General features: G+C 71.0%; 110 protein-coding genes, 1 tRNA gene and 1 pseudogene (2 of these 112 only partly in view). 40 read left to right on the top strand and 72 right to left on the bottom strand.

Annotated elements, in window-relative coordinates:
• Positions 1-468, bottom strand: partial view of a tetratricopeptide repeat protein gene (locus tag ACZ6QO_RS06435; protein WP_465848264.1) — the 5' portion only. The gene continues 210 nt to the left of window position 1, outside the view; only the first 468 of its 678 coding nucleotides appear in the window; the start codon lies at positions 466-468; its stop codon lies beyond the left edge, outside the window.
• Between the two features lie 372 nt (positions 469-840).
• Between ACZ6QO_RS06435 and ACZ6QO_RS06440 the strand changes: the two genes are divergently transcribed.
• The gene (locus tag ACZ6QO_RS06440; RefSeq protein ID WP_465848266.1) at positions 841-1,950 is read left to right on the top strand and encodes a transporter substrate-binding domain-containing protein; all 1,110 of its coding nucleotides are present in this window, start codon (positions 841-843) and stop codon (positions 1,948-1,950) included.
• Entirely contained in the window at positions 1,917-3,008 is a 1,092-nt protein-coding gene (locus tag ACZ6QO_RS06445; protein ID WP_465848268.1) for a hypothetical protein, read from the top strand. The genes ACZ6QO_RS06440 and ACZ6QO_RS06445 overlap by 34 nt, the downstream gene beginning before the upstream one ends.
• Positions 3,009-3,131: 123 nt before the next feature.
• Here the strand turns inward: ACZ6QO_RS06445 and ACZ6QO_RS06450 are convergent, their stop codons facing one another.
• A complete protein-coding gene (locus ACZ6QO_RS06450; protein ID WP_465848270.1) occupies positions 3,132-3,809 on the bottom strand; it encodes a TetR/AcrR family transcriptional regulator in 678 nt (225 codons plus the stop codon).
• Between the two features lie 223 nt (positions 3,810-4,032).
• Between ACZ6QO_RS06450 and ACZ6QO_RS06455 the strand changes: the two are divergent.
• Positions 4,033-4,791: pseudogene (locus ACZ6QO_RS06455) on the top strand (serine/threonine-protein kinase); the annotation flags it as partial.
• A gap of 623 nt (positions 4,792-5,414) precedes the next feature.
• Here ACZ6QO_RS06455 and ACZ6QO_RS06460 read toward each other — a convergent pair.
• Complete coding sequence (locus ACZ6QO_RS06460; RefSeq protein WP_465848272.1) at positions 5,415-6,596, bottom strand: AI-2E family transporter; 1,182 nt, start codon at positions 6,594-6,596, stop codon at positions 5,415-5,417.
• 150 nt (positions 6,597-6,746) lie between these two features.
• Complete coding sequence (locus ACZ6QO_RS06465) at positions 6,747-7,190, bottom strand: ATP-binding protein (protein ID WP_465848274.1); 444 nt, start codon at positions 7,188-7,190, stop codon at positions 6,747-6,749.
• 316 nt (positions 7,191-7,506) lie between these two features.
• Between ACZ6QO_RS06465 and ACZ6QO_RS06470 the strand changes: the two genes are divergently transcribed.
• Both ACZ6QO_RS06470 and ACZ6QO_RS06475 read left to right on the top strand, forming a co-directional pair.
• Positions 7,507-8,349, top strand: a complete 843-nt coding sequence (locus tag ACZ6QO_RS06470) for a helix-turn-helix domain-containing protein (protein ID WP_465848276.1) — start codon at positions 7,507-7,509, stop codon at positions 8,347-8,349.
• The gene (locus ACZ6QO_RS06475; protein WP_465848278.1) at positions 8,340-8,546 is read left to right on the top strand and encodes a DUF397 domain-containing protein; all 207 of its coding nucleotides are present in this window, start codon (positions 8,340-8,342) and stop codon (positions 8,544-8,546) included. The genes ACZ6QO_RS06470 and ACZ6QO_RS06475 overlap by 10 nt, the downstream gene beginning before the upstream one ends.
• Before the next feature lie 172 nt (positions 8,547-8,718).
• On the opposite strand, the gene ACZ6QO_RS06480 is transcribed toward ACZ6QO_RS06475, so the two are convergent.
• Positions 8,719-8,886 carry a hypothetical protein gene (locus ACZ6QO_RS06480; RefSeq protein ID WP_465848280.1) on the bottom strand — a complete coding sequence of 56 codons (168 nt, stop codon included), beginning with the start codon at positions 8,884-8,886 and terminating at the stop codon, positions 8,719-8,721.
• A gap of 34 nt (positions 8,887-8,920) precedes the next feature.
• Here ACZ6QO_RS06480 and ACZ6QO_RS06485 point away from each other — a divergent pair, with 34 nt between their 5' ends.
• From ACZ6QO_RS06485 to ACZ6QO_RS06505, 5 genes are all read left to right on the top strand, one after another.
• Positions 8,921-9,127, top strand: coding sequence for a DUF397 domain-containing protein (locus ACZ6QO_RS06485; protein WP_465848282.1), 207 nt, complete (start codon positions 8,921-8,923; stop codon positions 9,125-9,127).
• A gap of 120 nt (positions 9,128-9,247) precedes the next feature.
• Entirely contained in the window at positions 9,248-9,607 is a 360-nt protein-coding gene (locus tag ACZ6QO_RS06490) for a PadR family transcriptional regulator (RefSeq protein ID WP_465848284.1), read from the top strand.
• The gene (locus tag ACZ6QO_RS06495; protein ID WP_465848286.1) at positions 9,604-10,017 is read left to right on the top strand and encodes a hypothetical protein; all 414 of its coding nucleotides are present in this window, start codon (positions 9,604-9,606) and stop codon (positions 10,015-10,017) included. Before ACZ6QO_RS06490 ends, ACZ6QO_RS06495 begins: the two co-directional genes overlap by 4 nt.
• A gap of 135 nt (positions 10,018-10,152) precedes the next feature.
• On the top strand, positions 10,153-13,158 hold the full coding sequence (locus ACZ6QO_RS06500) for an AfsR/SARP family transcriptional regulator (protein WP_465848288.1): 3,006 nt from the start codon (positions 10,153-10,155) through the stop codon (positions 13,156-13,158).
• 180 nt (positions 13,159-13,338) lie between these two features.
• A complete protein-coding gene (locus ACZ6QO_RS06505; RefSeq protein ID WP_465848290.1) occupies positions 13,339-13,776 on the top strand; it encodes a hypothetical protein in 438 nt (145 codons plus the stop codon).
• Positions 13,777-13,910: 134 nt separating this feature from the next.
• Here ACZ6QO_RS06505 and ACZ6QO_RS06510 read toward each other — a convergent pair whose 3' ends face one another.
• Positions 13,911-14,528, bottom strand: a complete 618-nt coding sequence (locus ACZ6QO_RS06510; RefSeq protein WP_465848292.1) for a MarR family winged helix-turn-helix transcriptional regulator — start codon at positions 14,526-14,528, stop codon at positions 13,911-13,913.
• Positions 14,529-14,567: 39 nt separating this feature from the next.
• Here ACZ6QO_RS06510 and ACZ6QO_RS06515 point away from each other — a divergent pair, with 39 nt between their 5' ends.
• Both ACZ6QO_RS06515 and ACZ6QO_RS06520 read left to right on the top strand, forming a co-directional pair.
• Positions 14,568-14,702, top strand: coding sequence for a hypothetical protein (locus ACZ6QO_RS06515; protein WP_465848294.1), 135 nt, complete (start codon positions 14,568-14,570; stop codon positions 14,700-14,702).
• Positions 14,683-15,963 (top strand): MFS transporter, encoded by a 1,281-nt coding sequence (locus tag ACZ6QO_RS06520; RefSeq protein WP_465848296.1) that lies wholly within the window; start codon positions 14,683-14,685, stop codon positions 15,961-15,963. Before ACZ6QO_RS06515 ends, ACZ6QO_RS06520 begins: the two co-directional genes overlap by 20 nt.
• A gap of 138 nt (positions 15,964-16,101) precedes the next feature.
• Here the strand turns inward: ACZ6QO_RS06520 and ACZ6QO_RS06525 are convergent, their stop codons facing one another.
• Positions 16,102-16,530, bottom strand: a complete 429-nt coding sequence (locus tag ACZ6QO_RS06525) for a CBS domain-containing protein (RefSeq protein WP_465848655.1) — start codon at positions 16,528-16,530, stop codon at positions 16,102-16,104.
• Positions 16,531-16,688: 158 nt separating this feature from the next.
• Between ACZ6QO_RS06525 and ACZ6QO_RS06530 the strand changes: the two genes are divergently transcribed.
• Together ACZ6QO_RS06530 and ACZ6QO_RS06535 are read left to right on the top strand one after the other, a co-directional pair.
• Positions 16,689-18,086 (top strand): aminopeptidase P family protein, encoded by a 1,398-nt coding sequence (locus tag ACZ6QO_RS06530; protein ID WP_465848298.1) that lies wholly within the window; start codon positions 16,689-16,691, stop codon positions 18,084-18,086.
• A 49-nt stretch (positions 18,087-18,135) separates the two neighbouring features.
• Positions 18,136-18,783 (top strand): 4'-phosphopantetheinyl transferase family protein, encoded by a 648-nt coding sequence (locus ACZ6QO_RS06535; protein ID WP_465848300.1) that lies wholly within the window; start codon positions 18,136-18,138, stop codon positions 18,781-18,783.
• On the opposite strand, the gene ACZ6QO_RS06540 is transcribed toward ACZ6QO_RS06535, so the two are convergent.
• A complete protein-coding gene (locus tag ACZ6QO_RS06540) occupies positions 18,703-18,936 on the bottom strand; it encodes a hypothetical protein (protein WP_465848302.1) in 234 nt (77 codons plus the stop codon). The two genes, ACZ6QO_RS06535 and ACZ6QO_RS06540, sit on opposite strands and share 81 nt — an antisense overlap.
• A gap of 134 nt (positions 18,937-19,070) precedes the next feature.
• Between ACZ6QO_RS06540 and ACZ6QO_RS06545 the strand changes: the two genes are divergently transcribed.
• The 3 genes from ACZ6QO_RS06545 (at position 19,071) to ACZ6QO_RS06555 (ending at position 22,123) form a co-directional block, all read left to right on the top strand.
• The gene (locus tag ACZ6QO_RS06545) at positions 19,071-19,568 is read left to right on the top strand and encodes a MarR family winged helix-turn-helix transcriptional regulator (RefSeq protein ID WP_465848303.1); all 498 of its coding nucleotides are present in this window, start codon (positions 19,071-19,073) and stop codon (positions 19,566-19,568) included.
• Between the two features lie 70 nt (positions 19,569-19,638).
• Positions 19,639-20,514 (top strand): LppX_LprAFG lipoprotein, encoded by an 876-nt coding sequence (locus tag ACZ6QO_RS06550; protein WP_465848305.1) that lies wholly within the window; start codon positions 19,639-19,641, stop codon positions 20,512-20,514.
• Between the two features lie 4 nt (positions 20,515-20,518).
• Positions 20,519-22,123 (top strand): MFS transporter, encoded by a 1,605-nt coding sequence (locus tag ACZ6QO_RS06555; protein WP_465848307.1) that lies wholly within the window; start codon positions 20,519-20,521, stop codon positions 22,121-22,123.
• 57 nt (positions 22,124-22,180) lie between these two features.
• Here the strand turns inward: ACZ6QO_RS06555 and der are convergent, their stop codons facing one another.
• Positions 22,181-23,641, bottom strand: coding sequence for a ribosome biogenesis GTPase Der (gene der / locus ACZ6QO_RS06560; RefSeq protein ID WP_465848309.1), 1,461 nt, complete (start codon positions 23,639-23,641; stop codon positions 22,181-22,183).
• A gap of 62 nt (positions 23,642-23,703) precedes the next feature.
• A complete protein-coding gene (gene cmk, locus ACZ6QO_RS06565) occupies positions 23,704-24,339 on the bottom strand; it encodes a (d)CMP kinase (protein ID WP_465848656.1) in 636 nt (211 codons plus the stop codon).
• A 392-nt stretch (positions 24,340-24,731) separates the two neighbouring features.
• Here cmk and ACZ6QO_RS06570 point away from each other — a divergent pair, with 392 nt between their 5' ends.
• Genes ACZ6QO_RS06570 through ACZ6QO_RS06580 form a run of 3 tightly spaced genes read left to right on the top strand, consistent with a single transcriptional unit; the run spans position 24,732 to position 26,657 of the window.
• Positions 24,732-25,925, top strand: a complete 1,194-nt coding sequence (locus ACZ6QO_RS06570; RefSeq protein ID WP_465848310.1) for an FAD-dependent oxidoreductase — start codon at positions 24,732-24,734, stop codon at positions 25,923-25,925.
• 19 nt (positions 25,926-25,944) lie between these two features.
• Positions 25,945-26,235 (top strand): hypothetical protein, encoded by a 291-nt coding sequence (locus ACZ6QO_RS06575; protein WP_465848312.1) that lies wholly within the window; start codon positions 25,945-25,947, stop codon positions 26,233-26,235.
• A complete protein-coding gene (locus tag ACZ6QO_RS06580; RefSeq protein WP_465848314.1) occupies positions 26,193-26,657 on the top strand; it encodes a hypothetical protein in 465 nt (154 codons plus the stop codon). The genes ACZ6QO_RS06575 and ACZ6QO_RS06580 overlap by 43 nt, the downstream gene beginning before the upstream one ends.
• Positions 26,658-26,696: 39 nt before the next feature.
• Here ACZ6QO_RS06580 and ACZ6QO_RS06585 read toward each other — a convergent pair whose 3' ends face one another.
• Positions 26,697-27,407, bottom strand: coding sequence for a class I SAM-dependent DNA methyltransferase (locus ACZ6QO_RS06585; RefSeq protein ID WP_465848316.1), 711 nt, complete (start codon positions 27,405-27,407; stop codon positions 26,697-26,699).
• A gap of 163 nt (positions 27,408-27,570) precedes the next feature.
• On the opposite strand from ACZ6QO_RS06585, the gene ACZ6QO_RS06590 reads away from it, so the two are divergent.
• Positions 27,571-28,677 (top strand): prephenate dehydrogenase, encoded by a 1,107-nt coding sequence (locus ACZ6QO_RS06590; RefSeq protein ID WP_465848317.1) that lies wholly within the window; start codon positions 27,571-27,573, stop codon positions 28,675-28,677.
• A gap of 49 nt (positions 28,678-28,726) precedes the next feature.
• Here ACZ6QO_RS06590 and aroH read toward each other — a convergent pair whose 3' ends face one another.
• From aroH to ACZ6QO_RS06630, 8 genes are all read right to left on the bottom strand, one after another.
• Complete coding sequence (gene aroH / locus ACZ6QO_RS06595; RefSeq protein WP_465848319.1) at positions 28,727-29,086, bottom strand: chorismate mutase; 360 nt, start codon at positions 29,084-29,086, stop codon at positions 28,727-28,729.
• A 50-nt stretch (positions 29,087-29,136) separates the two neighbouring features.
• The gene (locus tag ACZ6QO_RS06600) at positions 29,137-31,026 is read right to left on the bottom strand and encodes a pseudouridine synthase (protein WP_465848321.1); all 1,890 of its coding nucleotides are present in this window, start codon (positions 31,024-31,026) and stop codon (positions 29,137-29,139) included.
• On the bottom strand, positions 31,023-31,703 hold the full coding sequence (scpB, locus tag ACZ6QO_RS06605) for an SMC-Scp complex subunit ScpB (protein WP_465848323.1): 681 nt from the start codon (positions 31,701-31,703) through the stop codon (positions 31,023-31,025). The genes ACZ6QO_RS06600 and scpB overlap by 4 nt, the downstream gene beginning before the upstream one ends.
• Positions 31,693-32,595, bottom strand: a complete 903-nt coding sequence (locus ACZ6QO_RS06610; RefSeq protein ID WP_465848324.1) for a segregation and condensation protein A — start codon at positions 32,593-32,595, stop codon at positions 31,693-31,695. The genes scpB and ACZ6QO_RS06610 overlap by 11 nt, the downstream gene beginning before the upstream one ends.
• A 45-nt stretch (positions 32,596-32,640) precedes the next feature.
• Complete coding sequence (locus ACZ6QO_RS06615; RefSeq protein WP_465848326.1) at positions 32,641-33,567, bottom strand: ParA family protein; 927 nt, start codon at positions 33,565-33,567, stop codon at positions 32,641-32,643.
• A gap of 90 nt (positions 33,568-33,657) precedes the next feature.
• Positions 33,658-34,563: a tyrosine recombinase gene (locus ACZ6QO_RS06620; RefSeq protein WP_465848328.1), complete on the bottom strand. Its 906-nt coding sequence runs from the start codon at positions 34,561-34,563 to the stop codon at positions 33,658-33,660.
• A 40-nt stretch (positions 34,564-34,603) separates the two neighbouring features.
• The gene (locus tag ACZ6QO_RS06625) at positions 34,604-35,224 is read right to left on the bottom strand and encodes an NUDIX domain-containing protein (RefSeq protein WP_465848658.1); all 621 of its coding nucleotides are present in this window, start codon (positions 35,222-35,224) and stop codon (positions 34,604-34,606) included.
• 62 nt (positions 35,225-35,286) lie between these two features.
• Positions 35,287-36,957, bottom strand: coding sequence for a CTP synthase (locus tag ACZ6QO_RS06630; RefSeq protein ID WP_465848330.1), 1,671 nt, complete (start codon positions 36,955-36,957; stop codon positions 35,287-35,289).
• A gap of 153 nt (positions 36,958-37,110) precedes the next feature.
• On the opposite strand from ACZ6QO_RS06630, the gene ACZ6QO_RS06635 reads away from it, so the two are divergent.
• Both ACZ6QO_RS06635 and ACZ6QO_RS06640 read left to right on the top strand, forming a co-directional pair.
• On the top strand, positions 37,111-37,854 hold the full coding sequence (locus ACZ6QO_RS06635; RefSeq protein ID WP_465848332.1) for an acyltransferase: 744 nt from the start codon (positions 37,111-37,113) through the stop codon (positions 37,852-37,854).
• 147 nt (positions 37,855-38,001) lie between these two features.
• A complete protein-coding gene (locus ACZ6QO_RS06640; protein ID WP_465848333.1) occupies positions 38,002-39,141 on the top strand; it encodes an NAD(P)H-dependent flavin oxidoreductase in 1,140 nt (379 codons plus the stop codon).
• A 145-nt stretch (positions 39,142-39,286) separates the two neighbouring features.
• On the opposite strand, the gene ACZ6QO_RS06645 is transcribed toward ACZ6QO_RS06640, so the two are convergent.
• Together ACZ6QO_RS06645 and uvrB are read right to left on the bottom strand one after the other, a co-directional pair.
• The gene (locus tag ACZ6QO_RS06645; RefSeq protein ID WP_465848335.1) at positions 39,287-39,901 is read right to left on the bottom strand and encodes a DUF4126 domain-containing protein; all 615 of its coding nucleotides are present in this window, start codon (positions 39,899-39,901) and stop codon (positions 39,287-39,289) included.
• A gap of 404 nt (positions 39,902-40,305) precedes the next feature.
• A complete protein-coding gene (gene uvrB / locus ACZ6QO_RS06650) occupies positions 40,306-42,414 on the bottom strand; it encodes an excinuclease ABC subunit UvrB (protein WP_465848337.1) in 2,109 nt (702 codons plus the stop codon).
• A gap of 384 nt (positions 42,415-42,798) precedes the next feature.
• On the opposite strand from uvrB, the gene ACZ6QO_RS06655 reads away from it, so the two are divergent.
• Positions 42,799-43,698, top strand: coding sequence for a hypothetical protein (locus tag ACZ6QO_RS06655; RefSeq protein WP_465848338.1), 900 nt, complete (start codon positions 42,799-42,801; stop codon positions 43,696-43,698).
• 199 nt (positions 43,699-43,897) lie between these two features.
• Here the strand turns inward: ACZ6QO_RS06655 and coaE are convergent, their stop codons facing one another.
• The 4 genes from coaE to ACZ6QO_RS06675 all read right to left on the bottom strand — a co-directional run bounded on the left by coaE (position 43,898) and on the right by ACZ6QO_RS06675 (position 48,162).
• Positions 43,898-44,515, bottom strand: a complete 618-nt coding sequence (gene coaE / locus ACZ6QO_RS06660) for a dephospho-CoA kinase (protein ID WP_465848339.1) — start codon at positions 44,513-44,515, stop codon at positions 43,898-43,900.
• 154 nt (positions 44,516-44,669) lie between these two features.
• Complete coding sequence (locus tag ACZ6QO_RS06665; RefSeq protein WP_465848341.1) at positions 44,670-45,134, bottom strand: GNAT family N-acetyltransferase; 465 nt, start codon at positions 45,132-45,134, stop codon at positions 44,670-44,672.
• Positions 45,135-45,382: 248 nt separating this feature from the next.
• A complete protein-coding gene (rpsA, locus tag ACZ6QO_RS06670) occupies positions 45,383-46,858 on the bottom strand; it encodes a 30S ribosomal protein S1 (protein WP_465848343.1) in 1,476 nt (491 codons plus the stop codon).
• Positions 46,859-47,079: 221 nt separating this feature from the next.
• Entirely contained in the window at positions 47,080-48,162 is a 1,083-nt protein-coding gene (locus ACZ6QO_RS06675; protein ID WP_465848344.1) for a polysaccharide deacetylase family protein, read from the bottom strand.
• A gap of 104 nt (positions 48,163-48,266) precedes the next feature.
• Here ACZ6QO_RS06675 and ACZ6QO_RS06680 point away from each other — a divergent pair, with 104 nt between their 5' ends.
• The gene (locus ACZ6QO_RS06680) at positions 48,267-49,064 is read left to right on the top strand and encodes a DUF2127 domain-containing protein (RefSeq protein ID WP_465848346.1); all 798 of its coding nucleotides are present in this window, start codon (positions 48,267-48,269) and stop codon (positions 49,062-49,064) included.
• A gap of 82 nt (positions 49,065-49,146) precedes the next feature.
• On the opposite strand, the gene polA is transcribed toward ACZ6QO_RS06680, so the two are convergent.
• On the bottom strand, positions 49,147-51,849 hold the full coding sequence (gene polA / locus ACZ6QO_RS06685) for a DNA polymerase I (protein WP_465848347.1): 2,703 nt from the start codon (positions 51,847-51,849) through the stop codon (positions 49,147-49,149).
• Between the two features lie 71 nt (positions 51,850-51,920).
• Here polA and ACZ6QO_RS06690 point away from each other — a divergent pair, with 71 nt between their 5' ends.
• The gene (locus ACZ6QO_RS06690) at positions 51,921-52,340 is read left to right on the top strand and encodes a PaaI family thioesterase (RefSeq protein ID WP_465848660.1); all 420 of its coding nucleotides are present in this window, start codon (positions 51,921-51,923) and stop codon (positions 52,338-52,340) included.
• Positions 52,341-52,690: 350 nt separating this feature from the next.
• On the opposite strand, the gene ACZ6QO_RS06695 is transcribed toward ACZ6QO_RS06690, so the two are convergent.
• From ACZ6QO_RS06695 to ACZ6QO_RS06705, 3 genes are read right to left on the bottom strand one after another with little or no spacing between them, the layout of a single operon-like run.
• Positions 52,691-53,482 (bottom strand): amino acid ABC transporter ATP-binding protein, encoded by a 792-nt coding sequence (locus ACZ6QO_RS06695; protein ID WP_465848349.1) that lies wholly within the window; start codon positions 53,480-53,482, stop codon positions 52,691-52,693.
• Positions 53,483-53,487: 5 nt separating this feature from the next.
• Positions 53,488-54,339 (bottom strand): amino acid ABC transporter permease, encoded by an 852-nt coding sequence (locus ACZ6QO_RS06700; protein WP_465848351.1) that lies wholly within the window; start codon positions 54,337-54,339, stop codon positions 53,488-53,490.
• Between the two features lie 4 nt (positions 54,340-54,343).
• Entirely contained in the window at positions 54,344-55,180 is an 837-nt protein-coding gene (locus tag ACZ6QO_RS06705; protein ID WP_465848353.1) for an ABC transporter substrate-binding protein, read from the bottom strand.
• A 209-nt stretch (positions 55,181-55,389) separates the two neighbouring features.
• Between ACZ6QO_RS06705 and ACZ6QO_RS06710 the strand changes: the two genes are divergently transcribed.
• Positions 55,390-55,944 carry a DUF4352 domain-containing protein gene (locus ACZ6QO_RS06710; RefSeq protein WP_465848355.1) on the top strand — a complete coding sequence of 185 codons (555 nt, stop codon included), beginning with the start codon at positions 55,390-55,392 and terminating at the stop codon, positions 55,942-55,944.
• A gap of 77 nt (positions 55,945-56,021) precedes the next feature.
• Here the strand turns inward: ACZ6QO_RS06710 and ACZ6QO_RS06715 are convergent, their stop codons facing one another.
• The 6 genes from ACZ6QO_RS06715 to ACZ6QO_RS06740 form a co-directional block, all read right to left on the bottom strand.
• Positions 56,022-56,738: an ABC transporter ATP-binding protein gene (locus ACZ6QO_RS06715; protein ID WP_465848356.1), complete on the bottom strand. Its 717-nt coding sequence runs from the start codon at positions 56,736-56,738 to the stop codon at positions 56,022-56,024.
• Entirely contained in the window at positions 56,728-57,510 is a 783-nt protein-coding gene (locus ACZ6QO_RS06720; protein WP_465848357.1) for an ABC transporter ATP-binding protein, read from the bottom strand. The genes ACZ6QO_RS06715 and ACZ6QO_RS06720 overlap by 11 nt, the downstream gene beginning before the upstream one ends.
• Positions 57,507-58,658 carry a branched-chain amino acid ABC transporter permease gene (locus tag ACZ6QO_RS06725; RefSeq protein WP_465848358.1) on the bottom strand — a complete coding sequence of 384 codons (1,152 nt, stop codon included), beginning with the start codon at positions 58,656-58,658 and terminating at the stop codon, positions 57,507-57,509. Before ACZ6QO_RS06725 ends, ACZ6QO_RS06720 begins: the two co-directional genes overlap by 4 nt.
• The gene (locus ACZ6QO_RS06730; RefSeq protein WP_465848360.1) at positions 58,655-59,623 is read right to left on the bottom strand and encodes a branched-chain amino acid ABC transporter permease; all 969 of its coding nucleotides are present in this window, start codon (positions 59,621-59,623) and stop codon (positions 58,655-58,657) included. Before ACZ6QO_RS06730 ends, ACZ6QO_RS06725 begins: the two co-directional genes overlap by 4 nt.
• Positions 59,624-59,730: 107 nt before the next feature.
• A complete protein-coding gene (locus ACZ6QO_RS06735; protein ID WP_465848362.1) occupies positions 59,731-60,921 on the bottom strand; it encodes a branched-chain amino acid ABC transporter substrate-binding protein in 1,191 nt (396 codons plus the stop codon).
• 307 nt (positions 60,922-61,228) lie between these two features.
• Positions 61,229-61,819 (bottom strand): ANTAR domain-containing response regulator, encoded by a 591-nt coding sequence (locus tag ACZ6QO_RS06740; protein WP_465848363.1) that lies wholly within the window; start codon positions 61,817-61,819, stop codon positions 61,229-61,231.
• A 50-nt stretch (positions 61,820-61,869) separates the two neighbouring features.
• Between ACZ6QO_RS06740 and ACZ6QO_RS06745 the strand changes: the two genes are divergently transcribed.
• Positions 61,870-61,942: transfer RNA gene (locus tag ACZ6QO_RS06745), tRNA-Leu, on the top strand.
• A gap of 185 nt (positions 61,943-62,127) precedes the next feature.
• Here the strand turns inward: ACZ6QO_RS06745 and pyk are convergent.
• The 18 genes from pyk to ACZ6QO_RS06835 all read right to left on the bottom strand — a co-directional run bounded on the left by pyk (position 62,128) and on the right by ACZ6QO_RS06835 (position 83,416).
• Positions 62,128-63,558 carry a pyruvate kinase gene (gene pyk / locus ACZ6QO_RS06750; protein WP_465848364.1) on the bottom strand — a complete coding sequence of 477 codons (1,431 nt, stop codon included), beginning with the start codon at positions 63,556-63,558 and terminating at the stop codon, positions 62,128-62,130.
• A gap of 305 nt (positions 63,559-63,863) precedes the next feature.
• Positions 63,864-65,618, bottom strand: coding sequence for a S8 family peptidase (locus ACZ6QO_RS06755; RefSeq protein WP_465848365.1), 1,755 nt, complete (start codon positions 65,616-65,618; stop codon positions 63,864-63,866).
• Between the two features lie 220 nt (positions 65,619-65,838).
• On the bottom strand, positions 65,839-67,323 hold the full coding sequence (locus ACZ6QO_RS06760) for a glutamate synthase subunit beta (protein WP_465848367.1): 1,485 nt from the start codon (positions 67,321-67,323) through the stop codon (positions 65,839-65,841).
• A gap of 14 nt (positions 67,324-67,337) precedes the next feature.
• Positions 67,338-71,852, bottom strand: coding sequence for a glutamate synthase large subunit (gene gltB / locus ACZ6QO_RS06765; RefSeq protein WP_465848368.1), 4,515 nt, complete (start codon positions 71,850-71,852; stop codon positions 67,338-67,340).
• A gap of 339 nt (positions 71,853-72,191) precedes the next feature.
• Entirely contained in the window at positions 72,192-72,851 is a 660-nt protein-coding gene (locus ACZ6QO_RS06770) for a hypothetical protein (protein WP_465848370.1), read from the bottom strand.
• A 5-nt stretch (positions 72,852-72,856) separates the two neighbouring features.
• A complete protein-coding gene (locus ACZ6QO_RS06775) occupies positions 72,857-73,666 on the bottom strand; it encodes a hypothetical protein (RefSeq protein WP_465848372.1) in 810 nt (269 codons plus the stop codon).
• Between the two features lie 70 nt (positions 73,667-73,736).
• Positions 73,737-75,023: a prolipoprotein diacylglyceryl transferase gene (gene lgt, locus ACZ6QO_RS06780; RefSeq protein WP_465848373.1), complete on the bottom strand. Its 1,287-nt coding sequence runs from the start codon at positions 75,021-75,023 to the stop codon at positions 73,737-73,739.
• A gap of 26 nt (positions 75,024-75,049) precedes the next feature.
• Positions 75,050-75,799 (bottom strand): DsbA family protein, encoded by a 750-nt coding sequence (locus ACZ6QO_RS06785; RefSeq protein ID WP_465848374.1) that lies wholly within the window; start codon positions 75,797-75,799, stop codon positions 75,050-75,052.
• The gene (locus tag ACZ6QO_RS06790; RefSeq protein ID WP_465848376.1) at positions 75,792-76,391 is read right to left on the bottom strand and encodes a MauE/DoxX family redox-associated membrane protein; all 600 of its coding nucleotides are present in this window, start codon (positions 76,389-76,391) and stop codon (positions 75,792-75,794) included. The genes ACZ6QO_RS06785 and ACZ6QO_RS06790 overlap by 8 nt, the downstream gene beginning before the upstream one ends.
• 436 nt (positions 76,392-76,827) lie before the next feature.
• On the bottom strand, positions 76,828-77,622 hold the full coding sequence (trpA, locus tag ACZ6QO_RS06795) for a tryptophan synthase subunit alpha (RefSeq protein ID WP_465848377.1): 795 nt from the start codon (positions 77,620-77,622) through the stop codon (positions 76,828-76,830).
• A 32-nt stretch (positions 77,623-77,654) separates the two neighbouring features.
• A complete protein-coding gene (gene trpB / locus ACZ6QO_RS06800; RefSeq protein ID WP_465848662.1) occupies positions 77,655-78,845 on the bottom strand; it encodes a tryptophan synthase subunit beta in 1,191 nt (396 codons plus the stop codon).
• A 50-nt stretch (positions 78,846-78,895) separates the two neighbouring features.
• Positions 78,896-79,720: an indole-3-glycerol phosphate synthase TrpC gene (trpC, locus tag ACZ6QO_RS06805; protein WP_465848379.1), complete on the bottom strand. Its 825-nt coding sequence runs from the start codon at positions 79,718-79,720 to the stop codon at positions 78,896-78,898.
• 179 nt (positions 79,721-79,899) lie between these two features.
• Positions 79,900-80,283 carry a DUF2752 domain-containing protein gene (locus tag ACZ6QO_RS06810; protein ID WP_465848381.1) on the bottom strand — a complete coding sequence of 128 codons (384 nt, stop codon included), beginning with the start codon at positions 80,281-80,283 and terminating at the stop codon, positions 79,900-79,902.
• 50 nt (positions 80,284-80,333) lie between these two features.
• Complete coding sequence (locus ACZ6QO_RS06815) at positions 80,334-80,834, bottom strand: CD225/dispanin family protein (protein ID WP_465848383.1); 501 nt, start codon at positions 80,832-80,834, stop codon at positions 80,334-80,336.
• A 117-nt stretch (positions 80,835-80,951) separates the two neighbouring features.
• Positions 80,952-81,623: a TIGR02234 family membrane protein gene (locus ACZ6QO_RS06820; RefSeq protein WP_465848385.1), complete on the bottom strand. Its 672-nt coding sequence runs from the start codon at positions 81,621-81,623 to the stop codon at positions 80,952-80,954.
• Entirely contained in the window at positions 81,620-81,970 is a 351-nt protein-coding gene (hisI, locus tag ACZ6QO_RS06825) for a phosphoribosyl-AMP cyclohydrolase (protein WP_465848387.1), read from the bottom strand. Before hisI ends, ACZ6QO_RS06820 begins: the two co-directional genes overlap by 4 nt.
• On the bottom strand, positions 81,960-82,685 hold the full coding sequence (locus tag ACZ6QO_RS06830) for a cache domain-containing protein (protein WP_465848389.1): 726 nt from the start codon (positions 82,683-82,685) through the stop codon (positions 81,960-81,962). Before ACZ6QO_RS06830 ends, hisI begins: the two co-directional genes overlap by 11 nt.
• An 8-nt stretch (positions 82,686-82,693) precedes the next feature.
• The gene (locus ACZ6QO_RS06835) at positions 82,694-83,416 is read right to left on the bottom strand and encodes a FadR/GntR family transcriptional regulator (protein WP_465848391.1); all 723 of its coding nucleotides are present in this window, start codon (positions 83,414-83,416) and stop codon (positions 82,694-82,696) included.
• Between the two features lie 96 nt (positions 83,417-83,512).
• Here ACZ6QO_RS06835 and ACZ6QO_RS06840 point away from each other — a divergent pair, with 96 nt between their 5' ends.
• The 7 genes from ACZ6QO_RS06840 (at position 83,513) to ACZ6QO_RS06870 (ending at position 90,268) form a co-directional block, all read left to right on the top strand.
• Positions 83,513-84,559: an ABC transporter ATP-binding protein gene (locus tag ACZ6QO_RS06840; protein WP_465848393.1), complete on the top strand. Its 1,047-nt coding sequence runs from the start codon at positions 83,513-83,515 to the stop codon at positions 84,557-84,559.
• 115 nt (positions 84,560-84,674) lie between these two features.
• Positions 84,675-85,892 carry an ABC transporter substrate-binding protein gene (locus ACZ6QO_RS06845; protein ID WP_465848394.1) on the top strand — a complete coding sequence of 406 codons (1,218 nt, stop codon included), beginning with the start codon at positions 84,675-84,677 and terminating at the stop codon, positions 85,890-85,892.
• Entirely contained in the window at positions 85,892-86,830 is a 939-nt protein-coding gene (locus ACZ6QO_RS06850; protein ID WP_465848396.1) for an ABC transporter permease, read from the top strand. The genes ACZ6QO_RS06845 and ACZ6QO_RS06850 overlap by 1 nt, the downstream gene beginning before the upstream one ends.
• Positions 86,831-86,948: 118 nt before the next feature.
• Entirely contained in the window at positions 86,949-87,755 is an 807-nt protein-coding gene (locus tag ACZ6QO_RS06855; RefSeq protein WP_465848398.1) for an ABC transporter permease, read from the top strand.
• Positions 87,756-87,935: 180 nt separating this feature from the next.
• Positions 87,936-88,784, top strand: coding sequence for a helix-turn-helix domain-containing protein (locus ACZ6QO_RS06860; RefSeq protein ID WP_465848399.1), 849 nt, complete (start codon positions 87,936-87,938; stop codon positions 88,782-88,784).
• Between the two features lie 115 nt (positions 88,785-88,899).
• Positions 88,900-89,208 carry a hypothetical protein gene (locus ACZ6QO_RS06865; RefSeq protein ID WP_465848401.1) on the top strand — a complete coding sequence of 103 codons (309 nt, stop codon included), beginning with the start codon at positions 88,900-88,902 and terminating at the stop codon, positions 89,206-89,208.
• A gap of 217 nt (positions 89,209-89,425) precedes the next feature.
• A complete protein-coding gene (locus ACZ6QO_RS06870) occupies positions 89,426-90,268 on the top strand; it encodes a hypothetical protein (protein ID WP_465848403.1) in 843 nt (280 codons plus the stop codon).
• A 77-nt stretch (positions 90,269-90,345) separates the two neighbouring features.
• Here ACZ6QO_RS06870 and ACZ6QO_RS06875 read toward each other — a convergent pair whose 3' ends face one another.
• A complete protein-coding gene (locus ACZ6QO_RS06875; RefSeq protein WP_465848405.1) occupies positions 90,346-92,166 on the bottom strand; it encodes an ABC transporter ATP-binding protein in 1,821 nt (606 codons plus the stop codon).
• The gene (locus ACZ6QO_RS06880; protein WP_465848664.1) at positions 92,163-93,950 is read right to left on the bottom strand and encodes an ABC transporter ATP-binding protein; all 1,788 of its coding nucleotides are present in this window, start codon (positions 93,948-93,950) and stop codon (positions 92,163-92,165) included. Before ACZ6QO_RS06880 ends, ACZ6QO_RS06875 begins: the two co-directional genes overlap by 4 nt.
• Before the next feature lie 313 nt (positions 93,951-94,263).
• Between ACZ6QO_RS06880 and ACZ6QO_RS06885 the strand changes: the two genes are divergently transcribed.
• The 3 genes from ACZ6QO_RS06885 to ACZ6QO_RS06895 all read left to right on the top strand — a co-directional run bounded on the left by ACZ6QO_RS06885 (position 94,264) and on the right by ACZ6QO_RS06895 (position 96,202).
• Complete coding sequence (locus ACZ6QO_RS06885; protein ID WP_465848407.1) at positions 94,264-94,899, top strand: TIGR03085 family metal-binding protein; 636 nt, start codon at positions 94,264-94,266, stop codon at positions 94,897-94,899.
• Between the two features lie 276 nt (positions 94,900-95,175).
• Positions 95,176-95,337, top strand: coding sequence for a hypothetical protein (locus ACZ6QO_RS06890; protein ID WP_465848409.1), 162 nt, complete (start codon positions 95,176-95,178; stop codon positions 95,335-95,337).
• A 25-nt stretch (positions 95,338-95,362) separates the two neighbouring features.
• Positions 95,363-96,202 carry an alpha/beta fold hydrolase gene (locus ACZ6QO_RS06895; RefSeq protein ID WP_465848411.1) on the top strand — a complete coding sequence of 280 codons (840 nt, stop codon included), beginning with the start codon at positions 95,363-95,365 and terminating at the stop codon, positions 96,200-96,202.
• Positions 96,203-96,292: 90 nt separating this feature from the next.
• On the opposite strand, the gene ACZ6QO_RS06900 is transcribed toward ACZ6QO_RS06895, so the two are convergent.
• The 16 genes from ACZ6QO_RS06900 to hisD form a co-directional block, all read right to left on the bottom strand.
• Positions 96,293-96,421, bottom strand: a complete 129-nt coding sequence (locus ACZ6QO_RS06900; protein WP_465848413.1) for a hypothetical protein — start codon at positions 96,419-96,421, stop codon at positions 96,293-96,295.
• Positions 96,418-97,080 (bottom strand): potassium channel family protein, encoded by a 663-nt coding sequence (locus tag ACZ6QO_RS06905; protein WP_465848414.1) that lies wholly within the window; start codon positions 97,078-97,080, stop codon positions 96,418-96,420. The genes ACZ6QO_RS06900 and ACZ6QO_RS06905 overlap by 4 nt, the downstream gene beginning before the upstream one ends.
• Positions 97,073-98,431 carry a TrkH family potassium uptake protein gene (locus ACZ6QO_RS06910; protein WP_465848415.1) on the bottom strand — a complete coding sequence of 453 codons (1,359 nt, stop codon included), beginning with the start codon at positions 98,429-98,431 and terminating at the stop codon, positions 97,073-97,075. The genes ACZ6QO_RS06905 and ACZ6QO_RS06910 overlap by 8 nt, the downstream gene beginning before the upstream one ends.
• Positions 98,428-98,787 carry a cation:proton antiporter domain-containing protein gene (locus ACZ6QO_RS06915; protein ID WP_465848416.1) on the bottom strand — a complete coding sequence of 120 codons (360 nt, stop codon included), beginning with the start codon at positions 98,785-98,787 and terminating at the stop codon, positions 98,428-98,430. The genes ACZ6QO_RS06910 and ACZ6QO_RS06915 overlap by 4 nt, the downstream gene beginning before the upstream one ends.
• A 262-nt stretch (positions 98,788-99,049) precedes the next feature.
• Positions 99,050-101,515 carry a PEP/pyruvate-binding domain-containing protein gene (locus tag ACZ6QO_RS06920; protein ID WP_465848417.1) on the bottom strand — a complete coding sequence of 822 codons (2,466 nt, stop codon included), beginning with the start codon at positions 101,513-101,515 and terminating at the stop codon, positions 99,050-99,052.
• Entirely contained in the window at positions 101,502-101,942 is a 441-nt protein-coding gene (locus tag ACZ6QO_RS06925; protein WP_465848419.1) for a MarR family winged helix-turn-helix transcriptional regulator, read from the bottom strand. Before ACZ6QO_RS06925 ends, ACZ6QO_RS06920 begins: the two co-directional genes overlap by 14 nt.
• A 228-nt stretch (positions 101,943-102,170) precedes the next feature.
• Positions 102,171-102,359, bottom strand: a complete 189-nt coding sequence (locus ACZ6QO_RS06930) for a hypothetical protein (RefSeq protein ID WP_465848421.1) — start codon at positions 102,357-102,359, stop codon at positions 102,171-102,173.
• A gap of 397 nt (positions 102,360-102,756) precedes the next feature.
• A complete protein-coding gene (locus ACZ6QO_RS06935; RefSeq protein ID WP_465848422.1) occupies positions 102,757-104,166 on the bottom strand; it encodes an LppU/SCO3897 family protein in 1,410 nt (469 codons plus the stop codon).
• A 158-nt stretch (positions 104,167-104,324) separates the two neighbouring features.
• Positions 104,325-105,095 carry an imidazole glycerol phosphate synthase subunit HisF gene (hisF, locus tag ACZ6QO_RS06940; protein ID WP_465848424.1) on the bottom strand — a complete coding sequence of 257 codons (771 nt, stop codon included), beginning with the start codon at positions 105,093-105,095 and terminating at the stop codon, positions 104,325-104,327.
• Positions 105,092-105,814, bottom strand: coding sequence for a bifunctional 1-(5-phosphoribosyl)-5-((5-phosphoribosylamino)methylideneamino)imidazole-4-carboxamide isomerase/phosphoribosylanthranilate isomerase PriA (gene priA / locus ACZ6QO_RS06945; RefSeq protein ID WP_465848426.1), 723 nt, complete (start codon positions 105,812-105,814; stop codon positions 105,092-105,094). The genes hisF and priA overlap by 4 nt, the downstream gene beginning before the upstream one ends.
• A gap of 4 nt (positions 105,815-105,818) precedes the next feature.
• Positions 105,819-106,157, bottom strand: coding sequence for a hypothetical protein (locus ACZ6QO_RS06950; protein WP_465848427.1), 339 nt, complete (start codon positions 106,155-106,157; stop codon positions 105,819-105,821).
• 114 nt (positions 106,158-106,271) lie between these two features.
• Positions 106,272-106,904 (bottom strand): imidazole glycerol phosphate synthase subunit HisH, encoded by a 633-nt coding sequence (hisH, locus tag ACZ6QO_RS06955; protein ID WP_465848429.1) that lies wholly within the window; start codon positions 106,902-106,904, stop codon positions 106,272-106,274.
• The gene (locus tag ACZ6QO_RS06960) at positions 106,895-107,050 is read right to left on the bottom strand and encodes a hypothetical protein (protein WP_465848431.1); all 156 of its coding nucleotides are present in this window, start codon (positions 107,048-107,050) and stop codon (positions 106,895-106,897) included. The genes hisH and ACZ6QO_RS06960 overlap by 10 nt, the downstream gene beginning before the upstream one ends.
• Positions 107,047-107,667: an imidazoleglycerol-phosphate dehydratase HisB gene (gene hisB / locus ACZ6QO_RS06965; protein WP_465848432.1), complete on the bottom strand. Its 621-nt coding sequence runs from the start codon at positions 107,665-107,667 to the stop codon at positions 107,047-107,049. Before hisB ends, ACZ6QO_RS06960 begins: the two co-directional genes overlap by 4 nt.
• On the bottom strand, positions 107,664-108,815 hold the full coding sequence (locus tag ACZ6QO_RS06970) for a histidinol-phosphate transaminase (protein ID WP_465848433.1): 1,152 nt from the start codon (positions 108,813-108,815) through the stop codon (positions 107,664-107,666). Before ACZ6QO_RS06970 ends, hisB begins: the two co-directional genes overlap by 4 nt.
• Positions 108,812-110,116, bottom strand: coding sequence for a histidinol dehydrogenase (hisD, locus tag ACZ6QO_RS06975; protein ID WP_465848434.1), 1,305 nt, complete (start codon positions 110,114-110,116; stop codon positions 108,812-108,814). The genes ACZ6QO_RS06970 and hisD overlap by 4 nt, the downstream gene beginning before the upstream one ends.
• A gap of 103 nt (positions 110,117-110,219) precedes the next feature.
• Between hisD and ybaK the strand changes: the two genes are divergently transcribed.
• Positions 110,220-110,720, top strand: coding sequence for a Cys-tRNA(Pro) deacylase (ybaK, locus tag ACZ6QO_RS06980; RefSeq protein ID WP_465848436.1), 501 nt, complete (start codon positions 110,220-110,222; stop codon positions 110,718-110,720).
• Between the two features lie 382 nt (positions 110,721-111,102).
• Entirely contained in the window at positions 111,103-112,506 is a 1,404-nt protein-coding gene (locus tag ACZ6QO_RS06985) for an amidase (protein WP_465848437.1), read from the top strand.
• Positions 112,507-112,567: 61 nt separating this feature from the next.
• On the opposite strand, the gene ACZ6QO_RS06990 is transcribed toward ACZ6QO_RS06985, so the two are convergent.
• Positions 112,568-113,143 carry the 3' portion of a hypothetical protein gene (locus ACZ6QO_RS06990; protein ID WP_465848439.1) on the bottom strand. Its footprint extends 99 nt past the window's final position, so 576 of the gene's 675 nt are visible here — the last part of the coding sequence; its start codon lies beyond the right edge, outside the window; the stop codon is at positions 112,568-112,570.

The raw sequence follows: 113,143 nt of genomic DNA on the forward strand, positions 1-113,143 counted from the left end.
GCGGGCCGCGTCCAGACGGCCGGTCATGTGCTGGATGAAGCCGAGGTGCCGCAGCGCGTAGGACAGCGTCAGCTCGTCCCCCGCCTGGGCCGCGAGCTCGCGCGATCGCTGGAGGAAGGGCGTCGCGGCCTCGCCGTCGTCCCGGACGACCTGGTGGAAGATGCCGATCCAGAACAGCGCCTCCCCTTCGGCGCGCACGTCATCGAGCCTGCGGTACAGCTCGGCGGCACGTTCGAAGAGCGTCAGCTCCTCGGGGTCGGCGAGCGCCCGCGCGTCCTGCGGCGCCTCGCCGCACCGGTCGAGGAAGCGTGCGTGGATCGTCATGCCCCGGGCCAGCGCCAGGTCGGCCTCCACCGTGTCCAGGTCACGATCGGCGGCGTCCAGGACACTCGCGTCCCCGCCGAACACGGACCGCTCGTACAGTGACCGGACCCGCTTGATTCGATCTTCCGCGCTGATCGTCGCCACCCATCTCTCGTCACCGTCCGCCGGACCCGCGCGCTATCCCTTGACCGGACGCGACGCCGGACAGGTGTGCGGGCGCCGGCCGCTCCGTTTTCCGGCTCGCCAGTCTGCCGCCCGCCGGTAGCGCGCGCAATATGCCCAGAAACGGGGCACGCAGGGCTCCGCCGCCCCCTTTTGACAACTTGTGTGGATATGTAGCCGTAGGGGGGTCGGCACGGTTAGCCTACTTTCTCGGATCTTCCGCCGACGGGGTGACGAAGGCGCAGGTGGCGCACGAATGAGCGGACGGGCCGGCGGGCGTACGACGATGGCGCGGCCTCTTCCCGGCCCGCCTCCGAACCGGCCGGGCGGCCTGACGCCAGGTGAGGGACGGGCGTGAGCGACCGGCCGGAGGCGGAGCGGAGGCGCCGTCGCTGGACGGCCGCCGTGAAGGGCGTGGGCAAGACGCCGCCGAAGAACCAGAGCGGGCAAGAGCCCCCGCCCGCGCCGCCGCCCGAGCCGGACCCGGTCGCGCCGGCCCCGGCCGTCACCGCGGCCGACCGTGTCCGGGGGCTCAGGCTGCTGGGCTGGGTCACCGCCGTGGTGCTGGCGGTCGTCGTCGCGGCGTGGGCGGTGTGGATCACCGGCCCGCCCACCGAGGCCGACCTGCGCGAGGCGGCCGGCCTGCCGGGCAAACGCGAACTGCTCATCGGCGTCAAGGACGACACCCCCGGCATCAGCCTGCGCAACCCCGCGACCGGCCGCTTCACGGGCTTCGACATCGAGATCGCCTACCTCATCGCCGCGGAGCTGGGCTTCACTCCCGGGCAGGTGCGATTCCTGGCGATCGAGACCGAGGACAGAGAGCGCATGCAGGCCCGCGACACCGACGGGCGGTTCGTCACCGTCGACCTGGTCGTGGCCACGTTCAGCATCACCCCGGACCGCCTGAAGAATCCTGGGGTGAGCTTCTCCGCCCCCTACCTGGAGAACGAGCAGTCGGTGGTGACCCGCCGCAAGCACGCCAGGGTCACCGCCCTGGGCGATCTGCGCGGCGAGGCGGTGTGCACCCTCGGCACGTCCACCTCCGAGACCCAGGCCGCGGATGCGGGGGCCGTGGTGACCGGCAAGAACCGGATCAGCGAATGCATCGAGGGGCTGAAGAAGGGTGACTTCGACGCGGTGACCACCGACGCGGCGATCCTCGCCGGATTCGTGGCCGCCGAGCCGTCCGTGCTGCGCCACCACGACATCGGCCTGACGAACAGCGAGAAGTGGGGCGTCAACACGGGCACGAACACGGCCCTGCGCACCCTGGTCGACCTCGCCCTCTACCGGTCCTACGCCGACCCGACGGACCGGCGGTGGGAGAACGCCTTCGACAGGTACCTGGGCGCGGCGCAGGAGGCCAACCGGCCGCAGCAGGTCGCCGTCGGCGAGCAGCCGCGCGTGGACGAACCGCAGGTGCGCAGATGGCCGTGGGAACGGGCCGTCCCCCGCCGATGACGGCCGCCCGACCGGACACCGCACGTCCGCGCCGCGGCAGGGCCGCGCCGCAGAACCAGCAGTGGCTGTTCGCGATGCTGCCGGCGTTCCCGCTGGTGCTGCTGGTGCTGCGCCTCTGGTACGCGGGCAGGCAGGACACCCAGACGCTGCTGCTGCTGGTGCAGTACGTCAGCCCGCTCGGCATGCTGAGCTCCGTCCTCATCATCGCGGTCTGGATCATTCCCGCGGTCGTGCTGGCCGTCCGGGCCCTCGGCACCCTCTACCTGATCAGCAGCGGCACGCCGTCGTGGCTGGTGCGGGTGGCCGACCGGGTGCCCGACTGGGTGGTGGTGCTGGCCGCCTTCGCGGCCCTGTTCGGCTGGCAGCTCAGGTTCCTGCCGTCCCTGGCGATGATGGTGCTCGCGGTCGCCGGGCTGTCGGTCAGGGAGCGGTTCCCCGGCCGGGTCACGGCGGTGCGCGTCGCCTGCCTGGTGGTCCCCGCGGTGGTCGCCGTCATCGTCTACATCGCGATCGCGCCGGCCCTCGTGGACGCGGTCCACGAGGGCGAGCCGATCACGCTGGTGCTGCTCGGCCTGCCGCCCGCCCTGACGATGCTGCTGACCGGGCCGATCCCCCGTGCCCCCGCCTGGTTCCTCACCCATGGGGTCGCGATGGCGGTGGCGGTCCTGCTGCCGATCATGGTGGGGGCGGTGTTCCTCAAGCTGCCGATCCTCCCGCTGGTCGCGGTGGAGGTCGCGGCGGAACACCAGGGCGAGGAGCCGGCCGGGACGGCGCCGCCCGGCGCCGAGGAGGTGGACGTGGTGGTGGGCTACGAGATAGCCGTGGACGACCGCATGTCCACGATGCTCGACAACCGGGGCGCGATCCGGTTCATCCGCAACGACTCCCTGATCTCGAAGATCCTGTGCCCCGACCCCGGGGAGGTGCCCCGGAGCTGGGTGGACCTGCGCGGCTGGTACGTCGAGGAGAGCATGGTCTCGTGGCTGGCCCCCGAGAGCACCGAACCCGCCGAGGACCCACGCTGCCAGGGCCACCCCCGCCCGCGCTCCGAACGCTGACCGGCCGCCGCCCGGACGACCGGCCGCCGGTCCGTTGGTCGGTGGACGAGCATCCGCCCGTGAGCGGGGACCGGCACCGGTCCGGTGGACGTGGCCGACGACCGCAGGCTCGGTCGTCGGCCGTCAGCCGCCGCTCGGGGAGGCCTGATCTGGGCGGGTGAGTGACCGGAGGCCGCCGAGGACGAGGTCGGCGACGACATCGGCGTGCTCGGCCACCGCCTCGGCCGCCATCGGGTCGCCGGGGCCGATGCGGCGGGCCAGCGCGGGCAGGCTGAAGGGCGCGGCCCCGCCGTGCGCGACGAGGAAGTGCAGCGTGCGCGCCGAGACCGAGGCGATGACCCCCTCATCGGCCAGCCGGCCCAGCGGCCGGGTCATGGCGGCGAGCAGCGGCGCCACGTGGTGCTCGTACAGGTAGTCCAGCCGCGGGCTGTCGGTGATGCCTTCGACGGTGACCAGGCGCAGTATCTCCGGGCGCGCTGCGTGCACGAGGACGAAACGGCGGATGATGCGGCGCGTCTGCTCAAGCGGGCCGCCCGAGGTGTCGTCCAGCTCGGGCAGCAGCTCGGCGGCGACCTGGCCGAAGGCCCAGTCGACCGTGGCGTACCACAGCTTCTCCTTGGAGCCGAAGCGCTGGTGGACGAGGTTGTGGCTGACGCCCAGCTCGCGGTTGAGCGCCGCGACCGACGCTCCCTCGTATCCGTTGCAGGCGAACATCCGCAGCGCGCCGGCCAGGATCTGTTCGTGAGAGGCCGGGCACAGCTCCGCCGGGGGGCGACCGGCGCGGGCCTTGGGGGTGCTCATCGTCACACCCTATCCACGGAAATTGACACCCATCAACATATAGGTTGATACTCATCAACATATCACCAAAAGTGCATGTCAAAGCGGGTTACCACCCGCTGGAGGAGTTCCCGTGACCCCGATCTTGATGTCCGCGCCACGTGCCCGTCACGCCGTCCCCGACGGCGAAGACAGCATGACAACGCGCGATCACGAGCGACGGGCCACCGGGACAGATCTATACATGCCGGCCCCCGGAGATCCCGTGCGGGTCGGCGAATACCAGGTGGTGCGAGAGCTGGGCGAGGGCAGCCAGGGCACGGTATTCCTCGGCGAGTCCCCCGGCGGAGCGCAGGTGGCGATCAAAATGCTGCACCCCTCGTTCGCCGCCGACTGCGACGTCAGGAACCGGTTCCGGCGCGAGGCGGAGATCGCCGCGAGCGTGGCCGGCTTCTCCACGGCCCGGGTTCTGGAGACCGGAAGCATCGAGGAACGCCCGTACATCGTCAGCGAGTACGTGCCGGGGCCGTCGCTGGAGCGGCTGGTCAGGGAGGACGGACCGCGGACCGGCGGCGGGCTGGAGCGGCTGGCGGTCACCACGCTGACCGCGCTGGCCTCGATCCACAGGGCCGGCGTCGTGCACCGGGACTTCAAGCCTGGCAACGTGATCATGGGCCCCGAGGGTCCCGTGGTGATCGATTTCGGGATCGCTCTCGAACTGGACACGGCCACGAGCGTCGCGGCGCCGGCGGGCACGCCGGCGTACATGTCGCCGGAGCAGTTCGCCGACCAGCCGCTCACTCCGACCTCTGACATGTTCTCGTGGGCGGGCACGATGGTCTTCGCGGCGACCGGGCGACCGGCGTTCTACCAGAGCACCGTGCCCGCGACGATGAACGCCATCTTCCACGCCGAGCCCGACCTGTCCGGCGTGCCTGAGACGCTACGACCGCTGGTGGCGGCCTGCCTGGCCAAAGACCCGGCCTCTCGTCCGACCGCCGAAGAAGCACTGTGCGACCTCACCGAAGGCACCCCCAGCCTGACCTCCTCCTTCACAGCCGACCACGCACTCCCCCTCACCACCACAACCGACCACGCATTCCCCCTCACCACCACAACCGGCCACCACCGGCCGCACCCCGCCACCAGCGCGGTGTCCACCCACCTTGCCCACGCCGACGACCTCCCCGCCCCAGTGGACGCGTTCTCCGGCGCCGAAGCGGCCGGTCATGGGTACGGCGAAACCGGCGCCGCCGCTACGGCGGCCGACCCGGCGAACGTACACGTCACGAGCATCCCGGCCGACGACCGAGTCGACTCCGCCGACCGGCCCTCGCCCCTGCCCTCACCGCGTCCCCGGCATCGCCACCGTCGCCGGGCCGAAGCGCCCGTCCGCCGTCACCGGCGAGCCCGCGCGGAGGGCAGGCACGCGGCGGCACAGGTCCTCAGGACCGCGACGCCGGCCGCCCCTCGGTCTCTCCGGCGTCACGGTTTCTCAGCCCTGGCCGTCGGCGCAGGTCTGGCCGTGGCGGCCTGCACGCTCTTCCTCACGTCGGTGTTCGACGGCCCGGCCGACGCGCGGTGCCGCCAGGTGGACGTCTCGGTCACAGCGTCGGAGTGCTCGGCTCACGAAGCGCCCGCGCCCAGCGCGCCGGTTTCCGGCGCGCCGGGTTCGGGGGCGCCGGTCTCGGGCGCGTCGATCTCCGGGGCGTCGGTCTCCGGCGTGTCGGTCTGCGGCTCTGGGGACGGCTCGATGAGCTGTTCGCGGAGGTAGTTCCACACCACTGCGATCAGCGCGGCGACCGGTACGGCGAGCAGGCTGCCCACGATGCCCGCCAGGTTGCCGCCGAGCGTCACCGCCAGCAGGACCACCGCCGCGTGCAGGCCGAGACCGCGGCTCTGCACCATGGGCTGGAACACGTTCCCTTCGAGCTGCTGCACGGCGACGATGATGGCGAGCACGATCAGCGCGTCCGTCGGACCGTTGGACACCAGCGCGATGAGGACCGCGACGAAACCGGCGAACAGTGCCCCGACGATGGGGATGAACGCCGAGACGAACGTCAGGACGGCCAGAGGAAGAACCAGCGGTACGCCGACGATCCACAGGCCGAGACCGATGAACACGGCGTCGAGCAGGCCCACGAAGGCCTGGGAGCGCACGAACGAGCCGAGGGTGTCCCAGCTCCGTTCGGCGACGATGGGCACGTCCGTGGCGAGACGGCCGGGTAGCTGACGGGTCAGCCAGGGCAGGAACCGCGGGCCGTCCTTGAGGAAGAAGAACATGAGGAAGAGCGCCAGGACGGTGGCGACCAGGCCGTTGACCACGGTGCCCACGCCGGTGAGGGTGGCGGTGACGATGCTGCCGACACTGGCCTGGATCCGCTTGACCGCGCTGTCGAGCGCGGTGCTGACCTGGTCCTCCCCGATGTTGAACGGCGGCCCGGCGGCCCAGTCGCGCAGCTGCTGGATGCCGTGGCCCACGCCCTCGGCCAGCTCGCCGGACTGGGACGCCACCGGTACGGCGATCAGCACCACGGTTCCGGCGGCGACCAGGAGGAACAGGACGGTCACCGCCGAGGCGGCCAGGGCGGGGGGCCAGCCGTGCCGGCGCAGGAAGCGGGTCAGCGGCCAGGTCAGGGTGGTGAGAAGCAGGGCGATCACGAGCGGCCAGAGGACGGACCACATCCGGCCCAGCAGCCACAGGCCGACCGCGGCCATCAGTACGACGAGCAACATCTCCAGGGAAATGCGCGCCGAGGTTCGCAGCGCGGTACGCGTCTTCGTGGCATTCAGCGTGGCAGGCACAAACACACCCTAGACAAAGCCCAGCGAAACGGACTCAAGCCCGCGCAGATCACTGTCGTTGCGGATGACCGTCGCCGCACCCGATGGTCATCGTCCACTGGGCCCCGGCCGATCCTGATCCATCGGGGCCGCGGCTCCGGCGCGACTGGCCTACAGCGCCGACTGGAACCAGACCGTCCTGCCCGCCTCGCCGTCGTGGTGGGATCCCCAGGCGGTCGCGATCATGTTGACCAGCCACAGACCCCGCCCGCCCTCGCTGTCGGCCGCCACCGCTCGCGCGACCGGCGCGCTCGTGGCCGATCCGGCGTCGGTCACCTCCACGTGGACCATCTGGGAGGAAACGGCCACGCGCACGGTCACCCGCCCGTCGGCCGTGCTCCCGGAGGCCGAGTGCGCCACCGCGTTGGTCACGACCTCGCTCAGCAGGAGCAGGACGTCGTCCAGCGCCGGAGCGGCGACCCGCGTGACCAGCAACCCCCGCACCCACGCACGGGCCGCCGGCACGGACGCGATCCCGCCGGGAAAGTCCCCGCTCCACGTCTCCGAACCGGGCACCTCACCACCGTGCCGGAGAACCTGCTCGTCCGATCTCACGCGGCCACCACCGGCGTGACCGCGCCTGTCGCCACCGGGCCGGTGTCCGTACACCTTCGACGCGGGCCACTGCGACAGGAAAGGAACGCTGTTCGATTCAGACATAACCGGTCCCCTCGCTGGTTGACGGGTGATGAATCGCTTTCCGTTTGTCCTGCCGAACAAAGAAGGCGTGTGCTTAGATTGCCGTCGCGACCAGCGAATCCAAAGCCGAATCCGCATCCCGGAAGATGACCTGCGATGACAGGATCCGGCCTAGGTAAACCACCGTCCGGCATCATTTCCAAACCAGAAGATGCCCCTTTTTACCTCTTTTATGGAGGAACGCGATGAGCGTCGAGCCATTCCCCGGCCCGGAATCCCCCCCCGCGCGCGTTTCGGTGCCGAGATGCGCCGCCTTCGGGAGGCCGCGCAACTGTCCCAGGCCTCGGTGGCCGCACGGCTGGGCTGCACCCAGACCCAGGTGAGTCGCCTTGAGGCCGCCACCCGCACTCCGTCGGTGTCCGACGCCGAGAAGCTCGACCGTCTCTTCGGCTCGGGCGACGGCACCTTCTTCACGGACCTGCGCAAGCACATCGTCGCCCGCCCCAGCGGGCCGGCATGGTTCATGGACTGGGCCGACAAGATCGAACCGGCCGCCCGCGTCCTGTGGTCCTGGGACCCTCTGCTGGTCCCCGGCCTCCTCCAGACGCCGTCCTACGCCCGGCACATCTTCCATCAGGAGCCCCAGATCTCGCCCGAGGAGGTGGAATCACGCATCGAGGCCCGCGCACAACGGCAGGGCATCCTCGACCGCGATGACCCTCCCCTGTTCGTGGCGCTCATCGACGAGGGTGTGCTGCGCCGCCAGGTCGGCGGGCCAGAGGTGATGAGAGAGCAATTCGACTACCTGCTGGAGGTCACCAAGAAGCCCAACATCTCCATTCAGGTCGTCGACCCACGCTGCCTTATCGGCCTACTGGGCGCATTCATGATCGCTGAACTCAAGGACGGACAGCCGCACGCCATTCATGCGGAATCTTCGACCGAAGGCCAGTTCACCACTGAGCACAGCACGGTGACGACGATCCGCAACCGATATGAGGCGATACGTCTTTGGGCTTATCCTGAGCGCGTGTCCCTCAAACTGATCGAAGAAGTGAGGCGGGAATGGACCTGAGTCGTGCGGTGTGGCGGAAGTCGTCATTCTCTGGCGGCACTGGCGGCCAGTGCGTCGAGGTCGCCGACAACCTGCCCGGCGTGGTCGCGGTACGCGACAGCAAGATCCCAGATGGCCCCAAGCTGCTCCTCGGCCCCTCCGAGTGGCGCTCCTTCATCGGGGGCGTCAAAGCAGGAACGATCACCCACCTGTCCTGACTCATCGAGATCGCACCCACTGAACTGCTCCTTGACGCCGGGCCGTGCGGTTTGGAAGCCCCGGTCAGCCAATGACCGGGGCCTCGCACGTCAAGCGAACCCACGCTCGGGGATCACCCTGCATGCCCGGCAGCGTGCGCGACGGCGGGTCATAGGCGGGATGAGGATCGCCTCAAAAAAGCAGCGCCGAAGGCACCATTGCAGCGGACACGGCCAGATCCTTCAATGTGGAGATCTCAGCCGTGGAGGTAATCGACCAGGCGGCCTTTTCGGCTTCGAGTTGCTCTATCGCGCTCTTGCCCCCCGTCACCGATGCCAACGATGCCCGCCGGACGAACATGTATCCCCAAAATGATCGAGGAAGTGAGGCAGGAATGGATCTGAGCGCCGCTGTGTGGCGGAAGTCTTCCTTCTCCGGCGGTAACGGCGGCCAGTGCGTCGAGGTGGCCGAGAACCTTCCCGGCGTGGTCGTGGTACGCGACAGCAAGATTCCGGATGGCCCCAAGCTGATTTTCGGCCCCCCCGAGTGGCGATCCTTCATCGGGGGTGTCAAAGCAGGAACGATCGCCGACCTGCCCTGACTTATTGTGATCGCCCCCACCGAACTCCTCTTCGGTGCCGGTCCGTGTGGTTTGAGAAGACCATGCGAGGACTTGCAGAAGCCACCGCGCATCCTTAACTGAAGTAGGTAAGATAAGGGTATGGCGGGATTGCAGCGCATCACCGAGCCGACGCTGGACGTCGCGGAGGTGCTGTTACGCGCGTACGAGGAGAACGTGAAAATACACGGCTGGGAGATCATCAAACAGGTCAAACGTTCTGGCCCCACCGTGTACAACGTCCTGGACCGGCTCGAAGACGCGCAGATGGTCGAAGGAGAGTGGGAACAGCTCGAACCCGACGTCAACCGGCCGCGACGCCGCTATTACACCCTCACCGGGAACGCCGTCGCTGTCATCCGCGCACTACTCCAGGAACGGCGACCCGCCGCGCTCCGGCCGAAGCCCGCACTGGGCTTCCTCCGCCTCGACTTAGGACCGGTCGCCGGCGGTGACCGGTGAGCACGCAGGAGATCATCGTCGGTGTCGGCCTCGGCCTCGCGGTGAACGAGATCTGCGACGTCTCACCTTGGCTGGCGAGGCGATTCGTCGTCTGGTCGGTGAAATTGCGGTACGGAACGTCACCGCGAGCGGAGATCCGGGCCGAGGAACTGGTCTCCGTCATCGATTCCCGGCCGGGCAAGCTGTTCAAGCTGGTGACCGCGCTGGGCTTCGCCGGTCGCGCGTCAGCATGGCGTCTGGCCGTCAAGGCATTCGTTCTGCTGTGGGTCATCACCGTTGTCGCACGTAACTCTCGCTACGCGTTCGACGCATGGAGGATACGCCGTAGGTTGGCGACACCCCCGATCGTCAAGCACGAGGGCTATGAGGTCACTTTCCACTTGTGGGCGGGGAGTGACATCCCGCAGTAGCGTCCGGGATGGAAGCCTTCCCACCTCCGGCCGGCCCACCGGCCGGAGGCTTCCATGTGAGGGGTTCGGCCTCTTCTCCCAGGTCAGAGCCAGATGATCTTATTGGGCAACGTAAGTCACGTTGACGCTTCACTGGTGCACCTGGTACTCGGTGGTGGTGTGGCCTGTGACGGAGGTTCAAGGCCCGCCTTCGCGGTGCTCGGCCCGTTGCGGGTGTGGGTGGACGGCCAGGAACGTGCGGTGTCCCGGCCGGCGGTGCGTCGGCTGCTGGGCGCGCTGCTGCTCACGCCGGGCCGCCTGGTCGATCGGGCGCGGTTGATCGAGTTCGTCTGGGGATCGTCAGGATGCGAGCCGGCGGCGCTGCACAGCGCGGTGTACCGGCTGCGGGAGTGGTTACGGCCGAGCGGCATCGGGATAGAGCGGGACGGCGATGGCTACCGGATCGAGGTGGCGCCGGAGCAGGTGGACGCGTCCCGTTTCCGTGTCGCCGTCGCCGAGGCGCGGGAGGAACCGGATCCGAGCCGCAGGGCCGATCTGCTGTTCGCCGCGCTGGATCTGTGGCGTGGGCCGGTGCTGGCCGAGGACCTGGAGTGGCCCCACGCGCTGCCCGCGGTCGCGGAACTGCAGCAGGCCAGAATCCACGGCGCCCGGGATCTGGCGGAGGCCGCCGTCCGCTGCGAACGCGCCGCCGAGGCCGTCGAACCTCTGGAGCGCCTGGCCGAGGCGCTGCCGTATGACGAGACCGTCCACACCCAGCTGATCACCCTGCTCGGGCATGCCGACCGCCGCGCCGAAGGGTTGCGTCGCTATGAGCGAATCCGGCGCCGCCTGGCCGACGACCTCGGGGTGGACCCTGGTCAGGGACTGCGTCGTGCGCACGTGGCCCTGCTCGGCGACGATCTTCCGGTGCCCGGCCCGTCGTCCTCGCCCGTCTGCCTGCTGCCGTACGACCTGCCCGACTTCACCGGCCGCGAAGCGGAGTTGGCGCTCATCACCACGGCGCTGTCGGCCGATGAGGACCTCACGCCCACGGTGGCGATTTGCGGCATGCCAGGGGTCGGCAAGACCGCCCTGGCCGTCCGGGCCGGGCACCGGCTCCGCGGCCGGTTCCCGGACGGGCAGCTGTTCGCGGACTTGAACGGGCCCGACGGCCGTCCCGCCGATGTGGCCCAGGTGCTGGGACGCTGGCTGCGGGTGCTGGGCGAGCAGCCACATGCCATCCCTGACGGCTCGCAGGAACGGGCCGAGCTGCTGCGCGCGCGGCTGGCCGGCCGCCGGGTGCTGGTCGTGCTGGACAACGTCACCGATGCCGGGCAGATCCGGCTCCTGTTGCCCACCGGGCCCTCCTGTGCCGCCATCTTGACCAGCCGGTCTGATCTGGCAGGGCTGTACGGCATGACCCGCATTCGATTACCCGTTCTGCCGTCACCGGAGGCCGTCGCTCTGCTGGAACGTCTGATCGGCGGCGCCCGCATAGAGGCCGAGCCCGAACCGGCGCGGCGGCTCATCGAAGTCTGCGGCCGCCTGCCGCTGGCGTTGCGGATCGCCGGGGCGCGGCTGGCGGCACGCCCGCACTGGACCGTGGCGCGCCTGGCCGACCAGCTCGCCCGTGCCCATCGCCCACTCGACCACCTGGCCCTGGGGACGATGGAGGTACGCGCCGTCCTGGCCGTGGGCTACCGTACGCTCGGCGCGCCCGAGCGCACCCTGTTCCGGCTGCTCGGCCTGCTGGAGGCGCCCGACGTCGCCGCCTGGGTCGCCGCCGCGCTCTTGGACGGGCCGCTCACCGAGGCCGAGGAATCACTGGAACGCCTGGCCGACGCGCAGTTACTGGAAGCGGTGCGGTCTCAGCCGGGCGGGCAGATCCGCTACCGCCCGCATGATCTGGTACGCGCGTTCGCCCGGGAACGCGCCGAAGCCGAAGAGACGCCGGCGAACCGAAACGCCGCCCTGCTGCGCGCCCTGGGCGGCTGGCTGGCGCTGACCGAGGACGCCAACGGCGCGCTGTGGGGTGGCGACTACCTCTCGCTGCACGGACAGGCCACCCGGTGGCGGGCGAAGGAGGGCGTCGAGCACCTGGTGGCCGACCCGCTGAGCTGGTACGAGAGCGAGCGGTCCAACATCGTGGCCGCGGTCGGGCAGGCGGCCCGTACCGGAGCCGTCGAGCTGTGCTGGGATCTGGCCGGTTCGGCGCTGCCGTTGTTCGAGGCCCGCTCGCATCATGATGAGTGGCGGCAGACGCACGCCGTCGCTCTGGCCGCGGCGCTGCAAGCGGGTGACGACCGAGGCGCGGCCCTGATGAGCGCGAACGAGGGGCTGCTGGACATCTACCGGGGCGACCACGAACGGGCCCGCGCGAAGCTGGCCACGGCCATGAAGCTGTTCGAGCGGACCGGCAACCGAGCCGGTCTTGCCCTGGCGAACGTGTCAGACGCTTGGATCGATCAGATGCGGGGCCGTTTCGACGGCACCCTGGCCCGGTATGAGCAGGCTCTGGCCGTCATGCGAGAAGCGCAGGACCGGGGAGGCCAGTTTCTCGTGCTGGGCAACATCGGCGTGCTCCACCTCTACCAGGACCGCCCGGAGCTGGCTCTGCCCACCATGGAGCAGGCTTACGAACTGGCCCACACCGCCCCCGCGTTCGGCCCGCACCAACGTGCCAGGGCGCTGCACTACGTCGGGGAGGCCCGGCTGGCGGTCGGTGACCTCGACCGCGCCGAGGACGCCCTGGCCGAGGCACGCCGGCACGCCGAACAGGCGCGCACTCCCCGGCTGCTGGTGCTCGCGCTGCACGGACTCGGGCTGATCCGGCTGCTGCACGACCGCCTGACAGAAGCCGAGCCGCTGCTGAGCCGCGCCCTCACCTTGTCCGCGGACATCGGGGTGCAGGTGCCCCGGGTGCGCGTTCTGATGACCCTGGGCAGGCTCCATCGCCGCCGCGGCGACTTCGACCGCGCCCTCGCCTGCCTGACCGAGGCCCTGTCGCTGTGCAAGGACCTGCAGGCGCCCGTATGGCAGGCGCGCTCGCTGCGGGATCTCGCGGCCCTTCACCAGGACATGGGCGATGTCGATGCCGCGACGGCCTCACGGCTCCAGGCCGAGACCCTGCTGCGGCAGAGGGACCACTCCGCCACGGGGTGAGCGTCCGGTCAGTTCCCGGTCAGTTCCCGGCGAGACCGGCTTGCCAGCATCGTCAATGCACCACCTCGAACGGGCGGACGCCGGATCAGTCAGCGCACATGGCGCGCCGTTCGCGATGCTCGCGGTCGAAACACCCGAGCACCGGATGATCACTCGTCATCGAATCGAACGGAGGAGAGAATGGCGAAAAGCCTGAAGACCGGGATCGCTCTCACCATCGCCACGGCACTCGCGGCGATCGGGCTCATCACGGCACCGGCACACGCCGATTCCGTGAGCTACTTCAATATCGAGGGGATCTCTGGCAGCACGTCCGGCTCCATCACGTGGATCGATTACCGATCGGTCAGGATCCGGGGCGAGGTGTGCGACTACTCCGGTGGCGCGAGCACCACGGCGCGGTTCACCTTCCGGCTGGCGAACGACGTCTATTACGACAGGCAAACTCGTACGGTCAGCAATGAGTGCAGGTCATTCGACTTCACTCAGGAAGGACCGCGCGGGGGTATTCAGACGGTCGACGTAGAGCCATGCGAGAGCGGCGGCTTCTGTGGACATCTGCACATGTACATGTCGCTTTTCTTTTCCGCCTGCCGGATGAACATGGCGTGCGCTTAGATTGCCTTCGTGACCTGCTATTCCACGAATTGGTCGACAATGCAGGATATGAGGTGCGCCGGGTCCCCGCCGTAAGGCGGCGCCGATCAGCGAACCCCAGCAGACGGACGGGAGGGAGAACCCATCGGGGGCCGTTATCGCACGGACGTGGTGCGGTTGGGCGGTGGGGTGGGTGTGCTCTGGACGGTTTGTGGCGGACGGGAGGTGGCTCGGGTGGGCCGCTCATGGGGCGGCGCAGGGGTGCCCGCGTTTGTGATGTCGTTTGCGGACAGTGTCGAGGTGAGTCGTTCGAGCAGGTCGGCGAGCTGGGTCTGTTCGTCAGCGCTGAGGCCGGCGAGGAGCCGGCGCTGGTTGTGCAGGTGGACGGCGATGAGTTCGTCGGTCAGTTCTACGCCCTCGGGGGTGAGGGTGATGAGACGCCCGCGCGAATCGGTCTCTGCCACGGATCTGCTGACCAGGCCACGGGCTTCGAGCCGGTCGACCCGCTTGGTGATCGCGCCGGTGGTGACCAGGACGGTGCGGCTGAGCTCGCCGGCGGACAGGGCGTAGGGCGCTCCTGAACGTCTAAGCGCCGCGAGTACGTCGAAGTCGCCGTTTCCCAGCTCCGCGGCGGCGAAGGGCGGCCGCAGCCGTTGGTCCAGTTCGCCGGTGAGCCGGAAGAGCCGGCCGATGACGAGCATCGGGGTCGCGTCGAGGTCAGGTCTCTCGCCTCTCCACTGTTCGACGATGGCGGCGATGGCGTCGGGCTGCATGTCTTCCATCATATCTTCCACGGATGATATATATCTTCCGTGGAAGATATTGCTGCTCCCCCGGCCACGGCGGCGGTCGTCCGCTACTTCGGCCCGGCCTGCCCCTTCGCCTGGGTCACCTCCAGGGCCGTCACCGAGCTGAAGCGGGGACGCGGTGCACTCGGCCTCGGCTGAACCCGGCGCTCGCACCCGCCGCCGGCTCATCGCCGCGAGCCTGGCCGGCTCGATCGGCGACGGCATCTACGTGCCGCTGACGATGCTGTTCATCCACTCGCTCACCGGCCTGTCGCTGACCTCGATCGGCGCGGGCCTGACCGTGGCCGGGCTCTGCGCCCTGGCGTTCATGCCGGTCACGGGCATCCTCATCGACCGGTTCGGCGGCCGGCGGGTGCTCATCGCCGCGCTCGTGCTGCGGGCGGCCGGTTTCGCCGCGTACCCGTTCGCCGGCTCCTACCCCGCGTTCCTGGCGATCGCCCTGGTGGTGGCGGTCGGGATGTGGTCCTCTTCCCCGAGTCAGCACGCCCTCATCGGTGAGATCGCCGAAGGCGCCGAGCGTGACCGGCTGCTGGCGTGGGACCGCAGCCTGCGCAACGCCGGGATGGGATTCGGCAGCCTGGCGGCGGCGGGCATGCTGGCGTTGAACGGCAGCGCCGGCTTCATCGGCGCCGCGGTGGCCCTGGCCGTGGTCTTCCTCATCGCCGCGGCGCTGGTGGCCCGCATCTCGGCCGTCCACGGCGGCGTCAGCCGGCCGGAGGGGAGACCAGAGGGGTACCGGCAGGTGCTCGCCGACCGGCCCTACCTGTTCATCACGGCCGCCAACTTCCTGATCGCCTTCGGTTACACCACCCAGGCCATCGCCCTGCCGGTCTTCCTCACCCGCGACGTCGGCATGCCCGACGCCCTGGCCGGGGCCGTGTTCGCGGTCAACACCGCCCTGGTCGCCGCGCTCGGCGTCCCGATCGCCCGCCTGACCATGCGCGGCAGGCGCACACGCGCGGCCGCGCTCGGCGCCGTCATCTTCGCGCTCTCCTTCGCCGCCTTCGCGGCCCTTCCCCGGCTCGTCAGCGGCGCCGACGCCATCGTCGCCGTCGTGGCGGTCGCGGTGCTGTACACCATCGGCGAGCTCGTCCACTCCTCGCCCTCACAGGGCCTGTCGATCCACGCCGCCCCCGATCACCTGCGGGGACGATACCTGTCGACCTATCAGCTGTCCTGGTCGGTCTGCCGCACGACGGCGCCGCTGCTGCTGGGATTCCTGCTCGACGCCGGGCAGTGGCAACTGTGGACGGTTCTGGCACTGATGGTGCTGACCGGCGCGGCGATCTTGCTGTACGCCGAGCGGGTGCTGCCGGCCCATGTGGTCGGCACCCGCGAAGCCACCGTCACCGCCCTGCAGGACGCTCCTCACAAGGCCCCTCAGGAGGCCGTCATCTGACGGCCGGAAGCTGGTGCGATCTGTTCCGGCCACCGCCGGTCCGGCACCACGACGGCTCGGGATACGGAACGTACGCTGCGCGGCGACGGCCGTCCAGCGAACGGCTGTGCCTGGAAGGCCGGGCACCGGCCTGACGGGTCAGCCGTGCAGGTAGTCGACCAGGTGGGCCTTCTCGGCTTCGAGCTCCTCTATGGCGCTCTTGACCACGTCGCCGATGCTGACGATGCCCGCCAGGCGGCCCTGGTTGACGACGGGCAGGTGACGGATGCGGTGGTCGGTCATGGTCTTGCGCAGGTCTTCGACGTCGGCGTCCGGCTCGCAGGTGCGGACCGGGGTGGTCATGATCGACGACACCGGCTCGCCGAGGACGCCGGCGCCGCGCTGGTGGAGCCGGCGCACCACATCGCGCTCGGAGACGATGCCGACGATCGTCTCACCGTCCTCCGAGACCACGACCGCGCCGATGTTCCGATCGGCGAGAGTCGCCAGCAGCTCTGTGACCGTGGCCTGCGGGCGCACGGTCGCCACCGTGCTTCCTTTGCTCCGCAGGATCGCGCTGATGAGCATCGACACCACCTCGTCACGGTAAGGGAAGGCCAGAGAGAGTAACTCTGGCTTCCCCACTTGACGTCATCGTTAAGCGCGCATCCGGTTAAAGGCGTTCCGCGAACCTCGGACGGCGTGAGTACCATGCCACACACCACTTCTCTACACGGGGCCGCAAGATGAGCGATCAGCTGAACACCGGAAGCCACGACCTGCCGATCTCCGACGCCTTGGCCGCCTTCATGACCGGCGGCTGGGGCGACACGAGCAGGCACGACCTGGCGCCGCTCCCGCTGGCGTCCTACACCGCCAAGCGCCGGGCCGCGCTCGCCCAGCGCTTCCCCGGCGAGCGGCTGGTCATCCCCTCCGGGACGCTGAAGGTCCGCAGCAACGACTCCGACCACCGCTTCCGCGCGCACAGCGCGTTCGCCTATCTGACCGGCGCGCAGGAGCCGGACGACGTGCTGGTCATCGCGCCGTCCGGGGACGCCACGCTGTTCACCCGGCCCCGGTCGCCGCGCTCCGCCGAGGGGGCGGCGGGGCAGGAGTTCTACCGCGACCGCCGGTACGGCGAGTTCTGGGTCGGCGCCCGGCCGACCCTCGCCGAGGCCGAGGCGCTGTACCAGGTCGAGTGCGCGCCGATCCACCGCCTGCCCGACGCCCTGGCCGGGCCCGCCAGGGTGCTGCGCGGCGTCGACGCGTCCGTGGACGCCCGGGTGGCGCCGAACGACGGGGACGCCGAACTGACCTCGTTCCTGTCCGAGACGCGGCTGATCAAGGACGACTGGGAGGTCGCCCAGCTCCAGCACGCCGTGGACGCCACGGGGCGCGGCTTCGAGGACGTGGTGCGCGCGCTGCCGCAGGCCCTGGCCCACCCCCGCGGTGAGCGGTACGTCGAAGGGGTCTTCGGGCTGCGGGCCCGGCTGGAGGGCAACGCGGTCGGATACGACAGCATCGTGGCCTCCGGCGCGCACGCCTGCGTGCTGCACTGGATCCGCAACGACGGCGCCCTGAACCGTGACGAGCTGCTGCTGCTGGACGCCGGCGTGGAGACCGACGACCTGTACACCGCCGACGTCACCCGCACCCTGCCGCTGTCCGGCCGGTTCAGCCCGATCCAGCGGCAGGTCTACGAGCTGGTGTACGAGGCGCAGACCGCGGCCATCGCCGTTCTCCGGCCGGGCGCCCGCTTCCGCGACTTCCACGCCGCCGCGATGCGGGTGATCGCCGAAGGGCTGCGCGAGTGGGGGGTGCTCGACTCCGCCGAGGGAGACCTGCACCGCCGGTACACCCTGTGCAGCAGCGGGCACATGCTGGGCCTGGACGTCCACGACTGCGCCAAGGCCCGCTCGTCCGTCTACCTGGACGGCGTGCTGGAGGCCGGTCAGGTGCTCACCGTGGAGCCCGGCCTGTACCTCCAGCCGGACGACCTGACCCTGCCGCCGGAGCTGCGCGGCATCGGCGTGCGCATCGAGGACGACCTGCTGATCACCGAGGACGGCGCCCGCCTCATGTCCTCGGCGCTGCCCCGCCACCCCGACGAGATCGAGGCCTGGATGGGCCGCCTCCTCCCGTGACCCCGACCGGCCGCGACCGCGATCCGGCGGGTGCCGTTAGGGTGGGCGGGTGCGCGATTCGATCGTGATGGCCGGTCGCACGGACACCGTGCTGGCCGCGGTGAGCGGCACGCTGACCGACATCGAGCGCGAGCGGGCGCTCCGCTTCGTCCGCGATCGCGACCGCGACGACTTCGTGGCCGCCCACCTGCTCGTCCGGCAGTGCGCCGCCGCCTGCCTGGGCCGGCCCGCCGACGAGCTGACGCTCATCCAGTACTGCGACGAGCACGGCCCCGGCCACGGCCGCCCGTCCATCGCCGAGGCGCCCGAGCTCGGCGTCAGCCTCTCCCACACGGCCGGGTACGTGGTCGCCGCGGCGGGGGCGGGCCGGGTGGGGGTCGACGCCGAGCACGTGCCGCGGGGCGAGGTCGACCACGGCCTGGTCGAGTTCGCCCTGACGCCCGCCGAGCAGGCCCTGTTCGGCCACGACAAGCGGCTGGTGATCCGCCAGTGGGTGCGCAAGGAGGCGTTGGTCAAGCGGGGTGAGCTGAGGCTCGACGCCTTTCCGGTGACCGACCTGTCGGACATGGACGGCCACAGTGCGCGGCTGGACGCGTCCGGGCGGGAGGGGCGCCGGCTACTGGAGTGGACCTCCGGCGACGTCCTCGCCGCCGCCGTCACCGACCACCCGGCCGAGCTGCGCCGGATCGACGCCTGAGCGCGCCGGCGGCCGCACCGCGCGGCGGCGGGCGTCCGCACCCGGCGTCGGATCGAGGAAGACGTGCCCGACTCCCGGGAAGCGCTCCTTGAGCCGCCGCTCGATCTCGTCGAGGAACGAGACGTTCTCCAGCGGGAAGGCGACCACCAGCACGATGCAGGAGACCTCCCTTGTCCGGGCGCGGATACCTCGTTATGGCCGGAAACTTGGACAAATCCGGAGTGATCCCAGCATTCGACCGAGGTCAACCGCTTCAAGAGCGCGCTGATAGAGATAGATTCACATGCATGAGCACGGCGGACTCCGACGACGACCTCGACACCAATTGGCTGAGCAGCGGCGAGCAACGAGCGTGGCGAGCGCACCTCGCGGCGCACAAGCTTCTCGAGCACAGGCTCGACCGCGAGCTTCAGGGGTTCGGACTGTCGCTGAACGACTACGAGATCCTGGTGAACCTTTCAGAGAGTCCAGGCCATCGCATGCGCATGAGCGACCTGGCCGAGGCGACGATCCAGTCTCGCAGCCGCCTGTCCCACCAGATCGCCCGCATGGAGGCAGCGTCCCTCGTCAGCAGAGAGAGCTGCCCGGACGACCGGCGGGGGACCTTCGCGGTGCTCACCTCCCAGGGCTGGGAGACGATGCAGCGCGTGGCGCCCATGCACGTCGCCAACGTCCGCTACCACTTCATCGACCGCCTGACGCCCGAGCTCGTCGAGGCGCTGGAGGTCGCCTACACGCCGGTGGTCAAGCACCTGCTCCGGCTGCGCGCCGAAGAACGCGCCTGACGCCGTCCGACCTCAAACCGATACCTCGGAAACGCGCGGATGACCGCGCGGCGGTGGCTAGCATCCGGCTGTGTCGAAAAGGTCGATCGCTTACCGATCCCACCGTGCCGTCCCCTTCGGCGTCGCCGCCGCGCGGCCGGCCCCGGCCGTCCCGCGAGGGCCGCACGCCGGCGTGTCCGCCGGTCACGCCGTCGCTCCTGCCGCGATGACGCGGCCGGCGGGTACGCCCCCGCGGAGCGCGTCCAGAGCGGGTTCGCCGCTCAGGCGGGCGCGGCCGCTGTTCGCCTTGCTCCTGGTCGCGGTGTGGCTCGTCGTCGCCTGCACGTCCTCGCCGGGCGGCGGCGCCGCCCTGCCCGCGGGCCGCGAGCTGCTCGACAAGGCCGCGGCGGCGATGCGGGACGTGAAGAGCGTCGCCTTCACGATCACGACCGAGGGCAAGCCGCCGGTCCCGGTCAAGAACGCCGACGGCTCACTGACGCGCGAGGGCGACGCCAAGGGCACCCTGCAGATCGACGTCCTGGGCAACCTGCAGGAGCTGAACTTCGTCGTGACGGGCGACACCGTCTACTTCAAGGGCCCGACCGGCGGCTACCAGACGATGACCCGCAAGGAACTGGCCGGCATCTACGACCCGTCGGCGATCCTGAACCCCGACACCGGGGTGGCGCGGCTGCTGGCCGACGCCACCGACCCGAAGACCGAGGCCGCCGAGAAGGTCGGCGGGGCGGACGCCTACCGCGTGGCCGTGGCCCTGTCGCAGCAGGTGATCATCACCCTGGTGCCCGGCGTGAACCAGGGGGTCAACGGGCTGGTGTGGGTGGCCAAGGACACCGGCCGCCTGCTGAAGGCGAGCCTGCCGATCGGCACGGGGGCCAACACCGGCACGGTGCTGGTCACCTTCGACGACTACGACGTCCCGGTGACGATCGCCACCCCGGCCCCGTGAGCCCATGACCCGTCCCGAACCCACCCAGGCCCCCCTGCCCGCGCAGGACACCACCGCCCCCGCCCCTCGGGCCGCAGCCGGGGTCCGGCGGGTGGCGCTGGGGGTCGGGGGGACGGCCGTCCTGCTGGCCTCGCTGGACGCCTACGTCGTGGTGACCGTCCTGATCGACATCGCCCGCGACGTCGGCGTGCCCGTCAACCGGCTCGAACGGGCCACGCCGATCGTCACCGGCTTCCTGCTCGGCTACATCGCCGCCATGCCGCTGCTCGGCCAGCTGTCCGACCGGTACGGGCGCCGTCCGCTCATCCACGCCTGCCTGGCCGGTTTCGCGGCGGGCTCCGCGCTCACCGCGCTCGCCACCTCCGTCCCCCTGCTCACGGCCGGCCGCACGATCCAGGGCATCGCCGGCGGCGCGCTCCTCCCGATCACGATGGCCCTCGTCGGGGACCTGTGGGACGAGCACGCCCGCCCGCTCGCCCTCGGCGCCGTGGGGGCCGCGCAGGAGCTGGGAAGCGTCCTCGGCCCGCTGTACGGCGCGGGAGTGGCCGCGCTGGCCGGGTGGCGCGGCATCTTCTGGGTCAACATCCCGCTCGCCCTGATCGCGGCGCTGGCCGTCCACCGGACGGTGCCGCCCCCCGCGCCGCGCACCGGCCCTCGGGCGCGCGTCGACGTGGTGGGCGGGTCGCTGCTGGCCCTGGCCCTTGGCCTGCTCGTGGCCGGGCTGTACAACCCCGAACCGGACAAGACCGTCCTGCCCGCCTGGGGCCCGGCCACGATCGCGGCCGGGGCGGTGGCCGTCGCCGGGTTCGTCGCCTGGGAGCTGCGCTCGCCGGTGCGCATGCTCGACATGGCCGGCGTGCGGCGGCGCCCGTTCTGGGCCTCGCTCACGGTGAGCTTCCTCACCGGGGCCGCGCTGCTGGTCACCCTGGTGGACGTGCAGCTGGCCGCCCAGACGCTGCTCGGCGAGGACACCGTCGGCGGCGCGCTGGTGCTGTCGCGGTTCCTGGGCGCGCTCGCGCTCGCCGCGCTCGCCGGGGGCGTGCTGGCCCGGCGGTACGGCGACCGGCCGGTCGCCGTGGCCGGGCTCGTGGTCGCCGCCGCAGGCTACTTCCTGATCTCGCGGTGGCCGATCGCGCTGACCGGCGCCGAGTACCCGTTCGGCCCGCCGCGCGTCGACGTCGACCTGGCCGTGGCGGGCCTGGGGCTCGGGGCGGTGATCGCGCCGGTCTCCTCGGCCGTGCTGCGCGCCACCCCGGCCGGCCGGCACGGCGTCGCCTCGGCGGCGGTCGTGGTGACGCGCATGATGGGCATGCTGCTCGGCGTCGCCGCGCTGTCGGCGTGGGGGTTCCACCGCTTCCAGTCGCTGACCGCCGATCTGGACACGCCGCTGCCCTTCGGGGTGGAGCGCGCGGAGTACGCCCGGCGGCTGGCCGAGTACACCGCCAAGGTCGGCCAGGCGCTGCACACCGAGTACACCGAGATCTTCCTGCTGACCGCGGTGCTGTGCGCCGTCGCGGCCCTGGTGGCCCTCGCCCTGCCCGGCCGGGCCGTCCTCACCCCGCGGCAGCCGTCCCCAGCACCGGACGAACAGCCCGGCGGCGGCCGGTGACCGGCCCAGGGGTCATGATCCCCCCGGCGGCGGCGTGCGCCGCTGCCGGGGAGGCGGTCACTTCTTCTTGGCGGCGCCGCGCTTGTCACGGATGCGCATGTTGACCTCCACCGGGGAGCCGGCGAAGCCGAACTCCTCGCGGATGCGCCGCTCGATGAAGCGGCGGTAGGTCTCCTCCAGGAAGCCCGAGGTGAACAGCACGAACTTCGGCGGCTCGGTCGCCGCCTGGGTGGCGAACAGGATCTTGGGCTGCTTGCCGCTGCGCACCGGCGGCGGGGTCGCCGCCACCAGCTCCGACAGGAAGGTGTTGAGCCTGGCCGTCGGCACGCGGGTGCTCCAGGACTCAAGGGCCCGCTCGATCGCCGGGACGAGCCGCTCGACGTGCCGGCCGGTCATGGCGGAGATGTTGACCCGCAGCGCCCACGGGACGCGGACGAGCTGGCGGTCGATCTCGCGCTCAAGGTAGTAGCGGCGGTCCTCGTCGACCAGGTCCCACTTGTTGAACGCGACCACCATGCAGCGGCCGGACTCGATCACCATGCTGATGATGCGCAGGTCCTGCTCGGTGAGCACCTCGGAGGCGTCGATGAGCACCACGGCGATCTCGGACCGCTCAAGCGCGGCCTTGGTGCGCATGCCGGCGTAGAAGTCGGCGCCCTGCAGCTCGCGCTCACGGCGCCGGATGCCGGCGGTGTCGACGAAACGCCAGGTCTTGCCGCCCAGCTCGATCAGCTCGTCGACCGGGTCGCGGGTGGTGCCGGCCATCGGGTCGACGAGCACCCGCTCTTCCCCGGCGAGCTTGTTCAGCAGCGAGGACTTGCCGACGTTCGGCTTGCCGACCAGCGCCACCCTGCGGGGGCCGCGCTCGGCGCCGAACCGCTGCGGCGGTGCCTCTGGCATGACCTGCAGCAGGATGTCCAGCAGGTCGCCGCTGGATCGGCCGTGCAGGGCCGACACCGGTTGCGGCTCGCCGAGGCCGAGCGACCACAGCGCGGTGGCCTCGAGCTCCATGCGCTGGTCGTCGACCTTGTTGGCGGCCAGCACGATCGGCTTGCCCGAGCGGCGCAGCACCGAGGCGACGGCCTCGTCGGCGTCGGTCACCCCGACCGTGGCGTCCACCACGAACAAGATGACATCGGCGAGCTCGACCGCGATCTGCGCCTGCTCGGCGATGCGCAGGGCCATGCCGGTGGCGTCGGGATCCCACCCGCCGGTGTCGACCAGTGTGAAACGGCGGCCCCGCCAGGTGCCCTCGTAGGTCACCCGGTCGCGGGTGACGCCGGGCACGTCCTCGACGACCGCCTCGCGGCGGCCGATGATGCGGTTGACCAGCGTGGACTTGCCGACGTTCGGCCGGCCCACGACGGCGACCACCGGCAGCGGGCCGGTGTCCGGCTCGGCCTCGGCGGGTGTGCCGTCTGCCTCGAATTCCGCGAGCTCCGCGAGATCGGCCTCGATCCAGCCGCCCTCGTCGTCGTACTCCCCCGTCACGTCACGTCCGTTTCCATCATGGCCCATCGTTCTCGCGGCGGCCCGGCGGGCGCGGCGCGTCAAGCGCCCCGCTCAGCGGCGTCAGCGGGTCAGGTGCGCTCTTTCACAAGTCTGAGGACTTCGGAGATGACCTCTTCGAGGTTGAGCTCCGTGGTGTCCACCTCGACCGCGTCGGCCGCCATCACGAGCGGATCCGCCTTGCGGGTCGAGTCAAGGGTGTCACGCCGGGCCATCTCGGCCCGCTGCGCCTCCACCGTGGTGCCGGTCAGCTCGGCGCTGCGGCGCCGGGCGCGGGCCTCGGGGCTCGCGGTCAGGTAGATCTTGACCGGCGCGGCGGGCGCCACGACGGTGCCGATGTCGCGGCCTTCGACCACGATGTCGCCGTCGCCGATGACGGCCCGCTGCTCGGCGACCAGCCGGGCGCGGACGACGGGGACGGCGCTGACCGCGGACACCGCCGAGGTGACCTCGGGGGTGCGGATCTCGGCGGAGACGTCACGGCCGTCCACCGTGACGCCGGGGGCGTCGGGATCGGTGGCGATGACGAGCCGCGGCTCGTCGGCGCGCCCGGCGACCGCGGCCGGGTCGGCCACGTCGACGCCGTGCTCCAGCATCCACCAGGTGATCGCGCGGTACATCGCCCCGGTGTCGAGATAACGCGCCCCGAGCGCCCGCGCGACCCCGCGCGACGCACTCGACTTGCCCGACCCCGAAGGACCGTCCATCGCGACGACCAGACCGCTCACGCCCACGCCTTCCACATTTCACCCCACCCAACTCGACGAGACTACCGGGTCCCGCGGTCTCCGCGGACCTGATGGAGGCATATCGCGCCCGCCCGCGCGCGGCCGTCCGCCGCATCGACGGGGCCGGCGACGGCCCTCCTGGGACCGGCCGGACACTCGTCCCGGCCGGGAAGGCGCGCTCGTCCCGGCCGCGAAGGCGATGTCACGATTCGCGAAGGCCGGTCAGGCGACTCGTTGCCACATATACCGCATAAGCCATAAGACACATGATGCACCGCCAGAGCGCCACACCTGCGGCAAAGGATGTCATTTGTCGGTTTCGCCGCTGAATCCATTCCGGCCGGGAACCGCACGCGTGCTAGCCTGCCGATATGACGGAGACCGGGCGAATCTTGCGTCCACCTATGCCGGAGCGGCCGAGAATCGCCATTATAGGTCTTGGCGTAAACGGCCTTTCGGCCGGCCTGGCTCTGGCCGAAGCGGGCGCGGAGGTGATCGGTTTCGACCGTTCCTCGATCGGTCATTCAGATGGCAGCTCCGCCGGGCATGCGAAGATAATCCGCTTCGGATACGAAGATCCGTTCTACACGCGACTCATGCGGGAGACGGCGGAACGCTGGGAGCGTCTCGGCCGGCGACTCGGCATTCAGCTCATCGAGCGAGTCGGCGGTTTCTACTGCGGCGCCCTCTCGGCCGGCAACATCCAGCGCGTCGAGAAGTCTTTGACGGACGCGGACATCGCCTATTCCACGTGCGAGGCGAGCGAGTCCCGGGCGCGATTCGGCGTGCGGCTCGGCGAAGGAGAGGCCGCGATCCACGAACCCCGGGCCGGCCTGCTGCGTCCAGAGATCACCCTGCAGGCGCTCGCGACGGAGGCACGCCGGCACGGGGCCATTTTGCGCGAGAACTCACCGGTCCTCGATCTGACGGAGCGGTCCTCCGGCGGCCTCCGGCTGCGAACCCCGGAAGGCACCGTGGACGTCGACCGCGCCATCATCGCCACAGGACCCTGGATCAAACGGCTCGCCCCCGAGCCGGGTCACGCGCTCACGGTCAGCCGCCAGTACCAGATGATATTCACCTCACCCACGGGCGGCGATCCCGGCCGCACGCTCACATGGATCGACGTCGACCATCCGTTCTACGGTTTCACCAACGTGATCCCGGGCACCCACGTGGCGGCGTCGCACAGTCAGGTCGAACTCACCGACCCGGACGCCCCCGTCGACCCGGATATGCGACGCAGGGCCATAGCGGAAGCCACGTCGGGCATCCGGGCACGCCTTACCTTCGGCGCAAATATGGATCTTCTGGGTACGCGGGTCTGTCATTACACGAACTCCGATAACAAAGACTTCATCATCGACAGATCGACCGCCTCGCCCGATGTCATCATTCTGAGTGCGTGCTCGGGGCATGGCTTCAAATTCGGCATCATCTCTGGATACTATGCGGCCATGCTCGCCACCGATCACGCCGGCGAGGTTCCCCGTCGCTTCAGGTCGATCGCTCCGAAGGGAGCTCATGCCGAGAGTGCCAGAGTCGACGAGAAGGAGAGAGCGTAAGGCGCTCGGCCTTCTCTGGTTGATCACCGGCCTCGGCATCAGCATAACCGTGGTCGGCATAGTGTCGGCCGCGACGTCCACCGGAATCGGTCAGCCGCATCCTCTCTTCGACAATGTGTTCAGCGGAGTGCTCAGTTCGGTCGGAGCGGGCATCATCGGCGCCACCATAAGCCTGATGATGGTTCGCGCGACCGGTGAAGATCTCCTCGCCAACGTCCGCGAGATCATCGCCGACTCGCTCGACAGCAAATTCACCTCAGCGAGTCGATGCTGGAATATCCCCGGCAGCGCTGGTATCACTACCATTTAACCGGCCTGGGCGAGAACAACGTCTGGCGACATGACATCGTCCAGTTCGACCGGAGCGTCAGCGTAGGTTCGCTGGTGTCGGTCATCTCCGTCAAAGATCTGGCTGGACTCACTCATCGGTACAAACTCGAAGCCGCCGTGCGCGGCTCCCGGCTCATCATCATCCAGACACGCGTGGACGGGGTCGAACCACCGGTGATCCATGTCTACCCCGAGTTGATGCACGGCTTTCGTACCGTGCACTGCGGCGTCATCTTCCTGCAGAACTGGCGGGGGGAGCACGTCATCTCGAAGACCATGCTCAGCAGGGTTCCCCTGGTACCCAAGCAGGGTGAGGGCACCATTCCCGAGGAGCACTTCTCCACTCTGGACGAACTGTGGCGCTCATCGATGACGAGCTCCCAGACCCTGTTCCCTTCATAGGCGGGCGACCCGGCGTCGCCGGGAGCGGCGGCGAGCTCGTCACCACCTGTGCGCCGACCGCGTCACCTGGGAGGAGTGCGGCTTGAAGATCGACACCACACGTCTGCGCACCCCCGAGGTCGGCCGCACGTGCTCGTACACCCAGCTCCTCACCGGCCGCAGGCCCGCACGGCGCAGAGTCCTGACGATGTAGTCCTCGGACAGCCAGAAGAAGTGCGCGCTCCCCTGCACTCTCACGAAGTCGGTGCCATCAGGACAGACGTCGTTCGAGATGACCAGGCTGCCGTTCACCGCGAGCCAGCGCGAGATCCGCACGCAGGTGTCCTCCAGCGCACTCCCGAACGGGTCATGAAGGTGCCCGAACACCCCGTCCGCGTAGACGACGCCGTAGCGCTTGCCGCCAGGCGGAGACCAGCATGTGACATCGCCGAGAATCCCGCGCACCCCTCTTCTGGCGGCGAGTTCCACAGCGCGCCTCTGGACGTCCAATCCGTCGACCGGGTACCCGCGACGGACGAGCATCCCCTCGACGAACGCGTTGCCGCAGCCGACGCTGAGCACGGAACGCTCGCGCACGCCCTTGGCGGCCAGGACCAGGATGCCGGTCATCCAGGCGCGATATCGCCCATCGGAGACCGATGGAGTGACCCAGTCTCGATAAGGCCGCTCGTCCTCCCAGACATCGTAGATCGTCGCCTTGCCATCGCGAGGTTGTGAGTAAAATCCGGATGTGACACGCTGATCGGCCACACGACACCTCTCGACGTACGCCTCCCCCTGATCTCCCCGATTCGCTCAAGAAGCCGAAGAAGAGGACGGGCGGTACGGCGCTACAAGAGCAAGGGCACTTCCCATGGTGACGTCATGCGGCACTACGCTGAAGTCACCATTGCCTATCTTGGGGAGGAGCGCGGTGGCCAGGCTCGACCAGGTCGTCGTGATCGGCACCGGACTCATCGGCACCTCGATCGCGCTGGCATTGCGGCACGAGGGCGTCGAGGTGTACCTCCACGACCGCGATGACGCCTCACTGCGTCTCGCCGTCGCCCTGGGAGCGGGCATTCCCCTGGCGAGCAGTGAGCACACAGGGCCCGCCGACGTCGCCGTCATCGCGGTTCCCCCGGCCGTGGCGCCCGCGACCCTCAAGTCCGCGCAGGACGAGGGCATCGCCCGGGTCTACACCGACACCGCCAGCGTCAAGACGCACCTGGTCAGGGGGGCCGTCGCGCTCGGCTGCGACATGACGACCTTCGTGCCGGGTCACCCGATGGGCGGCCGTGAGCGCACCGGGCCGGCGGCGGCCCAGGCCGATCTGTTCCTGGGACGTCCATGGGCGTTGTGCCCGACGTCCGACACCACGCCGCACAGCCTGGCGGTGGTCGACGACCTCGCCCGCCGCTGCGGCGGCCGTCCGATCGTCATGGATTCGCACGAGCACGACCAGGCGGTGGCTCTGGTCTCCCATCTCCCGCACGCCATCTCGGCGGCCATGTCGGCGCGCCTTCTCGGCGCGGGGGCCGGCTCGCTCAACCTCTCGGGCCAAGGCGTCCGCGACGTCAGCCGCCTGGCGGGCGGCAGCCCGGCGATGTGGACCGAGATCCTCGTGCAGAACGCCGAGCCGCTCGCGAGCGTGTTCGACGCCGTCATCGACGACCTCCACACCCTTTCCCAGGCGCTTCGCAAGGTCAGCGCCGGGGACGGGCCGTCCGCTGACATCGTCCGCGATCTGCTCGAACGCGGGCGCGCGGGCCGCGAGCTCATCCCCGGCAAGCACGGCGGCCCCGCCACCGACTACGTCGTCCTGCCCGTGGTGGTCCCCGACGAGCCCGGCGCGCTCGCCCGGCTGTTCTCCGCCGCCCAAGAGAGCAACGTCAACATCGAGGACGTCTCACTCGACCACTCGCCAGGGCTTCCCGTGGCCATCGCGCACCTGTCGGTCCACCCCGACTCCCTGGCGTCGCTCTCGGAGGGGCTCGCCAAGCGCGGCTGGGTGGTTCACACGCCCCCGTCCGGCCACTGAGGCTCAGACCGCCGGTCTGAGCCTCAGGCGCCCGCTGGGCGAGGGCGGCCTACTGGGCGATGTCGACCCTCAGCGCGACCGCGCCGCGCAGGTAGACATGCTGGATCTCCTGGCGGGGGCGGTCGGTGGCCACGTGGGCCATCAGCCGGACGACCCGGGGCAGCGCCCCGGGCACGTCGATCTCGCTGGCGCAGATCAGCGGCACGTCGTGGAAGCCGAGCTTGCGGGCGGCGAGCGCGGGAAACTCGGCGGTGAGGTCGGGCGTCGTCGTGAAGATCACGCTGATCACCTCGTCGGTGGTCAGCCGATTGCGCTCCATGACCTCGCTGACCAGCTCGGTCACCCCCGCGAGGATCGCCTCCCGATCGTTGGAATCGATCTGGGTGGCGCCCCGGATGGCCCGCACCATGAGTTTCCCTTCTCGCACAGCCGCCCGGTCGTGCTCTGCTCCCCGCCAGGTTACATTCCCACCGTGGCGTAGAGGTCGCCGACCTCCTTGAGGGTGAGCGCGCGCATGGTGCCCGGCTTGAGCCGGCCCAGCTTGACCGGCCCGAACTCGATGCGGGCCAGGTCGATCACGTTGTGGCCCTCCTCTTCGAGCATGCGCCGGACGACGTGCTTGCGGCCCTCGTGCAGGACGATCTCGACCAGCGCCTGCTGGCCGTGCTCCTGGACGACCTTGAACTCGTCGGCCTTGACCAGGCCGTCCTCCAGCTCGACGCCCTTCTTCAGGCGGCGGGCCAGGTCGCGCGGGATCGGCCCTGGCACCTTGGCCCAGTACTTCTTCTGCACGCCGAAGCTGGGATGGGTGAGCCGGTGGGCCAGCTCACCGTCGTTGGTGAGGATGATCAGGCCCTCGGTCTCGGTGTCCAGCCGGCCGACGTGGAAGAGCCGCTCGGTGCGGTCGACCACGTAGTCGGCCAGCGAGGGGCGCCCCTCGGGGTCGGACATGGTGCTGACGACGCCGATCGGCTTGTTGATCGCGAAGTACACCAGGTCGGGCGCGGTGGGGATGCGCTTGCCGTCGACGTGGATGACCTGCTTGGCCGGGTCGACGCGGGCGCCGAACCGGCGGACGACCTGGCCGTCCACGGTGACCCGGCCCTCGCCGATCATCTCTTCGCAGGTGCGGCGCGCCGCGACGCCGGCCTGGGCCAGGACCTTCTGCAGCCGGACGCCGTCCGGTACCTCGGTGGTGTCGCGCTCGTCGCTGTAGCCGGCGGGGAAGAAGTCAGGGTCGCGCACCGGCTGGCGGGAGCTCTTGAACGCGCCGCCGCGCTCGGGACGGGCGGCCGGCCCGCGTCCGGCGGGGGCGCCACCGCGCGTCGCCTTGCCGCGCGCCGCGGGCGCGCCGTCGCGGCCCGCCTTGCCACGGCCGGCGGGAGCCGAGCCGCGGGAGAAGCGCTCTTGTGCCCGGCCGCCCTCGGGACGGCCGTACCGGCCGCGGGTGCCGCCGAGCGAGCCGCCGATGGTCTGCACCTCGTCGCGCCGGTCGTCGCCGCGGAAGGAACCACGGCGGTCGTCACGGCGATCATCACGACGGTCGTCACGGCGGTCGTCACGGCGGTCGTCGCGCCCGTAACGGCCGCGGGTGCCTCCGGCCTCGCCGGAGTAGGACCTGTCGTCGCGGGCGGGACGGTCGCGGAAGGCCGCGTCCCTGCCGTAACGCTCCGCGGAGCCGCCGCGCCCGGCGCGGAAGGAGCCGCGGTCGTCGCCGCGAGGGGGCCGCCGGTCGTCGTCACGGAACGAACCGCGGCGGTCGTCGCCACGGGAGAAGCCGCCCCGATCGTCACGGGAAGGCCCCCGCCGGTCGTCGCCACGCGACGGGCCGCCCCGGTCGTCCCGGAACGAACCCCGCCGGTCAGCGCCGAACGAACCTCGGCGGTCGTCGCCGTACGAACCCCGGCGGTCGTCGCCGGAGGAGCCGCGACGATCGTCGCCGTACGCCCCGCCGCGCTGGTCGCGGAACGAGCTTCGGCGGTCGTCGCCACGGGAGAAGCCGCCCCGATCGTCGCGAGAGGGACCCCGGCGGTCGTCGCGGAACGAGCCGCCACGGTCGTCGTTCCGGGGGAAGCCGCCACGGTCGTCATTCCGGGAGAAACCGCCGCGGTCGTCGCGAGTGGCTCCCCGGCGGTCGTCGCCGTAGGAGCCGCCGCGGTCGTCGCCGGGCCTGCCGTATCGCGCGCGAGGGCCGCTGGGAGCGCCTCCTCGCCGGCCGCCTCCGCTCCGGAAGCCGCCGGAGCCGCCGCGGGCTCCGGCCCCTCCACGGGAGCCTGAGGCGCCGCCGGGGGCGCCGCCGCGTCCTCGACCGCGTCCATCACCGGACGGGGTACCACGCCTGTTGTTCACTTCTGCTGCTCCTCTAGGGTTTCCACATCGTCGGGGAGGAACGGGGCGAGCGCGGGCAGCTCGTCGAGGCTCCGCAGCCCCAGCCTCTCCAGGAAGTACGAGCTCGTGCGGTAGAGCACCGCCTGGCTCTCGGGATCGGTGCCGGCCTCTTCGACCAGCCCACGCGCCGTCAGCGTGCGCATGACACCGTCGCTGTTGACGCCTCGTACGGCGGCGACCCTCGCCCGGCTCACCGGCTGGCGGTAGGCCACGACCGCGAGGGTCTCCAGGGCGGCCTGCGTCAGGCGGGCCTGCTGCCCGTCGCGGACGAAGCGTTCGACCACCGCGGCGCACTCGGCCCGCGTGTACAGACGCCAGCCTCCGGCGACCTCCCGCAAGTCGAAACCCCGTCCGGCGGCGGTGTATTCCGCCGACAGCTCGCGCAGGGCCTCGGCGACCTCGCGCGAGGGGCGTTCGAGCACCTGGGCAAGGGTCACCTCGGCGACAGGTTCGTCGACCACCAGCAGGATGGCCTCCAGGGAGGCCCGCAGACCCGGCTCGGCCGCGACGACCCCACCGGCGACGGCCGCGTCGCCTGCGTCGCCTGCGTCGCCCGCGTCCGGTGCCCCGGGCACGGGGGCCTGGGCCGGTGGGACGGGCGGCTTGTCGTCCGGCGCGCGCCCGGCTTCAGGACTCATCGGTTGCATCATCGCTTTCTCGGCCCTCGGCGTGCGGACGACCGTCCGGGACGTCGCCGCCCTGCCGGTCGCGGTCGCCCGCGGGGCCCTCTTCGTAGTCGTCGGCCACCGCGACGTCTCCGTCGTCGGCGCCCGTCCAGGTCACGTGCAGATCCCCGAGGGGCTCTATCTGCTCGAAGGAGACCGCGGCCTCCCGGTAGAGCTCGAGGACGGCGAGGAAGCGTGCGATGACCTCGAAGGTGCCCGCGCAGTCGGCGGTCAGGGCCCGGAACGTCGCGGTGCGCACGCGCCGGAGCCGCTGCACAAGGATAGCCGCTTGCTCGCGGACGTTGGCGACCGGTTGGTAGATGTGGGCGGTGGAGACCGACGGCGCCACCTTGGGCGTGAAGACCCGGGCCGCGATCTTGGCCAGCCGTTCGGGGCCGATGCCGAGCACGAGCTCGGGCAGCAGCCCGGCGAACTGCGGCTCCATCGGCACCGACCGGGGGAAGCGCAGGGCCTCCTCGGCCATGCGGCCGGCGAAGACCTTCGCGACCTCCTTGTAGGCGCGGTACTGCAGCAGGCGGGCGAACAGCAGGTCGCGGGCCTCCAGCAGCGCGAGGTCCTCCTCGTCCTCGACCTCGCCGGTGGGCAGCAGGCGGGCGGCCTTGAGGTCGAGCAGCGTGGCCGCGACGAGCAGGAAGTGGCTGGCCAGGTCGAGATCCCATTCGGGACCGCGGGCGCGGATGTAGGCGATGAACTCGTCGGTCACCTGGTGCAGGGACACCTCGGTGATGTCGAGCTTGTGCTTGGAGATCAGCCCGAGCAGCAGGTCGAAGGGGCCTTCGAAGACCTCCAGGTGCACCTGGAAGGCGTCAGGCCTGGCCTGGGCGGTCTCGGGCTCTGGGGTCACCGGCCCATTGTCCCGCACGGCGGCCGCCGCCGTGCGGGACCACGCTCACTGAGCCTGGGACCAGCGGGCGAGGACCTCGCGGGCCAGCTCGCGGTAGGCGGTGGCGCCCATGGAGGCGGGGTCGAACTGGGTGATCGGCTCGCCGGCGAGGGTGGCGTCGGGGAAGCGGACCGTCCGGTTGATCACCGTGTGGAAGACCTTGTCGCCGAAGCCCTGCATGATCGTCTGGAGCACCTCGCGCGCGTGCAGGGTGCGCGGGTCGTACATGGTGGCCAGGATGCCGTCGATCTCGAGGTTCTTGTTCAGGCGCTCCTGCACCTTGGTGATCGACTCCATCAGCAGGGCGACGCCGCGCAGCGCGAAGAACTCGCACTCAAGCGGCACCATGACGCTGTGCGCGCAGGTCAGCGCGTTGACCGCCAGCAGGCCGAGTGAGGGCTGGCAGTCGATGAGGCAGATGTCGTAGTGCGGGAGCAGCGGCTCCAGGGACCGCCCGAGGGCGTACTCTCTGGCGACCTCGTTGACCAGCCGGATCTCGGCGCCGGACAGGAAGATGTTGCTGGGCAGGAGATCCATGCCCTCGACGCTGGTGGCGAGCAGGACGTCCTCCGCCGTGACGTCGGGCTCCTCCATGATCAGGTCGTAGACCGTCGCCTCCAGCGGGCGCGGGTCGATGCCGAGGCCGACGGACAGGGCGCCCTGAGGGTCGAAGTCGACGAGCAGGACCTTCTGCCCGCACTCGGCGAGCGAGGCGCCGAGGTTGATCGTCGTGGTGGTCTTGCCCACGCCGCCCTTCTGGTTGACCATCGCCACGACCCGCGCGGGGCCGTGCGTGGTCGGCGGCACCGGGTCTGGGAAGACGGGACGCGGCCGGCCGGTGGGACCAAGGATTCCCTCGCTCCTGGTGTCACCCCAGGCACTGTCGGGGGCACCGGGAACCTCCCGGATAGAAGCGTCTGTGGTCGCAGTCACCAGTTGAACCTCCCTGACGGCCCCGAACCGGACCGTCCGGACGGACACTATGGGGTGGGCACGTAAGCGGCAAGGCGACGCGCCCGGAAGCTATGAAGTTGGACGATCGGCCCGGAGTCGGGCCGCCGCGTACGCCTCACGGAGCCTGTCGACGCCGACCAGCGTGTAGACCTGGGTGGTCGCCACCGAGGCATGGCCGAGCAGTTCCTGGACAACCCTAACGTCCGCTCCTCCGTCAAGGAGGTGAGTTGCGAACGAATGGCGCAACATGTGAGGCGAAACACCGGTCAGGCCCGCCCGCTCGGCGGCCGACCGCAGCACCTCCCAGGCGCCCTGCCGGGTGAGCCGGCCGCCCCGGGCGTTGAGGAACAGCGCCGCGGTGCCGCCGCCCTGGGCCCACATCAGCGGGCGCGCCCGCGCCAGGTAGGCGGCGAGCGCCTCGCGGGCGAACCTGCCGAGCGGGACGGCCCGTCCTCGGCCGCCTTTGCCGCGCAGCCGCACCCGCTCGGCCTCGACGTCCTCCACGGTCAGTCCGACGGCCTCGGAGATGCGCGCGCCCGTGCCGTACAGCACCTCCAGGAGCGCCCTGTTGCGCAGGGTGAGCGGCGCGTCCTTCGGCCCGGCCGCGGCGATGAGCCGCTCGACCTCGGCCACCCCCATGGCCTTGGGCAGGTGGGGCGGCCGGCTCGGCGGATGCACCTCGCGCGCGGGGTCGTGGGAAGTGACGCCCTCGCGCACGGCGAACCGGTGGAGCCCGCGTACGGCGGAGACGGCCCTGGCCGCCGAGCTGGCCACCAGGGCGGGATGCCGTTCGTCGCCCTCGCGCAGCGCCGCCAGAAACGCCTCGACGTCCGCCTCGGCCACCTCGGCCAGCGACGGGCGCCCGCGCGAGCGCAGGTGCTCCAGGTAGCGGCCGAGGTCACGCCGGTAGGAGGCGAGCGTGTTCGCCGCCAGCCCTCGCTCCACGGCGAGGTGGTCGAGGTAGGCGGCGGACACGGCCTCTGCGTCGGCGTGGGCGCTCAGGCGGGACCTCCTGTCAGGCCTCCTCGGCGTCGGCGGGACGCAGGGTGGTGAAGCCGTCCGGCGATGCGGCGTACGCGGCGAGAATACCCGCGACGGCGGGTCCATTGTGGATCATTCCGCTGAGCGCCTTATGCACGGCATCGAGCAGGGGAACCCATACGACGGGCATGTCCGTTTCCTCGTGCCGGCGCACGAAGTCGTTCTCCTCCGTGGGGACCGGCGACACGTCGCGGGCCAGGAAGATGCGGATGCGCTCGTCGGACATGCCGGGCGAGGTGTAGGTGTCCACCAGGGTGTGCCAGGTCTTCGCCCGGTAGCCGCTCTCCTCGGTGAGCTCGCGCGCCGCGCACTCGACGAGCGGCTCGCCCTCGACGTCGCGGATGCCCGCCGGCAGCTCCCACAGCAGCTTGCGCACGGGGTGGCGGTACTGCCGCAGCAGCAGCACCCGGCCGTCGTCGTCGAGCGCGAGGACGGCGACCGAGCCGGGGTGGACGACGTAGTCGCGGTCGGCGACGTCGTCGCCGGGCATGACCACGGTGTCGGTGCGCACCGTGATCACCCGGGCCTTGAGATGCGTCTTCTCGCCGCGGACCTCCCAGGAGGCCGGCACGTCGCGGACGTCCTCGGCGCTCAGGTCACCGGTGGGAAGGCCACCGGTGGTCAGGTCGCCGGCGGGCGGGGTGCCGAAGGCCGCGCTCACGCGCCCCGCCCCGCCTTGGTGACGCTCTCGCGCACGTCGGCGTACGTCAGCGCCGCGTCGATCAGGCCGCGGAAAAGCGGGTGCGACCGGGTCGGGCGGGAACGGAACTCCGGGTGGGCCTGGGTGCCGACGAAGAACGGGTGGACGTCGGCGTCCAGCTCGGCGTACTCGACGAGCCTGCCGTCGGGGGAAAGGCCGGAGAACACCATGCCGGCCTGCTCAAGCCGCTCGCGGTAGGCGTTGCCGACCTCGTAGCGGTGGCGGTGGCGCTCGCTCACGGTCGCCGCGCCGTACAGCCGCCGCACGATCGACCCCTCGGCGAGCCGGGCGGGATAGAGGCCGAGCCGCATCGTGCCGCCCATGTCGCGCTCGCCCGCCACCACGTCCTCCTGGTCGGCCATGGTGCTGATCACGGGGTCGACGGTGTCGGGGTCGAACTCGGTGCTGTTGGCGCCCTCGACGCCGGCCAGGTGGCGCGCGGCCTCGATCACCATGCACTGCATGCCCAGGCAGATGCCCAGCAGCGGGACCTGCCGCTCGCGCGCGTGCCGGATCGCACCGACCTTGCCGTCGATGCCGCGCACGCCGAAGCCGCCGGGGATGAGCACGCCGTCCACGCCGTCGAGCTCGCGCTCGGCGCCCTCGGGGGTCTCGCAGTCGTCGCTCTTGACCCAGCGGATGTTCACCCGGGCGTCGCAGGCGAACCCGCCGGCGCGCAGGGCCTCGGTCACCGACAGGTAGGCGTCGGGCAGGTCGATGTACTTGCCGACCAGCGCGATCGTGACCTCCTTGGCCGGACGGTGCACCCGGCGCAGGAGCTGGTCCCACTCGTGCCAGTCGACGTCGCGGAACGGCAGGCCGAGACGGCGGATCACGTAGGCGTCCAGGCCCTCGGAGTGCAGGACCTTCGGGATGTCGTAGATGCTCGGCGCGTCCACGGCCGACACCACGGCGTCCTCGTCGACGTCGCACATCAGGCTGACCTTGCGCTTGAGCGAGGTGGTGATGGGCCGGTCGGAGCGGCAGACGATGGCGTCGGGCTGGATGCCGATGCTGCGCAGCGCGGCGACCGAGTGCTGCGTCGGCTTGGTCTTCAGCTCGCCGCTCGGGCCGATGTAGGGCAGGAGCGACACGTGCAGGAAGAAGACGTTGTCCCTGCCGACCTCGTGGCGCACCTGGCGGACGGCCTCCAGGAACGGCAGCGACTCGATGTCGCCGACCGTGCCGCCGACCTCGGTGATCACCACGTCGACCTCGGGGCCGGCCATGCCGCGGATGCGCTCTTTGATCTCGTTGGTGATGTGCGGGATCACCTGGACGGTGTCGCCGAGGTACTCGCCGCGCCGCTCTTTGGCGATCACGTTGGAGTACACCTGGCCGGTGGTGACGTTGGCCGAGCCGTGCAGTTCGGTGTCGAGGAACCGCTCGTAGTGGCCCACGTCGAGATCGGTCTCGGCGCCGTCGTCTGTGACGAACACCTCACCGTGCTGGAAGGGGTTCATGGTGCCGGGGTCGACGTTGAGGTAGGGGTCCAGCTTCTGCATGGTGACCCGCAGGCCGCGAAGCTTCAACAGGCGCCCCAGACTCGAGGCGGTCAGCCCCTTGCCGAGACTGGAGGCGACGCCTCCGGTGACGAACAGATGCTTGGTGTTTGCGGCGCTGCGCAAGGAGGGTCTCCCGTGGTCCGTTGTCATCGTGGCCGTCCGACGGGCGACCGCGTGTCCACGGGCTCTCAGGATATCAAAGGACGCTCGCGAAGTGCCCGAACGGCCCGGGGCGTCCGTTCCCAGCATGCTAACCAAGCGGTAACTTTTCCGGTTATGTCACCCCGTGATGCACTACGCCGGATCGCAAACGGCCTCATTCACCGCGCCTGGGCCGCGATCCGCGCGACCGGAGCGGTCACCCCCAAGACCCCCTCCGGATACCGCTTCCGCCGCCTCGGCGAGGGAGCCTGCCTCTCGTTCCCGCAGGGCGCGATCTTCGGCGAGGCGTGGATCGAGATCGGCGACCACACGCTGGTCGGGGAGCGCGTCTCCATCTCGGCCGGGATGGGACCGGGCGTCGACCTCGGCCCCGGATCCATCGTGCGCATCGGCCGCGGCTGCTCCATCGGACGGGGCAGCCACATCGTCGGCCACCAGTCGATCGACATCGGCGACGACGTCTTCACGGGGCCCTACGTGTACATCACCGACCAGAACCACGTCTACGACGACCCCGAGACGCCCATCGGCCGGCAGTGGCCGCGCAACAACCCGGTGTCCATCGGGGCGGGCTCCTGGCTCGGCGCGGGGGCGATCATCCTGCCCGGCACGCGCATCGGCAGACAGTCCGTGGTCGCCGGCGGCGCCGTCGTGCGCGGCGAGTTCCCTGACCACTGCGTCATCGCCGGCGTCCCCGCCAGAGTCGTCCGCCGCTACTCCCCCCAGTCCGGCTGGCACTCCCCCTCCACCACCACCCCCGGCCTCCTCCCCGCCCCCCTGCCTGCCGACCAGCCCACCTCACCGGCTCCCGGGCAGACCGCCTCATCGGCCCCCGGACCGATCTCCTCACCCGTCTGAGAGCCGGCCGCGCCCTCACCGGCCTCTCCGTCAGCCTCCGTCCGCTTTGGATCGCCTCCCTCCACCCCCGTCCGCCTTGGGCCGCCTTGGGCTGGGCGTCCTCATATGGACCTGGACCGACGCCGGGACGCGGGTTACCGTCGCGGCATGCGGACGGAGATCGGTGACAGGTTCGGCGTCGAGTTCCCTCTGTTCGCCTTCAGCCACTGCCGGGACGTGGTGGCCGCGGTGACCAACGCGGGCGGGTTCGGCGTCCTCGGCGCCGTCGCCTACTCCCCCGAGCAGCTCGACCGCGAGCTGTCCTGGCTCGACCGGCAGGTGCGCGGCCGGCCGTACGGGGTGGACGTGCTCGTCCCCGAGCGGATCGACCGGGCGGCCGGTGACCCCGCCGCCCGGCTGCTCGACCACATCCCCGAGGTCCACCGCGACTTCGTCGCCCACCTGTTCGCCAAGTACGGCGTGGGAAAGGGCAGGGCCTTCACCCTCGGCTCGGTCGGCGGCCACGCCGACGAGGTCGGACGCCGGGTAACGCCCTCCGGCGCCACCGGGCTCATCGACGTGGCGCTCCGGCACCCGATCCGCCTGATCACGAGCGCGCTCGGCCCGCCGCCCGCCGAGATGGCCGAGAAGGCCAGGGCCGCGGGAGTGCCGCTCGCCGCGCTGGTCGGCACGGTGGAGCACGCCCGCCGCCAGGTCGCCGCCGGAGCCGAGCTGATCGTCGCCCAGGGCACCGAGGCCGGCGGGCACACCGGCGAGGTGTCCACGATGGTGCTCGTGCCGCAGGTGGTCGACGCCGTGGCGCCCGTCCCCGTCCTCGCGGCGGGCGGCGTCGCCAACGGACGCCAGATGGCCGCCGCGCTGTCCCTCGGCGCCGCGGGAGTGTGGTGCGGCTCGGTCTGGCTCACCACCGAGGAGGCCGAGACGCCTTCCGCCGTCAAGCGCAAGATGCTCGACGCCACCTCCCTGGACACCGTGCGGTCCCGGTCCCGCACCGGCAAGCCGGCGCGTCAGCTCGTCTCCGCCTGGACGACCGAGTGGGACGAGGCGCCCGAGAGCCCCGGCGCGCTGCCGATGCCCCTGCAGATGCTGCTCGCGGAGGGGGCGATGGCCCGCATCGGCGACGCTGCGGAGAACGGCGAGGAGGGCGCCCGGGAACTGGCGAACTACTTCGTCGGCCAGGTCGTCGGTCAGCTCGACCAGGTGAAGCCCTGCCGCCAGGTGATCTACGAGATGGTCGAGGAGTTCGCCTCGGCCCTCGCCCGCCTCGACCGCATCACCCGCTCCTGACCAGCCGCCGCGAAACCGGCGAACCGCCCCCGCCGGACCATGGCCCGGGCGGCGGCGGCCCCTGCTGCCACGCCGCGCCCGGCCGGCCGGAGACGGCCAGGCAGCCTGAGATCCGGTGACGTGAGTCGAGGGTGCGTGAGCGCGACTACGAGGGTTGGGACGCCTGCTGGAGGCGGGAGGCGGCCTTGCGAGCGCGCCGTCTGCGCAAGCGGCGGAACGCCCACCAGGAGGGGACAGCGAGGACGACCAGCGCCACGACGACCAGTATCGGGAAGAACACGGCGACCAGGCTCACGCCGAGCGCCCCGGCGTCCTCCACGGTGCTCACCACCGGAGCTCCCACACCGGCCGTCGAGACGTTGACGACCGGCCTGGCCGTGGCCTTCATCACGTGCACCGCCAGGGCCACGCCGATGCCGAGCACCCAGCTCACCCAAGGGTTCTGGGTCATCCAGGTCGAGTGGTCGAGTTGGGAGGCGGCCTGAGTGGCGCTGAACACCACACCACCGGCCGCGGGCCGCACCGCGGTCTGGATCATGTCGTTGACGTGATCGACGACCGGCACCTTGTCGAGCACCATCTCGGCGGCGAGCAGCACCCCGATGATCGCGAGCACCCACCCGTTGCTCAGCCACACGTAGTCGTGCGGCAGCCGGACGGCGTCGGTGAAGTTCGCCAGCAGACCGACCACCAGCAGCGGGATGTAGGCGTTGAGACCCGCCGCCGTGGACAGCCCGAGACCTGTCAGTGCCGCGAGCATCGCATCTCCCACCTTCCATGTTCTCCGATGGAGAAGACGAATGAGCAGATGCCCAACGTTCCCGGAGCCACACACCTCACCCCGAAGTCGAACTCCCGTTCGCCTTCCTGTCGCCGGCACGAGCCGAGCGGAGAAACCGCACAGGGCCCGAGCGGAGAAGCCGTACAGGGCCTACGAGCGGAGGGGACCCGTGCGGCCCCGGAACGGAGACACCCGTTCAGGACCCCCGAACGGAGACACGTGCAGGGGCCCCGGGCGGCCCGGCGGGCAGCCTGCCAGGTGGCGGTAGATGCCGGTGCGCCGGCTCAGCGTCGCCTGGCCGGCCGGGCCGTGCTCCTGCGACGAGGCGACGGTGATACTCGGTGAGGCGGGGCCGCCGCCGGAGGATCGTGCGGCTTGGTGGGTCAGTGCACGCCGGCCTCGCGCATGTCGCGGAGTTCGCGCTTGAGTTCCTTGATCTCGTCGCGGAGCCGGGCCGCGACCTCGAACTGAAGGTCGGCGGCCGCCGTGTGCATCTGCTCGGTCAGCGTGTGGACCAGCGACTCCAGCTGGGCCCTCGGCATCTCGCCCGCGATGGCCTTGGCGTGCTGGCCGCTCTGGCGGGCGCTCAGGCCAGGGACGGGCGCCTTGCCGCGGCTCTGCTGGCGGCCGCCGCCGAGGAGCTGCTCGGTGTCGGCGTCCTCCCGGACGAGGGAGTCGAGGATGTCGGCGATCTTCTTGCGGAGCGGCTGGGGGTCGACGCCGTTCGCCTCGTTGTAGGCGATCTGCTTGGCGCGGCGCCGGTTGGTCTCTTCGATCGCGCGCTCCATGGAGGGCGTGACGCGGTCGGCGTACATGTGGACCTGGCCGGACACGTTTCGCGCGGCGCGGCCGATCGTCTGGATCAGCGAGGTCTCGCTGCGCAGGAAGCCCTCCTTGTCGGCGTCCAGGATGGCGACCAGCGACACCTCGGGCAGGTCGAGGCCCTCACGCAGCAGGTTGATGCCGACGAGCACGTCGTACTCGCCCATGCGCAGCTCGCGGAGCAACTCGATGCGGCGCAGCGTGTCGACCTCGCTGTGCAGGTAGCGCACGCGGATGCCGAGTTCGAGGAGGTAGTCGGTGAGATCCTCCGACATCTTCTTGGTCAGGGTGGTGACCAGGACGCGCTCGTCCTTCTCGGCGCGCTCGCGGATCTCGTGGACCAGGTCGTCGATCTGCCCCTTGGTCGGCTTGACGACCACCTCGGGGTCGACCAGGCCGGTGGGGCGGATGACCTGCTCGACCACCTCACCCTTGCTGCGGCCCAGCTCATAGGGCCCCGGAGTCGCGGACAGGTAGACGGTCTGCCCGATGCGCTCGAGGAACTCCTCCCACTTGAGCGGCCGGTTGTCCATCGCCGAGGGAAGGCGGAAGCCGTGGTCGACCAGGGTGCGCTTGCGCGAGGCGTCGCCCTCGTACATCGCGCCGATCTGCGGCACGGTCTGGTGCGACTCGTCCAGGACCAGGAGGAAATCCTCCGGGAAGTAGTCGAGCAGGGTGTTGGGCGCCGTGCCGGCGTCGCGGCCGTCGATGTGCCGCGAGTAGTTCTCGATGCCCGAGCAGGTGCCGACCTGGCGCATCATCTCGATGTCGTAGGTCGTGCGCATGCGCAGCCGCTGGGCCTCCAGCAGCTTGCCCTGCTTCTCCATGGTGGCCAGCGACGCGGCCAGCTCGGCCTCGATGTCGCGGATCGCGCGCTCCATGCGCTCGGGGCCGGCGACGTAGTGGGAGGCGGGGAAGATGTAGAGCTCCTCGTCCTCGGTGATCACCTCGCCGGTGAGCGGGTGGAGGGTCGCGAGCTTCTCGATCTCGTCGCCGAACATCTCGATGCGGACGGCGAGCTCCTCGTACTGCGGGATGACCTCGACGGTGTCGCCGCGCACGCGGAAGGTGCCCCGGGTGAACGAAAGGTCGTTGCGGGCGTACTGCATGTCGACGAGACGGCGCAGGAGCTGGTCTCGCTCGATCTCTTGGCCGACCTTGAGCCGGACCATGCGGTCGACGTACTCCTGCGGGGTGCCCAGGCCGTAGATGCACGACACCGAGGCCACCACGACGGTGTCGCGGCGGGTGAGCAGCGAGTTGGTCGCCGAGTGGCGCAGCCGGTCGACCTCGTCGTTGATCGAGGAGTCTTTCTCGATGTAGGTGTCGGTCTGCGGGACGTACGCCTCGGGCTGGTAGTAGTCGTAGTAGGAGACGAAGTATTCGACCGCGTTGCCGGGCAGCATCTCGCGCAGCTCGTTGGCGAACTGCGCGGCGAGCGTCTTGTTCGGCTGCATCACCAGGGCCGGGCGCTGCAGCCGCTCGATGAGCCAGGCCACGGTGGCGGTCTTGCCGGTGCCCGTGGCGCCCAGCAGGACGTTGTCCTTCTCCCCGGCCTTGACGCGCCGTTCGAGCTCGGCGATCGCCGTCGGCTGGTCGCCGGAAGGGGTCATGTCGGTGACGACCTGGAAGGGTGCCACCCTGCGCTGCAAATCAGTTACCGGCCTCACACCTCCATAACCTACGCGCCGCCACCGACAATTCCGGGCCCGGAAGCCAGGCGGGGCGGCCTGTGCGTTCGGGGCTTCGACGGTGAGCCCTTCGACGGGCACACCGGCCTGCCGTCGCATCGGCGCGACTTCGTCGCCGCCTGCCCCGAACCGGTCGACGACACAGCGGTGCCACCGGCCGACCCAGGGGGACGACCCGCACAAAAGGGACGACCAGCGCGGCGCCCGCAGGTGCGGCGGACCAATCGCCGGAGTTTCCTTGACCACCCCCGGCCCCGATTGAACAATCGCTCATGCCGCCGCACCGGCGCGCGCACCACCGCGAACCGTCCTACCGAAGGGCCCCGTATGCGTTCGCCTGGCGTACCCAAATGGCTCACCCGGATGTCACGCGGACAGCTCTTCTGGGCGTTCATCGGCCTCGCGGTTCTGGTCGTGGTCGTCTCGGTCGCCCGCGGCAACGTGGCCGAGATCTACAAGGCCGAACCCGACTTCTTTCTCGGCGCCCTGCTCTCGCTGACCGGTTTCTGCTTCGCCAAGGCGTTCAGCCGGGCGAACGTGGACGCGGCCCTGGAACTGATCAGGGACGACCGCGTGCCGGAGGTGGCCGAGGCGCTGGAGCGCGAGTTGCAGCGCCGCCTGCACGCCAGGGGGGTCCACCAGCAGATCGCCCTGCTGAGCAGGAACATCACCGCCGCCAACATGCGCACCTGCGAGTACTTCGACCTGCAGACCAAGGATCCGCGCTTCTACCTCACCTCGCCGCTCGTCCGGATCATCCTGCAGGACCTCGACGAGGCGCTCAGCAACGTCACCGGTCTCGCGCATGCCGTCGGCAGCCAGGACGCGCAGCACACCTTCACCCTGTCGCCGGAGGTCAGGTCCCAGCTGAACGACGTCCTGCGGGACCTGCTGGAGGCGACCGCGCGCCGCAACGAGACCTACGAGACGCTGATGGCCCAGTTCGAGAACGTCCCTGTGGACGAACTGTGGGGCGCCTTCACCGTGATGACCTCCGACGTGCTCAAGGCGCAGCGCGACCTGGAGGCGCTGCTGGGCAAGAACATCCTGGCCTCTCCGAAGGACCGCCTTGTGGTCATGGCGGGGTACGTGGCGGCGTCGCTCAAGCGCGCACGGGTGGTGGAGGAACTGATCGAGGAGAAGGGGCTCAGCGAGCCGCCGGCCATGAAGATCATGCTCGACGACCTGGAGAAGGTGCTGGAGAAGCTCGCCCGCATCGAACTCGGATCCCCGATGCTCACCGGCGGCCCCGTCACCCGATGAGCCCCCGGCGCACCGGCCGCCCGATCGGGCGCCCGTCCGGTGCGTTGTGGCGGGGCACGCACGGCCAGGCGGTGAGCAGCAGGGCCGCGACCGCGGCGCCCACAGCGGACAGGGCCAGACATGCTCCGGTGAGCAGGTACGGCACGTGCCGTGATCGATTCTCGCCGGGCGCCGGGCGCCGGGCCTACGGCCTCGGCGGTCAGGCCGGGCGGGAGTCGCCCGCGTCGCGGCGCTCGCGCAGGCGGGCCCACACCTCGTTCACCCGGGCGTCGAGGTCGTCGAGGCCGCCCTCGTTCGGGATGACGATGTCGGCGATCCTCAGCCGGTCCTCGCGGGTGGCCTGGGCCCTGATGCGGGCGAGGGCGTCCTGCTCGGCCATGCCGCGCACGCCGGTGAGACGGGCGAGGCGGGTCTCGTCCGAGGCGTCCACCACGATCACGACGTCGTACATCGGGGCCAGGTTGTTCTCGGCGAGCAGCGGCACGTCGTAGACCAGGACGGCGTCCGCGGGCGCCGCGTCCTGCAGTTCGGCGACACGCTCGCCGACCCTCGGGTGCACGATCTCGTTCAGGCGGGCGAGCTTGCCCGAGTCGGCGAACACGATGCGCCCGAGCTTCTCGCGGTCGAGCGAGCCGTCCTCGCGCAGCACCTCGGAGCCGAACGCCGCCTCGATGAGCGCCAGGCCGCTGGTGCCGGGCTCGACCACCTCACGCGCGATCTTGTCGGCGTCGATGACCACCGCCCCGCGCTCGGCCAGGCGCCGGGCCACCTCGCTCTTGCCCGACCCGATGCCGCCAGTGAGCCCGACCTTCAGCATGCACGGAAGCGTAGCCAACCTCAGGACCGCCCGCGCGTGCGGACCGTGGTCAGGTGTTCGACCGCCCGCGCGTGCGGACCGTGGTCAGGTGTTCGACCGCCCGCGCGTGCGGACCGTGGTCAGGTGTTCGACCGCCCGCGGAGGCGGAGCGTGGTCAGGGGTTCGACGGCTTGCGCATGTAGACCATGGTGAGGTGCTCGTGTACGCGCTCGCGCCGGGTCTCGCGGTAGCCGAGGCGGCGGTACAGCCGCAGGTTCCCCTCTGACAGATGCCCGGTGAACAGGTCGAACGCCTCCACCCGGGCGCTCATCTCGTCCTCTATCGCCCGCATCAGGGCGGTGCCGAGCCCTTGGCCCTGCCGGTCGGGGGCCACCACGAGCCGGCCGATGAGCCCGGCGCGGTCACCCTGACGGCCGCGCACCGAGCCGACGACGCGGCCGGCATCGACGGCCTTGAGCACCGTCCCCGACTCGATGGCCCCGCGCACGCCCTCCAGCGACTCCACCAGCGGCGCGATGAACGGGTCTCCGTACAGCTGTGCCTCGACCACGTAGGCCGCGCGCTGAAGGGTGAGGATCTCCCCGGCGTCCTCGGGCCGGGCCCGTTCGATCGGCGTCACGCGCCCACTGTAGGGGGCGCCGCGGGGACACCGTCCCGCCGGCGGCCAAAGGCCGCCTGAAGGACGCCTCCGGCCGGATGCCCTGAATGTCCGTCGGGTGCCGGCGACGCGCCAGCGACCGGCACACGGCCGCACAGGCCCCGCCGAGCGCGACCGCCGACGCGGGGAAGCGGCCAGGTGCGGAAAGGAGGGGCCGGGCACGAGAAAAGGGCCCCACCGGAGTGGGGCCCTTCCTTGATCTCAGAGCGTCAGCTCTGGCCACCCGCGAGCTTCTCGCGGAGGGCGGCCAGGGCCTCGTCGGAGGCCAGGGCGCCCGCGGCCGGAGCCGCGCCACCGCCGGAGGCGGGCGGCGTCTCGCCGGAGTAGGACGACGGCCCAGCGGCCTCCGCCTCCTCCGCGCGCGCCTTCTCGACCTGCGACTTGTGGGCCTCGAAGCGAGTCTGGGCCTCGGCGTACTGCCGCTCCCACTCTTCGCGCTGCTTCTCGTAGCCCTCGAGCCACTCGCCCGTCTCGGGGTCGAACCCGTCGGGGTAGATGTAGTTGCCCTGCTCGTCGTAGGTCGCCGCCATGCCGTACAGCGTGGGGTCGAACTCGACGTCGGCGCCCATCGCACCCTCGTTCGCCTGCTTGAGCGACAGCGAGATGCGACGACGGTCGAGGTCGATGTCGATGATCTTCACGAAGATCTCGTCGCCGACCTGGACGACCTGCTCGGGGATCTCGACGTGGCGCTCGGCCAGCTCGGAGATGTGGACCAGGCCCTCGATGCCCTCCTCGACGCGGACGAACGCACCGAACGGCACCAGCTTGGTGACGCGCCCGGGGACGACCTGGCCGATCTGGTGGGTGCGGGCGAACTGCTGCCAGGGGTCTTCCTGCGTCGCCTTGAGCGACAGGGAGACGCGCTCGCGCTCCATGTCGACGTCGAGAACCTCGACGGTGACCTCCTGGCCGACCTCGACCACCTCGGAGGGGTGGTCGATGTGCTTCCAGGAAAGCTCGGAGACGTGGACCAGGCCGTCGACGCCGCCGAGGTCCACGAATGCGCCGAAGTTGACGATCGAGGAGACGACGCCCTTGCGGACCTGACCCTTCTGCAGGGTGTTGAGGAAGGTCTGGCGGACCTCCGACTGGGTCTGCTCGAGCCAGGCGCGGCGGGACAGGACCACGTTGTTGCGGTTCTTGTCCAGCTCTATGATCTTGGCCTCGAGCTCGCGGCCGACATACGGCTGCAGGTCGCGGACCCGGCGCATCTCCACCAGGGAGGCCGGCAGGAAGCCGCGCAGGCCGATGTCGAGGATCAGACCGCCCTTGACGACCTCGATGACCGTGCCGGTGACGATGCCGTCCTCGTCCTTGATCTTCTCGATCGTGCCCCAGGCGCGCTCGTACTGTGCGCGCTTCTTGGAGAGGATCAGCCGGCCTTCCTTGTCCTCCTTCTGGAGGACCAGGGCCTCGACGTGCTCTCCGACCTCGACGACCTCGGCCGGGTCGACATCGTGCTTGATCGAGAGCTCGCGCGAGGGGATGACACCCTCGGTCTTGTAGCCGATGTCGAGCAAGACCTCGTCTCGATCGACCTTGACGACGGTGCCTTCGACGATGTCGCCGTCGTTGAAGTACTTGATGGTCTCGTCGATCGCGGCGAGGAAGGCCTCCTCGGAACCGATGTCATTGACCGCTACCTGCGGGGTGCTCGAGGTGGCCTCAGTGCTGCTCGTCATGTGTGGAATTGCTCCGAACGCGGACAGATGTCGATGTGGCGGACGCGCGGCAGGCCCTGTCTATCGCTCAAGCCGAAGATGGTCGGATGACCCGTGGTCGACGTGACCGAGCGCGAGCCCGCTCCGTCCGAGGCGCGCGCGAGCCCACAGCGCAGCGATCAGCATATGAGAGTACGCGGGCGTGGTCAATCCGGCGCTCACCCGCATAACCCCGCAAGCCCCTAGTAAGCGATCTTCACCCCGTCGAGCTTTGCCGAAATTCTACCGGCAAGTCGACGAGGCATGGAGATGTGGATGGGATCCCCGTCGGAGGTGTACCGCCTATCAGGGTGCTTGTCGAGCCACTGCAACCAGTACTGAGAGCACCACTTGCGGCATTCCCCTTTTTTGCCGTTCGACTGGATTCGCGAGATGTCGTACCGGTCGTAGTCCTTCGCGTAGGGCGAAATCGCCGGTTCCGCCCCGGCCAGGAAGACGGCCCGGAAGTCGAAGGAGGTCCCCTTCCACGTTCCCTTCCTGGCCGCCGAGCGCTTCTTGGGGACGCTGCCGTAGGGCAGGGCGAAGGTCGTGGACGCGGGGGCGCCGAGCTCCCGCAGCAGGCGCTCCTGGCGGCCGATCGCCTCGGTCACCCGCTTCTTGCTCAGCCGGCGCAGGTCGGGGTGGCCGAGGGTGTGGTTGGCCACCTCGAAGCCGCGGTCGACCAGCCATCGCACGGCCGCCGCCTGGCGGTCGCGCCCGGTCAGGCCGAACGGGGTCTTGTTCACGTAGAAGGTCGCCACCGGCCGGAAGCCCGGGTGCTCGGCCGCCACGTCGTAGATGATGCGCACCACGGTGTCCTTCTTCGGCGCGCCGGCGGAGTCCAGGGCGAAGTGCGAGGGGTGGCCGTCGTCGAAGGTCAGCACGACCGGGTGGGCGCCGGCCGGGATGTCGATGAGGCCCGCCGCGAACTCCGCCGCCGTGATCGGCACGTAACCGCCGGAGGCCAGCCGCTCCAGCTCGGCGCGCAGCTGCGACGGGGTGCGGTCGATCGAGGCGCGGCGCTTCTTCAAGATCCGGTGGTACATGATCACCGGTATGGCGCCGAGCTCGTTGGCGTGGACCCGCCGGGCGGACTCCGCGGTGGCCGCCGAGGCGGGCACCGGAGTGGGCGGCGACGAGGGGACCGCGCGCGACGGGACCGCCGTGGGCTTGTCGTCCGGCGTGCCGTCGCCGAACGGCAGCACGAGCAGCGCCACGACGGCAATGATCATCACACCGACGTTCACGATGCCGATGACGGTGGTCAGGCCGGGCGTGCTGCGCACGGGTGTCTCCTGGATCGGACGGCTGGTCGGCATTCACCCTAGGACAGACCATTCGACCTCGTGGCGATCCGACGCACACGCCGCTCATGTGTTGAAATTTGCTCGTGAACTGGAGTCTGCGGGCCTGCGGCCGCCACGGCCATGTCACCTACGCGCCCACCGAGGCGGCGCTTCGCGGGCGTCTGCGGGCCGACACGGCCCTCGGCGAGGCGTGGCGCTGCCTGAGGTGTGGAGACTTCACCCTTGGCGCGCCGCACGGCACAGGGCCGGCCGACGAGGCGCCCATCGTGCTGCGCGGCAAGGCCCTGCGCGACGCCACGATCCTGCGTCTGCTCGCCGTGCTCCGGTGGGGCAAGGGGCTGCTCGTGCTCGGGGCGGCGTTCGGCATCTGGCGGTTCCGCGCCCACCAGGACGCCATCGGCCTGGCCTTCGAACAGGACCTGCCGCTGCTGCGGCCGCTGGCCGACAAGCTGGGCTGGAATCTGGAGGACTCCGGCGTGGTGCACACGCTGCGCACCGTACTGAGCGCCGAGACCCGCACGCTGACCTGGATCGGGCTCGGCCTGCTGGTCTTCGGGGCGCTGCTGCTGACCGAGGGCGCCGGTCTGTGGCTGCTCAAGCGCTGGGGCGAGTACTTCGCGGTGGTGGCGACGTCGCTGTTCGTCCCGATCGAGGTCTACGAGCTGGTCGAGAAGGTCACCTGGCTCAGGGGCGTCATCCTGCTGATCAACCTGGCGGCCGTGCTGTACATCTTGCTGTCGAAGCGGTTGTTCGGCCTGCGGGGCGGGCGTGCCGCGCACGAGGCCGAACGGCACGAGACCAGCCTGCTGGAGGTGGAGGCGGCGGCCGTGCAGCGGTCGCTGCCGGCCCACCGCCACCCCGCCCCCGCCGCCTCCGACTGAAGGCGGGGGGCGTCACCTCCGCCACACCTCCGACTACAGGCGGGGGCGTCACCCCCGCCACCTTCAACCGAACGCGGGGGCGTCAGTGGCCGGCGTCCTGCCAGGTGCGGCCGGTGCCCACTGAGACGTCCAGCGGGACGCGAAGGTGGTAGGCGTCGCACATCTGGGCGACCACCAGCTCGCGCAGCGGCTCCATCTCGCCGGAGGCCACCTCGAAGACGAGCTCGTCGTGGACCTGCAGCAGCATGCGCGAGCGCAGCCCCTGGTCGTGCAGGGCGCGCTGCACGTTGAGCATGGCGACCTTGATGATGTCGGCCGCCGAGCCCTGGATGGGCGCGTTGAGCGCCATGCGCTCGGCCATCTCGCGGCGCTGGCGGTTGTCGCTGGTGAGATCGGGCAGGTAGCGGCGGCGGCCGAGGATGGTCTCGGTGTAACCGTCGTGGCGGGCCTGGGCGACGATCGCCCCGAGGTAGTCGCGGACCCCGCCGAACTCCTCGAAATACTCTTCTTTGAGCGCGCGGGCCTCGGCGACGGGGATGGTGAGCTGGCCGGCGAGCCCGAAGTCGGACAGGCCGTAGGCCAGGCCGTAGTTCATCGCCTTGATGCGGGCGCGCAGCTCGCCGTCGACCTGCTCGGGCGGCAGGTCGAACACCCGGGCCGCGGTCGCCTTGTGGAAGTCGTGCCCGGACTCGAAGGCGGCGATGAGCGCCTCGTCCTGCGAGAGGTGGGCCATGATGCGCAGCTCGATCTGGCTGTAGTCGGCCGTCAGCAGCGTCTCGTACCCCTCGCCGACGACGAAGCCCTGGCGGATGCGCCGGCCCTCGGCCGTGCGGATCGGGATGTTCTGCAGGTTGGGCTTCTCCGACGACAGGCGCCCGGTCGCCGCGATGATCTGGTTGTAGGTGGTGTGGATGCGCCCGTCGTCGCCGACCTCCTTGATCAGGCCCTCGACGGTGGTGCGCAGCTTGGTCTGGTCGCGGTGACGCAGCAGGATCGTCGGCAGCTCGTTGTCGGTCTGGGTGGCCAGGGTCGCCAGGGCGTCGGCGTCCGTGGTGTACCCGGTCTTGATCTTCTTGGTCTTGGGCAGCCCGAGCTTGACGAACAGGATCTCTTGGAGCTGCTTGGGCGAGCCCAGGTTGAACTGCTCGCCGACGACGCGGTGAGCCTCTTCGACGGCCTGCTTGACGGCGGCGCCGAACTCGGCCTCCAGCCCGGTGAAGTAGTCGCGGTCGGCGGCGATGCCGGCGCGTTCGAGCTCGGCGAGCACGCGCACCAGCGGAAGCTCGACGTCGCGCATCAGCCGGATGCCGCCCCGGGGCTCCAGGTGGGCCTCAAGGGCGTCGGCGAGATCGCGCACGGCCTGCGCGCGGACGGCTAGCTCCTCCCCCGCGTTGTCGGCGGGGTCGTCGAACAGGGCCGCCTGGCCGCCGGTGTCGGCCTCGGCGCGCAGCTCGCGGTGCAGATAGCGCAGCACGAGGTCGTCGAGGGGGAACGAGCGCTGCCCCGGCATCGCCAGATAGGCCGCCAGGGCGGTGTCGCAGGTGAGGCCGCGCAGGTCGAGGCCGTGTGCCCACAGGGCCAGCAGCGGCCCCTTGGCGTCGTGCAGGGCCTTGGGCCGGGACTCGTCGGCCAGCCACCGGGCGAGTGCCGTCTCGTCGGCCTGGGTGAGCGCGGTGAGGTCGAGGTGCGCGGCGCGCTGCCGCCCCTGGCCGTCGGCGGGCACGGCGATGGCCAGGCCCTCGATGGTGCCCGTGCCGCTGCCGTAGGAGCCCTTGACCGCCAGGCCCGCCCGCCCCTCGGGCATGGCCGCGAGCCACGCCTCGACCTCGTCGGGGCCGAGCGTGGCGACCTCGACCTCGAAGCCGGACTCGGCCTCGGGCTCGGCGGTGCCGATGCTCTGGTAGAGGCGGTCGCGCAGCACGCGGAACTGGAGCGTGTCGAACAGCTTGTGGATCTCGTCGCGATCCCACTTGCCCATCTTGAGCTCGTCGACGTCGACGTCGAGAGGGACGTCGCGGCGCAGCTCGGTGAGCTGGCGGTTGTGGATGACCTGGCCGAGGTGCTCGCGCAGCTTGTCGCCGACCTTGCCCTTGACCTCGTCCACCCGGTCGACCAGCGCGTTCAGCGAGCCGAACTCTTTGACCCACTTGGCTGCGGTCTTCTCGCCCACGCCGGGGATGTTGGGCAGGTTGTCGCTCGGGTCGCCGCGCAGCGCGGCGAAGTCGGGATATTGCTCGGGGGTGAGCCCGTACTTGTCGACGACGGCGCCGGGGTCGAAGCGCGTCATGTCGCTGATGCCGCGGCGGGTCATCAGCAGGGTGATGCGGTCGTTCACCAGCTGGAGGGCGTCGCGGTCGCCCGTGACGATCAGGACGTTCATGTCGCGCTCGGCGGCCCGGGTGGCGAGCGTCGCGATGAGGTCGTCGGCCTCGTAGCCGGCGAGGGACAGGTAGGGAAGGCGCAGCGCGTCGAGCACCTCGAAGATCAGGCTGACCTGGCCGCGGAAATCCTCAGGGGTCTCCTGCCGGTTGGCCTTGTACTGGTCGTAGGCTTCGTGCCGGAAGGTGGGCTCTGACCGGTCGAAGCAGACGACGACGTGGGTCGGCTTCTCGTCGCGCAGGACATTGATCAACATCGAGGTGAAGCCGTACACCGCCTCGGTGTGCTGGCCCTCGGTCGTCATGAGGTTCGCGTCCTTCAGCGCATAAAAAGCGCGGTACGCGAGCGAGTGCCCGTCCAGCAGGAGCAGGCAGGGGCGGGAGGGGGTCGGTTCCTTCTTCGGCACACCCGCAGCCTAGTCTCCATGTACGACAGAACACCCAGGGCTGTGCAAGTGGAGGCCTCCCTTTGACCATGATGAACCCCGAGGATCAGGCCCGCCTCGACGCGGTGTACCACGGCGACCACAAAGGCGCCCTGATCGCCACCATGGGCATCGAGTTCCTGGAGGTCGCCGCCGAGCGCGTGGTCGCGCGCATGCCGGTCGAGGGCAACACCCAGCCGTACGGCCTGCTGCACGGCGGGGCCTCCTGCGTGCTGGCCGAGACCATCGGCTCCACCGGCGCCGCCGTGCACGCCGGGCCGGGGCGCCGGGCGGTCGGCGTCGAGATCAACGCGACGCACCACCGGGCGGCGACCTCCGGCCACGTGACCGGGGTGGCCACCCGCGTCCACGGCGGCCGCACCATCGCCACCTACGAGATCGAGATCACCGACGATCAGGGCCGCCGCGTCTGCACTTCGCGACTCACCTGCATGCTCCGTGACGCGCAGTGATATTCGGCCGTATCAGGCTACGATTTGCCACTCTCTTTGCACGGGAGCCACATAGCTCGCTAGCGTTGTGACGCCAGAGCCCGTGGGTGGTCGAGTAGACAACGTGTGCGGCCGGGGAAGCCCTACATGGCCCCAAAGACCACCCGCGGGTTCGTAGCGTTCCAGGGCCCTGGAAGACCCCTTCCAGGCCCGGGAACACCCCTTGCGGGCCCGCGCCGCACGCCTCCGGGCTTTCCGGTCCGGGCGGGAAGGCCTGTCGGCGCCGGTCTCAGAACACCTGCGGGCCCCAGAGACGCTACGGCCCCCGCCGGCAGGGGCCGTGCGGGGGCCGGGTCAGGGCGCCGTGAGGTCTACCGGGCCGGGGCCGCGGTCTCCTCGGCGCCCGGCGCGTCGTCGTCCGAGTGCGTCGGGTCGAGCACCCGCCGCAGGAACGTGCGCGTGCGGTCGTGCCGCGGCGCGCCGATCACCTGCTCCGGCGGCCCCTCCTCGACGACCACCCCGCCGTCCATGAACACCACGCGGTCGGCGACCTCCCGCGCGAAGCTCATCTCGTGCGTGACCACCAGCATCGTCATGCCGTCGCGGGCGAGCTTGCGCATGACCGACAGCACGTCCCCCACGAGCTCGGGGTCCAGCGCGGACGTCGGCTCGTCGAACAGCATGAGGTCGGGGTCCATGGCGAGCGCGCGGGCGATCGCCACGCGCTGCTGCTGGCCGCCCGACAGCTGGGGCGGGAAGGCGTCGCACTTCTCGGCGACGCCGACCTTCGCCAGGTTGTCCCGCGCGACGCGCTCGGCCTCGGCCTTGCCCCGCTTGAGCACCCGCCGCTGGGCGATCATGACGTTCTGCAGCACCGTCATGTGCGGGAACAGGTTGAACGACTGGAAGACCATGCCGAGCCTGCGCCGTGCCGCGTCGATGTCGACGTCGGGATCGGTCAGTTCGACCCCGCCGACGCGCACCGTGCCCTTGGTCGGCTGCTCCAGCAGGTTGACGCATCTGAGCAGCGTCGATTTGCCCGACCCTGACGGGCCGATGATGCAGACGACATGACCCTGGTCGACCGTGAAGTCGATGCCCTTGAGCACTTCGAGCTCGCCGAAGGACTTGTGCAGGTCCTTGATCTCGACCACGTGCGCCATCGCCGTCACCGTCCCTTCGCCTGACGCTTCTCGAGGCGTCCCGCCAGATACCCCAGCGGAATGGTGACCATCAGGTACGTCAGGCCCACCACCATGATGGGCGTGGCGTTGGCCGTCGTCGACGCCAGGTCGTTGCCGAACTTGGTCAGCTCGACGTACTCGCCGCTGACGCCGAGGAACAGCACCAGCGAGGAGTCCTTGAGCAGCGCGACGAACTGGTTGGTGGTCGGCGGGATGACGATGCGGATCGCCTGCGGGATGACCACCGACACCATCGCGCCGCTGTGGGACATGCCGAGCGAGCGCGCCGCCTCGGCCTGCCCCTTGGGGACGGCCTGCAGGCCGGCCCGCAGCGTCTCGGCCATGTACGCCGCGCTGACGATCGTCAGGCCGAGGATGCCCTGCCCGTACGTGCCGCCCGGCACCTCGAACCCGGGCAGCGCGAGCGGCAGGAAGAGGATGAGCAGGAAGATCAGCAGCGCCGGCAGGCCGCGGAAGATCTCGATGTAGATCACGGCGATCCACCGGTACGGCCGCACGGAGCTCATCCGCATGAGGGCCAGCACGAGCCCGCCGATGGAGCCGAAGACGAAGCCTCCGACGGTGTAGACGATGGTGTTCCTGAGCGCGACCGTGAACAGGTCGGGGAACGCCTGCCGCGCCACGTCCATCTTGGCGAAGTTCTCGGCGAGCCCCTGCCAGTTGGTCAGGAGCACGACCGCGACGAGCGCGAGGACGAGCAGGACGTACTGGACGCCGCGGCTGATCCGCTGCTTCTTCCGAGGGCTGAGCCGGGACCCGCCGGGCGACGGCCCGGCGGGTCCGGCCGGCTCGGCCGTCATGGACTGGTCGGCCATGGAATCAGGAGGCTCCGAGCTCGCCGGGCTTCTTGCCGAACCACTTGACGAAGATCTGCTCGTAGGTGCCGTCGGACTTGGCCTTGGCGATCTCCTCGTTGATCACCTTGGCGAGGGCGTCGTTGCCCTTCTTCATGCCGATGCCGTACTGCTCGCCGGTGTCGAGGCTCGCGATCAGCTCGAACTTGTCGGCGATCTCGGGCTTCTTCAGCCAGGTGAGCACGACGGGCAGGTCCTGGACGATCACGTCGGCCTGGCCGGACTGCAGCCCGAGCAGTTCCTTCGGGGAGTCGGCGAACTCGGTGGGGTCGAAGCCCTTCTCCTTGACGTAGTCCAGGCCGGTGGTCGAGGCCTGCGCGCCGAGCTTGAGGCCCTTGGCCTTGACGTCGTCCAGGGACTTGGCGCCGGTGCCCTTCTTGGCCAGCAGGGCCTGCGTGGCGTCGAAGTAGGGGTCGGAGAACAGGATGTTCTTCTTGCGCTCATCGGTGATCGTCATGCCCGCAGCGGCGACGTCGCACTTGCCGGCGGCCATGGCCGCGCCGCTCTTGATCACCGCGAAGTCGATGTCCACGATGTCCTGCGTCACACCGAGCTTCTTGGCCGCCAGGTCGACGATGTCGACGTCGAAGCCGACCACCTTGTCGCCCTCTTTGAACTGGAACGGCTCATAGGGCAGGTTGGTGCACGTCGTGAGCTTGCCGGGCTTGATCAGCTTGATCTCCGACGCCGCCGGGGCGCTTCCGGCGGGCGCGTTGGAGGCGGTGGCACCGGTGTCCGATCCGCCGCCGCAGGCGGAGAGAAGGCACGCGGCGCCCACGGCGAGCGCCCCGATTGATGTCATACGGCGACGCTTGGACCAAAAGACCACAACGTCCTCCTCTTTAGCTGTATGTCGGAGTTAAGTTAAGTTACCGTAACCCTGGCCATGGTCCCGCACCTGGTCACCAGGGGTATTACCGGAAAGAAACGATCGCACAACACATCATGCGGCCTGGCACTCCGAGATCATCGGCGGGTTAGAGTGCGATCGTGCGGGCGCCTCTCCCCCTGGTGTGCTTAACGCTCATCGCAGCGCTGTCCCTGTCCGGCTGCTCCGGTTCCTCCGGTTCCTCCGGTTCCCCCGGCGGCGCCGGCACTCCGGCGCCGAAGCCCTCCCCCACGTACCTGATCCCCGCGCAGACCGCGCGTCCGGACGAGACGGTGATCAAGGCCCCGGTCGTGACGGACGGCCTGATGCGCTTTCGCGTCCTGGCGTTCCGCGACGGCATGCCCAGCCTGGTGGGCAGTCACGCCGAATGGCCGGCCAAGGGACAGTACGTCCGCGTCCGCGTCCTCATCGAGAGCATCGACCGCAGCAACCAGAAGTTCGACGCCCGGCAGCAGCAGGCGGTCGCCTCCGACGGCCGCGCCTTCCACATCGACTTCGCCGCCCAGACCACCAAGCGCCAGCCCTTCGAGATCGCGGTCGGCAGCTTCGTGCGCATGGAGTTCGACCTGTGGTTCGACGTGCCCAAAAACGTCCAGATCACCAAGATGCGGTTCTTCGGCGAGCCTCCGCTCGGCGTCATCGGCCCGTCCAAGGGCGTCGAGGTGACGATCCGCTGAGCCGGGACGCGCGACGGCCCGGCCGGAGGTGTCCGGCCGGGCCGCCAGGGACGTCGCGGCGACTCCCGTGTGCGCCGTCAGTGGGCGCCGAGTTCGCCGCCGAGGTAGGCCTCGCGCACCTGGGGGTCGTCGAGCAGCTCTGACGCTGCGGCCGACTTCACCACCCGCCCGGTCTCGAGGACGTACGCCCGGTGGGCGAGCTGGAGCGCCTGCTGGGCGTTCTGCTCGACCAGCAGCACGGTGGTGCCCCGGTTGTTGATCTCCTTGATGATCGAGAAGATCTGGGCGACCAGCATCGGGGCCAGGCCCATCGACGGCTCGTCGAGCAGCAGGACCTTCGGCTTGCTCATCAGGGCGCGGCCGATGGCGACCATCTGCTGCTCGCCGCCGGACATCGTGCCGCCCGCCTGGTTCTTGCGCTCGGCCAGCCGGGGGAACAGCTCGAAGACCTCGTCCAGGTCCTTGGTCAGGTCATCGCTGCGGGTGTAGGCGCCCATCAGGAGGTTCTCGGTGACCGTCATGCCCGGGAAGACGCCGCGGCCCTCCGGAGACTGACCGATGCCCGCCAGCACGCGCTTGTGACCGGGCAGCTTGCTGATGTCCTTGCCATCGAAGGTCACCGTGCCCGACGACAGGGGCCGCAGGCCCGAGATGGTCTTGAGGGTCGTCGTCTTGCCGGCGCCGTTGGCGCCGATGAGGGTGACGATCTCCCCTTCGGCCACTTCGAGCGAGATGCCCTTGATCGCCTCGATCTTGCCGTAGTGGACGTGCATGTCCTTCACTTCAAGAAGCATCTGCGGGAGCCCCCAAGTACGCCTCGATGACCCGCGGGTCGTTCTGCACCTCGGCGGGCAGACCGTCGGCGATCTTCTGCCCGAAGTCCAGCACCGCGATGCGGTCGCTGATGCCCATGACCAGGGCCATGTCGTGCTCGATCAGCAGCACCGTGCGCCCGGCGTCGCGGATCTTGCGGATCAGGCCCTGCAGGGACTCCTTCTCGGCCGGGTTCATGCCCGCCGCGGGCTCGTCCAGCAGCAGGAGCTTGGGCTTGGTCGCGAGCGCCCGCGCGATCTCCAGTCGCCGCTGGTCGCCGTAGGGAAGGTTCTTGGCCGTCTCCTCGGCGCGGCTGGCGATGCCCACGAACTCCAGCAGTTCGAGGGCCAGGGCCTTGCCGTCACGCTCTTCGTGCCGGTGCCAGGGCAGGCCGAGCGCCGCGCTGAACATGCCGGCGCGGTGGTGGGCGTCGGCGCCCACCATGACGTTCTCCAGCGCGGACATGTTGTGGAACAGCCGGATGTTCTGGAACGTGCGGGCGATGCCGCGCTTGGTGACCTTGAAGCGCTTCATGCCGTCGATGCGGTCGCCGTCGAACACCACCTGGCCGGACGTCGGGCGGTAGACGCCGGTGACGACGTTGAACACCGTCGTCTTGCCCGCGCCGTTCGGCCCGATGAGCGCGAAGATCTCGCCCTCGTTGATCGTCAGCTCCACCTCGCGCAGCGCGGTGACGCCGCCGAACTGCATCTTGACCTTCTGCAGCTGCAGAAGCGGACGCGGATCGCTCATTTCGCTGCCCCTTCGGCTGCCGCGGCGTGGGCGTCCGGCGCGGGGACCTCCGCGCCCATGGCGCCCATGCCGCCCGTTCCCTCCGCCAGCTCAGCTCTGCGCCGCCGTGAAGGCAGCAGGCCCTCGGGACGGAAGATCATCAACGCCACCAGCGCGGCGCCGAACACCAGGATGCGGTACTCGGACAGCCCGCGGAACCGCTCAGGCAGCCAGGCGACGAGGAAGGCGCCCAGGATGACCCCCGGGATGTTGCCGGAGCCGCCCATCACGACCGCCGCCAGGATGGTCGCCGACAGCATGAACAGGAAGTCGTTCGGGTTGATCGAGATCGTCTTGGAGGCCCAGACGACGCCCATGGCGCCGCCGATGGACGCGCCGATGGCGAAGGCCAGCAGCTTGAACTTGAAGGTCGGCACGCCCATGACCTCGGCGGCGTCCTCGTCCTCGCGGATGGCGGCCCAGGCGCGGCCGACCCGGCTCTTCTCCCAGCGCTTCACGAAGATGATGATCGCGGTGGCCACCACCACCAGCAGGTAGTAGTACGGCCGCGGGTCGAGGACGCCGTAGTGGAAGATGTCGACGCCGAAGACCGTCACCCCGTCGACGCTCGGCGGGTGCGGGATGCCGGCGATGCCGCGCGGGCCGCCGATGGCGTCGGTGTTCTCGGCCGTCTGGCGGACGATCTCACCGAAGCCGAGGGTGACGATGGCCAGGTAGTCGCCCCGCAGGCGGAGCGTCGGGCCGCCCAGCACCACTCCGGACAGCGCCGACAGGATCACGCCGACGACGAGGATCTCCCAGAAGTTCAGCCCCATGCGGGTGCCGAGCAGGGCCATCGAGTAGCCGCCGATGGCGAAGAACGCCACGTACCCGAGGTCGAGCAGGCCGGCCTGGCCGACGACGACGTTGAGCCCGATCGCGAGGACCACGTACGTGCCGATGGGGAAGAACAGGACGCTGGCCCAGTCGCTGTACGGCGACATGATCGGGCCGAGGGACTCGGAGGGCAGCAGCAGCGCGCCGATGAACAGCAGGACATAGAGCGTCCAGCGCTGCCAGCCAGGGGCGGCCGCCCAGCGGTCGCGGACGCCGTCGATGAACGCCGAGAAGGCGTTCCTGCCGTTGGTGATCGTCGTATTCGTGCTCATGCGCGCGCCTGCTGGAGTGATTCACCGAGGATGCCGGTGGGCCGGAACATCAGGACCAGGACGAGGACCGTGAACGCGATGACATCCTTCCATCCCGAGCCGAAGACGGCGGCGCCGTAGTTCTCGATCAGACCGAGGAACAGGCCGCCGAGCAACGCTCCACGTAGGTTGCCGATGCCCCCGAGCACCGCGGCCGTGAAGGCCTTGATGCCGAGGAGGAAGCCGATGGAGAACTTGGTGACCTCGAACTGCAGGATGAACAGGGCGCCGGCGACGCCGGCCATCAGGCCACCGATCAGGAACGTCATCCGCACGATCTTGTCGATGTCCACGCCCATCAGCACCGCGGTCTCGGGGTCCTGGGAGGTGGCGCGGATGCCGCGGCCGATCTTGGTGCGGTTCACCAGCAGGTCCAGCAGGACCATCATGCCGATCGCCGCCACGAAGATCAGGACCTGGTCCACCCGGATCTGCGCGCCGCCGATCGTGAACAGGGTGTCCTTCTCCATGATGCGGGCCACGCCCATCTGGTTGCGGCCCTGCTGCGGACGGTTGAACACGTGCGGGATGAGCACCAGGGCGAAGAGCTCCTGGAGGAAGAGCGAGGCGCCGATGGCCGAGATGAGCGCGGCCAGGCGCGAGGCGCCGCGTTTGCGCAGCGGCCGGTAGGCGATGCGTTCCAGCAGCATGGCCGAGCCGGCGGAGGCGGCGCCGCCCACGAGCACCATCAGCAGCAGGCCGCCGACGAGGGCGAACCCGGTGAGCGGCGTGGTGATGCCGAGCGCCATCACCACGAACGCCGACGCCATGGTGCCGATCATGAAGATCTCGGAGTGCGCGAAGTTGATGAGCCGCAGCACGCCGTAGACCATCGTGTAGCCCAGAGCGACGAGGCCGTAGATCGCGCCCAGGATGAGGCCGTCGATCGTGTACGGCCAGAAGGAGCCGAGGAGGTTATCGAACACGGAGTTTCGCTTTCAAAGAAGCCTTCACGCGAGGTCGGACACGGACAGGGGCGGGAGCGCCGTTGCGTTTCCCGCCCCTCATTACCTGGCCGTCGACGTAACGTCCGTCAGCCGAGCTTGGCCGTCGTCGTGTCGCCGAGCAGGCCGATCTGGCCGTCCTTGACCTGGTACATGTAGATCGACTTGGCGGAGGGCTCACCGCTGGGGTCGAACTTGATGTGCTTGGAGATGCCGTCGAAGTCGGACTTGCCAATGGCCTCGTTGATCGCGTCGGCGGTGGTGGCGCCGCCGGCGATGGCCTTGGTGAACGCCGTCATGGCGTCGTAGCCCTCGGTCGCGTAGATGAGCGGGTCGGCGCCGAACTTCGCCTTGTAGTCGGTGGCGAACTTCTTGACCTTCTCGTCGGTCTCGGCCGAGGTCGGGATGCGGCAGGGGCAGCCGATGAGCACGCCCTCGGCCTGCTGGGCGCCGGCGCTCTCGATGAGGCCCTTGTCGAGCGAGCCGTCGGCGGAGAAGAACTTCGCGTCCACGCCCTTGTCGCGCAGCTGCTTGATGAGCTTGCCCGCGGCGGCGTAGTAGCCGCCGAAGAAGATGGCGTCCGGCTTGGCGGAGGCCACCTTGTTCACCGTCGAGGAGTAGTCGGTGGCGGCCGGGTCGAGCGCGTCGTCGGTGACCGTGCCGCCCTTGGTCTTGAGCTGGGCGCGGACCGCGTCGGCGAGCCCCTTGCCGTACTCGGACTTGTCGTCGATCACGAAGACGTTCTTGGCCGCCGCGGCGCCCGCGATGAAGTCGGCGATGGCCGGGCCCTGCACGCCGTCGTTCGGCACCACGCGGTGCCAGTACTTCCAGCCGTTCTTCGCGAGGTCGACGTTGGTGGCCGAGGCGGAGACGTTCGGGATCTTCGCCTCCTCCAGCACCGGCACGGCCTGCTTGGACTCGCCGGAGAACGCCGGGCCGACCAGCCCGACGACCTTGTCGTTCTTGATGGCCTGCTGGGCGAGGTTGACGGCCGTCGTCGGGTCGGCGCGGCTGTCGTACTTGATCATCTCGATCTTGACCTTGGGATTCGTCGCGTTGTACTCGTCCACGGCCAACTGGGCGCCGTTGCTCGGCGGGATGACGATGCCGGAGTTCTCACCCGACAGGTCGCCCATGAAACCGATCTTCAGCGTGCTCGGCGCGGCGGAGTCGCCGCCACCGGTCGTCGAGCCCGTGTCGCCACCACAGGCGGCGAGACCAACGGTAAGTGCCACACCGACGGCGAGCACGCCCCCGAGGCGAGCAATCTTGGGCCGCAAGGTTGCCTTCCTTTCGCCTGATCCCATTTGGGGGATCGGGTTCACAGAGCCACCCTGGCAGTCTGAGCCAGGGGTCGATGACGGCATTACACCCAGCTCAAGTCACAGGTCGGTACAGAGTCACATCACGTTACCGCTTCGTTATCACACCGGTCCTCTTCGGCGATCAGCACGAAAAGTAAAGGTCACATCGTGGGTGCGCGGGTCACCGAAGATCAACCGCGCGTGCTCGTGAGCGGCCGATCGCCCCCGCGCCGGCCCGGACTGACAGAACGGAGGGGCGTGGCGTCAGGGACGGGAGTCATGGTCATGACTCCTCAGGAGGCTTCGCCTCGCTCACGACGGCCTGGGCGACCTGGCGCATGCTCATGCGACGGTCCATCGACGCCTTCTGGATCCACCGGAAGGCCTGCGGCTCGCTCCAGCCGTGCTCGGCCATCAGCAGCCCCTTGGCCCGCTCGACGAGCTTGCGCGTCTCAAGCCGCTCGCCGAGGGTCGACACCTCGCGCTCGAGCGCCGCGATCTCCTCGTGCCGGCTCACGGCCATCTCGATCGCCGGCACCAGGTCGGACTTGGTGAACGGCTTGACCAGGTAGGCCATCGCCCCGGCGTCCCTGGCCCGCTCGACCAGATCGCGCTGGGAGAACGCCGTCAGGATCAGGCACGGCGCCACGCGTTCGGACGCGATGCGCTCGGCGGCCGAGATGCCGTCGAGGATCGGCATCTTGACGTCGAGGATCACCAGATCGGGGCGCTGCTCCAGGGCCAGCTTGATCGCCGTCTCGCCGTCACCGGCCTCGCCGACGACGGCATAGCCCTCTTCTTCCAGCATCTCCTTCAAATCGAGGCGGATCAGCGCCTCATCTTCCGCGATCACCACTCGCCGCTGCGTACTCACGACCAAGAGAGTACCGACGTCCGCTAGATTAGGGACACGAGCACCACGGCGCCCCGATAGACCAACGGCAGAGTCGATGGCCTCAAAATCCATACAGTGTGGGTTCGAATCCCACTCGGGGCACTTGCATGGCGAAACCGCGCGGCCGAGGCCGCGCGGTTCGTCTTTCCGCGCACACTGCGCACACCGGCGACGGCTCTCCCCGCCGCGCCCACCGATGAGGGATTTCCGCCGCGCCCGCCGGCGAGCGCGCCAACGCCGATCACCGGCAGGCGCGAAGGCCGCCTGCCGGTGATCGCCCGCTGAGGTCAGCTGGTGCTGGACACCGCCGAACCGATGGTGTGGACGCGCAGGGCGTTGGTGGAGCCGTGGTTCCCGGGGGGCGAGCCGGCGACGATGACGACCTTGTCGCCCTTCTCGTAGCGGCCCAGCGACAGCAGCGCCGACTCGACCTGACGCACCATGTCGTCGGTGTGGTGCACGAACGGCACCTCGAAGGTCTCGACGCCCCAGGTGAGCGCGAGCTGGCCGCGCACCTGCGGAGCGGAGGTGAAGGCGAGCAGCGGGATCGGCGAGCGGTAGCGGGCCAGGCGCCGCGCGGTCTCGCCCGACATGGTGAAGGCGCACAGGGCCTTGGCCCCGACGATGGCGCCGACCTCGGCCGCCGCGCGGGCGATGGCCCCGCCGGTGGTCTCGGGAAGCCTGTCGAAGGTGTGGGTGGCCTCCAGCGACTCGGCCTCGGCGGCCGAGGCGATGCGGGCCATGGTGGCGACCGACTCGACGGGATAGCTGCCGACCGAGGTCTCGCCGGAGAGCATGACGGCGTCGGCGCCGTCCATGACGGCGTAGGCGACGTCGGAGGCCTCGGCGCGGGTGGGCCGGGGGGCGCTCATCATGGAGTCGAGCATCTGGGTGGCCACGATGACCGGGTGGGCCTTCTCTCTGGCCAGGGCGATGGCGCGGCGCTGCACGATCGGCACCTGCTCCAGCGGGAGCTCCACGCCGAGGTCGCCGCGGGCGACCATGATGCCGTCGAAGGCGTCGACGATCTCTTCGAGGCAGTCGACCGCCTGCGGCTTCTCGATCTTGGCGAGGAGGGGCAGGTGGACGCCCTCCTCGTCCATGATGCTGCGGACGATCTGCGCGTCGCCGGGACTGCGCACGAACGACAGCGCGATCATGTCGAAGCCGGTGCGCAGCGCCCAGCGCAGGTCTTCCTCGTCCTTGTCGGTGAGGGCGGGGGCGGAGACGGCGACGCCGGGCAGGTTGAGGCCCTTGTTGTCGGAGATCATGCCGCCGACGAGCACCTTGGTGACCACGCGGGGACCGTCGACCTCGGTGGCCTCCAGGCACAGGCGGCCGTCGTCGACGAGGATCTTGTCGCCCGGCTTGACGTCGGAGGGCAGGCCCTCGTAGGTGGTGGAGACCATGGCGCGGTCGCCGGGGACGTCCTCGGTGGTGATCGTGAAGACGTCGCCGAAGCCGAGACGCACGGGCCCTTCGGCGAAGCGGCCTACACGGATCTTCGGCCCCTGCAGGTCGGCGAGGACGCCGACGGCCTTGCCGAGTTCGGCCGCCGCCTCCCGCACCCGGCCGTGGATCTCCTTGTGGAGCTCGTGGCTCCCGTGGCTGAGGTTGAACCGCGCGACGTTCATCCCGGCGGCGATCAGCTCGCGCAGCCGCTCAGGAGATGAGGTGGCGGGCCCCAGTGTGCAGACAATCTTCGCTCGACGACTCACAAGTCCTACCCTAATTGGTACAGACCACTCGATGATGACGAAGCTCGCAGCGCCCGGAGAAATTCGGGTGACATGAGCCTTGCCATCAGGTGCGCGTCGCCATGTCGCCGCAGGCGGGCCCGGTGCTCCCGGGCGAGGGCCGCGACCGGCGCGAAAGCGCGCGAGGCCTGTGTTGGTCTTCCCGTGCTCTGGCAAGGATAGTTGCAGCGCGGTGTGCGCGGGGGCGGTATGCGCGCGGACGGCCCCGCGGAGGTGCGCGGCCCCCGTTTCCACGGGGCCGCCCCACGGGGCCGTCACAGGCGCTCTCAGCCCTTGGCGGTGGCCGCCCGGTAGGCGTTGACCAGGCCGTGCCCGTAGAAGCCGTTCTTGGCGGCCGAGCCCGCGCAGGCGTGGGTCTCCTCGCTCACCGAGTAGGTGGTCGAGCCGGAGGCCGGGCAGCCCACCGGGGTCGCCGTGGCGTACAGCAGCCGCTCGACCCTGGACGGGGACAGCGTCAGCCCGCCCCTGCCCGGCTTGCCGAAGCGGGCGATGAGGATGGCCGCGACGCCGGCGGCGTGCGGTGAGGCCATGGAGGTGCCGGAGAGGTACTGGTAGTACGAGCAGCTCCCGTGGTGGCATTCGCGCACCACCGAGGAGGTGACGGGCTTGCCGGCCTTGTTGATGAGCTTCTGCTCGCGCAGCACGCGCGTCGGGGCGGCGGCGAGGATCTCCCTGCTCGTGCCCTTCAGCGAGGTGCCGGCGTCGGAGGGGTCGCCGCCGGGGGCCGACAGGTCGGTCTGCTCGATGCCGTAGTCGGAGTACCAGGCCTTGCGCTTGCTGGGCCCGACGGCCGAGACCGAGATGACGCCGCGCGACTCGGCGGGAACGTTGAGGCACGAGTTGTCGATCTTGCGCTCGCGCTCCTTGCCGAGCGGGTAGCCGGGGCTCTCCTTGTCGACGGCGGGGGCGCCGAGGTCGGTGGAGCCGTTGCCGAGCGCGCTGATGAGCGTGACGCCGCGGGCGCGGGCGTAGTCGAGCGCGCGCTGCACGCCGGTGATGATGCCGGCCTGCTGGAGCTGGTCGGCCTTGGAGTCCGCAGGGTTGTGCGCGCAGTTGAAGGTCCAGGGGTCGACGAAGAAGCTCATGTTGACCACGTCGATGCCCGCGTCGCCGGCGTAGGTGAGCGCGTCGAGGACCGGCTTGAGGAAGAAGAACCCCGAGTCGTTGCCGGCGCGGATGTTGACCAGCGACACGTCGGGGGCGACGCCGGCGATGCCGATGCCGTTGATCGGCGAGCCGATGGTGCTGGCGACGTGGGTGCCGTGCCCGTCGTCGTCGACGTCGACGGGGTCCTTGCAGCCCTTGTACTCGCACGGCCCGTCGAGCTTCTTGCCGTTGGAGTCCTTGGGCCGGTCGGTCACGAAGTTGCGGCTGAGCGCCCGGTTGAAGTTCGCGGCGATGTCGGGGTGCCTGCCGTCCACGCCGGTGTCGATGATGCCGACCAGGACCTTCTTGCTGCCGCGGTTCTTGGCGTAGGAGCCGGTGGGCGTGGCGCCGATCATCCTCATGTCCCACTGGCGGCCGGACAGCGGCTCGCCGCCCCGGGCGGCGGCCGAGGAGCCCGCGGCCGCGGCGGACGCGGCGGCCTTGGCGGACGCGGCGGACCTCCCCTCGGCGGAGGCGGCCGCGGTCGGCGCGGAGGACACCGGGAGCGACAGCGGCGCGGTCGCGGGGCCGGCGCCTGCGGGCAGGGCGGTGGCCGAGCCGATGCGGCGGTTGTCGGTCACGCCCACGACGGCCGGGCTCGCGCCGACGGCCTCGGCGAAGCTCGCGCCGGGGCCGCGGGCGACGATGTAGCCGAGCTTGGCCTCGACGGCCGCGGCGGCGCCCCCGCGCTCGCCGATCGCGCGCAGCGCCTCGGCCTGCCGGCCGGCGCCGTAGAAGACCAGATATTCGCCCTTGCCCGCCGCCGGGGGCACGGCGCCCACCGGCCCGGCGCCCGTCGCGAGCGAAGCCCCGGCGAGCGCGCCCGCCACGGCGAGCGAGACGGCGGCGCCTGCCAGGCGTTTGTACCCCCGCACGATCGACCTTCCCCTCATGCCTGTCTTACAACGAGGCGACATCTTTCAGGGGATCGAGCACCAAAGCAAGTCGCGGTCATATACTCCGGCATTCGATCCGTTACATGCATTTATAGCTATTAAAACTGTATGGGATGACCGTATTACCACAAAAAGGACGGCGCCCCGTGATGGAGGCGCCGTCCTTCCAGGCCGTCCTTCCTCGCCATCCTTCAGGCGGTCACACCAGCGGCCGGGCCGTCGGCGGGATCGCCACGGGCAGGGCGGTCTGGCCGGTCAGGTAGCGGTCGGCCGCGGCGGCCGCAGAGCGGCCCTCCGCGATCGCCCACACGATGAGCGACTGCCCCCGGCCCATGTCGCCGGCGACGAAGACGCCCTCCACACCCGACATGTACGACTTGTCGCGTGCGACGTTGCCCCGGGCGTCGAAGAACGTGCCCGGGTCGGCCGACAGCGCCGCGAGGTCGGTGAGCAGCGCGCCCTTCTCGGGGCCGACGAAGCCCATCGCCAGCGTGACCAGCTCGGCGGGGATCTCGCGCTCGGTGCCGGGGATCGGCTTGAACCCGGCCGCGGGACCCTCGACGTCCACCAGCCGCAGGGCCTTCACCCGGCCCTGCTCGTCGGCGACGAACTCGGTGGTCGAAACGGCGTACACCCGCGCGCCGTCCCCGGCCTCGAGCTCCTCGTGGGCGCTCTCCATCTTGAACAGCATCGGGTACGTCGGCCACGGCTGGGAGCCGGGCCGGGCCGCCGGCGGCCTCGGCATGATCTCAAGCTGGGTCACCGAGAGCGCGCCCTGGCGCACCGCCGTGCCGATGCAGTCGGCGCCGGTGTCGCCGCCGCCGATCACCACGACGTGCTTGCCCTCTGCCGACACCGGGGAGACCGGGAAGTCGCCCTCCTGCACCTTGTTGGACAGCGGAAGGTACTCCATGGCCTGGTAGACGCCATCGTGCTCGCGGCCGGCCACCGGCAGGTCGCGCCAGGCGGTGGCGCCGCCGGCCAGCACGATGGCGTCGAACTCCTCGCGGAGCCGCTCGACCGTGATGTCGGCCCCGACGTTGACGCCGACGCGGAACTCGGTGCCCTCGGCGCGCATCTGCGCCAGGCGCCGGTCGACGTGCCGCTTCTCCATCTTGAACTCGGGGATGCCGTAGCGCAGCAGGCCGCCGACGCGGTCGGCGCGCTCGAAGACCACCACGTCGTGACCGGCGCGGGTGAGCTGCTGGGCGGCGGCGAGCCCCGCGGGCCCCGAGCCCACGACGGCGACGCGCTTGCCCGTCTTGGCCGACGGCGGCTGCGGGGTCACCCAGCCCTCGTCGAAGGCGCGGTCGATGATCTCGACCTCGACCCTCTTGATGGCCACCGGGTCGGAGTTGATGCCGAGGACGCACGCCGACTCGCACGGAGCCGGGCACAGGCGGCCGGTGAACTCGGGGAAGTTGTTGGTGGCGTGCAGCCGCTCGATCGCCTCGCGCCAGTCGTCCCGGTAGACCAGGTCGTTCCACTCGGGGATGAGGTTGCCGAGCGGGCAGCCGTTGTGGCAGAACGGGATGCCGCAGTCCATGCAGCGGGTGGCCTGCTTGGTGAGGGCGGGCTTGGGGAAGTCCTCGTAGACCTCCCGCCAGTCGCGGATGCGGACCTCGACCGGGCGGCGCGCCGGCAGCTCACGGTCGTGCGTCAGAAACCCCTTGGGGTCGGCCATCGGTGAAACCTCCCTTAACCCTGAACGGCGGCCATGACCGCCTGGTCGATGTCCCTGCCCTCGGCGCGCGCGTCCGCCTGGGCCCGCAGGACCCGCTTGTAGTCGACGGGCATGATCTTTCCGAAGCGGGTGAGCGTGCCGTCCCAGTCGTCCAGCAGCGTCTTGGCGACCGTCGAGCCGGTCTCGGCGAGATGGCGTTCGACGATGTCGCGCAGGAACTCGGAGTCCTCCTCGGTGAGCTCCTCGATGGCGACCATCTCGCGGTTGACCCGAGCCTGGTCGAGGTCGAGCACGAAGGCGATGCCGCCGGACATGCCCGCCGCGAAGTTGCGCCCGGTCGGGCCGAGCACGACCGCGCGGCCGCCGGTCATGTACTCGCAGCCGTGGTCGCCCACGCCCTCCACGACCGCCGTGGCGCCGGAGTTGCGCACGCAGAACCGCTCGCCGACGACGCCGCTGATGAACACCTCGCCGGAGGTCGCGCCGTACAGGCCGACGTTGCCGGCGACGACCTGCGTCTCGGCGCTGAACAGCGCGTCGGGATGCGGCCGCACCGTCACCCTGCCGCCCGACAGGCCCTTGGCCAGGTAGTCGTTGGCGTCGCCGATGAGCCGCAGCGTGACGCCCCGGGGCACGAACGCCCCGAAGGAGTTGCCCGCCGAGCCGGTGAAGCTCACGTCGATGGTGTTGTCGGGCAGCCCGGCGCCGCCGTGCCGCTTGGTCACCTGGTTGCCGAGCATGGTGCCGACCGTGCGGTTGACGTTGCGGATGGGCAGTTCGAGCGTCACCCGCTCGCCGTACTGCAGGGCGCCCTCGGCGAGCTGGATCAGCGTGTTGTCCAGCGCCTTGTCCAGCCCGTGGTCCTGCGCGACCACGCGCCGCAGCGGCGTGCCCTCCGGCAGGGAGGGCACGTGCAGGATCGGCGAGAGGTCCAGGCCGGCGGCCTTCCAGTGGTCCTCGGCGGCCGTGGTGTCGAGCATCTCGGCGTGGCCGACGGCCTCGTCGATCGAGCGGAAGCCGAGCGCGGCGAGGTACTCGCGGACCTCCTCGGCGACGAACTCGAAGAAGTTGACGACGAACTCGGGCTTGCCGGCGAACCGCTTGCGCAGCTCGGGGTTCTGCGTGGCGACGCCGACCGGGCAGGTGTCCAGGTGGCAGACGCGCATCATGACGCAGCCCGAGACCACCAGCGGCGCGGTGGCGAACCCGAACTCCTCGGCGCCGAGCAGCGCGGCGACCACCACGTCGCGGCCGGTCTTGAGCTGGCCGTCGGCCTGCACGACGATGCGGTCGCGAAGGCCGTTGAGCAGCAGCGTCTGCTGGGTCTCGGCCAGGCCGAGCTCCCAGGGGGCGCCGGCGTGCTTGATCGAGGTGAGCGGCGAGGCGCCGGTGCCGCCGTCGTGGCCGGAGATGAGCACCACGTCGGCGTGCGCCTTGCTGACCCCGGCGGCCACCGTGCCGACCCCGACCTCCGCGACGAGCTTCACGTGGACGCGCGCCTGGGGGTTGCTGTTCTTGAGGTCGTGGATGAGCTGGGCCAGGTCCTCGATGGAGTAGATGTCGTGGTGCGGCGGCGGGGAGATCAGGCCGACGCCGGGGGTGGAGTGCCGGGTCTTGGCGATCCACGGGTACACCTTGTGGCCGGGCAGCTGGCCGCCCTCGCCGGGCTTGGCGCCCTGGGCCATCTTGATCTGCAGGTCGTCGGCGTTGACCAGGTATTCGCTGGTCACGCCGAACCGGCCGGAGGCCACCTGCTTGATGGCGCTGCGGCGCGTCGCGTCGTACAGCCGGTCGGGATCCTCGCCGCCCTCGCCGGTGTTGGACTTGGCGCCCAGCCGGTTCATCGCGATGGCGATGGTCTCGTGGGCCTCCTTGGAGATCGACCCGTAGGACATCGCGCCGGTGGAGAACCGCTTGACGATCTCGGAGACCGGCTCGACCTCCTCGATCGGCACCGGCGGGCGCACGCCCTCGCGCAGCTTGAACAGGCCGCGCAGGGTCATGAGCTTCTCGGCCTGGGTGTCGACCAGCTCGGTGTACTGCTTGAAGATCTCGTACCGGCGGGTGCGGGTGGCGTGCTGGAGCCGGAAGACCGTCTCGGGGCTGAACAGGTGCGGCTCGCCCTCGCGGCGCCACTGGTACTCGCCGCCGACCTCCAGGCGGCGGTGGGGGTTCTCGGCGCGCGGGTAGGCCCGGCGGTGGCGCAGGGCGGCCTCCTTGGCGAGCACGTCGAAGCCGACGCCGCCCAGCCGGGAGGTGGTGCCCGCGAAGCAGGCGTCGATGACCTCCTGGCCAAGCCCGAGCGCCTCGAAGATCTGCGCGCCGGTGTAGGAGGCGACCGTCGACACGCCCATCTTGGACATGATCTTCAGGACGCCCTTGCCGTAAGCCTTGATCAGGTTGCGCACCGCGGCGCGCGGGTCGAGGGCGAGCGCCCCGGAGGCGACCAGGTCCTCGATGGTCTCGATCGCCAGGTAGGGGTTGACGGCCGAGGCGCCGTACCCGATGAGCAGCGCCATGTGGTGGCACTCGCGGGCCTCGCCGGTCTCGATGACCAGGCCGACGCGGGTGCGCGACTTCTCGTGGATCAGGTGGTGGTGCACCGCGCCGGTGAGCATCAGCGACGGGATCGGCGCCAGGCGGCCGTCGGAGCCGCGGTCGGACAGCACGATGATGCGCGCGCCGTCCGCGATGGCCTGCGACACCTCGGCGCAGATCTCCTCAAGGCGGTGCAGCAGCGCCTCGCCGCCGCCGGCGACCTCGAACAGGCCGGAGACGATGTGCGGCTGGAAGCCGGGCAGCGCGCCCTCGTCGTTGATGTGGATGATCTTGGCGAGCTCGTCGTTGTCGATCACCGGGTAGGGCAGGACGAGCCGGCGGCAGGACGCGGGGTCCGGCGCGAGGAGGTTGCCCTCGGGGCCGATGGTGGTCTGCAGCGAGGTGACCAGCTCTTCGCGGATGGCGTCCAGCGGCGGGTTGGTGACCTGGGCGAACAGCTGGCTGAAGTAGTCGAACAGCAGCCGGGGCTTCTCGCTGAGCACGGCGACGGGGCTGTCGGTGCCCATGGAGCCGATCGGCTCGGCGCCCGCCTTGGCCATCGGGGCCAGGATGACGCGCAGCTCCTCCTCGGTGTAGCCGAAGGTCTGCTGGCGCTTCACCAGGGCCTCATGGGTGACGATCGGGCGCTGGCGGGCGGGCAGCTCCTCGAAGCGGATGAGCCCGGCGTGCAGCCAGTCGCCGTACGGGTGGGCGGCGGCCAGCTCGGCCTTGATCTCGTCGTCTTCGATGATCTTGCCGAGCGAGGTGTCGACCAGGAACATCTTGCCCGGCTGGAGGCGGCCCTTGCGGACGACCCTGGACGGCTCGATGTCGAGCACGCCCGCCTCGGAGGCGAGCACGACCAGGCCGTCGTCGGTGACCCAGAAGCGGCCAGGACGCAGGCCGTTGCGGTCGAGGACCGCCCCGACCAGCGTGCCGTCGCTGAAGGTGATCGACGCGGGGCCGTCCCAGGCCTCCATGGAGGTGGAGTGGTACTCGTAGAAGGCGCGCCGCGCCGCGTCCATCTCGGTGTGGTTCTCCCACGCCTCGGGGATCATCATCAGCACGGCGTGCGGCAGGCTCCTGCCGCCCAGGTGGAGCAGTTCCAGGCACTCGTCGAACGAGGCGGTGTCGGAGCCGTCGGGGTCGCAGATCGGGAAGAGCCGCGCCAGGTCGCCGGGGATCAGGTCGGTCGCCAGCATCGCCTCGCGGGCCCGCATCCAGTTGCGGTTGCCCTTGACGGTGTTGATCTCACCGTTGTGGGCGACGTACCGGTAGGGGTGCGCCAGCGGCCACGACGGGAACGTGTTGGTCGAGAACCGCGAGTGGACCAGGGCGATCGCGGTCGCGTACCTCTCGTCGGAGAGGTCGGGGAAGAAGGGCTCCAGCTGCGGGGTGGTCAGCATGCCCTTGTAGACGATGGTGCGCGAGGACAGCGAGGGGAAGTAGACGTCCACCTCGTGCTCGGCCCGCTTGCGCAGGCAGAAGGCCAGGCGGTCGAGCTCCAGGCCGGTCTCGCCGTTCGGCGAGGACACGAACAGCTGCCAGAACGCCGGCATGACGGCGCGGGCGCTCGGACCGGCGTGGGCGACGTCGATGGGGACCTCGCGCCAGCCGAGGACGGTCAGGCCCTCCTCGGCGGCGATCTCTTCGATCATCCGCACGCCCGTCGCGCGGGCCTGCTCGTCGATCGGGAGGAACGCGACGCCGGCGGCGTAGGAACCGGCGGAGGGAAGGGGGAAGTCCACCGTGTCGCGGAAGAACGCGTCCGGCATCTGCGTGAGGATGCCGGCGCCGTCACCGGTGTCGGGTTCGCTACCCTTGGCCCCTCGGTGGTCCAGGTTGCAGAGTGCCGTCAGGGCCTTGGCGACGATGTCATGGCTTCGGCGCCCGGCGACGTCCGCGACCATCGCCACACCACAGGCGTCGTGCTCCTGCGAGGGGTGATAGAGGCCCTGGGGCTCGGGGAACCCGAGGTGGGCAGCAGGCATTGAATCCCTCCCGTCGTCTTCGTCTGCTTCGTCTGATTGGCGATTGCAGGCAAGAGGGACGACGTTGGCCCTGCTGCTGTTAGGTGTGTAGAGACTACCGCACCCTGCCGGAATAGTGCCCGCCAGGTGGGGATCGCGAACATTCACCATATGGGGTCACGTCGATGTGCCCGCTGCCGTACGTCCCTGGCCGCAGCTGATGAACGACGGTAAATCAGGCGTTATTCCTGGTGAGGACCCCGGTAAGTGTTCTGTAGCCGGTCAGGAAAGGGTCAAAAGTGCCCATGCGGCATATCCCTTATACCACGCCTGTACGGGTCGTCGGACCGCCGGCCTCGGTCAGCCGCTCGCGTCGAGCACGCGGCGCTGCACGAAACCGCCCAGAGCCTCCAGAGCCACCTGGTGCAGTGTCACGTCGGCGCGGCCCGTCTCGCTCGCCGGGCCCACCCAGTTGACCACGACGAAGTGCCCGAGCGCCCGCACCTCGGCTCTGCTGCGGCGGGCGTCGAACGACGCCGGCTGGCCGGGCGCGAGCCGCAGGAACCCCTCGGCCGGACGGGCGCCGAGCGCGTCCACCAGCCTGTCGGCCGCGGCGCCGTCGGGCATGTCGAACACGGCGTACTGGCCGGACACGCCGCCGTCGGCATCGGCGAAGCTGGCCCGCACCACCTGGGCGCACCCGGCCGCGGCGGCGACGGGGCCGTCGCCCCACAGCGCCTGCGAGCAGTCGGCCGACACCGTGACCTGGCGGCGCCGCATGGTCGTCCCGGAGGCCGGCAGGGCGGCGGCGTCCTGACCGAACACCTCGGCCTCGCTCAGCGGGCGCGGGTCTTCGCGGCGGCCGGCGATGGGCGCGTACAGCGCCGAGGTGTGCTCGGCGCGGACCTTGCCCGGCGCCTGCCCCGTCTCGGGCCGCGTGACGAAGAACACGACGGCCCCCGCCCCGGCCAGCACGCCGACGACCGCCAGGGCGATCCACCTACGGCCCAACATGGTCACGCGGCTCATCCGGCCGGCGGCGCGGCCGGCCCGGCGACGGAGACGACGCGGCGGTAGACGGCCTTCTCGGCCGCCCGGGCGCCCAGGGCCAGCGAGACGAAGTCGTCCTTGGGCGTGGCCTCCTGGCCGTCGGCCCGCCCGACCCACACCAGCCCGGCGTAGTGCCCCATCACCTGGCCGCTGGCCTCGGAGTAACCGTCCTGCGGGAACGCGGCCGCCTTGGACTCCAGCGGGCGCACCCACCCGCCGCCCCGGTACAGGGTGGACATCCGCTGGACGAAGCCGTCGGCCGCGGCGGCGCTGGCCATGTTGAACAGGGTGTACTGGGCGACGTACCGGCGGTCGGAGCTGAGGTACAGCCCCCGGACCGCCTGGTTGCAGCCGGTCTCGCCCAGCTCGGCCAGCACGCTGCCGCCCCACACCGCGGGCGCGCAGGCGGCGTCCAGGCGCCGGGCGACGAGCTTGAGCGTCAGCTTGCCGCTGCGGACGGTCTTGATGGAGAAGACCTCCTCGGCGCGCAGCGGAGCCTGGTCGGCCTTGCGGTCGCCGATGGGCGCGAACAGCTTGGGCGAGGGCCACGCCTGGTAGTCCGACGGGCTGAGCAGCCCGACCTGGTCGACGGCGGAGCCCACCTCGGCGGGCGGATCTGAGACGCCGAGGGAGCTGACGGCGGCGGTGAGGCCGAAGCCGCCGACCAGCACCGCCAGCACCGTGCCGGCGCCGAACAGCAGGCGCTGCTGCCGCTGGGTCAGGCCGCGCTCGGACAGCGCGTCCACCTCGAACGAGGCGCGGCGCCGCTTGCTGCGCGCGCTCACGGGACGCCCGCGCCCGCCGGACCGCGACCGGGCTCCGTCTCGGCGTGCCCCCCCGAGAGGCCGCCATGGGTCATCGTGAATTCGCCTCCGAGGCGGGCGCGGCCTGGGCCGCCGGCCCGCTGTCGTCCGCACCGTCGCTCTTGCCCTCGCCCGCGCCCTCAGACGCGTTGCCCTCGGACGCGCCGGCGGCCTCGGAGGCGCCGGCCTCCTTGGCGGCACCGGCGTCCTTGGCCGCGCCGGTCTCGTCGGCCGCGCCGATCGCGTCCGCCGCGCCGGTGTCGTCGAGAGCACCGGTCTGCTTGCCGGCGCCGGCCTCCTCGGAGGCGCCCTCGGCGGCGGAGTCGGGCGCTGCGGCGGCGTCGGTGGCGGTCGCACCGGCGGTCGTCTCAGGGCGCGCGCTCTCGTCCGCGGACGCGGGCGCGCCGTCCCCCGCGTCGTCCTCGCCGCCGGCCGCGGCGTCAGCGCCGGCGGAGGCGGCGGCGATCTCGTGCTCGTCGGCCTGCGCGGCGTCGTGCGCGGGGTCGGCACCGGCCCCGTGGAGGGGGGCGACGATCTCTTCGGTGGTCCTGTTCCTGGTCAGGTACAGGTACAGCAGCGCGCCCAGGAAGATGACGATGGAGGTCCACTGGTTCAGCCGCAGGCCGAGAATGTTGTGGGCGGGGTCGACCCGCATGCCCTCGATCCAGAAGCGGCCCAGGGTGTAGCCGGCGACGTACACGGCGAACAGCCGGGCGTGGCGCAGCGCGTACCGCGACCCCAGCCACACCAGCACCCCGGCGAGCGCGAGATCCCACAGCGACTCGTACAGGAAGGTGGGGTGGTAGGTCGACACGCCCGGGATCGTGCCCGGGCGCCCCGGGTCGATCTCAAGCCCCCAGGGCAGGTCGGTGGGCCCGCCGAACAGCTCCTGGTTGAAGTAATTGCCCCAGCGGCCGATGGCCTGGGCCACCGCGATGCCCGGCGCCACCGCGTCGGCGACCGCCGACAGCGAGATGCCCCGCCTGCGGCAGGCGATCCACACCCCGACGGCGCCGAGCGCGACGGCCCCCCAGATGCCGAGGCCGCCGTGCCAGATGTACAGCGCGTCGATCGGGCGGTTCGGGGCGTCGTCGGCGAAGTAGAGCTGCCAGTCGCTGATGACGTGATACAACCGGCCGCCGACCAGGCCGAACGGGACGGCCCAGACGGCGAGGTCGGTGATGGTGCCGGGCTCGCCGCCGCGGGCACGCCAGCGGCGCTCGCCGATCCAGACGGCGGCGATGACGCCGAGCACGATGCAGAAAGCGTAGGCGCGCAGAGGGATCGGTCCGAGGTACCAGACCCCTTCTGGCGGGCTGGGAATGGAGGCCAGGGGCATGTCAGGTGACGTTACCGGTTCCAGGCCTACTTCGCGGCATCAAGGATGGTCTGACGCAGCGACGAAGGGCTGTAGGCGACGCTGTTGTCGATCTCCTGCCCGTTCAGCCGCAAGGTCGGGGTGCCCTCGAACGCCTTCGAGTCGATGATCTTCTTGTTGTAGTCGGCCTGGGTCTGGGCGTACTTCTGGCTCGTGACGCACTGCTCGAAGCCGGGGTCGGTGACGCCGGACTCCTTGCCCCACTTCACCAGGTCGCCGATGGCGAAGCCCTGCTCGCTCTCGGAGGGCTGCTCCTTGTAGAGGCGGTCGTGGAAGGCCATCCACTGCTGCCCGCCGGGGACGCAGCGGGCGGCCGCCGAGGCCCGGGTGGTGTTCCCGAGCGTGGGCTCCTGGCCGAAGATGTTGACGACGTGGTAGACGACCTTGACCTGGCCGGCCGCCGCCATGTTCTTCAGCGTCGGCCCGCTGGTCTGCTCGAACGCCTTGCACGCGGGGCACTGGAAGTCCTCGTAGATGTCGAGGACGGGCTTGTCGACGCCGGGCTTGGCCATGACCGTCGAGCCGTCGGCCGCCAGGCTGATCGGGGCGAGCGCGCCGCTGAGCGTCTCGGACTTGCCCGCCTGGACGTACCACCAGCCCCCGCCGATCACGGCGAGCACCACGACCACCACCGCGACCACGGTGGCGACGCGCCTGCGCCGTTCTTGGACGCGTTCTTGCTCGCGCTGCGCCTTGATGCGCTCGCGGGCCGAGACCTCACGCGCGGCCTTACCCATCAGAGCCTTCCCTTCGTGTCGGGCCGGTCATCGTCGTCGATGACGCGGCCTCCCCGTCGTTCTCGCCGCCGTCCTCGTCGTCACGGTCGTCACCGTCGCGGGCGGTCCGCGCCGGGACCAGGCCGAGAGCGGAGTCGAGCGAGAGGCGGCCGGGAGCGAACCGGACGATCCACACCCCGAGCAGGAACAGGCCGCCGTCCCGGAGGATCTCCCAGAAGTAGGAGGGACTCTGCCCGGCGGCCAGCTTGCCGCCGCCGCCGAAGCAGCCGCAGTCGATGCGCAGGCCACGCGCCCACGCCGAGGCGATGCCGACCACGAAGGCCAGCATGAGCAGCGCGGACACCGCGCCCGCCGCACGTGTGAGCAGCCCGGCGACGAGCAGCACCCCGACGACGATCTCGACGATGGGCAGGCCGTAGCCGACCGCGGTGGCGACCTGCGCCGGCAGCAGTTCGTAGGCCTCGACGGCCTGGATCGACAGCGCCGGCGTGCCGATCTTGAGCCAGCCGGCGGCGATCAGCACGGCGGCGACCACCAGCCGCGCGGCCGTCGTCACCCAGGGTACCGCCGGATGAGCGTTGAGCGACCTCATCGGCGCCGCCTCCGCGACCTCACCAGCATCTCGTCTCCTTATCCCCGCGAGCCGACCGGCTCGGGACGCGTCACACCGCGGACGCCCCGCCGACGGGGGCGGGGCCGCATGGGGCACGGCGCCTTCCTTGCCGAAGGCTACCGGCTGAACAGCCCATCATGACGCCGATAAGCGGCCGGTAAACAATCTTCGAACGAAGACTTCCAGACGCACTGACCTCGGGAAACGGACACGAGGCCCTTTCCGGCGGGACGAAAGACCCTTACTCGGTCACACCCGGCGGACGCGAGACGTGACCGGCCCGCCGGGAGGACGAGACCGGTCTCACGCGCGGACGCGAGGCCGCCGGTCGCCGCGGCGGGGGCGATCGGGCGCCAACGGCCAGGCGATGACGGCCGGGCACAGACGGCCGGACGCCCTCAGTCGAGCGAGGCGGTCAGGCGCGGACGCCGTCGGCGAGCTCGGCCGCGAGCTCGCGTACGGCCGACAGGCCGGTGGCCTCGTCGGGGGCGTCCAGCAGGCGGCGGATGAACGCCGAGCCCACGATGACGCCGTCGGCGTAGGAGGCCACCTCGGCGGCCTGCGCGCCGGTGCCGACGCCGAGACCCACGCAGACGGGCAGCGAGGTCTGGGCGCGGCAGCGCTTGACCAGGCCCTCGGCCGCGCCGCTCACGCTCTCGCGGGCGCCGGTGACGCCCATGAGCGAGGCGGCGTACACGAAGCCGGTGCAGCACTCGGCGACGGCCTGGATGCGCTCGTCGGGTGAGCTCGGGGCCACCAGGAAGACGGTGTCGATGCCGGCCTTGGCGCTGTGCTCGCGCCAGGGGCCCGCCTCCTCGGGGGTGAGGTCGGGGGTGATGGTGCCGGTGCCGCCGGCGTTCGCCAGGTCGCGGGCGAAGCGCTCGGCGCCGTAGCGGTCGATCGGGTTCCAGTAGGTCATGACCAGCACGGCGGCGCCGCTCTTGGCCACGCCCTCGACGGTGCGCATCACGTCGGCGATGCGGGTGCCGTTGACGAGGGCGCGGTGCACGGCGTCCTGGATGGTGGGACCGTCCATCAGCGGGTCGGAGTAGGGCAGGCCGATCTCGATGACGTCACAGCCGGCCTCCACCATGGCGGTCGCGGCGGCGATGGCGCCGTCCTTGGTGGGGAAACCGGCCGGAAGGTACCCGACGAGCGCGGCCCGCTTGTCGGCCCGCGCCTTCTCGAACACCGTCTGGAGAGTCGTCATGTCAGGATGTCCCGCTCACAGGTGTCTGGGGCCTACAGGTTGAAGTACTTCATGGCGGTGCCCATGTCTTTGTCGCCGCGTCCGGAGAGGTTGACCAGAATGGTCGCCTCGGGGCCGAGCTCGCGGCCGAGCTTGATCGTACCCGCCAGGGCGTGCGCCGACTCGATGGCCGGGATGATGCCCTCGGTGCGCGCGAGGGTGGAGAAGGCCTCCATCGCCTCGTCGTCGGTGACGCCGTGGTAGGTGGCGCGGCCGGTGTCCTTCAGCCAGGCGTGTTCGGGGCCGACGCCAGGGTAGTCGAGGCCGGCCGAGATGGAGTGGGACTCGATGGTCTGGCCCTCGTCGTCCTGCAGGACGTAGGTGCGCGCGCCGTGCAGCACGCCGATCGAGCCCTCGGTGAGGGTGCAGGCGTGCTCGCCGGACTCGACGCCGTGCCCCGCGGCCTCGTAGCCGTGCAGCGCGACGCCCTCGTCACCGAGGAAGGCGTGGAACAGGCCGATGGCGTTGGAGCCGCCGCCGACGGCCGCCGCGACGGCGTCGGGCAGGCGGCCGGTGAGCTGGAGCACCTGGCGGCGGGCCTCGACGCCGATGATGCGCGCGAAGTCGCGGACGATCTCGGGGAACGGGTGGGGGCCGGCGACCGTGCCGAACAGGTAGTGCGTGTTGTCGACGTTGGTGACCCAGTCGCGGAACGCCTCGTTGATGGCGTCCTTGAGGGTGCGGCTGCCGTTGCCGACGGGGACGACCCGCGCGCCGAGGAGCTTCATGCGGGCGACGTTGAGCGCCTGGCGCTCGCAGTCGACCTCGCCCATGTAGATGACGCATTCGAGGCCGAGCAGTGCGCAGGCGGTGGCGGTGGCGACGCCGTGCTGGCCGGCGCCGGTCTCGGCGATGACGCGGGTCTTGCCGAGGCGCTTGGTGAGCAGGGCCTGGCCCAGCACGTTGTTGATCTTGTGGGCGCCGGTGTGGGTGAGGTCTTCGCGCTTGAGCAGCACGCGGGCGCCGCCCGCCACCTCGCCGAACCTGCGCACCTCGGTGACCGCCGTCGGCCGGCCCGCGTACGTGCGCAGCAGGTGGTCGAACTCGGCCACGAACTCGGGGTCGGTCTTGGCGTCGGCGTAGACCTTGGCCACCTCGTCCAGGGCGGGGATCAGCGCCTCGGGCACGAACCTGCCGCCGAAGACGCCGAAGCGCCCCTGGGCGTCGGGGTCGTCGCCGGCCACGCCGCCGCCCGCGAGGTCGGCGGCGGTGATGAGGGGGCCTTCTGCGATGGTCACTGCTGCCTCTCGGGTCCGTTGTCGAGTCGCGATGCGGGGTGCGCTCCGGCGGTGACCAGGTCGACGACGGCGGCCCGAGGGTCCTTGCCGGTGACCAGGCTCTCGCCGACGAGCACGGCGTCGGCGCCGGCGCGGGCGTAGGCCAGCAGGTCGTGCGGGCCGCGCACGCCGGACTCGGCGATCTTGATGACGCCGTCCGGAATCTTGGGCGCGATCCGGGCGAAGACGTCGCGGTCGACCTCCAGGGTCTTGAGGTTCCGCGCGTTCACACCGACGATCTTGGCGCCGGCTTCCAGCGCCCGGTCGAGCTCTTCTTCAGTATGCACCTCGACGAGCGGAGCCAGGCCGATCGACTCGGCCCTTTCGATCAACGAGACCAAAGCGTTCTGGTCGAGCGCGGCCACGATCAGCAGCGCGAGGTCGGCGCCGTGCGCCCGGGCCTCCCACAGCTGATAGGAGCTGACCACGAAGTCCTTGCGCAGGACCGGGATGTCCACCGCCGCGCGCACCGCGGCCAGGTCGTCCAGGCTGCCGCCGAAGCGGCGCCGCTCGGTGAGCACGCTGATGACATGCGCGCCGCCCGCCTCGTAGTCGCCGGCCAGCGCCGCCGGATCGGCGATCGCGGCCAGGGCGCCCTTGGAGGGGCTGGACCGCTTGACCTCGGCGATGACCGAGACCTTGTCTCCGCCCAAGGCCGCGTAGGCGTCTTTGGTGGCGGGCGCGCGCTGGGCGCGTTCCTTGAGCTCCGCCAGCGACACGGCTTGCTGCCGGTCGGCGAGGTCGGCTCGCACGCCGTCCAGGATCTCGTCGAGCACGCTCACTTGATCTCCTCGCTTGGCTCGCTCACCCGTACAGGGTCCTTCCGCCGCTGTGCCCGGGTCGAGGACGCCTCCCCCGATCGGTGATCGGCGCGGAGGCCCGCTTCCCCTCCCGACCTTGCCCTGCCGATGGTATCGGGCTTAACGCCGTCGGCTCGCCACAGGGTGGCGATCGTGGTGCGTCACGGCGCGAGGAAGCTGCCGAAAGGCAGATTCCGCACGATCCAGTAGACGATCACCAGCGCGAGGAACGCCCAGATGTAGGCCGGATGGGCGAGCGTCGTGCGAACGGGCCGCCCCTGCCAGGTGCGCAGAGCCCACCGCCCCCACCAGAACAGCAGGAACGGGATGGTGGCCACAGCGAGAGGATTGAGGCCGAGCGCGGCCACCACGTCGCCGTGGGCGAGGGCGTGGATGGTGCGCAGCGTGCCGCAGCCGGGGCAGTAGAGCCCTGTGATGAACAGGAAGGGGCAGGTCGGGTAGTGGCCCGGCCGGTTGGGGTCGATCATGCCGACGTAGGTGAAGACGGCCCCGGTGAGCGCCGCGGCGCCGAAGGGCGCGAGCATGGACCGCGGACGGCCGCTCCCGCGCCTCCCGGTCGGTTCCGCGTGCGTCGTCATCCGTAGTTGTAGGTGTTGGCGTTGCTGAGGATCAGGGCCACGAGGAGGAAGTAACCGACGATCACCACGACGTCGACCACGATGCCCCAGATGAGGGCGCGTTTCCACCAGGTCTTGGCCTCCTCGGAGGCGACCATGGCCCCCTGGTAGTCGCCGACCGCCCACCTGGAGTTGACCTGCGACGACTTGACGATCGAGACGATGCCGAAGGGCAGGCAGCAGAACAGCGTGGTGAGGATCGCCGCGACCAGGTGGTTGTCCGGCGGGGTGGGCTGGCCGCCGTAACCCTGCTGCCCGTAGCCGTAGCCCCCCGGAGGCGGCGGGTAGCCGCCCTGCTGGCCGTAGCCTCCCTGGCCGTAGCCGCCGCCCTGCTGCCCGTACCCCGGCTGCTGCTGACCGTAGCCGCCGCCCTGCTGGCCGTACCCCCCGGAGGGCTGGCCACTGGGCTGCTGAGGGTCGTGCCCCTCAGGGTTGCCCGGCTGATTCCCGTAGCTCATGGAAGGCTCCTGTGAGATCAATGTGCGTATTGCGCTGCGGCAGCATAGCGATGACCGGCGACACTCATGGGCGTTGTTCCGCTTTGTGGGCAACTTGTCATGTTGTCGGTCATCTGCTCAGCCGCGCCGCGCGCCGGGGCCGTCGCCTTCCGTAAGGTCGACGCCCTGGTCGAGCGCGTCCCACAACGCCCGCTCTGACCTGCCGGGACGCTCATCGCCGGCGCCCGCGACGGCCGGGCGGGCGCCCCGCCGCTCGTACCGGTCGGACATGCCGGGCCAGCCGCCGCCGCGCGCCACCGCCACGACGCCGGCGGCGGCGAGCAGCAGACCTCCGGCGACGGCGAGCGCGGGCCAGACCGGCGCGGGCGAGGCCACCAGGTCGGCCAGGCCGGTCAGCGTGCCGCGCGTCCCGGCGACCTCGACCGCGTGGGAGGGCGACGACCCCTGCCAGGCGGCCGCGGCGGCCGCGGCGCCGAGCAGCGCGATGAGGGCGCCGACGACCCTGCGCCACAGGCCGCGGGTGGCGAGCACGGCCACCACCGCGGCCAGGCAGGCGAGCGCGAGCGGGCCGAGCACCGGCGCGAGGTCGCCGCCGGACAGCGCGACCGCGCCGCGGCGCGTCCCGCCGCCGGGGCCGGCGGGGTAGGCGACCTCGGCCCAGGTGCGCCCGGCGGCGAGCAGGAGCAGGCCGGCTCCCGCCGCGCCGGCCGCCACCCACGCCAGCAGCTCATGGCGCGTGCCGCCGCGGGGCGCCGCGCCCGTGCGGGCCGGGGCCCCGGCCGCCGTCACAGGGACTCCTCGACCGGCAGCACGTCGGCGTCGAAGCAGGTGCGGTCGCCGGTGTGGCAGGCGGCGCCGACCTGGTCGACCTTGAGCAGGATGGTGTCGCCGTCGCAGTCGAGCGCCACGTGCCTGACGTGCTGGACGTGGCCCGAGGTCTCGCCCTTGACCCAGTAGGAGCGCCGGCTGCGCGACCAGTAGGTCGCCCGGCCGGTGGTGAGCGTGCGGTGCAGCGCCTCGTCGTCCATCCAGGCCAGCATCAGCACCTCGCCGGTGTCGTGCTGCTGGACGACCGCGGGCACCAGCCCGTCCGCAGTGCGCTTGAGACGGTCCGCGATCTTCTGATCAAGAGGCATGGGGCAATTCTGCCGCAACGAGCCTCAGGGGCAGGTCACCGCAGGGGTATGCCGTGTACCCGGCCGCGCCCCGGAACACCGACCCCGACAGCCAGCGCGAGGTGTTGGAGGCCACGACGCGGCCGGCGGCGTTGACCAGGAACGCGGGCGCCGGGATGCGCCGCAGCTCCGGGACGACGGCGCCCTCAAAGGCCCGCACGAACACGTCGGCCGCCGCCACGCCGATGAAGGCGCCCTCCACCGTCACCGGCACCGACAGGGTCAGGCTGTACTCGTCGGTGCACAGGTAGTCCACGTAGGGCCCGCAGATGGTGCGCTCGTCCCCCGAGCGCGGCCCGGCGAACCAGTCCCAGTGGGTGTAGTCGTAGAAGGCGCTGCTGGCCGGATTGAGGTCGCGCAGCAGTTGCACGGGGGCGCCGCTGGGCGCGTCCTGCCACCACTCCAGGTACCAGGGCGCGTCGGACAGCAGGCCGGGGGCGGCGATGAAGCCGATGCCGGCGATCAGCGCGCCGAGATGCCCGAACAGCAGCGGCCGCAGCGCCGCCAGGTCGGCGCTCACCGGCTCGCGCCCGGCCCGGCGCACCGAGCGCGCCCGCCCGGCCGCGGCGGCCCTGATCTCGTCCAGGGCGTGGAAGACCCGCTCGGTGGTGTCGCGCACGGCCCGGCGCGCACGGGAGACGGACGCGTCCGCCTCGTCCTCAACCTTGGTGCCCATGGTCTCGTTCACGTTTCCAGGAGCCGCAGCTCGATGAGGTGCCCGATGGCGTCGAGCACGTGCCGCTCGGCCAGATCGCGCGCCAGGCCGGCCTCGCCCCGCGTCAGGGCCTCGGCGATGGCGCGGTGCTCGGCGAGGATCTCATCGTGCCTGGTGGCGCCCGCGCGGGGAAGCCACAGCAGCGGTCCGATGTCGGCCTGTAACCGGATCTCCTCCTGGGTGAGCCGCGCCGACTGGGAGGCGGCCGCCACCTCGATGTGGAAGCGGCCCTCGACGCGGCCGAGCCGGGCGTCGCGGGAGGCCGCCATCTCCTCCAGGGATCGCCACAGGGGGGCGACGTCGCCGGGCAGGGACCGCTGGGCCGCCAGGCGGGCCGCGGCCCCGGCGATGGCGGCGTAGTGGTCGCCGAGGTCGCGCAGCTCGGCCACGGAGAACGCCCGCAGCCGCGCCTCGAACTCCGCGCCGGAGGGGTCGGCCGGGACGCGGACGAAGCTCCCGCCGCCGCGCCCGCGTCTGGTCTCCACCAGGTCGCGCTGCCGCAGGGCCATCAGCGCCTCCCGCAAGGTCACGGTGGAGACGCCGAGCCGGGCGGCCAGCTCGGCCTCGCTGGGCAGTTGCTCGCCGTCGGCCAGCAGGCCCAGGGCGATGGCGTCGGTGATGCGGCGCACCACCGCCTCGACCCGGGCGGTGGCGCCGACCGGGGAGAACACGGCGAGCCGCGTCGGATTCATCCCGTGCCCTCTCCTTCGTCGGCTCTGACGCCATTTACCGCAGTGATATCGGATTGTGCCTCGTCGTGAAACATTTAACTCCATATGTTTTCTGTTATGCCAGATCAGCCAGATCAGAGCGTGGCAGTACGGCTGCGCGGCCTCCGCAAGACCTTCGGAGCGGTGCGGGCGGTCGACGGGGTCGACCTCGACATCGCCGACGGCGAGTTCTTCGCGATGCTCGGCCCGTCCGGGTCGGGCAAGACCACCGTGCTGCGCATGATCGCGGGCTTCGAGTCGCCGACGGCCGGCGCGGTCGAGCTGGGCGGGCGCGACGTCACCCGCCTGGCCCCCTTCGAGCGGGACGTCAACACCGTCTTCCAGGACTACGCGCTGTTCCCGCACATGAGCGTCCTGCAGAACGTCGAGTACGGCCTGCGGGTGAAGAAGGTCGCCAAGGCCCAGCGGCGCGAACGCGCCGTGGAGGCACTGGCGGCGGTCCGCCTGTCGGGGTTCGAGGGGCGGCGGCCCTCCCAGTTGTCCGGCGGGCAGCGCCAGCGGGTCGCGCTGGCCAGGGCGCTGGTCAACCGGCCGCGCGTGCTCCTGCTGGACGAGCCGCTCGGCGCCCTGGACCTCAAGCTGCGCGAGGAGATGCAGGTCGAGCTGAAGCAGATCCAGCGCCAGGTCGGCATCACCTTCCTGTTCGTCACGCACGACCAGGAGGAGGCGCTCACCATGAGCGACCGGGTCGCCGTCTTCGACCAGGGCAGGATCGAGCAGGTCGGCACCCCCGCCGAGGTGTACGAACGGCCCGCGACGCCGTTCGTGGCCGGGTTCGTCGGCACCTCCAACCTCATCTCCGGCGAGGCCGCCAGGGCGGTGCTGGGCAAGGACGGCACCTACAGCGTCCGCCCGGAGAAACTGCGCCTTGTGCTCGACGTGGACGCCCCCGTCGGCGGCGAGGAGCACAGCGCCACCGGCACGATCGCCGAGGTCGTGTACGCCGGCGCGGCGACCAGGTTCGTCGTCGACCTCGACGCCGGGGGGCGGCTCATCGTCCTGCAGCAGAACCTGGAGGTCTCCTCCATGGAGGTGACCGGTCTGCGCGGCGGCCGCGTACGGCTGGTCTGGAACCGCCGCCACGAGTTCGCCATCGTCTCCTGACCCGTCCGCCGCGCGCCCGGCCCTTTCGAGCGCCGGCCCTCCTCTCCGTTCCCGCCCCTTCCCGACTCCCGGCCCATCCGTGCAGGAACTGCGCTCCACCCCTAGGAGAGACACCATGCGGTCCACCCGACTCGCGATCGCCACCGCCGCGCTCGCGCTGGCCGCCGCCGCCTGTGGCGGCGGCTCCACCGGCGGATCGACCGGCGGCGGCACCGCCGCCGCCCCCGGGCAGACCGGGTTCACCCCGCCCAAGATCGAGGCGCTGAAGAGCCTCGGCGCGGGCGAGGGGCAGGTCAACCTGGTCGCCTGGGCGGGCTACGCCGAGGACGGCTCCAACGACCCCAAGGTCGACTGGGTCCACCCCTTCGAGCAGGCCACCGGCTGCAAGGTCAACGCCAAGACCGCCGGCACCTCCGACGAGATGGTGAACCTGATGAAGACCGGCGAGTACGACGCGGTGTCGGCCTCCGGCGACGCCTCGCTGCGCCTGATCGCCTCGGGCACGGTCGCCCCGGTCAACACCGACCTCGTGCCCAACTACAAGGACGTGTTCTCCGGGCTGAAGCTCAAGCCGTGGAACTCCGTCAACGGGGTGGCCTACGGCGTGCCGCACGGCCGCGGCGCCAACCTGCTGATGTGGCGCACCGACAAGGTGAACCCGGCGCCGGACTCCTGGAGCGTGGTGTTCGACCCGGCCTCGCCCTACAAGGGCGCGCTCACCGCCTACGACTCCCCCATCTACATCGCCGACGCCGCCCTGTACCTGATGGCCACCAAGCCCGACCTGGGCATCAAGGACCCCTACGCCCTGGACGACAAGCAGTTCCAGGCGGCCGTCGACCTGCTCAAGCAGCAGAAGCAGAACATCGGCGAGTACTGGTCGGACTACACCAAGGCCGTGCAGGCGTTCAAGAGCGGCGACACCGTGGCGGGCACGACCTGGCAGGTCATCGCCAACCTGGTCCAGGCCGACAAGGCACCCGTCGAGGCGATCCTGCCCAAGGAGGGCGCGACCGGCTGGTCGGACACCTGGATGGTCGCCGCCAAGGCCCAGCACCCGAACTGCGCCTACAAGTGGCTCGACTGGATCATCTCGCCGAAGGCCAACGCCCAGGTGGCCGAGTGGTTCGGCGAGGCGCCCTCCAACGCCCAGGCGTGCGAGCAGACCTCCGACAAGGGCTTCTGCGACACCTACCACGCCACCGACGAGTCCTACTTCTCGAAGGTCCACTACTGGACCACGCCGATCGCCCAGTGCCTGGACGGGCGCACGGACGTCAAGTGCAAGGACTACTCGGAGTGGACCCGGGCCTGGACGGAGATCAAGGGCTGATGACCTCGACATCGGGGGCATCGGAGCCATCGGGGGCGCCGGCCGCGCCGGCGTCCCCGTCCGGGCGCGCGGACCCGGGGCCGGCGGGCGGGCGGCGTCCCGGCGCGCGCCGCCGGCTGGCCGCCGCGCTCCACCGGCGCGCCGGCGTGCGGCTGTCGCTGCTGCTGTCGGCGCCGCTGGCCTGGCTCGGCCTGGCCTACCTGGGCGCGCTGGCCGCGCTGTTCGTCACCGCGTTCTGGAGCACCGACGCCTTCACGGGCGACCTGGTGCGGGTCTTCACCTGGGCGAACTTCCACGACGTGCTGACGGTGGAGGTGTACAGGACCGTCGCGCTGCGCTCGCTGGGCGTGGCGGTGGCGGTGACGCTGATCGACGTCGTGATCGCCTTCCCGATGGCGTTCGCGATGGCCAAGCTCGCCTCGCCGCGCGCCCAGCGCTGGCTGGTCATCGCCGTGCTGACGCCGCTGTGGGCGTCATACCTGGTCAAGGCGTACGCCTGGCGGGTCATGCTGTCCAGCGACGGCCTGCTCGGCTGGGGGTACGGGCTGACGGCCACCATCGCGACCCTCGCGTACCTGTGGCTGCCGTACATGATCCTGCCGATCTACGCGGGGCTGGAGCGGCTGCCGAACTCGCTGCTGGAGGCGGCGGGCGACCTCGGCGCCCGGGGGCCGCGTGCCTTCCGCACGGTGGTGTGGCCGCTCACCTTCCCCGCGATCGTCGCCGGGTCGGTGTTCACCTTCTCACTGTCGCTCGGCGACTACATCGCCGTGAAGATCGTCGGAGGGCGCAGCCAACTCATCGGCAACGTCGTCTACGACAACATCGGCGCGGCCAACAACCTGCCGTTCGCCGCCGCCGTCGCCACGATCCCGGTGGTGATCATGCTGGTGTACCTCGCGGCCGTGCGCCGCACCGGGGCGCTGGAGAACCTGTGACCGGCCGCCCCTCCCCCGGAGAACCTGTGACCCCGTCCCGCGGCGGATCCGCCGCCGTGCCCGGCGCAGGCCCTCTCACCCCGTCCCGCCCCGTGGACCGCTCGGCCAGGAGGCCCCGGTGAACCTGTCCCGTACGGCACGGCTGGCGCTGCGCCTGGCGCTGGCGCTCGGGCTCGGCGTCATCTACGTGCCGCTGGCGATCGTGCTGCTGAACTCCTTCAACTCCGACCGGACCTTCGCCTGGCCGCCGGCCGGGTTCACCACGCGCTGGTGGAGCACGGCCTGGAACTCCTCGGGCCTGCGCGACGCCCTGTGGACCTCGGTGCAGGCCGGGCTCGGGGCGACGGCGATCGCGCTGGTGCTCGGCACAATGGCGGCCTTCGCCGTGCAGCGCCACCGGTTCTTCGGCCGGGACGCCGTCTCGCTGCTCATCGTGCTGCCGATCGCGCTGCCCGGCATCGTGACCGGCATCGCGCTGAACAACGCCTTCCGCACGATCCTCGAACCCTTCGGCGTCGGGCTCGGCCTGTTCACGGTGATCGTCGGGCACGCCACGTTCTGCGTGGTGACCGTGCACAACAACGTGCTGGCGCGGCTGCGCCGGACGGGCCAGAGCTTGGAGGAGGCGTCGGCGGACCTGGGCGCGGACGCCTTCACCACCTTCCGGCTGGTCACCTTCCCCATGATGCGCTCGGCGCTGCTGGCGGGCGGCCTGCTGGCGTTCGCGCTGTCGTTCGACGAGATCATCGTGACCACGTTCACCGCCGGGGCGGGGGTGCGGACGCTGCCCATCTGGATCTTCGAGAACCTGTTCCGCCCGAACCAGGCGCCGGTCGTGAACGTCGTGGCCGCCGCGCTCATCGTCGCGTCGGTGGTCCCCATCTACCTGGCCCAGCGCCTGTCCGGCACCGCGGGCACGCGCTGACACAAGGCGAGCGGCCGGCCGGGGGCGGCGCGGGGCGCGTACCTGGGTAGGAAGTCTCCGTCGGCCCGGCGGCCTCCGAGCAACATCACGCAACACGCGGGAAGCGCGAAGAACCTTCACGCTACGGTCGTCAGGCCGGCGACGTCCCCCGGTCCACACCCCGGAGAGGTGGCCTTCCCCATGCCTCCCCCGCGCATCACCGAAGCCAAGGGAATCCTCGCCGCCCGGCTGCGGGAGATCCGCGGCGAGGCCGGCATCACCGGCCGGGCTCTCGCCTCCCGGGCGGGCTGGCACTTCTCCAAGGTGTCCAAGATCGAGAACGCGGCGCAGATGCCCAGCGAGAACGACATCCGGGTCTGGTGCCGGGCATGCGACGCCGAGGAGTACGTGGTGGACCTGATCGCCGCCGTCCGCAACATCGACTCCATGTACACCGACTGGCGGCGCCTTGAGTCCACCGGGCTGCGCCACGTCCAGGAGTCCTTCCAGCCGCTCTACCGCGACACCCGGCAGTTCAGGGTCTTCCAGCACTCCGCGGTGCCCGGCCTGCTGCAGACCGACGCCTACGCCCGCGCGCACCTGCGGGTCGTCATCGACTTCCGCGGCATTCCCGACGACCTGGACGCGGCGGTGGAGGCGCGGATGGCCCAGCAGGAGGTGCTGGACGCCGGCGGCAAGCGCTTCATGTTCATCATCGGCGAGCAGGCGCTGCGCACCCCGGTGTGCGAGCCCGTCGGCATGCTGCGGCAGCTCGACCGGCTGGCGGGGCTGACGGCCGGCACCCCGCAACTCAGCTTCGGTGTGATCCCCGCCACGGCGCGTCCGCGGATCATGCCGCCGGAGAACTTCTGGATCTACGACGACACGCAGGTCAGGGTGGACACCGTCCCCGGCCAGCACCGCATCAAGATCCCCAGTGACGTGGCCCTGTACGAGAGGGCCTTCACCCGCCTGTCGGAAGCCGCCGTCTACGGCCAGGCCGCGCGGGAGCTCATCGAGGCCGCGGCCGGACGTCTGCGAGGAACATGAAGCAACATCGTTGATCCGCGGGCCGGCGCTCGCCTAGCGTCTCGGTCGACGCACTCCGTGGCGACGCGGGCCGCGGCCCGTCTCGCACGGCCACCCCCGGCGGACGGAGACGACGATGACGACCGTGGACAAGGTGGCGAGCACCGCCACGGCCGCCGGCCATCTGCGGCGGCTCGGCGAACATCTGCGGGCACGCGGCCTGCACGTGCGCGTGGCGACGACCCGCGGCGGAGTGCCCCAGCTCATCGTGGTGAGCACCATGGTTCCCACCCTCTCGGAGGTCATCTTCGCCGCCCGCGGCGGCGACCGCTGGTGGTTCTGGTGGTCCTGGGCCGAACGCATAGCCCCCGCAGACGACCCCCAGACGACCGCGGCCCGCATCACCCACGCCATGACCCCCGCCCCCCGCCCCCACAACCACTGACCCCCCGACGCGACGCGGCCGTATGCCGATCGCGCTCGGGGGCTCCCGTCCATCGTGCTGAAGGTGAACGTCATCCGGACCTGGTACGGCTCATCGTCCGGATGAGCCTCCGCACGTGGCCGAGCCCTCCTTCGCCCTCGAGAACTCATTGTGACGACTCTTCGTGTTGAAGTAATTACAATACGGAGCCATGCCGTCCCCCCGACACGACGCCCTCGTGCAGATCTTCAAGGACCGCCCCCAGGCGGCGGTGGAGATACTGCGCGACCTGATGGGCGTGGAGTTGCCCGCCACCTCGCTGGTCCAACTGGAGAGCACCACCTTCAACACCCGCCGGTCCGACGACATCGAAGCCGACCTCGTCATGGCGCTTGGGCCGCCGCAGAGCCCGGTGCACGCGGTCATCGTGGAAATCCAGCAGGACAAGACCAAAGACCCCAGACAGCTGGCCCGCTACGCGGCCGTGCTGTGGCTGATGCTGAACTGCGACGTCAGCGTCCTGGTCATCTGCCCCGACGCCACGGTCGCCGCCCACTATGCCCTGCCGGTCGATTCCGGGCTGACCGGCTACCGCTTCAGAGCCCATGTGCTGGGCCCTGGCGACATTCCCGCCGTCACCGATCCCCGGCAAGCCGCCGCCCAGCCCGAGTTGGCCGCTATGGCGGTCATGGTTCATGGGCGTGATCGCAAGGTCGCCGAGTCGTTCATCGCAGGGATGAAGGACCTGCCCGCCGATCACGCTCCGAAGTATTATGAATACGCCTACAGCATGGCCGCGCCCGAGGTGCGGCGCCTCTTGGAGGAGATCATGGCGTCAACCGCCTGGCCCGTCTACAGCCCGTTCGCCCGCGAGCACTACGGCCGCGGCCTCAAAGAAGGCCAGGCCGAAGAGGCGGCCAAAGCGATTCTGCTGGTGCTGACCGCCCGCGGCCTTGACGTGCCGGACGACACCCGCGCCCGTATCACCGCATGCGCAGACCTCGCCCAGCTGGAAACCTGGCTGACCCGCGCGGCCATCGCCCAGAGCGTCCACGACCTGCTCACCGAGACAGGAGGCTAGGCGACATCGGCAGATCGCCCTTGCCCTTGTTCGAGTGGATCTGGACGAGTTCAAGGTGGGCGTGAAGAGTTGGACGGTCATGACGTCCTGGCGGCTGAGGTCCAGGAGGCGTACAGGTCGGCGTAGACGCCGTCCTGGGCGGCCAGTTCGGCGTGTGGTCCCCGCTGGACGATGCGGCCGTGCTCGAACACCAGCACCTCGTCCGCGGCCTCGGCCGTGGACAGGCGGTGCGCGATCGACACGGCCGTCCGGCCGCGGGTGACGCCGTCGAGCGCCCGTGCCAGCCGAACCTCCGTCGCCGGGTCCACCGCCGAGGTGGCCTCGTCCAGCAGCAGCAGGTCGGGGTCGGCCAGGTAGGCCCGCGCCAGGGCGACGAGCTGGCGCTCGCCGGCCGACAGCGACTCGCCGCGCTGGCCGACGGAGGTGGCGAGGCCTCCGGGCAGGCCCTCCAGCCAGTCGCTCAGGCCCAGCTCCGTCATCGCCAGGGCGATGACGGCGTCGCTCGCGGAAGGACGGCCGTAACGGATGTTGTCGGCGAGGGTGCCGTCGAACAGGAACCCGTCCTGCGGCACCATGACGATGCGCTCGCGCAGCGAGGAGAACCGCACCTTGCGCAGGTCCACGCCGTCGACGAGGATGCGCCCGGAGGTCGGGTCCATGAGCCGGGTGAGCAGCTTGGCGAAGGTCGTCTTGCCCGAGCCGGTCTCTCCCACGACCGCGACGCGCGTGCGGGGCGCTATCTCCACCGACACCTCGTGCAGCACCTGCGGTCCGCCGGGGTAGTGGAAGCCGACGTCCTGGAAGGACACCGTGATCGGGCCGCGCGGCAGGACCGCGCCCTTCTCGCCGGGGTCGGCCACGTCGGCGGGGGTGTCCAGGACGCCGAGCACCCGCCGCCAGCCGGCGACGGCGTTCTGCGCGTCGTTCAGCACCTCGGTCGCCGTCTGCAGCGGGCTGATGAACAGCGTGATCAGGAACAGGAACGCGACCAGCCGTCCGGCGGAGATCGCGCCGCCCACGCCCAGCTGGACGCCGAGCAGGACGACGCCGGCGATCGCCACCGCGCCCACCAGTTCGGTGACCGGGAAGGTGAACGCGACGATCTTCTGAGCGCGGGTCTGCGCCTTCTGATGGGCGTCGACGGCCGCGTCGATGCGCCGCGCGGTGCGGTCCTCCGACCCGTACGCGCGGATCACCGCGCTGCCCACCACCGACTCGCTGACCGCCGACAGCATGTCGCCGGTGCGCTCGCGGACCTGGGTGTAGGCGCGGGCCACCAGCCGCTGGAACCTCGGCAGCGCGACGACCATCGGCAGGAAGCACACCCAGACGATCAGCGCGAGCTGCCAGGAGTACAGGGCCATCACGACGCTCGCGATGAGAAGCTGGCCCACCGAGATGATGACCATCAGGCCACCCCACTGCATGAACGTGCTGATCTGGTCCACGTCGCTGGTGACGCGGGAGACCAGCGCGCCGCGCCGCTCGGTGTTCTGCGTCAGCACCGACAGGTCGTGGACGTGCCGGAACGCCTTGCCGCGCAGCGAGGCGAGCCCCGACTCGGTGGTGCGGTAGAGGCGCACGTTCATCAGGTAGCCGCACACCGCGGTGAGGAGCACCGCGGCGGCGCAGAGGAGGACGGCCTTGCTGATGAAGGCCATGTCCGGCGTCGTGGTGTTCTTCAGGCCGCGGTCGATGACCTGCTGTACCGCGAAGGGGACGATCACCTTGCCGACCGTGGCGAGCACCGCCAGCAGCAGGGTGACCGGCAGCCCGGTGCGGAACTCCGGCGACAGCGCGAGCCCGTGCCGGAGCGTCGCCAGGGCCGACCGCTCCTCCACGCGCAGCGAGCCGCCGGCCTGCACGGCGGCGCCGCGTTCTTCCACCCGCGTCGTCATGCCACGATCTCCTCGCCGGCGTCGAGCGCCGCGCGCTCGGCCTCTTCACGTTCGTATGCGGTGACGAGGTTGCGGTAGCCCTCGCAACGGACCAGCAACTCGCCGGGGGCGCCGCGGTCGACGACCCGTCCCTGCTCCAGGTAGACCACCTCGTCGGCCAGCGCGATCGTCGCCATGCGGTAGGCGACGACGACCACCGTGGAGTCGGGCGACCCGTCCCGCAGGCCGGACAGGATGCGGCTTTCCACCTGCGCGTCCACGCTGGAGGTGGCGTCGTCCAGGATGAGCAGCCGGGGTGCGCGCACCAGCGCGCGGGCGAGCGCCAGGCGCTGCCGCTGGCCGCCGGACAGCGTCGCGCCGCGCTCGCCGATGCGGGTGTCCAGGCTCTTGGGCAGCGCGCTCACGAAGCCCTCCGCCTGCGCCAGGCGCAGCGCCGCCCACACCTTCTCGTCGGGCACCTCCTCGCCGCCGGCTCCCAGCGTCAGGTTGCCGCGCACCGTGTCGTCGAACAGGAACGTCTGCTGCGGCACCAGGGCCGCGGCGGAGCTGACCTCACCCTTGGCCACCTGCCGCACGTCCACCCCGTCGATGAGCACCCGGCCCTCGTCGGGGTCGACGAGCCGGACCAGGAGCTGGGTCAGCGTCGACTTGCCCGAGCCTGTGGGACCGACGATCGCGACCGTGCGTCCGGGCCTGACGTCGAAACTCACACCGGACAGCACGTGGGCGCCCGGCAGGTACCCGAAGGCCAGGTCGCGCACCTCGACGCGCGCGGGGCCGTCCGCGGCCAGGCGAGCCGCGCCGAACTCCATCGAGCCGGACGCGTTCAGCACGTCCTGCACGCGCCGCCATCCGACGACGCTGCGCGGCAGCTCGGCCAGCACCCAGCCGAGCGCGCGGATGGGGAAGGCGAGCAGTGTGAACAGGTAGGAGATTTGGATGAGCTCGCCGGAGGAGACGTCCCCCGCGGCCAGGCGCATCGAGCCGAAGAGCAGCACCGCCAGCACGCCGAGCGTGGGCAGGGCTTCGAGCAGCGGGTCGAACAGGCCGCGGATGCGTCCCACGGCGATGTTGGCGTCGCGCAACCGGTCGGCCTTGGCCTGGAAGCGCGCCGCCTCGGTGTCCTCCCGGCCGAGGGTCTTGACGACGAGCGCCCCGTCGAAGCTCTCGTGCGCGATCTCGCTGACCTCCGCGCGCAGTTGCTGCGCCCGCATCGCCAGCGGGGAGAGCCTGCGCTGGTAGACGAGGTTCAGCACGGCGATGGCCGGGAAGATCAGGAAGCCGACCAGGGCCAGCACGGGGTCGACGACCAGGATGGCGGCCGCCGCGGTGACCAGCATCACGACGACGCCGACGGCCATCGGCAGCGGGGCGAGCGGAGCCCAGGCGGCCTCGATGTCGGCGCCGGCGTTGGACAGCAGCTGGCCGGTCGGGTGACGGTGGTGCCAGGCGAGCGGCAGCCGCAGGTACTGGCGGGTCACCTCGCGCCGCGACCGCGCCTGCATGCGGTACTGCATGATGCCGGCGAGGACCCGGCGGCCGATCACGCCCGCCGCCTTGAACACGGCCACGCCGACGATCAGTAGTGCCGCGGTGACCAGCGTGCCCGTGGCCGCGTGCCCGGCGCCGAACGCGGGCAGGACGGCGTGCTCGGTGGCCCAGCCCAGCGCCCAGGACGAACCGACGGTCATCAGGCCGTAGACCGCGCTGGACAGCACCGCGGCGGTGAAGACACGAGGCTCGCCTCGGATGGCGTGGCCGATGACACCGAACCCCTGGCGCATGACGGTCGGACTGTGATCGCGCTCGCTCGGCACGCGGGGGATCCTCTCGATGGGGGACGTGAGGTGGCGGGCCGCCGGAGCTCGCCGGGGGAACCGGTCCGCCACAATCCCTATCATCCGCGACAACTGATTTATTCCCTCCCCCTAAGCCCCCACTGACGACACTCCCCCCATTCAGCAGCAAAGACGGCAAGGGCAACGGGGCCGCGGGTGGCTGTCGGCGGGCGGCCGCGGACGCCCGGGAGCGGCGGCGGACGGCGGCGCGCGGGCGGCGGCGGGCAGGGCTGGCCGGGCGCTTGTTAGGGTGATCAGGGTGACGCACGCACGCGCCGAGCGCGCAGCTCTCAGCGACCTGCTCGACCATCTCGGACCCGACGCCCCCACCTTGTGCACCGGGTGGACGACCGCCGACCTGACCGCCCACCTCGTCCTCCGCGAGAACCGTTTCGACGCCGCCGGCGGCATCGCCGTCAAGCCGCTCGCCGGCTACACGGCCCGCGTGCAAGAAAAGATCAAGACCGGCAGGAGCTACCCCGAGCTGGTCGACGCCGTCCGCCAGGGGCCGCCCGCGTGGTCGCCGTACCGCTTCGTGCCCGGCCTGGACGGGATCGTCAACGCGCTGGAGTTCCTGGTGCACCACGAGGACGTCCGCCGGGCGCAGCCCGGCTGGGAGCCGCGCGAGCTCCCGGCCGACCTCACCGAGATGGTGTGGAAGCGGCTTTCGTCCGGGGCCCGCCTCATGCTCCGCAGGTCACCGGTCGGCGTGGTGCTGCGGCTGCCCGACGGCCGCAAGACCGGGGGCAAGAAGGCCGAGCCGCACGTCATCGTGACCGGCGAGCCCGTCGAGCTGCTGATGTTCGCCTTCGGCCGCCAGGAGCACGCCCGCGTGACCTACGAGGGCGACCAGCACTCCATCGACCTCCTGCGCACCGCCGGCCTGGGCCTGTGACCGCCTGCCCGGCTCTGTGACCCGCCACGGCACCCCCGGCCGCCCAAGGCGTCGTCCCACCTGACCTTTGCGACGGTCATCAGCCCGAACAAAACGGGGCGGAACCGGGCGAGGCGGGCGTTCGTTGGATGGTCGTGGCCGACCGGCGGCGGTCGCCGCGCGAGCCGGCCATGCCTGGCTATGATCAACAAGGGGCCGGCGCATGACCGGTCTTCGAGATCGGGCGTCCAGCCGTTCGGGTAGGACCACGCCACAGCATCCGCGGGAGGGAGTCCGATGAAGACCAAGAAGGTGCTCACGTACCTCGCCATCGCCTTCGTGGTCTTCTATCTGTACTCCAGGCCCGCCGAGGCGGCGACGGCGGTCAAGGGCGTCTTCGACGGCGTCACGACCGGCGCGAGCCAGCTGGCCCTGTTCTTCTCCCGCCTCACCGGCTGAGCCCGTCTCCGGCGGATCACCGCTCATGACCGGCTGGAAGACACTCGAGGTCCCCGGGGCGCGGTTGCGGTACGCCCTCCGGGGCGCCGGTCCGCCGCTGCTGCTCATCGCGGGCGGCGACGGCGACGCCACCACCTACGACGGGCTCGCCTCCCACCTCGCCGACAGGTACACGGTGCTCACGCACGACCGCCGCGGCCTGTCCGGCAGCGCGATCACCGGCCCGGCGCGGCCCCTGACCCTCGCCACGCACGCCGACGACGTACACCGCCTGCTCGCCGCGCTCACCACCGAGCCCGTCCAGGTCTACGGCAGCAGCCTCGGCGCCATGGTCGGCCTGGAACTGGTCTCCCGGCATCCCGGGCAGGTCGCCGTCCTGGTCGCCCACGAACCGCCCGCCTTCCAACTGCTCCCCGAGCCTGAGCGCTCCCGGGCCAGGCAGGCACAACAGGACATCGAGGACACCCACCGGGCGGAGGGGGTGATAGCGGCCCTGCGCAAGTTCGTGGTCCTCGCGGGCCTGGACCTCACCGACCGCGAGCCCGACGCGCCGATCAAGGCCCCCGGGATGGACCGCCTCGCGAACCTCGAGTTCTTCCTCACCCACGACGCCCCGGCCGTCCGCCGCCACGAACTGGACCTGGCCGCCCTCAAGAGCGCGGCCACCCGCGTCGTCGCCGGCGTCGGCACGAACTCGGCGCACATCTGGCCGCACCGCTGCGCGCGCCTGCTCGCCGAAATCCTGGGCACGCCGTGCGCGGAGTTCCCCGGCGGCCACAACGGCGGCGTCCAGCACCCTCGCGCATTCGCCGCACGCCTGCACCGAACCCTCACCGACGAGCGTCCGCGTCCTCTCGCCACCTGACCACACCAGCGAAGCGGGCTCCGCCTGAGCCGCTCTCAGGAATCGGTCGCCGGCGGTGTGGTGCGTCGAGCAGCCGGGGGTCAGCTCCCATTAGTGGCGTCGCACGAGCAGCATGGCCGCGTCGTCCAGGATCGGGCCGCCGACGTGGCGGAGCAGGTCGGCACGCAGGCTGTCGAGGGCGTCTTGCGGATCGGCGAGCCGCGGGATGGTCAGGGTCACGGAAGCTCGGCGAAGCGTTCGATCTGGTCGGTGCGGCCGGAGACGAGGATGATGTCGCCGTACATCAACTCGGTCTCGGCGGTGGCGTAGGTGAACTCCTCGCCCTCGCTCTTGACCGCCACCACGGTGACGCCGTACTTGCGGCGAAGGCTTGACCGCCCCAGCGGGACGCCGACGTACTCTTTGGGCGGGTAGGTCTTGATCAGCGCGAAGTTCTGGTCGACTTCCATGTAGTCGAGCAGTCGTCCACTGATCAGGTGGGCGACCCGCTCGCCCATGTCGTGTTCCGGCAGGACCACGTGGTGGACGCCGAGACGGCGCAGGATCTGGCCGTGCTGCTGGCTGACGGCCTTGGCCCAGATGTGCTCGATCTCCAGCTCGACCAGCAGCGAGGCGGTCAGGATGCTGGCCTCCAGGTCGCTGCCGATCGCCACGACGGCACGGTAGAAGTCGGGGACGCCGAGCTGGCGCAGCGCCTCGATGTCGGTGGAGTCGGCGGCCGCGATGTGGGTGATGTGCCCGGCCAGGCTCTGCACCGTCTTGGGCCGGTTGTCGATGGCGAGGACCTCGGTGCCCCGGCGGGTGAGTTCGAGCGCGAGGGAACTGCCGAACCTGCCCAGCCCGATCACGACCACCGGGTCGTTTCTCTTGTCAGCCAACGATCACTCGCTCCTCGGGTAGTTCGTAACGCCGGGTCCGTTCCTTCAGCGCCAGCGCCGAGCCGAGGGTCAGCGGGCCGATCCGGCCGGCGAACATCAGCAGCACGAGCAGCAGTTGCCCGGCCGGAGGCATGGCCGCCGTGATGCCGGTGGACAGGCCCGCCGTGCCGAACGCGGAGACCACCTCGAACAGCACACGGTCCAGGCCGTGCGGGGTGAGCACGATCAGCACGTAGGTGCAGACCGCGACCACCGCACCGCTGATGGTGATGATCGCGAACGTCTGCCGTTGCGCCGACTCGGGCAGCCGGCGGTGCCCGACGTTCACTCTGAACTCGCCGCGCAGCTCCGCCCAGATCACGAACGCGAGAAGCCCGAAGGTGGTGACCTTTATGCCCCCGGCGGTGCCGGCGCTGCCGCCGCCGATGAACATCAGCAGTTCGGTGAACAACCAGCTGGAGGGGTACATCTGTGCGATGTCGAGGCTGTTGAAGCCCGCGGTGCGAGGCATGACGGCGGTGAAGAAGCCCGCCAGCAGCTTGCCCGCATCGTCCAGCGAGCCCAGCGTCCGAGGATTGCGCCATTCGGTGATCAGGAAGACCAGGGTGCCGACGGCGAGCAGGATGACGGTCATGACCACGGTGATCCGGGTGAGGACCGTCCAGCGGCTCGGCCGCCGCCAGGAGCGCAGCAGTTCGAACACCACAGGGAAGCCCAGTCCGCCGATGATGACCGCGAGGGCGATGGTGAGGCAGATCCACGGGTCGGCGGCGAACCGCATCAGGCTGTCCGGCCACAGCGCGAAGCCGGCGTTGTTGAACGCCGACACGGCGTGGAACACGCCCAGGTACACCGAACGCGCGAGCGGCTCGCCGTACCCGGTCATGAAGCGGACGGTGAGGACGACCGCCGCCGTCGCCTCGGTCAGGAGGCTGAAGACCACCACGTTGCGCACGACCCTGCGTACGTCCGCCATGCTCAGGGACTTGGTCTCCGCCTGTGCCAGCAACCGCGCGCGAAGTCCCAGCCTGCCCGACACCACCGCGGTGAACAGGGTCGCCAGGGTCATGATGCCGAGCCCGCCGATCTGGATAAGTCCGGCGATGACCACCTCGCCGAAGGCCGACCAGTGTGCGGAGGTGTCGACGACCACCAGCCCGGTCACGCACACGGCCGAGGTGGCGGTGAACAGCGCGGTCAGCCAGCCCGCCGAGCCACCTGACGCGGTGGCGACGGGCAACGCCAGCAGCGCGGTGCCGATCAGCACCGCCGCGCCGAAACCCGTCACGACGAATTGCGCCGGATGCCGGAACCGGTCGAATACCGCCGCCGGGCCCGCCCAGCTCGTCACGCCCGCTGCCCGTGCCTGCGGTCACGGATCCGGCGGGCCGCGCCGTACCAGACGACGAGCGTGAGCGGGAGCCCCCAGCCGAGGGCACGTCCCGGCAGCCGCCACGTGCCGCGCAGCTCGGGCCAGCCCACCCGCATGCCGTCGGTGAACAGCACCGCGAACAGCGCCAGCTCGGCCAGCGTGCCGACCATCTCGTCACCCGGGGCGACCGACACCACGCCCAGCACGCCGTCACCGAGGACGAACCCGGCGACCAGGAAAAGCGCGGCCGTCGAAAGGATCGTGCGGTTGGCCAGGCTGGACACCAGCACCGCCAGCAGCAGAACGCACGCGAACGCCGGCAGCACCGCGGTCATCGCGCACCCTGCTCACCCGCGTGACCCACTGAGCACCGAACCACCGGACACCCCCGCCTGAGACAACACGACAAGACGTCGCCGACCAGGCTTCCCGGCACACCGTACCCCACCACAACAGCGGGGGAGGGACGAGAATATACGGTTCCTTGACGCGAAGGCCACACGCCTTGACGCCCCCCTGCCGCCTACGGGGATCGTGCCGGTCTCGGCCATCACCGAAGGCGGCAAGGCGGCCGGGCGGCCGGGTGTCCGGCCACGATCACGGTCGAGGTCGTTGCCGCACCGTGCCGGCGGCTCCGTCAACGGTGATCGTCTGGCCGGTCGTGATCTCGGTGGTGGCGGAGCGGACCCCGACGACCGCGGGGATGCCGTACTCGCGGGCGACGGTGGGCCCGTGCCCGTTGGGGCCACCGGTCTCGGTCACCAGGCCGCCCGCGGTGAGGAAGAGCGGCGTCCAGCCGGGGTCTGTGCTGGGCGCGACGAGGATCTCGCCGGGTTCCAGGTGCGCGCCGGTGGGGTCCAGGACGACGCGGGCGGCGCCGGTGACGGTGCCGGGAGCGGCGGCCATGCCGATCATCACACCGTCCGCGGGAGCCGCGGGCGGCGTCTCGGCCTCGACGTCGGTCCCGTCCGACAGCAGCACCACCGGCACGTGCCTGCGGCGCAGTTCCCGGACATGAGCGGCACGCCGCCCGCCGATCACGGATCTGAGATCGGCGCCTCCGGCGGCTGAGCGCAGCTCGCGCATGCCGAGGAACATGACGTCGTCTGCCTGGTCGAGCCGCCCGGCTCCGGCGAGCTCGGCGCCGATGAGCAAGAGTTGCTCGCGGATCTGGCCGTACCCATGCAGGGCGGCGAACTTGGGCAGTTCGCGGATGCCGGACACCGCGCGGGCGCGGCGCAGCATGAACCTGGCCAGTCGGCCGCGCACCGGACCAAGGCGGCCCGCCAGCTCCTCCAGTTTGGCCTCGGCCTGAGCCGCGGCTTGGGCGAAGCGCCGGTCGGGCGCCTGGTCGGGGTCGGTGACCCGCAGGTAGTTGGCCAGCGCGGCAAAGACCGGGGTGGGATCTTCCGCCCAGCGGGGCACGCCCACGTCGATCTCGGCCACGGCTCGCCTGCCGTACCTGCTCAGGAAGCCGGACAGGCCGGTGGCGACCCGCGATGGCAGCGTGCCGTGCGCGAACCGCCGCGCAAGCTCCGCGGGCGGTGTGGCCAGCAGCGACTCGCGTTCAGCGGACAGGTTCACCGCCAACCGCCACAGATCCAGGTCCATCTGGGTGGTGACGTTGTTGGGCATGCCGCGCAGCACCATCTCCACCTCGCCCGGCTCGGCGCTCCTGCCTACGACGGCCGGGGCGGCGCCGGCGCAGCCCATGCCGACCAGCAGGATGCAGACCATGCTCAGCATTGGCTCGCCCATCATCTTGCGGGGCAGCGTCTCGACGAAGTCGAGCCGGTCGTGGAGGGTCATGCCCGGCGGGGCGGTGGTCCGGCGCTCCAGTATCCGGGCGAGGTGCTCGGCCCTGGCGGCTGCCCTGCCGGGGCGAAGCAGCGCGCTGCCGAGTCCTGCCAGGGCCGGCACGGTGTAGGCGGCCGCGCTCTTGGCCACGGAGCCGAGCCGGAACGGCATGCCACGCTCGGGGGAGAAACGCGGGTCGGACATGAGCCGTTCGACCGCGGCGGCCGCCCTCGGTTCGCTGACGCGCATGGTGTCCGGCAGGTTGCGGCGCATGCGCTTGTTGCGGAGCATGGCGGTCATGTCGGCGTACATGCGCCCGCCCGCCTCGACGAAGCCCGCAGGGCCGTCGATCGGGTCGGCACTCGGCAGCATGGCGGCCGCCGACATCCGCATCACCGACATGCCCATCGGCGTCATCGGACGCAGCACGCCTTGGGCGTGGCTGACCGACAGGTAGACCCGGGTGCCGGGTCGCCGGCTCTCCGGGATGGGGAACAGCGTGGTGATCGGCCGTGACTGCAGCATCCACAGCCTGCCCTCGGCGTCGAAGGCCCACTCGGCGTCCTGCGGTGCGTCGAAGTGCTCCTGCAGCCGGCGCCCGGCCGCGAGGATTTCCTTCTGCCGATCCGGGGACAGGCAACCGCGCTCGGCCGGCTCTCCGAGCACGTAATGGTCGGGGACGACCGTTCCGGAGACCACCGCTTCCCCGAGGCCGGGAGCGGCGTCGATGACCGTCTCCGTGCGTTTGCCGGTGACCGGATTGGCGGTGAACAGCACCCCCGCCACCGCGGCGTCCACCATGACCTGGACGATGACCGCCATGCCGACCGTGTCGCGGCCGAAACCGTTGGCGGCGCGGTACGCGATCGCCCGGTCGCTCCACAGGGAGGCCCAGCACCGCTGTACGGCGTCCACCACGGCCTCGGCGCCGCGGACGTCGAGGAAGGTGTCCTGCTGACCGGCGAAGCTGGCGTGCGGCAGGTCCTCGGCGGTGGCGCTGGATCGCACGGCCACCGGCCGCCCGCCGCAGACTCTGTCGTACGCCTGCACGATGTCGGCGCGGATCCGCTCCGGGATCGTCGCGGTGAGGACGTGGTCGCGGGTGGCGGGCCGTGCGCCGATCGCCGCGCGGTAGGCGTCGGTGGCCAGGACGAAACCCTCGGGGACGGCGAGCCCGGCCCGCATGGTCTCGGCCAGCCCCGCCGCCTTGCCGCCGACGAGGTCCACCGCGCCGGGCTGGATCCGGGTCAACTCAATGATCGTCATCGCGTAGTCTCCTCGCCGCCTTGGCCAGCAGCTCCATGGCCTGGTCCACCACTGCCTGCTCCTCTTCGGTGAGGTGGTCGAGCATGCGCAGGGTCTTTTCGGTGCGCAGGCGCTGGACGTCCTGCATGAAAGAGGCGCCCTGCTCGCTGAGCCGGACCCGTCGCACCCTTCGGTCACCGGGGTCCTCCAGGCGTTCCACCAGCCCGCGGGTGACCAGGGCGTCGACCAGCCTGCTGGTGCGCGAGACCGAACGCCCGACGCGGGCGGCCAAGTCCTTGACCGTAGGCTGATCATCGCCCACCAGGACGAACAGCACGGCGGTGTGGATCATCTGCAGGTCGTCCCGGTGGAAGGCCCGCACGATACTCGGCAGCATGTCGCTCTGAATGCGGCGGAACTGGTCTTCCAGCCGATCTCGTCGATTCATTGCTTCTCCGCAATAGATGCCGATGAGCAACAATCTACTGACAGACCGAGGCGCGATCAAGGTCCGGGGAAAGACCTGACGCGCCTCCTGCCCGATGAGGCGGAAGGCGCGCGGGGGGGGAACGGCAGGACGATCGCGCCGCACAGCGCGGTGGCTTGCCCTTCGAAGCGGCCCCGGATCGCGGGCGACCGCGCATGATCGCCGAGTCGCGGGCGGCTACTACATCAGCTAGCGCAGCCACAGGTAGGGCATGACCAGCGCCACTGTCACCACCGTGACGAAGAGGCCGTACTTGGTGAACTCCCAGAAGCTGATCGGGGCACGGTTACGGGCGGCGATCCCAGGGATGACCACGTTGGCCGCCGCGCCGAACGCGGTGGCGTACCGCCGAGGTCGGCGCCGAAGGCCGGCGCCCACCACAGCATCTGTCCTGGTCCGTCGCCGCCGTTGGCCTGGACGAGGTCGCCGACGATGGGGCTCATCGTCGCCACGTAGGGAATGTTGTCCACGAGCGCCGACAGTGCCGCCGGAGAATCCCGGGAGACGGTCGGAAAATCGGTCAGCAGGTCATGAGCACGTACGGCGGCCGGCCCTTCGCATGGCGAACAGGAATGCCGACCAGCGCCTCCGCGGCAGGACACGAGAGCCGACTGCGCCCGGCACTCTGGCCGCCCCCGGTCCCTGGGGGTGATCTCGTCCGGCACCGAGTCGGCGGGAAGCGGGGCGGCGAAACCGGCGCCGTTGCACGGCGGACAAGCGGCGCTCCGGAGATCCGACCGGTGCGATCATTCCGCCACGGTGAGCGGTCACCGCGTCAGCTCTTCTTGTTCACCGGAACCAGGCAGAGGATCCAGCCGGCGCCGCCGGACTTGCTGCCCTCCCAGTAGGCCGAGGTGACCTTCTTGTCGCGGCACATGGTGAGGTTCTTGTCGGCGTTGAACTGAGCCTCGGTCTTGCCCTCGATCCGCTGGGAGACCTTCCACTTGACGGTGGCGTCCTTGCAGTCGACGACCTTGAGGGTGTTCTCGCTCTGGCCGGACATGCAGTCGCCGACGTGGGCGATGCGCGGAGCGCCGGTCACCTGGTCGCCGACCGCGCCGACGCCCTCGCGCACGGCGAAGAACCCGCCGAACTTCACGATCGCGATGATGATGAAGACGCCGACCGTGCCGAGCGCGCCGAGCAGCCTGCCGGTCAGCTTCTTCTTGGCCGGGGCGGGGTCCTCCGGAGGCTGCCACCGGCCGCCGCCGCCCTGCTGGGCGTAGGGGTCCTGGCCGGGGGGCACGCCCTGACCGTACGCGCCGTACGGCTGCTGGGACTCCTGGCCGGTCTGCGCGCCCTGCTGGTACGGGTCCTGCGCCGGGGCGCCCTGCGGCTGACGCTCCTGAACCTGGGTCTGCTGGTAGGAGGCCTGGGCGTACGCCGGTGACTGGGACTGCGACTGCTGGTGACCGCCCTGGCTCTGCTGTACGCCGTAGCCGGCCTCCCCGTAACCTGGCTGGCTCTGCTGCACGCCGTAGGCGGACTCGCCGTAACCGCCCTGGCTCTGCCGGCCGCCGTAACCGGAGTCGCCGTAACCGCTCTGACCCTGTTGGGCGCCGTACCCGGCGGTGTCGTGGCCGCTCTGCCCCTGCTGAGCGCCGTAACCGGCGGTGTCGTAGCCGCTCTGCCCCTGCTGAGCGCCGTAACCGGCGGTGTCGTAGCCGCTCTGAGCCGGCTGGGCGCCGTAGCCGGGCTGGGTGCCATAGCCCTGCTGGGTGCCGTAGCCCTGCTGCGCGGCATAGCCCTGCTGATCCTGCTGACCGGGGTAGCCGCCCTGCTGCTGGGCGGCATAAGGGTCCTGCCCGCCGGCGTACCCGCCCTGCTGCTGCGCCGGGTACCCGTCCTGCTGGGCCGCGTACCCGCCCTGCGCGCCCGGGTAGGCGCCCTGCCGGCCGCCGCCGTACGCCGCCTGCTGCTGGTGGCCGTCCTGCGCTCCCCCGCCGTACGGGGACTGCTGCTGGTAGGCGCTCTGCTGCTGGGCGCCGTAGCCCAGGCCCAGGGGGTCCTGTCCGGGGTAGGTCTGCCCGGCGGGCGCGGCCTGCTGGAACGGGTCCTGCGGCGTGGCGGCGCCGTACTCGGGCGAGGACTGCTGCGAGTAGGACCCCTGCTGGTGTGTTCCCTGGTAGGGCGAGCCTTGCTGATATGGCGAATCCGGCTGCTGAGGGCTGGGGGGAGAGGTCACGGGAGATCCCTTGTGTCTGCGGCACCGTAGAAGAACCCGCACGACCGTAGCGGATCATCTACCGGCACGCGAAGACATTCCACCATTCGAGCCAGTTTGGACCGCTCCGAGTTGGGTACAGACGGTGGTTGCCCGCCGCCCGCACCGCCGCGAAGGGCCTAGCGCACCGGATGACCCGCCGCGCGCAGGGTGTCCTTCACGTCAGAGATCTTGAGCTGCCCGAAGTGGAAGACGCTCGCCGCGAGGACGGCGTCCGCCCCCGCGGCCACCGCCGGAGGGAAGTCCTCCAGCGTCCCCGCGCCGCCGCTGGCGATGACCGGCACCGTGACCGCCGCCCGCACCGCCTTGATCATCTCCAGGTCGTAGCCGTCCTTGGTGCCGTCCCCGTCCATGGAGTTCAGCAGGATCTCGCCGACGCCGAGCTCCTGCCCGCGCCGCGCCCACTCGACCGCGTCGATGCCCGTGCCGCGCCGGCCGCCGTGCGTGGTGACCTCGAAACCGGACGGCGTGGGCTCGCCGTCCACGACCCGCCGGGCGTCCACCGACAGCACGACGCACTGGGCGCCGAACCGGCGCGAGGCCTCGGTCAGCAGTTCGGGACGGGCGATGGCGGCGGTGTTGAGCGCGACCTTGTCGGCGCCGGCGCGCAGCAGGCGGTCGACGTCCTCGACGGCGCGCACTCCCCCGCCGACGGTCAGTGGGATGAACACCTGCTCGGCCGTCCGGCGAACCACGTCGATCATGGTCTCGCGGTCGCCGGAGGAGGCGGTGATGTCGAGGAAGGTGAGCTCGTCGGCGCCCTCGGCGTCGTAGCGCCGGGCCAGCTCGACGGGGTCGCCGGCGTCCCGGAGGTTCTCGAAGTTGACCCCCTTGACGACCCGCCCGGCGTCGACGTCCAGGCAGGGGATCACCCGTACGGCGACGCTCATGCCCGCACCGCCGAAAGGGCCTCCTCCAGCGTGAAGGCCTGCGCGTACAGCGCCTTGCCGACGATCGCGCCCTCCACGCCGTCGGGGACCAGCGTCGACAGCGCGCGCAGGTCGTCCAGCGAGGAGACCCCGCCGCTGGCGATCACCGGCTTGTCGGTGCGCGAGCACACCTGGCGCAGCAGGTCGAGGTTGGGGCCGCGCAGCGTCCCGTCCTTGGTGACGTCGGTGACGACGTAGCGGGGGCAGCCGTCGGCCTCCAGCCGGTCGAGCACCTCCCACAGGTCGCCGCCCTCCTTGGTCCAGCCGCGGGCGGCGAGCGTCGTGCCGCGCACGTCCAGGCCGACGGCGATGCGGTCGCCGTACTCGGCGATGATCTTGGAGCACCAGGAGGGGTCTTCCAGGGCGGCGGTGCCGATGTTCACCCGCCGGCAGCCGGTGGCGAGCGCGGCGGCCAGCGACGCGTCGTCGCGGATGCCGCCGGACAGCTCCACCTGGACGTCCAGCGCCGCCACCACCGAGGCCAGCAGCTCGCGGTTGGAGCCCCGGCCGAACGCGGCGTCCAGGTCGACCAGATGGATCCACTCGGCGCCCGCGCTCTGCCAGGCCAGGGCGGCGGCGAGCGGGTCTCCGTAGGAGGTCTCCGTACCCGCCTCGCCCTGTACGAGGCGCACGGCCTTGCCGTCCGCGACGTCGACTGCGGGCAAAAGCACCAGCGACATTGTTCTAGGACCTCCGGTCGAATACGACGGTGACGAGCACCGGCAGCATCAAAAGGGACAACACCAGGACGCCCAGCCTGGCCGCCCACCCGCCGAGCAGCAGCCAGGCGCCGGCCTGGACGAGCACGAACAGCACCGCGACGACGGCGTTCTGCGTCCGGTGGCGCCGGGCGATCAGGCCGCCCTGGCGGGCGACGCGCACCGGGCGGGGCACCGCCGCGGCCAGCCGGGCCCGCAGCCTGCGCCACCTCGCCCGCCTGGCCTCCCGCTCGGCGCGCAGCGCGGCCTGGCGGGTCTTCTCGGCCTCCCGCTCGGCGCGGCGGCGCGCGCGTTCCTTGCTCACCCGGCCACCGCTAGCCCGGTGAGCGGGTGGCCGGCGGACGTGACGCCACCCGGAGCGACGCCGATGAACAGGACGCCGGTGGACGGAACGCGGCGGGCGCCCGCCGCCGGGACGTCACAGTGTGCCCACCCAGTTCTTGAGCAGGACCGCCCCCGCGTCGCCGGACTTCTCGGGGTGGAACTGGGTGGCCATGAGCGGGCCGTTCTCCACCGCCGCGACGAACGGCACGCCGTGCTCGGCCCAGGTGACCAGCGGCTGTTTGAAGCCCGGCCCGGCCTCCAGGTCGAACTTGCGCACCCCGTAGGAGTGCACGAAGTAGAAGCGCGTCGCGGCGTCCAGCCCGGCGAACAGCACCGACCCCTCGGGCGCCTGGACGGTGTTCCACCCCATGTGGGGCAGGACCGGCGCCTCCAGCCGCTCGACCACGCCTGGCCACTCGCCGCACCCCTCGGTGTGCTCGCCGTGCTCGACGCCCTCGGCGAACAGGATCTGCATGCCGACGCAGATGCCCAGCACCGGGCGGCCGCCGGCCAGGCGGCGGCCGATGACCTGCTCGCCGCGCACGGCCCGCAGCCCGCTCATGCAGGCCGAGAAGGCGCCGACGCCGGGGACGACCAGGCCGTCGGCGGCCAGCGCCGCGTCGAAGTCGGCGGTCACGGTCACCTCGGCCCCGGTGCGGGCCAGCGCCCGCTCGGCCGAGCGCAGGTTGCCCGAGCCGTAGTCCAGGACGACGACGTTCACCACCACAACACCCCCGCGGTGAGGGACAGCGCCGCCCCGACGCCGCAGACGACGGCGCCGGCCCGCATGCCCTGCTTGATGAACGACACGACGCCGCCGATCAGGAACAGCCCGAGGAAGATCATGGCGACGGCGGTCCAGTTGGAGCTCACAGCACCCCCTTGGTGCTCGGCACGCCGGTGGCGCGAGGGTCGCGCTCGCTGGCCGCGCGCAGCGCACGGGCCAGCGCCTTGAACTGCGCCTCGACGATGTGGTGGGCGTTGCGCCCGTACGGCACGCGCACGTGCAGGCAGATCGCCGCCTGGGCCACGAAGGACTCCAGGATGTGCCGGGTGAGCGTGGTGTCGTAGTCGGGGCCGATCATCGGCGCCATGCCCTCGGGCTCGGCGTGCACCAGATAGGGCCGGCCGGACAGGTCGACGGTGACCTCGGCGAGCGACTCGTCCAGCGGGCACGAGGCGTTGCCGAACCGCCGGATGCCCGACTTGTCGCCCAGCGCTTCGCGGAACGCGGCGCCGAGGGCGATGGCGGTGTCCTCGATGGTGTGGTGGGAGTCGATGTGCAGGTCGCCGTCGGTCTTCACGGTGAGGTCGAACAGGCCGTGCTTGCCGAGCTGGGCGAGCATGTGGTCGAAGAAGCCGACGCCGGTGGACACCTCGACCTTGCCGGTGCCGTCCAGGTCGACCTCCACCAGCACCGAGGTCTCCTTGGTCGTACGCTCGACGCGGCCGACCCGCGGCCTCGGCGCGCCTACGGCGGGACTGGTCACGAGATTTCCTCCGGGTCGTCGTGTCCGGGCCTCCCGGACGCGGGGATGACGTCTGAGACGGCCAGCACGGCCGTCAGCGCCTCATGGAAGGCGGCCGTCTCGGCGGCGGTGCCGATGGAGACGCGCAGCCATTGCGGCGGGCCCACCTCGCGGATCAGCACGCCGCGCGAGAGCAGCCCTTCCCAGACCGCGCGGCGGTCGGGGAACCGGCCGAACAGCACGAAGTTGGCGTCGGAGTCGGCCACCGACAGCCCCTGCCCGCGCAGCCGCGCCACGCACGCGTCGCGCTCGGCGCGCAGCACGTCGACGCTGCCGAGCAGCTCGTCCCGATGGGCGAGCGCGACCCGCGCCGCCGCCTGGGTCAGCGTCGACAGGTGGTAGGGCAGGCGCACCAGCAGCAGCGCCTCGATCACCGCCGGGTCGGCGGCGAGATAGCCGAGGCGCGTGCCGGCCATGGCGAACGCCTTGGACATGGTGCGGGTGACGATCAGCCGCGGGTTGTCCGGCAGCAGGGTGAGCGCGCTGGGCGTGCCGGTGCGGGCGAACTCGAAGTACGCCTCGTCGACCACCACCATGCCCGGCGCGGCCTGGACCACCCGCTGGATGACCTCCAGCGGCAGCGCCGTGCCCGTCGGGTTGTTGGGGCTGGTCAGGAAGACGATGTCGGGCCGGTGCTCCTCGATCGCGGCCACGGCCTTCTCGGGGTCCACGCCGAAGTCGTCCTCGCGCGCCCCGGCGATCCAGCGGGTGGAGGCGCCGGTCGTGATGATCGGGTGCATGGAGTACGACGGCTCGAACCCCATGGCCGACCGGCCCGGCCCGCCGAAGGCCTGCAGGATCTGCTGGAGCACCTCGTTGGAGCCGTTCGCCGCCCACACCTGCTCCACCCGCAGGCCGTGGCCCAGGTAGGCCGCGAGGTCCTCGCGCAGGGCGACGGCGTCGCGGTCGGGGTAGCGGTTGAGCGCCGAGGCGTCGCGGCGCACCGCCTCGGCCAGGTCGGCGACCAGCTCGGCGGAGGGCGGGTAGGGGTTCTCGTTGGTGTTCAGCCGCACCGGCACGTCGATCTGCGGCGCCCCGTACGGCGAGCGTCCGCGCAGGTCGTCGCGGATCGGCAGGTCGGCAAGGCGCGTGCGCCCCGCGGCCGTCACCGGGCACCGCCGTCGAACCGCACGCGGACGGCGGCGCCGTGGGCGGGGAGATCCTCCGCCTCCGACAGCGCGTACACGTGGGAGGCGGCGCCGGCCAGCGCCTCGCGGGTGTAGTCGACCACGTGGATGCCGCGCAGGAACGTCTGCACCGACAGGCCCGAGGAGTGGCAGGCGCAGCCGCCGGTCGGCAGCACGTGGTTGGACCCGGCCAGGTAGTCGCCCAGGGACACCGGCGCGTACGGCCCGATGAAGATCGCGCCGGCGTTGCGCACCCGGGCGGCGACCGCGTGGGCGTCGGCCGTCTGGATCTCCAGGTGCTCGGCGGCGTAGGCGTCCACCACCCGCAGGCCGTCCTCCAGGGAGGACACCAGCACGATGCCCGACTGCGGCCCGGACAGCGCCTCGGTGATGCGCTCGGAGTGCTTGGTGGCGGCCACCTGCGGCGCGAGCTCCCGCTCGACCGCCTCGGCCAGGCTCTCACTGGTGGTCACCAGCACCGCGGCGGCGATCACGTCGTGCTCGGCCTGGCTGATCAGGTCGGCGGCCACGTGGGCGGGGTCGGCGGTGTCGTCGGCGAGCACGGCGATCTCGGTGGGGCCGGCCTCGGAGTCGATGCCGATGCGGCCCTTGAGCAGCCGCTTGGCGGCGGCCACCCAGATGTTGCCCGGCCCGGTGACCATGGCGACCGGCTCGCACTCTTCGGTGCCGTAGGCGAACATCGCCACGGCCTGCGCCCCGCCGACGGCGTACACCTCGTCGACGCCGAGCAGGGCGCACGCCGCGAGGATCGTCGGATGCGGCAGCCCGCCGAAGTCGGCCTGCGGCGGTGAGCTGACCGCGAGGGAGGCCACGCCGGCCTCCTGGGCGGGCACGACGTTCATGACGACGCTGGAGGGGTACACGGCGCGGCCGCCGGGGACGTACAGGCCCACCCTGTCGACCGGCACCCAGCGCTCGGTGACCGTGCCGCCGGGCACGACCTGGGTGGTGGTGTCGGTGCGGCGCTGGTCGCGGTGGACCAGGCGCGCGCGGCGGATGGACTCCTCAAGGGCGGCGCGGACGGCCGGATCGAGGCCGGCGAGCGCCTCGGTGAGGGCCGCCGGCGGCACGCGCGTGGAGCCGAGCTCTACGCCGTCGAGGCGGGCGGTCCACTCCCGTACGGCCGCCACGCCCCTATGGCGCACGTCGTCGCACAGGGGCCGCACCTTCGACAGGGCGGCCTCGACGTCGAGCTCGGCGCGGGGCAGCACGTCGCGCAGGTTCTCCGGAAGGGACCCGCGCATGTCGATACGGGATATCACCGGACCAGTCTACGGAGGGCGGCGGCCCGCTCCGGCGTTTCGTCCGCCATTCGGGACGAAGCCTTTACATTGTAGATTTTAGCTTGCCGTTAGGCTGGTGACCGTGAGCAAGACCAAGAGCAAGGGAGGCCAGGGCACTCCCGCCACCGTGGCCCTGGCCAAGGCCGGGGCCGTCTTCACCCTGCACCCCTACGAGCACGACCCGAACGCCCAGGCGTACGGCGAGGAGGCCGCCGACGCGCTCGGCGTGCCGTACGAGCGCATCTTCAAGACGCTCGTGGCCGAGGTCGAGACCGGGCTCGCCGTCGCGGTCGTGCCGGTCGCCGGCAAACTCGACCTGAAGGCGTTCGCCGCCGCCCTGGGCGGCAAGCGGGCGGCGATGGCCGACGCCGCCAAGGTCGAACGGGTCACCGGCTACGTCGTCGGCGGCATCAGCCCGCTCGGCCAGCGCAAGGCCCTGCCCACGGTGATCGACGACTCGGCCCTGGCCTTCGACACGATCTACTTCTCCGCCGGCCGCCGCGGCCTCCAGATCGAAACCTCCCCCACCGACCTCGTCCGCCTCACCAAAGCCACCACCGCCCCCATAGCCAAATCCCCCTGACCCCGCCGTCACGCCATCGATGATGAAACAGGCGCCACTCCTCCGCCCGATCAGAAACGTCACCCCCCCAATCGACGGACACCGCCCGCTCCGTACCACTCCCCCCGCCCACCCAACCGCCAAAACGAGGACGTCTTCCCCGATCAGCGGACACCGCCGGCCCCGGCCCCGCACTCGCCTGGGCCTTTCACCGGCGCCGGGGCGGCGGGACGGTGGACGGCGAATACGGCGCCGTCGTACGGCGGGGTTCCGAACCCGGTGTGCCGCGGGGCGGGTGTGTTGGCAAGCCTTGCCGTCGCGGTGGCATTGACGACCGTCCAGACTGGGCTGGTGGAACCGGCGCTGCGAGGCGGCGGGGGCGTGGAGGCCGGAGGAGCCAAGGTTGAGCGAGCTGTGCTACTTGTCCGCCGTCGAGATGCTCGGCCTGCTGCGTGAGCGGCGGGTCAGTGCGGTCGAGTTGACCGAGGCGCACCTGCGGCGGGTCGAGGAGGTGGGGGGCGAGGTCAACGCGATCGTCACGCTCGTCGGCGACCGGGCGCTCGCGGAGGCCCGCCGGCTGGACGACGGGCTGGCGCGCGGCCACTGGCAGGGCCCCCTGCACGGCCTGCCCATCGCGTTCAAGGACCTGACCGACACCGCCGGCATCCGCACCACCTACGGCTCGCCGCTGTTCGCCGACCACGTGCCTGCGGCCGACGCCCTGGTCGTGCGCCGCGCCCGCGCGGCCGGCGCCGTGACGATCGGCAAGACCAACACTCCCGAGTTCGGCACCGGCTCCCACACCGTCAACGAGATCTTCGGCGCCACCCGCAACCCCTACGACACCGAAAAGAGCGCCGGTGGCAGCAGCGGCGGGGCCGCCGCCGCGCTCGCCTGCGGCATGGTGGCGCTGGCCGACGGCTCCGACATGGGCGGCTCCCTGCGCAACCCGGCCTCGTTCTGCAACGTCGTCGGGCTGCGGCCGACCCCGGGACGGATCCCGGACGCCTCCCCCACCGCCGCCTGGTTCACCCTGAGCGTGGCGGGCCCGATGGCCAGGACGGTCGGCGACGCCGCGCTGCTGATGAGCGTCATCGCGGGCTTCGCGCCGACCTCGCCGTTCGCGGTCCGCGAGGACGGCTCGGTGTTCGCCCAGCGGCTGGACACCGGCGTCGAAGGACTGCGCGTCGCCTGGAGCCCCGACCTCGGCGGCCTGCCGGTGGACGCGGCCACCGCCGCCGTGACCGCGCGGGCGCCCGCCGTGCTGGCCGGCCTCGGGGCCAAGGTCGAACAGGTCGACCTCGACCTGTCGGACGCCGAGGACGCCTTCCGCACCTACCGCGCCTGGCACTACGCGAGCACCTTCGGCGACCTGCCGCGCGACCGGCTCGGCCCGAACGTCGCCTGGAATGTCGAGCAGGGGCTGAAGGTCACCGGCGCCGCCCTGGCCCGCGCCGAGCGGCTGCGCAGCCGCCTGTTCCAGCGCATGACCGCCTTCTTCGAGACCTACGACGTGCTGATCTGCCCGGTCAGCCAGGTGCCGCCCTTCCCCGTCGAGCAGCCCTACGTCACCGAGATCGACGGCACGCCGATGCCGGACTACCTGGCGTGGATGCGCTCGGCGTACTGGATCAGCGTGCTGCACGCGCCGGCCGCCTCGGTGCCGTGCGGGTTCACCCCCGGCGGGCTGCCGGTGGGCGTGCAGATCGTCGGACGGCCGTGGGAGGACCTCACGGTGCTGCGCACGGCCCACGCGTTCGAGCAGGCGACCGGGCACGGCACCCGCAGGCCGCCGCTCGGCCGCTGACGCCCGAGATCCGCGGGCGGCCGCCCGGCCGCCGAAGACCGCTCAACCGCTGACGACGACCTCATCCGCCGGAGTCGCCGCCCCCTGGCGAGCCCGGCGGCTCACCGGGGCCATGCTGGGTGGATCCCGGAGCGCCGGGACCGTGCTCGCGGGTATCCGGATCGTTCGGATGTGCCCGGGTCTGGTGTGACCCGCCGTGGTAGGAGTCACCGGCGTACGGCGGCTCCCCCGCGTACGGCTGACGCAGCGGCGACTCGCGGTAGCCGTCGACCGACTCGACGATGCCGAAGATCGCCACCGCCACCAGCGGCCAGGCCAGCAGCACCCCGCGCGCCGTGACCGACAGCACGCCGACCGTGGCACCGAGCCCGGCCGACCCGGCGTGCGGGGCCGCCGCCTGGATGATCGAGCCGCCGATGGAGGTGCCGACGCTGAGCGTGAGCCACCCGGCCAGCATGCCGCCGACGGCGAGGCCGGCCAGCAGGGCGAGCGGGCGTCCCGTACGGGCGACCAGGTAGGCGACGATGCCGCACACCAGCCCCGCCACGCCGGTGATCACGGCGAACCAGCCGTCGGCGGCGATCAGCGACTGGGTCGTCGGATCGGCGAGCTGCGGACCCGTCTTGGTGACGATGTA

Source organism: Sphaerisporangium sp. NPDC049457 (genome assembly GCF_055586705.1).

Bases quoted from the DNA above. Each gene is read 5' to 3' on its own strand.
- ACZ6QO_RS06555 (WP_465848307.1), top strand. From the start codon at position 20,519: ATGACCCGTCCCGAACCCACCCAGGCCCCCCTGCCCGCGCAGGACACC.
- ACZ6QO_RS06695 (WP_465848349.1), bottom strand. From the start codon at position 53,482: ATGGCGCACGTGGTCGAGATCAAGGACCTGCACAAGTCCTTCGGCGAG.
- ACZ6QO_RS06890 (WP_465848409.1), top strand. From the start codon at position 95,176: ATGAAGACCAAGAAGGTGCTCACGTACCTCGCCATCGCCTTCGTGGTC.
- ACZ6QO_RS06840 (WP_465848393.1), top strand. From the start codon at position 83,513: ATGCCAGATCAGCCAGATCAGAGCGTGGCAGTACGGCTGCGCGGCCTC.
- ACZ6QO_RS06875 (WP_465848405.1), bottom strand. From the start codon at position 92,166: ATGACGACGCGGGTGGAAGAACGCGGCGCCGCCGTGCAGGCCGGCGGC.
- ACZ6QO_RS06570 (WP_465848310.1), top strand. From the start codon at position 24,732: ATGACGGAGACCGGGCGAATCTTGCGTCCACCTATGCCGGAGCGGCCG.
- ACZ6QO_RS06640 (WP_465848333.1), top strand. From the start codon at position 38,002: ATGCGGACGGAGATCGGTGACAGGTTCGGCGTCGAGTTCCCTCTGTTC.
- ACZ6QO_RS06785 (WP_465848374.1), bottom strand. From the start codon at position 75,799: ATGGGTAAGGCCGCGCGTGAGGTCTCGGCCCGCGAGCGCATCAAGGCG.
- ACZ6QO_RS06635 (WP_465848332.1), top strand. From the start codon at position 37,111: ATGTCACCCCGTGATGCACTACGCCGGATCGCAAACGGCCTCATTCAC.
- coaE (WP_465848339.1), bottom strand. From the start codon at position 44,515: ATGCTGAAGGTCGGGCTCACTGGCGGCATCGGGTCGGGCAAGAGCGAG.
- ACZ6QO_RS06530 (WP_465848298.1), top strand. From the start codon at position 16,689: ATGAGCGATCAGCTGAACACCGGAAGCCACGACCTGCCGATCTCCGAC.
- ACZ6QO_RS06655 (WP_465848338.1), top strand. From the start codon at position 42,799: ATGTCACGCGGACAGCTCTTCTGGGCGTTCATCGGCCTCGCGGTTCTG.
- ACZ6QO_RS06450 (WP_465848270.1), bottom strand. From the start codon at position 3,809: ATGAGCACCCCCAAGGCCCGCGCCGGTCGCCCCCCGGCGGAGCTGTGC.
- ACZ6QO_RS06815 (WP_465848383.1), bottom strand. From the start codon at position 80,834: ATGAGCTACGGGAATCAGCCGGGCAACCCTGAGGGGCACGACCCTCAG.
- ACZ6QO_RS06915 (WP_465848416.1), bottom strand. From the start codon at position 98,787: ATGACCGCGGTGCTGCCGGCGTTCGCGTGCGTTCTGCTGCTGGCGGTG.
- ACZ6QO_RS06475 (WP_465848278.1), top strand. From the start codon at position 8,340: ATGGACCTGAGTCGTGCGGTGTGGCGGAAGTCGTCATTCTCTGGCGGC.
- ACZ6QO_RS06720 (WP_465848357.1), bottom strand. From the start codon at position 57,510: ATGAGCGATCCGCGTCCGCTTCTGCAGCTGCAGAAGGTCAAGATGCAG.
- ACZ6QO_RS06810 (WP_465848381.1), bottom strand. From the start codon at position 80,283: ATGCTCGCGCCCTTCGGCGCCGCGGCGCTCACCGGGGCCGTCTTCACC.
- der (WP_465848309.1), bottom strand. From the start codon at position 23,641: ATGGGCCATGATGGAAACGGACGTGACGTGACGGGGGAGTACGACGAC.
- ACZ6QO_RS06790 (WP_465848376.1), bottom strand. From the start codon at position 76,391: ATGAGGTCGCTCAACGCTCATCCGGCGGTACCCTGGGTGACGACGGCC.
- ACZ6QO_RS06920 (WP_465848417.1), bottom strand. From the start codon at position 101,515: ATGACGATCATTGAGTTGACCCGGATCCAGCCCGGCGCGGTGGACCTC.
- ACZ6QO_RS06725 (WP_465848358.1), bottom strand. From the start codon at position 58,658: ATGAGCACGAATACGACGATCACCAACGGCAGGAACGCCTTCTCGGCG.
- ACZ6QO_RS06760 (WP_465848367.1), bottom strand. From the start codon at position 67,323: ATGGCCGACCCCAAGGGGTTTCTGACGCACGACCGTGAGCTGCCGGCG.
- ACZ6QO_RS06525 (WP_465848655.1), bottom strand. From the start codon at position 16,530: ATGCTCATCAGCGCGATCCTGCGGAGCAAAGGAAGCACGGTGGCGACC.
- ACZ6QO_RS06700 (WP_465848351.1), bottom strand. From the start codon at position 54,339: ATGGCCGACCAGTCCATGACGGCCGAGCCGGCCGGACCCGCCGGGCCG.
- scpB (WP_465848323.1), bottom strand. From the start codon at position 31,703: ATGAGTCCTGAAGCCGGGCGCGCGCCGGACGACAAGCCGCCCGTCCCA.
- ACZ6QO_RS06880 (WP_465848664.1), bottom strand. From the start codon at position 93,950: ATGCGCCAGGGGTTCGGTGTCATCGGCCACGCCATCCGAGGCGAGCCT.
- aroH (WP_465848319.1), bottom strand. From the start codon at position 29,086: ATGGTGCGGGCCATCCGGGGCGCCACCCAGATCGATTCCAACGATCGG.
- ACZ6QO_RS06505 (WP_465848290.1), top strand. From the start codon at position 13,339: ATGGCGAAAAGCCTGAAGACCGGGATCGCTCTCACCATCGCCACGGCA.
- ACZ6QO_RS06850 (WP_465848396.1), top strand. From the start codon at position 85,892: ATGACCTCGACATCGGGGGCATCGGAGCCATCGGGGGCGCCGGCCGCG.
- ACZ6QO_RS06480 (WP_465848280.1), bottom strand. From the start codon at position 8,886: ATGTTCGTCCGGCGGGCATCGTTGGCATCGGTGACGGGGGGCAAGAGC.
- ACZ6QO_RS06545 (WP_465848303.1), top strand. From the start codon at position 19,071: ATGAGCACGGCGGACTCCGACGACGACCTCGACACCAATTGGCTGAGC.
- ACZ6QO_RS06895 (WP_465848411.1), top strand. From the start codon at position 95,363: ATGACCGGCTGGAAGACACTCGAGGTCCCCGGGGCGCGGTTGCGGTAC.
- ACZ6QO_RS06705 (WP_465848353.1), bottom strand. From the start codon at position 55,180: ATGACATCAATCGGGGCGCTCGCCGTGGGCGCCGCGTGCCTTCTCTCC.
- ACZ6QO_RS06510 (WP_465848292.1), bottom strand. From the start codon at position 14,528: ATGCAGCCCGACGCCATCGCCGCCATCGTCGAACAGTGGAGAGGCGAG.
- ACZ6QO_RS06925 (WP_465848419.1), bottom strand. From the start codon at position 101,942: ATGAATCGACGAGATCGGCTGGAAGACCAGTTCCGCCGCATTCAGAGC.
- hisI (WP_465848387.1), bottom strand. From the start codon at position 81,970: ATGCCTCTTGATCAGAAGATCGCGGACCGTCTCAAGCGCACTGCGGAC.
- rpsA (WP_465848343.1), bottom strand. From the start codon at position 46,858: ATGACGAGCAGCACTGAGGCCACCTCGAGCACCCCGCAGGTAGCGGTC.
- lgt (WP_465848373.1), bottom strand. From the start codon at position 75,023: ATGCCCCTGGCCTCCATTCCCAGCCCGCCAGAAGGGGTCTGGTACCTC.
- gltB (WP_465848368.1), bottom strand. From the start codon at position 71,852: ATGCCTGCTGCCCACCTCGGGTTCCCCGAGCCCCAGGGCCTCTATCAC.
- ACZ6QO_RS06865 (WP_465848401.1), top strand. From the start codon at position 88,900: ATGACGACCGTGGACAAGGTGGCGAGCACCGCCACGGCCGCCGGCCAT.
- hisF (WP_465848424.1), bottom strand. From the start codon at position 105,095: ATGAGCGTCGCCGTACGGGTGATCCCCTGCCTGGACGTCGACGCCGGG.
- ACZ6QO_RS06845 (WP_465848394.1), top strand. From the start codon at position 84,675: ATGCGGTCCACCCGACTCGCGATCGCCACCGCCGCGCTCGCGCTGGCC.
- ACZ6QO_RS06580 (WP_465848314.1), top strand. From the start codon at position 26,193: ATGCTGGAATATCCCCGGCAGCGCTGGTATCACTACCATTTAACCGGC.
- ACZ6QO_RS06490 (WP_465848284.1), top strand. From the start codon at position 9,248: ATGGCGGGATTGCAGCGCATCACCGAGCCGACGCTGGACGTCGCGGAG.
- ACZ6QO_RS06690 (WP_465848660.1), top strand. From the start codon at position 51,921: ATGAACCCCGAGGATCAGGCCCGCCTCGACGCGGTGTACCACGGCGAC.
- priA (WP_465848426.1), bottom strand. From the start codon at position 105,814: ATGTCGCTGGTGCTTTTGCCCGCAGTCGACGTCGCGGACGGCAAGGCC.
- ACZ6QO_RS06470 (WP_465848276.1), top strand. From the start codon at position 7,507: ATGGAGGAACGCGATGAGCGTCGAGCCATTCCCCGGCCCGGAATCCCC.
- ACZ6QO_RS06860 (WP_465848399.1), top strand. From the start codon at position 87,936: ATGCCTCCCCCGCGCATCACCGAAGCCAAGGGAATCCTCGCCGCCCGG.
- ACZ6QO_RS06645 (WP_465848335.1), bottom strand. From the start codon at position 39,901: ATGCTCGCGGCACTGACAGGTCTCGGGCTGTCCACGGCGGCGGGTCTC.
- ACZ6QO_RS06715 (WP_465848356.1), bottom strand. From the start codon at position 56,738: ATGCTTCTTGAAGTGAAGGACATGCACGTCCACTACGGCAAGATCGAG.
- ACZ6QO_RS06445 (WP_465848268.1), top strand. From the start codon at position 1,917: ATGGCCGTGGGAACGGGCCGTCCCCCGCCGATGACGGCCGCCCGACCG.
- ACZ6QO_RS06830 (WP_465848389.1), bottom strand. From the start codon at position 82,685: ATGGGCACCAAGGTTGAGGACGAGGCGGACGCGTCCGTCTCCCGTGCG.
- trpA (WP_465848377.1), bottom strand. From the start codon at position 77,622: ATGACGACTCTCCAGACGGTGTTCGAGAAGGCGCGGGCCGACAAGCGG.
- ACZ6QO_RS06835 (WP_465848391.1), bottom strand. From the start codon at position 83,416: ATGAATCCGACGCGGCTCGCCGTGTTCTCCCCGGTCGGCGCCACCGCC.
- ACZ6QO_RS06485 (WP_465848282.1), top strand. From the start codon at position 8,921: ATGGATCTGAGCGCCGCTGTGTGGCGGAAGTCTTCCTTCTCCGGCGGT.
- cmk (WP_465848656.1), bottom strand. From the start codon at position 24,339: ATGGACGGTCCTTCGGGGTCGGGCAAGTCGAGTGCGTCGCGCGGGGTC.